The 111,563-nt window shown below is 72.4% G+C and carries 109 protein-coding genes, 1 tRNA gene, 2 pseudogenes and 1 CRISPR repeat array (2 of these 113 only partly in view); of the genes and pseudogenes, 45 read left to right on the top strand and 67 right to left on the bottom strand.

Going from position 1 to position 111,563, the window contains the following annotated elements; translation table 11 throughout:
* Positions 1-1,925, bottom strand: partial view of a helix-turn-helix transcriptional regulator gene (locus HT134_RS14160; protein ID WP_175600794.1) — the 5' portion only. It extends 805 nt beyond the left edge of the window; only the first 1,925 of its 2,730 coding nucleotides appear in the window; the start codon lies at positions 1,923-1,925; its stop codon lies off the left edge, out of view.
* A 162-nt stretch (positions 1,926-2,087) separates the two neighbouring features.
* On the opposite strand from HT134_RS14160, the gene HT134_RS14155 reads away from it, so the two are divergent.
* Complete coding sequence (locus tag HT134_RS14155; protein WP_175600793.1) at positions 2,088-3,098, top strand: LacI family DNA-binding transcriptional regulator; 1,011 nt, start codon at positions 2,088-2,090, stop codon at positions 3,096-3,098.
* On the opposite strand, the gene HT134_RS47620 is transcribed toward HT134_RS14155, so the two are convergent.
* A complete protein-coding gene (locus HT134_RS47620; protein WP_175600792.1) occupies positions 3,095-4,735 on the bottom strand; it encodes a glycoside hydrolase family 43 protein in 1,641 nt (546 codons plus the stop codon). The two genes, HT134_RS14155 and HT134_RS47620, sit on opposite strands and share 4 nt — an antisense overlap.
* A gap of 135 nt (positions 4,736-4,870) precedes the next feature.
* Here HT134_RS47620 and HT134_RS14145 point away from each other — a divergent pair, with 135 nt between their 5' ends.
* The 5 genes from HT134_RS14145 to HT134_RS14125 all read left to right on the top strand — a co-directional run bounded on the left by HT134_RS14145 (position 4,871) and on the right by HT134_RS14125 (position 10,787).
* Positions 4,871-6,226: an ABC transporter substrate-binding protein gene (locus tag HT134_RS14145; RefSeq protein WP_175600791.1), complete on the top strand. Its 1,356-nt coding sequence runs from the start codon at positions 4,871-4,873 to the stop codon at positions 6,224-6,226.
* Positions 6,227-6,292: 66 nt separating this feature from the next.
* Positions 6,293-7,216 (top strand): carbohydrate ABC transporter permease, encoded by a 924-nt coding sequence (locus HT134_RS14140; protein ID WP_175600790.1) that lies wholly within the window; start codon positions 6,293-6,295, stop codon positions 7,214-7,216.
* Positions 7,213-8,088, top strand: coding sequence for a carbohydrate ABC transporter permease (locus HT134_RS14135; RefSeq protein WP_175600789.1), 876 nt, complete (start codon positions 7,213-7,215; stop codon positions 8,086-8,088). Before HT134_RS14140 ends, HT134_RS14135 begins: the two co-directional genes overlap by 4 nt.
* 64 nt (positions 8,089-8,152) lie before the next feature.
* A complete protein-coding gene (gene yicI / locus HT134_RS14130) occupies positions 8,153-10,423 on the top strand; it encodes an alpha-xylosidase (RefSeq protein WP_175600788.1) in 2,271 nt (756 codons plus the stop codon).
* A 133-nt stretch (positions 10,424-10,556) separates the two neighbouring features.
* Complete coding sequence (locus HT134_RS14125) at positions 10,557-10,787, top strand: hypothetical protein (protein WP_175600787.1); 231 nt, start codon at positions 10,557-10,559, stop codon at positions 10,785-10,787.
* Positions 10,788-10,841: 54 nt separating this feature from the next.
* Here the strand turns inward: HT134_RS14125 and HT134_RS14120 are convergent, their stop codons facing one another.
* The 3 genes from HT134_RS14120 to HT134_RS14110 all read right to left on the bottom strand — a co-directional run bounded on the left by HT134_RS14120 (position 10,842) and on the right by HT134_RS14110 (position 13,577).
* Entirely contained in the window at positions 10,842-11,756 is a 915-nt protein-coding gene (locus HT134_RS14120) for an LLM class flavin-dependent oxidoreductase (RefSeq protein ID WP_175600786.1), read from the bottom strand.
* Positions 11,757-11,913: 157 nt separating this feature from the next.
* Positions 11,914-13,008 carry an NAD(P)/FAD-dependent oxidoreductase gene (locus tag HT134_RS14115; RefSeq protein ID WP_175600785.1) on the bottom strand — a complete coding sequence of 365 codons (1,095 nt, stop codon included), beginning with the start codon at positions 13,006-13,008 and terminating at the stop codon, positions 11,914-11,916.
* Between the two features lie 86 nt (positions 13,009-13,094).
* The gene (locus HT134_RS14110; RefSeq protein ID WP_175600784.1) at positions 13,095-13,577 is read right to left on the bottom strand and encodes a MarR family winged helix-turn-helix transcriptional regulator; all 483 of its coding nucleotides are present in this window, start codon (positions 13,575-13,577) and stop codon (positions 13,095-13,097) included.
* A gap of 165 nt (positions 13,578-13,742) precedes the next feature.
* On the opposite strand from HT134_RS14110, the gene HT134_RS14105 reads away from it, so the two are divergent.
* On the top strand, positions 13,743-14,522 hold the full coding sequence (locus HT134_RS14105; RefSeq protein ID WP_175600783.1) for an SdpI family protein: 780 nt from the start codon (positions 13,743-13,745) through the stop codon (positions 14,520-14,522).
* 5 nt (positions 14,523-14,527) lie between these two features.
* On the opposite strand, the gene HT134_RS14100 is transcribed toward HT134_RS14105, so the two are convergent.
* From HT134_RS14100 to HT134_RS14075, 6 genes are all read right to left on the bottom strand, one after another.
* Positions 14,528-15,580: a Gfo/Idh/MocA family protein gene (locus tag HT134_RS14100; RefSeq protein ID WP_175600782.1), complete on the bottom strand. Its 1,053-nt coding sequence runs from the start codon at positions 15,578-15,580 to the stop codon at positions 14,528-14,530.
* A 257-nt stretch (positions 15,581-15,837) separates the two neighbouring features.
* Positions 15,838-16,293 carry a nuclear transport factor 2 family protein gene (locus HT134_RS14095; RefSeq protein WP_175600781.1) on the bottom strand — a complete coding sequence of 152 codons (456 nt, stop codon included), beginning with the start codon at positions 16,291-16,293 and terminating at the stop codon, positions 15,838-15,840.
* The gene (locus HT134_RS14090) at positions 16,290-17,435 is read right to left on the bottom strand and encodes an NAD(P)/FAD-dependent oxidoreductase (protein ID WP_217707811.1); all 1,146 of its coding nucleotides are present in this window, start codon (positions 17,433-17,435) and stop codon (positions 16,290-16,292) included. Before HT134_RS14090 ends, HT134_RS14095 begins: the two co-directional genes overlap by 4 nt.
* A gap of 2 nt (positions 17,436-17,437) precedes the next feature.
* Positions 17,438-17,629: a ferredoxin gene (locus HT134_RS14085; protein ID WP_175600780.1), complete on the bottom strand. Its 192-nt coding sequence runs from the start codon at positions 17,627-17,629 to the stop codon at positions 17,438-17,440.
* A 29-nt stretch (positions 17,630-17,658) separates the two neighbouring features.
* Positions 17,659-18,543 (bottom strand): pyridoxamine 5'-phosphate oxidase family protein, encoded by an 885-nt coding sequence (locus HT134_RS14080; protein WP_175600779.1) that lies wholly within the window; start codon positions 18,541-18,543, stop codon positions 17,659-17,661.
* A 62-nt stretch (positions 18,544-18,605) separates the two neighbouring features.
* The gene (locus HT134_RS14075) at positions 18,606-19,058 is read right to left on the bottom strand and encodes a VOC family protein (RefSeq protein WP_175600778.1); all 453 of its coding nucleotides are present in this window, start codon (positions 19,056-19,058) and stop codon (positions 18,606-18,608) included.
* A gap of 159 nt (positions 19,059-19,217) precedes the next feature.
* On the opposite strand from HT134_RS14075, the gene HT134_RS47615 reads away from it, so the two are divergent.
* Positions 19,218-19,814 carry a CGNR zinc finger domain-containing protein gene (locus tag HT134_RS47615; protein ID WP_175600777.1) on the top strand — a complete coding sequence of 199 codons (597 nt, stop codon included), beginning with the start codon at positions 19,218-19,220 and terminating at the stop codon, positions 19,812-19,814.
* 98 nt (positions 19,815-19,912) lie between these two features.
* Here the strand turns inward: HT134_RS47615 and HT134_RS14065 are convergent, their stop codons facing one another.
* The 3 genes from HT134_RS14065 to HT134_RS14055 all read right to left on the bottom strand — a co-directional run bounded on the left by HT134_RS14065 (position 19,913) and on the right by HT134_RS14055 (position 22,283).
* Entirely contained in the window at positions 19,913-21,616 is a 1,704-nt protein-coding gene (locus tag HT134_RS14065) for a SulP family inorganic anion transporter (protein WP_175601124.1), read from the bottom strand.
* Between the two features lie 68 nt (positions 21,617-21,684).
* Complete coding sequence (locus HT134_RS14060) at positions 21,685-22,044, bottom strand: ArsR/SmtB family transcription factor (protein WP_175600776.1); 360 nt, start codon at positions 22,042-22,044, stop codon at positions 21,685-21,687.
* Positions 22,041-22,283 carry a hypothetical protein gene (locus tag HT134_RS14055; protein WP_175600775.1) on the bottom strand — a complete coding sequence of 81 codons (243 nt, stop codon included), beginning with the start codon at positions 22,281-22,283 and terminating at the stop codon, positions 22,041-22,043. The genes HT134_RS14060 and HT134_RS14055 overlap by 4 nt, the downstream gene beginning before the upstream one ends.
* Before the next feature lie 222 nt (positions 22,284-22,505).
* On the opposite strand from HT134_RS14055, the gene HT134_RS14050 reads away from it, so the two are divergent.
* The 6 genes from HT134_RS14050 to HT134_RS14025 all read left to right on the top strand — a co-directional run bounded on the left by HT134_RS14050 (position 22,506) and on the right by HT134_RS14025 (position 30,686).
* Complete coding sequence (locus HT134_RS14050) at positions 22,506-23,858, top strand: leucine-rich repeat domain-containing protein (RefSeq protein ID WP_175600774.1); 1,353 nt, start codon at positions 22,506-22,508, stop codon at positions 23,856-23,858.
* A gap of 171 nt (positions 23,859-24,029) precedes the next feature.
* Entirely contained in the window at positions 24,030-24,587 is a 558-nt protein-coding gene (locus HT134_RS14045) for a dihydrofolate reductase family protein (RefSeq protein WP_175600773.1), read from the top strand.
* Between the two features lie 430 nt (positions 24,588-25,017).
* Positions 25,018-25,884: an FG-GAP-like repeat-containing protein gene (locus tag HT134_RS14040; RefSeq protein ID WP_217707810.1), complete on the top strand. Its 867-nt coding sequence runs from the start codon at positions 25,018-25,020 to the stop codon at positions 25,882-25,884.
* Positions 25,885-26,028: 144 nt separating this feature from the next.
* Positions 26,029-29,898, top strand: coding sequence for a hypothetical protein (locus HT134_RS14035; RefSeq protein ID WP_175600772.1), 3,870 nt, complete (start codon positions 26,029-26,031; stop codon positions 29,896-29,898).
* Between the two features lie 12 nt (positions 29,899-29,910).
* Positions 29,911-30,267 (top strand): hypothetical protein, encoded by a 357-nt coding sequence (locus HT134_RS14030; protein ID WP_175600771.1) that lies wholly within the window; start codon positions 29,911-29,913, stop codon positions 30,265-30,267.
* Positions 30,264-30,686 carry a hypothetical protein gene (locus HT134_RS14025; RefSeq protein ID WP_175600770.1) on the top strand — a complete coding sequence of 141 codons (423 nt, stop codon included), beginning with the start codon at positions 30,264-30,266 and terminating at the stop codon, positions 30,684-30,686. Before HT134_RS14030 ends, HT134_RS14025 begins: the two co-directional genes overlap by 4 nt.
* Here the strand turns inward: HT134_RS14025 and HT134_RS14020 are convergent.
* From HT134_RS14020 to HT134_RS14010, 3 genes are all read right to left on the bottom strand, one after another.
* Positions 30,679-30,861: a hypothetical protein gene (locus HT134_RS14020; RefSeq protein WP_246364386.1), complete on the bottom strand. Its 183-nt coding sequence runs from the start codon at positions 30,859-30,861 to the stop codon at positions 30,679-30,681. The genes HT134_RS14025 and HT134_RS14020 overlap by 8 nt on opposite strands.
* 312 nt (positions 30,862-31,173) lie before the next feature.
* Positions 31,174-31,491, bottom strand: coding sequence for a hypothetical protein (locus HT134_RS14015; protein WP_175600769.1), 318 nt, complete (start codon positions 31,489-31,491; stop codon positions 31,174-31,176).
* A gap of 212 nt (positions 31,492-31,703) precedes the next feature.
* Complete coding sequence (locus HT134_RS14010; protein ID WP_312888120.1) at positions 31,704-32,792, bottom strand: flavin-containing monooxygenase; 1,089 nt, start codon at positions 32,790-32,792, stop codon at positions 31,704-31,706.
* A 57-nt stretch (positions 32,793-32,849) separates the two neighbouring features.
* Here HT134_RS14010 and HT134_RS14005 point away from each other — a divergent pair, with 57 nt between their 5' ends.
* Positions 32,850-33,188, top strand: coding sequence for an ArsR/SmtB family transcription factor (locus HT134_RS14005; RefSeq protein ID WP_217707809.1), 339 nt, complete (start codon positions 32,850-32,852; stop codon positions 33,186-33,188).
* Between the two features lie 23 nt (positions 33,189-33,211).
* On the opposite strand, the gene HT134_RS14000 is transcribed toward HT134_RS14005, so the two are convergent.
* Complete coding sequence (locus HT134_RS14000) at positions 33,212-33,790, bottom strand: sigma-70 family RNA polymerase sigma factor (RefSeq protein ID WP_175600768.1); 579 nt, start codon at positions 33,788-33,790, stop codon at positions 33,212-33,214.
* A 55-nt stretch (positions 33,791-33,845) separates the two neighbouring features.
* A complete protein-coding gene (locus tag HT134_RS13995) occupies positions 33,846-33,995 on the bottom strand; it encodes a hypothetical protein (RefSeq protein WP_175600767.1) in 150 nt (49 codons plus the stop codon).
* A gap of 302 nt (positions 33,996-34,297) precedes the next feature.
* On the opposite strand from HT134_RS13995, the gene HT134_RS13990 reads away from it, so the two are divergent.
* From HT134_RS13990 to HT134_RS13975, 4 genes are read left to right on the top strand one after another with little or no spacing between them, the layout of a single operon-like run.
* A complete protein-coding gene (locus HT134_RS13990) occupies positions 34,298-35,611 on the top strand; it encodes an FAD-dependent oxidoreductase (RefSeq protein WP_312888119.1) in 1,314 nt (437 codons plus the stop codon).
* A gap of 5 nt (positions 35,612-35,616) precedes the next feature.
* Positions 35,617-36,861, top strand: coding sequence for an MFS transporter (locus tag HT134_RS13985; protein WP_312888118.1), 1,245 nt, complete (start codon positions 35,617-35,619; stop codon positions 36,859-36,861).
* Positions 36,862-36,892: 31 nt separating this feature from the next.
* The gene (locus HT134_RS13980; protein WP_175592014.1) at positions 36,893-37,240 is read left to right on the top strand and encodes an ArsR/SmtB family transcription factor; all 348 of its coding nucleotides are present in this window, start codon (positions 36,893-36,895) and stop codon (positions 37,238-37,240) included.
* Positions 37,237-38,271 carry an ArsO family NAD(P)H-dependent flavin-containing monooxygenase gene (locus HT134_RS13975; protein WP_175600765.1) on the top strand — a complete coding sequence of 345 codons (1,035 nt, stop codon included), beginning with the start codon at positions 37,237-37,239 and terminating at the stop codon, positions 38,269-38,271. Before HT134_RS13980 ends, HT134_RS13975 begins: the two co-directional genes overlap by 4 nt.
* 37 nt (positions 38,272-38,308) lie before the next feature.
* Here the strand turns inward: HT134_RS13975 and HT134_RS13970 are convergent, their stop codons facing one another.
* The 5 genes from HT134_RS13970 to HT134_RS13950 all read right to left on the bottom strand — a co-directional run bounded on the left by HT134_RS13970 (position 38,309) and on the right by HT134_RS13950 (position 41,606).
* A complete protein-coding gene (locus tag HT134_RS13970; protein WP_175600764.1) occupies positions 38,309-38,713 on the bottom strand; it encodes an arsenate reductase ArsC in 405 nt (134 codons plus the stop codon).
* 118 nt (positions 38,714-38,831) lie between these two features.
* Positions 38,832-39,545, bottom strand: a complete 714-nt coding sequence (locus HT134_RS13965) for an MIP/aquaporin family protein (protein WP_175600763.1) — start codon at positions 39,543-39,545, stop codon at positions 38,832-38,834.
* A complete protein-coding gene (locus HT134_RS13960) occupies positions 39,542-39,901 on the bottom strand; it encodes an ArsR/SmtB family transcription factor (RefSeq protein WP_175600762.1) in 360 nt (119 codons plus the stop codon). Before HT134_RS13960 ends, HT134_RS13965 begins: the two co-directional genes overlap by 4 nt.
* A 122-nt stretch (positions 39,902-40,023) precedes the next feature.
* The gene (locus HT134_RS44685) at positions 40,024-41,259 is read right to left on the bottom strand and encodes a GNAT family N-acetyltransferase (RefSeq protein WP_217707808.1); all 1,236 of its coding nucleotides are present in this window, start codon (positions 41,257-41,259) and stop codon (positions 40,024-40,026) included.
* Between the two features lie 11 nt (positions 41,260-41,270).
* Complete coding sequence (locus HT134_RS13950; RefSeq protein ID WP_175600761.1) at positions 41,271-41,606, bottom strand: ArsR/SmtB family transcription factor; 336 nt, start codon at positions 41,604-41,606, stop codon at positions 41,271-41,273.
* Between the two features lie 215 nt (positions 41,607-41,821).
* Between HT134_RS13950 and HT134_RS13945 the strand changes: the two are divergent.
* Together HT134_RS13945 and HT134_RS13940 are read left to right on the top strand one after the other, a co-directional pair.
* Positions 41,822-42,150, top strand: a pseudogene (locus HT134_RS13945) (transposase); the annotation flags it as partial.
* Between the two features lie 838 nt (positions 42,151-42,988).
* A complete protein-coding gene (locus HT134_RS13940) occupies positions 42,989-43,411 on the top strand; it encodes a DUF1003 domain-containing protein (protein ID WP_175600760.1) in 423 nt (140 codons plus the stop codon).
* 396 nt (positions 43,412-43,807) lie between these two features.
* On the opposite strand, the gene HT134_RS48070 is transcribed toward HT134_RS13940, so the two are convergent.
* The 7 genes from HT134_RS48070 to HT134_RS13905 form a co-directional block, all read right to left on the bottom strand.
* Complete coding sequence (locus HT134_RS48070; RefSeq protein WP_217707807.1) at positions 43,808-44,191, bottom strand: alcohol dehydrogenase catalytic domain-containing protein; 384 nt, start codon at positions 44,189-44,191, stop codon at positions 43,808-43,810.
* 24 nt (positions 44,192-44,215) lie between these two features.
* Positions 44,216-45,478: a cytochrome P450 gene (locus tag HT134_RS13930; RefSeq protein WP_175600759.1), complete on the bottom strand. Its 1,263-nt coding sequence runs from the start codon at positions 45,476-45,478 to the stop codon at positions 44,216-44,218.
* A 25-nt stretch (positions 45,479-45,503) separates the two neighbouring features.
* The gene (locus HT134_RS13925) at positions 45,504-46,907 is read right to left on the bottom strand and encodes an NAD(P)/FAD-dependent oxidoreductase (protein WP_175600758.1); all 1,404 of its coding nucleotides are present in this window, start codon (positions 46,905-46,907) and stop codon (positions 45,504-45,506) included.
* Positions 46,904-47,122: a ferredoxin gene (locus HT134_RS13920; RefSeq protein ID WP_175600757.1), complete on the bottom strand. Its 219-nt coding sequence runs from the start codon at positions 47,120-47,122 to the stop codon at positions 46,904-46,906. The genes HT134_RS13925 and HT134_RS13920 overlap by 4 nt, the downstream gene beginning before the upstream one ends.
* Positions 47,123-47,254: 132 nt before the next feature.
* The gene (locus HT134_RS13915) at positions 47,255-48,175 is read right to left on the bottom strand and encodes a diacylglycerol/lipid kinase family protein (RefSeq protein WP_217707806.1); all 921 of its coding nucleotides are present in this window, start codon (positions 48,173-48,175) and stop codon (positions 47,255-47,257) included.
* Positions 48,172-48,867, bottom strand: coding sequence for a phosphatase PAP2 family protein (locus HT134_RS13910; RefSeq protein ID WP_175600756.1), 696 nt, complete (start codon positions 48,865-48,867; stop codon positions 48,172-48,174). The genes HT134_RS13915 and HT134_RS13910 overlap by 4 nt, the downstream gene beginning before the upstream one ends.
* Positions 48,868-49,032: 165 nt before the next feature.
* Entirely contained in the window at positions 49,033-49,683 is a 651-nt protein-coding gene (locus HT134_RS13905; protein ID WP_175600755.1) for a TetR/AcrR family transcriptional regulator, read from the bottom strand.
* A gap of 147 nt (positions 49,684-49,830) precedes the next feature.
* Between HT134_RS13905 and HT134_RS13900 the strand changes: the two genes are divergently transcribed.
* Complete coding sequence (locus HT134_RS13900) at positions 49,831-53,052, top strand: bifunctional cytochrome P450/NADPH--P450 reductase (RefSeq protein ID WP_175600754.1); 3,222 nt, start codon at positions 49,831-49,833, stop codon at positions 53,050-53,052.
* 87 nt (positions 53,053-53,139) lie between these two features.
* Positions 53,140-53,538 (top strand): annotated as a pseudogene (locus HT134_RS45550) (alcohol dehydrogenase catalytic domain-containing protein); the annotation flags it as partial.
* Positions 53,539-53,931: 393 nt separating this feature from the next.
* Here the strand turns inward: HT134_RS45550 and HT134_RS13890 are convergent.
* Together HT134_RS13890 and HT134_RS13885 are read right to left on the bottom strand one after the other, a co-directional pair.
* A complete protein-coding gene (locus HT134_RS13890) occupies positions 53,932-54,873 on the bottom strand; it encodes a DUF5996 family protein (protein ID WP_175600753.1) in 942 nt (313 codons plus the stop codon).
* A gap of 1,154 nt (positions 54,874-56,027) precedes the next feature.
* Positions 56,028-56,342: a DUF2637 domain-containing protein gene (locus tag HT134_RS13885; RefSeq protein WP_246364385.1), complete on the bottom strand. Its 315-nt coding sequence runs from the start codon at positions 56,340-56,342 to the stop codon at positions 56,028-56,030.
* Positions 56,343-56,504: 162 nt separating this feature from the next.
* Between HT134_RS13885 and HT134_RS13880 the strand changes: the two genes are divergently transcribed.
* A complete protein-coding gene (locus tag HT134_RS13880) occupies positions 56,505-57,218 on the top strand; it encodes a transposase family protein (protein ID WP_175601118.1) in 714 nt (237 codons plus the stop codon).
* A 123-nt stretch (positions 57,219-57,341) separates the two neighbouring features.
* Here the strand turns inward: HT134_RS13880 and HT134_RS13875 are convergent, their stop codons facing one another.
* On the bottom strand, positions 57,342-58,508 hold the full coding sequence (locus HT134_RS13875; protein WP_175600751.1) for an FAD-dependent monooxygenase: 1,167 nt from the start codon (positions 58,506-58,508) through the stop codon (positions 57,342-57,344).
* Positions 58,509-58,597: 89 nt separating this feature from the next.
* Here HT134_RS13875 and HT134_RS13870 point away from each other — a divergent pair, with 89 nt between their 5' ends.
* Positions 58,598-59,188, top strand: a complete 591-nt coding sequence (locus HT134_RS13870; protein ID WP_175600750.1) for a PadR family transcriptional regulator — start codon at positions 58,598-58,600, stop codon at positions 59,186-59,188.
* Here HT134_RS13870 and HT134_RS13865 read toward each other — a convergent pair.
* The 3 genes from HT134_RS13865 to HT134_RS13855 all read right to left on the bottom strand — a co-directional run bounded on the left by HT134_RS13865 (position 59,178) and on the right by HT134_RS13855 (position 62,511).
* Complete coding sequence (locus HT134_RS13865) at positions 59,178-59,318, bottom strand: hypothetical protein (RefSeq protein ID WP_175600749.1); 141 nt, start codon at positions 59,316-59,318, stop codon at positions 59,178-59,180. The genes HT134_RS13870 and HT134_RS13865 overlap by 11 nt on opposite strands.
* A gap of 216 nt (positions 59,319-59,534) precedes the next feature.
* Positions 59,535-61,304, bottom strand: a complete 1,770-nt coding sequence (locus HT134_RS13860) for a CRISPR-associated endonuclease Cas3'' (RefSeq protein ID WP_312888117.1) — start codon at positions 61,302-61,304, stop codon at positions 59,535-59,537.
* 373 nt (positions 61,305-61,677) lie between these two features.
* Positions 61,678-62,150: direct repeats of the CRISPR family, unit length 37 nt; unit sequence GTGGCGGTCGCCCTCCGGGGCGACCGAGGATCGCAAC.
* Positions 62,151-62,439: 289 nt separating this feature from the next.
* Positions 62,440-62,511, bottom strand: a tRNA-Arg gene (locus HT134_RS13855).
* Positions 62,512-62,627: 116 nt separating this feature from the next.
* Between HT134_RS13855 and HT134_RS13850 the strand changes: the two genes are divergently transcribed.
* Positions 62,628-63,014, top strand: coding sequence for a response regulator transcription factor (locus HT134_RS13850; protein WP_312888116.1), 387 nt, complete (start codon positions 62,628-62,630; stop codon positions 63,012-63,014).
* A 67-nt stretch (positions 63,015-63,081) separates the two neighbouring features.
* Here HT134_RS13850 and HT134_RS46910 read toward each other — a convergent pair whose 3' ends face one another.
* A complete protein-coding gene (locus tag HT134_RS46910) occupies positions 63,082-65,847 on the bottom strand; it encodes a helix-turn-helix transcriptional regulator (RefSeq protein ID WP_175600748.1) in 2,766 nt (921 codons plus the stop codon).
* A 103-nt stretch (positions 65,848-65,950) separates the two neighbouring features.
* Between HT134_RS46910 and HT134_RS13840 the strand changes: the two genes are divergently transcribed.
* Together HT134_RS13840 and HT134_RS13835 are read left to right on the top strand one after the other, a co-directional pair.
* A complete protein-coding gene (locus HT134_RS13840; RefSeq protein WP_175600747.1) occupies positions 65,951-66,568 on the top strand; it encodes a LysE family translocator in 618 nt (205 codons plus the stop codon).
* 4 nt (positions 66,569-66,572) lie between these two features.
* Positions 66,573-67,133, top strand: a complete 561-nt coding sequence (locus HT134_RS13835; RefSeq protein ID WP_175600746.1) for a TetR/AcrR family transcriptional regulator — start codon at positions 66,573-66,575, stop codon at positions 67,131-67,133.
* A gap of 72 nt (positions 67,134-67,205) precedes the next feature.
* On the opposite strand, the gene HT134_RS13830 is transcribed toward HT134_RS13835, so the two are convergent.
* From HT134_RS13830 to HT134_RS13800, 7 genes are all read right to left on the bottom strand, one after another.
* Complete coding sequence (locus tag HT134_RS13830) at positions 67,206-68,402, bottom strand: hypothetical protein (protein WP_175600745.1); 1,197 nt, start codon at positions 68,400-68,402, stop codon at positions 67,206-67,208.
* Positions 68,403-68,433: 31 nt separating this feature from the next.
* On the bottom strand, positions 68,434-68,814 hold the full coding sequence (locus HT134_RS13825; RefSeq protein WP_175600744.1) for a RidA family protein: 381 nt from the start codon (positions 68,812-68,814) through the stop codon (positions 68,434-68,436).
* A 9-nt stretch (positions 68,815-68,823) separates the two neighbouring features.
* Complete coding sequence (locus tag HT134_RS13820) at positions 68,824-69,900, bottom strand: alanine racemase (RefSeq protein WP_312888115.1); 1,077 nt, start codon at positions 69,898-69,900, stop codon at positions 68,824-68,826.
* A gap of 53 nt (positions 69,901-69,953) precedes the next feature.
* Complete coding sequence (locus HT134_RS13815; RefSeq protein WP_175600742.1) at positions 69,954-71,495, bottom strand: N-acyl-D-amino-acid deacylase family protein; 1,542 nt, start codon at positions 71,493-71,495, stop codon at positions 69,954-69,956.
* Between the two features lie 469 nt (positions 71,496-71,964).
* Positions 71,965-72,540, bottom strand: a complete 576-nt coding sequence (locus HT134_RS13810) for a DoxX family protein (protein WP_175600741.1) — start codon at positions 72,538-72,540, stop codon at positions 71,965-71,967.
* A gap of 164 nt (positions 72,541-72,704) precedes the next feature.
* On the bottom strand, positions 72,705-75,959 hold the full coding sequence (locus tag HT134_RS46905) for a DUF4153 domain-containing protein (RefSeq protein WP_175600740.1): 3,255 nt from the start codon (positions 75,957-75,959) through the stop codon (positions 72,705-72,707).
* Complete coding sequence (locus HT134_RS13800) at positions 75,956-76,639, bottom strand: response regulator transcription factor (RefSeq protein WP_175600739.1); 684 nt, start codon at positions 76,637-76,639, stop codon at positions 75,956-75,958. Before HT134_RS13800 ends, HT134_RS46905 begins: the two co-directional genes overlap by 4 nt.
* A gap of 164 nt (positions 76,640-76,803) precedes the next feature.
* On the opposite strand from HT134_RS13800, the gene HT134_RS13795 reads away from it, so the two are divergent.
* Both HT134_RS13795 and HT134_RS13790 read left to right on the top strand, forming a co-directional pair.
* A complete protein-coding gene (locus HT134_RS13795) occupies positions 76,804-77,481 on the top strand; it encodes a protein kinase domain-containing protein (RefSeq protein ID WP_175600738.1) in 678 nt (225 codons plus the stop codon).
* Between the two features lie 104 nt (positions 77,482-77,585).
* Positions 77,586-77,780 carry a tail-anchor membrane protein gene (locus HT134_RS13790; RefSeq protein WP_175600737.1) on the top strand — a complete coding sequence of 65 codons (195 nt, stop codon included), beginning with the start codon at positions 77,586-77,588 and terminating at the stop codon, positions 77,778-77,780.
* Positions 77,781-77,810: 30 nt separating this feature from the next.
* Here HT134_RS13790 and HT134_RS13785 read toward each other — a convergent pair whose 3' ends face one another.
* Positions 77,811-78,122: a DUF3817 domain-containing protein gene (locus tag HT134_RS13785; RefSeq protein WP_175600736.1), complete on the bottom strand. Its 312-nt coding sequence runs from the start codon at positions 78,120-78,122 to the stop codon at positions 77,811-77,813.
* Between the two features lie 4 nt (positions 78,123-78,126).
* Entirely contained in the window at positions 78,127-78,909 is a 783-nt protein-coding gene (locus HT134_RS13780; RefSeq protein WP_175600735.1) for an SURF1 family protein, read from the bottom strand.
* Between the two features lie 116 nt (positions 78,910-79,025).
* On the opposite strand from HT134_RS13780, the gene HT134_RS13775 reads away from it, so the two are divergent.
* Entirely contained in the window at positions 79,026-79,208 is a 183-nt protein-coding gene (locus HT134_RS13775) for a hypothetical protein (RefSeq protein ID WP_175600734.1), read from the top strand.
* 186 nt (positions 79,209-79,394) lie between these two features.
* Positions 79,395-80,849 carry a flavin-containing monooxygenase gene (locus tag HT134_RS13770; RefSeq protein WP_175600733.1) on the top strand — a complete coding sequence of 485 codons (1,455 nt, stop codon included), beginning with the start codon at positions 79,395-79,397 and terminating at the stop codon, positions 80,847-80,849.
* On the opposite strand, the gene HT134_RS13765 is transcribed toward HT134_RS13770, so the two are convergent.
* A complete protein-coding gene (locus HT134_RS13765) occupies positions 80,850-82,616 on the bottom strand; it encodes a gamma-glutamyltransferase family protein (protein WP_175600732.1) in 1,767 nt (588 codons plus the stop codon).
* 96 nt (positions 82,617-82,712) lie between these two features.
* Here HT134_RS13765 and HT134_RS47610 point away from each other — a divergent pair, with 96 nt between their 5' ends.
* From HT134_RS47610 to HT134_RS13750, 3 genes are read left to right on the top strand one after another with little or no spacing between them, the layout of a single operon-like run.
* Positions 82,713-83,852, top strand: coding sequence for a sensor histidine kinase (locus HT134_RS47610; RefSeq protein ID WP_175600731.1), 1,140 nt, complete (start codon positions 82,713-82,715; stop codon positions 83,850-83,852).
* Positions 83,852-84,499, top strand: coding sequence for a response regulator (locus HT134_RS13755; RefSeq protein ID WP_175600730.1), 648 nt, complete (start codon positions 83,852-83,854; stop codon positions 84,497-84,499). Before HT134_RS47610 ends, HT134_RS13755 begins: the two co-directional genes overlap by 1 nt.
* A gap of 55 nt (positions 84,500-84,554) precedes the next feature.
* Complete coding sequence (locus HT134_RS13750; protein WP_175600729.1) at positions 84,555-85,307, top strand: class I SAM-dependent methyltransferase; 753 nt, start codon at positions 84,555-84,557, stop codon at positions 85,305-85,307.
* Here the strand turns inward: HT134_RS13750 and HT134_RS13745 are convergent.
* Positions 85,282-86,520, bottom strand: a complete 1,239-nt coding sequence (locus tag HT134_RS13745) for a methyltransferase family protein (protein ID WP_175600728.1) — start codon at positions 86,518-86,520, stop codon at positions 85,282-85,284. The genes HT134_RS13750 and HT134_RS13745 overlap by 26 nt on opposite strands.
* Positions 86,517-87,470 (bottom strand): hypothetical protein, encoded by a 954-nt coding sequence (locus HT134_RS13740; protein ID WP_175600727.1) that lies wholly within the window; start codon positions 87,468-87,470, stop codon positions 86,517-86,519. The genes HT134_RS13745 and HT134_RS13740 overlap by 4 nt, the downstream gene beginning before the upstream one ends.
* A gap of 81 nt (positions 87,471-87,551) precedes the next feature.
* Between HT134_RS13740 and HT134_RS13735 the strand changes: the two genes are divergently transcribed.
* From HT134_RS13735 to HT134_RS13725, 3 genes are all read left to right on the top strand, one after another.
* On the top strand, positions 87,552-88,193 hold the full coding sequence (locus HT134_RS13735; RefSeq protein ID WP_175600726.1) for a TetR/AcrR family transcriptional regulator: 642 nt from the start codon (positions 87,552-87,554) through the stop codon (positions 88,191-88,193).
* Between the two features lie 81 nt (positions 88,194-88,274).
* Positions 88,275-89,327, top strand: coding sequence for a sulfite exporter TauE/SafE family protein (locus tag HT134_RS13730; RefSeq protein ID WP_175600725.1), 1,053 nt, complete (start codon positions 88,275-88,277; stop codon positions 89,325-89,327).
* 52 nt (positions 89,328-89,379) lie between these two features.
* Positions 89,380-90,768, top strand: a complete 1,389-nt coding sequence (locus HT134_RS13725; RefSeq protein ID WP_175600724.1) for an SEL1-like repeat protein — start codon at positions 89,380-89,382, stop codon at positions 90,766-90,768.
* 16 nt (positions 90,769-90,784) lie between these two features.
* Here the strand turns inward: HT134_RS13725 and ald are convergent, their stop codons facing one another.
* Together ald and HT134_RS13715 are read right to left on the bottom strand one after the other, a co-directional pair.
* Positions 90,785-91,900: an alanine dehydrogenase gene (gene ald / locus HT134_RS13720; protein WP_175600723.1), complete on the bottom strand. Its 1,116-nt coding sequence runs from the start codon at positions 91,898-91,900 to the stop codon at positions 90,785-90,787.
* A 58-nt stretch (positions 91,901-91,958) separates the two neighbouring features.
* Positions 91,959-93,341 (bottom strand): aspartate aminotransferase family protein, encoded by a 1,383-nt coding sequence (locus tag HT134_RS13715; RefSeq protein ID WP_175600722.1) that lies wholly within the window; start codon positions 93,339-93,341, stop codon positions 91,959-91,961.
* 231 nt (positions 93,342-93,572) lie between these two features.
* Here HT134_RS13715 and HT134_RS13710 point away from each other — a divergent pair, with 231 nt between their 5' ends.
* Complete coding sequence (locus HT134_RS13710; RefSeq protein ID WP_175600721.1) at positions 93,573-94,928, top strand: dipeptidase; 1,356 nt, start codon at positions 93,573-93,575, stop codon at positions 94,926-94,928.
* 513 nt (positions 94,929-95,441) lie between these two features.
* Here the strand turns inward: HT134_RS13710 and HT134_RS45515 are convergent.
* The 4 genes from HT134_RS45515 to HT134_RS13690 all read right to left on the bottom strand — a co-directional run bounded on the left by HT134_RS45515 (position 95,442) and on the right by HT134_RS13690 (position 98,117).
* Complete coding sequence (locus HT134_RS45515; protein WP_246364384.1) at positions 95,442-95,714, bottom strand: hypothetical protein; 273 nt, start codon at positions 95,712-95,714, stop codon at positions 95,442-95,444.
* Entirely contained in the window at positions 95,711-95,926 is a 216-nt protein-coding gene (locus HT134_RS13700; RefSeq protein ID WP_217707803.1) for a CopG family transcriptional regulator, read from the bottom strand. The genes HT134_RS45515 and HT134_RS13700 overlap by 4 nt, the downstream gene beginning before the upstream one ends.
* 75 nt (positions 95,927-96,001) lie before the next feature.
* Positions 96,002-97,717 carry a multicopper oxidase family protein gene (locus tag HT134_RS46900; protein WP_175600720.1) on the bottom strand — a complete coding sequence of 572 codons (1,716 nt, stop codon included), beginning with the start codon at positions 97,715-97,717 and terminating at the stop codon, positions 96,002-96,004.
* The gene (locus tag HT134_RS13690) at positions 97,710-98,117 is read right to left on the bottom strand and encodes a hypothetical protein (RefSeq protein WP_217707802.1); all 408 of its coding nucleotides are present in this window, start codon (positions 98,115-98,117) and stop codon (positions 97,710-97,712) included. Before HT134_RS13690 ends, HT134_RS46900 begins: the two co-directional genes overlap by 8 nt.
* A gap of 526 nt (positions 98,118-98,643) precedes the next feature.
* On the opposite strand from HT134_RS13690, the gene HT134_RS13685 reads away from it, so the two are divergent.
* Positions 98,644-98,793 (top strand): hypothetical protein, encoded by a 150-nt coding sequence (locus HT134_RS13685; RefSeq protein ID WP_175600719.1) that lies wholly within the window; start codon positions 98,644-98,646, stop codon positions 98,791-98,793.
* 128 nt (positions 98,794-98,921) lie between these two features.
* On the opposite strand, the gene HT134_RS13680 is transcribed toward HT134_RS13685, so the two are convergent.
* The 4 genes from HT134_RS13680 to HT134_RS13665 all read right to left on the bottom strand — a co-directional run bounded on the left by HT134_RS13680 (position 98,922) and on the right by HT134_RS13665 (position 101,373).
* On the bottom strand, positions 98,922-99,395 hold the full coding sequence (locus tag HT134_RS13680; protein ID WP_217707801.1) for a hypothetical protein: 474 nt from the start codon (positions 99,393-99,395) through the stop codon (positions 98,922-98,924).
* Between the two features lie 53 nt (positions 99,396-99,448).
* Positions 99,449-99,805, bottom strand: a complete 357-nt coding sequence (locus tag HT134_RS13675) for a hypothetical protein (RefSeq protein ID WP_175600718.1) — start codon at positions 99,803-99,805, stop codon at positions 99,449-99,451.
* A 12-nt stretch (positions 99,806-99,817) separates the two neighbouring features.
* Positions 99,818-100,411: a TetR/AcrR family transcriptional regulator gene (locus tag HT134_RS13670; protein WP_175600717.1), complete on the bottom strand. Its 594-nt coding sequence runs from the start codon at positions 100,409-100,411 to the stop codon at positions 99,818-99,820.
* Positions 100,412-100,476: 65 nt separating this feature from the next.
* The gene (locus HT134_RS13665; protein ID WP_175600716.1) at positions 100,477-101,373 is read right to left on the bottom strand and encodes a hypothetical protein; all 897 of its coding nucleotides are present in this window, start codon (positions 101,371-101,373) and stop codon (positions 100,477-100,479) included.
* Positions 101,374-101,489: 116 nt separating this feature from the next.
* Here HT134_RS13665 and HT134_RS13660 point away from each other — a divergent pair, with 116 nt between their 5' ends.
* From HT134_RS13660 to HT134_RS13650, 3 genes are all read left to right on the top strand, one after another.
* A complete protein-coding gene (locus HT134_RS13660) occupies positions 101,490-101,738 on the top strand; it encodes a hypothetical protein (RefSeq protein WP_217707800.1) in 249 nt (82 codons plus the stop codon).
* 47 nt (positions 101,739-101,785) lie between these two features.
* Positions 101,786-102,292 carry a DinB family protein gene (locus tag HT134_RS13655; RefSeq protein WP_175600715.1) on the top strand — a complete coding sequence of 169 codons (507 nt, stop codon included), beginning with the start codon at positions 101,786-101,788 and terminating at the stop codon, positions 102,290-102,292.
* 76 nt (positions 102,293-102,368) lie between these two features.
* The gene (locus HT134_RS13650) at positions 102,369-103,010 is read left to right on the top strand and encodes an alpha/beta fold hydrolase (protein WP_175600714.1); all 642 of its coding nucleotides are present in this window, start codon (positions 102,369-102,371) and stop codon (positions 103,008-103,010) included.
* 115 nt (positions 103,011-103,125) lie between these two features.
* Here the strand turns inward: HT134_RS13650 and HT134_RS13645 are convergent, their stop codons facing one another.
* Positions 103,126-103,653, bottom strand: a complete 528-nt coding sequence (locus HT134_RS13645; protein WP_175600713.1) for a cysteine dioxygenase family protein — start codon at positions 103,651-103,653, stop codon at positions 103,126-103,128.
* Between the two features lie 109 nt (positions 103,654-103,762).
* Between HT134_RS13645 and HT134_RS13640 the strand changes: the two genes are divergently transcribed.
* Positions 103,763-104,623: a LysR family transcriptional regulator gene (locus HT134_RS13640; protein WP_175600712.1), complete on the top strand. Its 861-nt coding sequence runs from the start codon at positions 103,763-103,765 to the stop codon at positions 104,621-104,623.
* A gap of 2 nt (positions 104,624-104,625) precedes the next feature.
* On the opposite strand, the gene HT134_RS13635 is transcribed toward HT134_RS13640, so the two are convergent.
* The gene (locus tag HT134_RS13635) at positions 104,626-104,904 is read right to left on the bottom strand and encodes a hypothetical protein (RefSeq protein WP_175600711.1); all 279 of its coding nucleotides are present in this window, start codon (positions 104,902-104,904) and stop codon (positions 104,626-104,628) included.
* A 108-nt stretch (positions 104,905-105,012) separates the two neighbouring features.
* Between HT134_RS13635 and HT134_RS13630 the strand changes: the two genes are divergently transcribed.
* The gene (locus tag HT134_RS13630) at positions 105,013-105,648 is read left to right on the top strand and encodes a LysE family translocator (protein WP_175600710.1); all 636 of its coding nucleotides are present in this window, start codon (positions 105,013-105,015) and stop codon (positions 105,646-105,648) included.
* 57 nt (positions 105,649-105,705) lie between these two features.
* Here the strand turns inward: HT134_RS13630 and HT134_RS13625 are convergent, their stop codons facing one another.
* The 5 genes in view from HT134_RS13625 to HT134_RS13605 are tightly spaced (at most 29 nt apart) and all read right to left on the bottom strand, a layout consistent with a single transcriptional unit that may run on beyond the window.
* Complete coding sequence (locus tag HT134_RS13625) at positions 105,706-107,304, bottom strand: acyl-CoA synthetase (protein WP_175600709.1); 1,599 nt, start codon at positions 107,302-107,304, stop codon at positions 105,706-105,708.
* The gene (locus HT134_RS13620; protein ID WP_175600708.1) at positions 107,304-108,452 is read right to left on the bottom strand and encodes a thiolase family protein; all 1,149 of its coding nucleotides are present in this window, start codon (positions 108,450-108,452) and stop codon (positions 107,304-107,306) included. Before HT134_RS13620 ends, HT134_RS13625 begins: the two co-directional genes overlap by 1 nt.
* Before the next feature lies 1 nt (position 108,453).
* A complete protein-coding gene (locus tag HT134_RS13615; protein WP_175600707.1) occupies positions 108,454-109,521 on the bottom strand; it encodes a thiolase family protein in 1,068 nt (355 codons plus the stop codon).
* Positions 109,518-110,420 carry a Zn-ribbon domain-containing OB-fold protein gene (locus HT134_RS13610; protein WP_312888114.1) on the bottom strand — a complete coding sequence of 301 codons (903 nt, stop codon included), beginning with the start codon at positions 110,418-110,420 and terminating at the stop codon, positions 109,518-109,520. Before HT134_RS13610 ends, HT134_RS13615 begins: the two co-directional genes overlap by 4 nt.
* 29 nt (positions 110,421-110,449) lie before the next feature.
* Positions 110,450-111,563 carry the 3' portion of an acyl-CoA synthetase gene (locus HT134_RS13605; protein ID WP_175600706.1) on the bottom strand. It continues 440 nt past the right edge of the window, so 1,114 of the gene's 1,554 nt are visible here — the last part of the coding sequence; its start codon lies beyond the right edge, outside the window — the gene reads right to left on this strand; the stop codon is at positions 110,450-110,452.

Raw genomic sequence — 111,563 nt, 5'->3', positions numbered from 1 at the left:
CCCGCGATCGCGTGCAGCCAGCTCAGCACGCCCGCCAGATGGCCACGCCGGTGCTCCTGCCCCGAGTCCGCGGCCACGCTCAGCCCTTCGCGGATCGACGCGAACGCCTCTCCCGGCCGCCCGAGCAGCATGTGGGCGGTGCCGAGCAGGCCGAGCGGCTGCGGGAGCAGCGTCGTGCGCCCCTCCCGATAGCACTCGGCGACCAGCCCCTCCGCGAGCTCGCCGACGAGCCCGTGGTCGCCGGTGAGCGACGCCGCGTAGGCGGCGGCCAGCCGCTGGGGGAACGGCATGGTCTCGTCCACGGTGCCGAGGTAGCGCGCCAGCTCCGGGACCGCGGCGGCCGGCTCCCCCAGGGACACCAGGCGCAGCCCGCGGACGAGCCCGGCCACGCCGCTCCCCTCCGCGTGCCGTTCCAGGCGGCGGAACAGGTCGCCGTGCCCCGCTCCGGCGTGCCAGGTGTAGACGGCCGCCCTGACCAGGACGGAGTCCCGGTTGTCCGGGTCGGCGGCGGTGGCCGGCACGGCCTCCTCGACGAGGATCGCGGCCGCCCTCCCCGGCATGCCGCGCTCGTACTCGATCAGCGCGCGGACACCCGCCAGCCGCCGGTCGGCCGCCGGCATCGCGCCCGGACGGCCGGGGCCGCCGCTCTCGGCACGGCGGGTCAGGCGGGCGGCGCGGTCGAGCTGCCCGGCCTCCAGCGCGGCGGTCGCGGCGTAGGACAGCCGGCGGAAGCGGTCGCCCGGCTCCGTGGTGAGCTCCGCCGCGCGTTCCGCGGCGGAGGCGGCGACGGACGGCGCTCCCCGGTCCATGGCCTGGCCGGCCACCTGGTCGAGGTCGCCGGCCAGGGCGTCGTCGGCGCCGGTCGCCGCCGCGGACAGGTGCCACACGCGGCGGGCGCCTTCCGTGGCCTCGGCGAGCGCCCGGTGCACCGCCGTGTGCTCGCCGATGTCCGAGGCGGCCTGGACGGCGACGCGGACGAGGGGGTGGCGCAGCGTGATGCCGCTCGCGTCGGCGCGCAGCAGCCCCGCCCGCTCGGCGACCGCGAGGGCCGCCAGGCCCGCCCCGCAGGCCGTCGCGGCGCCGATGATGACGTCGCGGTCGGCCGTCCCCGCCAGCGCGGCGGCCAGCAGGCAGAGCCGGGCCGCGGACGGCAAGGCCTCGACCTCGGAGCGGAAGCCGCGCAGCACCCGGCTCGGCGGCGTGCCGGACTCCGCGAAGGCCAGCACCGGCGGGGTGAACGCGCCCGCCCGCTGCTCCGGGCTCAGCGCGCGCGGCAGCTCCACCAGGGCCAGCGGGTTGCCCCGGGCCTCGCCGATGATCTGGTCCTGGACGTTGACGGCGAGCGACTGCTCGGCCAGCAGCCGCTCGGCCGCGTCCCTGGACAGTCCGGCCAGGTGGATCTCGTCCAGGTCGGGCATGGTGCGGAACCCGTCGCCGTCGCGCGCGGCGACGACCACGCCGACGGGCTCGGCGTGCAGCCGCCGCACGGCGAACACCAGCGCGTCGGCCGACTCCCGGTCCAGCCACTGGGCGTCGTCCACCAGGCAGAGCACCGGCCGCTCCGCAGACAGCTCGGCCAGCAGGCCCAGCACGGCGAGGCCCACCTGGAAGCGGTTGGCGCCGGTGGCCGCCTCCACGCCGAGCGCGGCGCGCAGGGCGGCGCGCTGGGCCTCCGGCAGCGCGTCCAGGCGGTCGAGCACCGGGTAGAGCAACAGGTGCAGAGCCGCGTACGGCAGTTCGGCCTCGGTCTCCACACCGGTGACGCGCAGGATCCGCAGGTCCGCGGCGGCGCCGGCGAGATGGTCGAGCAGCGTGGTCTTGCCGATGCCGGGCTCGCCGCGCACCACGAGGGAGGCCGCGCCGCCGTCACGGACGCGGTCCAGCAGCCGGTCGAGCAGTCGCCGCTCCGCCTCGCGTCCGTACATGTCCCGCCTGCCTCCGCCGGCCCTGGTCTCGTCGAGGACCGATGGTACGGCGGCGGGTGCGACGGTGACGCGCGAGGGCCGGAGCGCACGGCGGGTGTGACACCATCGACGTGACGCCCGGGCGGGCGGGAGCGTCGGGGCGGAAGCTGGGAAGTGAAGGGCATGAACCGGGCACCGGGCATGGTGGACGTGGCGCGCGAGGCCGGGGTGTCGCACGTCACGGTCTCCCGCGTCCTCAACGATCACCCCTCCGTACGGCCGGAGACCCGGGCCCGCGTCGAGGCCGCCATCGAGAAGCTCGGCTACCGCCGCAACAGCGTGGCCCGCGCGCTCAAGAGCCGCCGGTCCTCGACCATCGGCGTCGTGCTGGCCGGGGCCGAGCTGTACGAGCTGCCCCGCATCCTGCGCGGCGTACAGACCGCGGCGCAGCGGGCCGGATACTGGGTCAACCTGGCCGCCTGGCAGGGCGGCACCACCAGGGACCTCGCCGAGACGCTGCAGCGGCTCACCGACCAGGCGGTGGAGGCCATCGCGGTCATCGCCGACCGGCCCATGGTGGCCGACGCCCTGGCCGACGTCGTCACCGGCGTGCCCGTGACGGTGGTCATGTCCGGCGACGTGCCCAACCCGGATCTCGGCTTCGTCGAGCTCGACCAGGAGCTCGGCGCGCGGCTCGCCGTGCGGCACCTGCTGGAGCTGGGGCATCGCGACATCGCCCACCTGACCGGCGCGCTGCGCACCTTCGACGCCCGGGCGCGCGTCGAGGGCTGGCGCTCCGCGCTGGCGGAGGCGCCGGACGCCCGCGGGGAGCTGCTGGAGGGCGACTTCACCGGCAACAGCGGCTACCGGCTGGCCCACTACCTCGTCACCCGCCGGACCGGCGAGCGGCCGACGGCGATCTTCGCCGGCAACGACCAGATGGCCATGGGGGTGCTGGCCGCCTTCGCCGAACTCGGCGTCAAGGTGCCCGGCGACGTCTCGCTCGTCGGGTTCGACGACATCGCGGGCGCGGCGTACCTGGTGCCCGCGCTCACCACGGTCCGCCAGGACTTCTTCGGCCTGGGCGAGCGCTCCATCCAGCAGGTGCTGCGCATGATGCGCGGCGAGCCGGCCTCCTCCGAGCGGATCGCCCCCGAGCTGGTGGTGCGGCGCAGCACGGCGCCGCCCCGCTAGCTCGTCGCGGGCTGGTACTCGAACCAGTGCACGTGCGCCTGTCCGTCGCCGGCACGGCCGTTGCCGGTCGCGTACAGACCGAGATAGACCCCCACGAACCCGCCCGCCCGCTCGGTGCTGAAGAACGACCGCTCGACGCCGGCCAGGCTGGTCCACCGGTCGGTGCCCGGGTCCTGGAAGCGGAAGGTGTAGCGGTCCTCGTCCCCCTCGACCGCGAGCACCGCCTCGCCGGCCGCCACCGGCGCGGAGGCCAGGCGGGTGCTCGTGCCCGCCTGGCGGACGGTCAGCACCACCCGGGGCCGCCCGCCGCCGTCCACGGTGAGGGCGAGCGTGGCGTGGTGGTCCTGGTTCTGGAAGACGGCGATCCCGGCCTCCTGCGCCGGGTGCGCCGCGGAGAAGCCGATGCGCGCCCGGGCGTGGAAGCGGACATGGCGCTGGCGGCGGCCGAGGAACGTCGGCACGCCGGTGGAGGACAGCGGCTCCGGGGACAGGGCGAGGTCCAGCCCGCCGCCGTCGGCCGAGGGTCTGACGCGGTCGTGGACGGGGCCTCGGAGGCTGTTCCACTCCAGCCCGGGCACGGGCCCGTCGAAGCGCTCCCGTACCGGCGCCGCGTCGTCGCGCCGCTCCCGCTCCGGGTCGTCGGAGTGCTCCGCGTCGTCGTCCGGTCCACCGGTGGCGATCGACGGCAACCGCTTCGAGTCCGGTCCGCCGGTGGCGATCGACGGCAGACGCTCCGACAGGCGCACGCCGCCCGTCTCCGGGGCGAAGACCGGCCCGCGGGCGTCCCACGAGACGGGCACCAGGAACACCTCCCGGCCCAGCGTGTGCGTGCCCTCGATCGGCCGGACCCCGAGCGCCACCGCCCACGTCTCGCCGTCGGGGGTGTCCACCAGGTCGACGTGGCCGACGTTCTGGACGGGCTCGTCCTGGCCGCGGTGGCGGTGGGTCAGCAGCGGGCTGCGCGGATCGGTGACGTAGGGGCCGGTGACGGCGTCGGAGCGGGCCGCGGTGACGCTGTGGTTGCCCTCGGTGCCGCCCTCGGCGGCGATCAGGTGGTACACGCCGTCCCGCTTGTACAGGTGGGGCGCCTCCACCCACGCCCCGCGTACGGCGCCGTGCCACAGCACGTGGGTGGGGCCGACCAGCTTGAGGCGGTCGAGGTCCAGCTCGCGCATCCACAGCTCGCCGGGCCCGCCGCCGGGCTCGACGGCGTCGCGGCAGGCCGTCAGCCAGCACCGGCCGTCGTCGTCGAAGAACAGCGAGGGGTCGATGCCCTCGGCCTCCAGCGGGACCGGATCCGACCACGGCCCGGCGGGGTCGTCGGCCGTGACGACGAAGGTGACGCTGCCCTGCCGGTTCCTGGCCAGGGTGGAGACCACGTAGAACGTGCCGTCGTGGTGGCGGATGGTCGGCGCCCAGATCCCGTCGGAGACGTCCAGGCCCTCCAGCGACAGCGGCCCCGGCCGGTCGAGCACGTGCGTGAGCTGCCGCCAGCTCACCAGGTCCCGGCTGTGGAAGAGGGGGATGCCGGGGAAGTAGGCGAACGACGAGGTGACCAGGTAGAAGTCATCGCCGGCTCGGCAGATCGACGGGTCCGGATAGCAGCCGGGCAGGACCGGGTTGCGGAAGGTGGGCACGGGGATGCGGCTCCGTAGCGTGTCGGCTCTGTCACGAGCAGGGGGCTTGACAGGATGACAACGTTAACATCAGGTTAGATCCCAACGCACGACCCGGCACTCCGCCGTGACGCACCACCCGCCGAGGAGCTCGTCATGACCCCACCGACCCTCCCCCCGCCTCGACGCCGCCGGCCCGGGACGTCCCTGGCCGCCGCCGCGCTGGCGGTCGCCCTGACGGCGTCGCTCGCCGCCTGCTCGTCCGCCGAGGCGCCCTCCTCGGGCACGGCGAGCGACGGCGGGCCGGTCACGCTGCAGGTGTGGACCTGGAACCTCAAGGGCACCGACCCGCGGGCCAAGGCGGTCATCGACAAGTACCACCAGTTGCACCCGGACGTCACCGTCAAGCTGGCGGAGGTCGGCGGGACCGCCGAGACGGCCTCCAAGCTGCTGGCCGCCGACAAGGCGGGCGACACCCCCGACGTCGTGCAACTGGAGTACCGGGGCGTGCCCGCCGTGGTGACGGCCGGAGCCGTGAAGGACATCACCGCCGACGTGGCGGGCGTGAAGGCGGGCATCGAGCCCAACATCTGGGCCCTGACCACCTTCGACGGCCAGGTCTACGGCGTGCCCCAGGACATCGGCCCCATGGTGCTCACCTACCGCAAGGACCTGTTCGACAAGTACGGCGCCAAGGTCCCCACCACCTGGGCCGAGTACGCCAAGGCGGCGGAGCAGATCCACAAGAAGGATCCCAGCGTCTACATCGCCAGCTTCTCCGCCGCCCAGCTCGAGTTCTTCGCCGCCCAGGCCGCCCAGGCCGGCGCCCAGTGGTGGAGCAACGACGGCAAGACGTGGAAGGTCGGCATCGACAGCGAGGCGTCGCTGAAGACCGCCGACTTCTGGCAGGATCTCGTGGAGCGCGATCTGGTCAAGGTCGAGCCGCTGCTCACGCCGGAATGGAACGCGCAGGTCAACAGCGGCAAGCTCCTCAGCTGGGCCGCCGCGGCCTGGGCGCCCAACGTGATCTACTCGGTGGCGCCGGACACCGCGGGCACGTGGGAGTCGGCGCCGCTGCCGCAATGGACGCCCGGCGATCCGGCCGTGCCGTTCCTGGGCGGCTCCGCCTTCCTGGTGCCGGCCAAGTCCAAGCACGCCAAGGAGGCCGCGGCCTTCGCCGCCTGGCTGGGCGCCTCCGACGAGGGCTCCAAGGCGCAGCTCAGCCTCGACATCTATCCCGGCGGGAACGCCGGCCGTCAGGCGACGCTCACCCATGAGCCGCCCCGGCTGATGCCGCAGCAGAAGGACTTCTACCAGGTCACCGACCAGGTGATCAAGAACACCACCATCCCCGTCACCTGGGGGCCCAACGTGAACGTGGCGCAGACCGCCTTCGGGGACGCGCTCAACGCCGCCGCGCTCAACAAGACCTCCTTCCGGGCGGTGTACCAGGCCACGCAGCAAGCCGTCGTCGCCGACCTGCAGAAGTCCGGCTATACCGTCAGCAAGTAGGGGCCGGGCCCGGCCACCCGCCGGGCCCCACCTCACCGGCCTCTCGACCCTCACCCTGGACGCCCCATGCCCGCCACCCCCGCCCGACGCTCGCGCCTGCGCGCCGCGGCCACCCCGTGGCTGTTCGCCACGCCCGCGATCGTGCTGTTCACCCTGTTCCTCATCATCCCGATCGGTTACGCGATCTACCTGAGCTTCCGCGGCTTCCGCATCGAGGGCGGCGGCGCGTTCGGGCGGCGCGTGCAGTCCTTCGTCGGCCTCGACAACTACCTCACCGCGCTCACCGATCCCGAGTACGTCGCCGGGCTCGGGCGGGTGCTGCTCTACGGCCTCGTCGCCATCCCCAGCGTGCTGGGCCTGGCCCTGCTGTTCGCGCTGCTGCTCGACACCCCGAGGGTGCGGGCGCGCGGCTTCGCCCGCACCGCGATCTTCCTGCCGTACGCGGTGCCCGGCGTCATCGCCAGCCTGCTGTGGGGCTTCCTCTACCTGCCCAGCACCAGCCCGATCAGCTACCTCGCCAGGCAGCTGCACGCCGGGCCGCTGGACTTCTTCGGCTTCCCCACCCTGTACTTCTCGCTGGCCAACATCGCGCTGTGGTCGGGCGTGGGCTTCAACATGATCATCATCTTCACGTCGTTGCGCGCCATCCCGACCTCGGTCTACGAGGCGGCCCGCATCGACGGGGCCAGTGAGCTGCAGATCGCCTGGCGCATCAAGATCCCGCTGGTCGCGCCCGCCCTCGTGCTCACCGGCCTGTTCTCCGTGATCGGCACCCTGCAGCTCTACAGCGAGCCGGCGACGCTGCGGCCGATGTCGACGACCATCAGCTTCACCTGGGTGCCGCTGATGAAGATCTACCAGGAGGCGTTCATGAACGACAACCTCGGCGGGGCCGCCGCCGCCTCCGTCGTCCTGGCCCTGGGCATCCTCGTGCTGTCGCTGCTGCTGCTGCGCTTCTTCCAGCGCCGCACCTTCGGGGACGACGCGTGAGCGCCGGCGACCGCACGGTCCTGACGCGGCGCCGGCCGGGAACGGCGCGACGGCCGCGGCTGGCGACGGTCGTGCTGCTGCTCGGCGCGCTGTACTGCCTGGCCCCCGTCGCGTGGGTGGTCATCGCCTCCTCCAAGAGCCCGCGCGAGCTGTTCACCACCTTCTCCTTCGCCCCGGGCAGCGGGTTCGCCGACAACCTGGCCGCGCTCGGCGGCTACGGCGACGGCCAGTTCTGGCGGTGGGGGCTGAACTCCCTGCTGTACGCCGGGCTCGGCGCGATCCTGTCCACGCTGGTGTCGGCCATGGCCGGCTACGCCCTGGCCAAGTTCCGCTTCCGGGGACGTCAGGCGCTGTTCTCGGTGATCCTCGCCGGCGTGCTGGTGCCCGGCATCGTGCTGGCCGTCCCGCAGTACCTGCTGCTGGCCGCCGTCGGCCTGGCCGGGACCTACTGGTCGGTCCTCCTGCCGGTGATCATCAACCCGTTCGGCATCTTCCTGTGCCGGGTCTTCGCGGCGGCCTCGCTGCCGGAGAGCACGCTGGAGGCGGCCCGCCTGGACGGCGCCGGAGAGGTCCACATCTTCGTGCGCATCGTCCTGCCGATGATGGTGCAGGGCCTCGTGACCGTGTTCCTGCTGCAGTTCGTCGGCATCTGGAACAACTTCCTGCTGCCCTTCATCATGCTCTCCGACCAGGACAAGTACCCGATCACGCTCGGCCTGTACACGTTCCTGGGCAAGGGCGCGGGGGACGGCGACCTGTACTCGCTGGTCATCATGGGCTCGGCCGTGTCCGTCGTCCCGCTGGTCGTCCTCGTCCTGGTGCTGCAGCGCTTCTGGCGCGCCGACCTGCTGGCCGGCGGTCTGAAGGGATGACGGCCGGGACGCGCCCGCGGCGCGTCCCCCGTCCGGCACCGTTGTCTGAAAAGGATCCCCACCGATGAAGTTCACCGACGGGCTCTGGCAGCTGCGTCCCGGCGTCACCGCGCTGTACGCCGCCGAGGCCCACGACATCTGGCCGGAGGACGGGGCATTCACCGTCACCGCGCCCACCACCGTCATCCACCGCCGGGGCGACACCCTCAACCGCCCGGTGCTCACGCTCCGGCTGTCGGCGCCGCTGCCGGACGTGATCCGCGTCCGGATCGACCACCACGTCGGGGGCGGCGTGGAGCGGGGCTTCGACCTGGTCGGCGCCGAGGACGGCCACGGCGTCGTCGAAACGGACGGCACCGGCGCGGTGACGCTCACCAGCGGCGGGCTGAGCGCCACCATGAGGCCCGGCGCCCCCTGGGACCTGTCCTTCCACGGTGACGGGCGCCCGCTGACCTCCAGCGGCGCCAAGTCCATCGGCTACTTCCGGCTCGCCGCCGACGCGCAGGTGGACCCGGGCCCCGTCGGCAACGCCCGGGGCGGCACCGGCGGGCCCCGCTCGTCGGTCCATCTCGCCCAGCAGCTCGCGCTCGGCGTGGGCGAGGTCGTCTACGGGCTCGGGGAGCGCTTCGGGCCGCTGGTCAAGAACGGCCAGACCGTGGAGATCTGGAACGCCGACGGCGGCACCTCCTCCGAGCAGGCCTACAAGAACGTGCCGTTCTACCTGACCAACCGCGGGTACGGCGTCTTCGTCAACCATCCCGGTCACGTCTCGTACGAGATCGGGTCGGAGGCGGTGCAGCGCGCGCAGTTCTCGGTCGCGGGCGAGAGCCTGGAGTACTTCGTGATCCACGGGCCGTCCCCGGAGCGGATCCTCGAACGGTACACCGCGCTCACCGGCCGCCCCGCGCGCCTGCCCGCGTGGTCCTACGGCCTGTGGCTGTCGACGTCGTTCACCACCGACTACGACGAGCGGACGGTGACCTCGTTCATCGACGGCATGGCCGAGCGTGACCTGCCGCTGTCGGTCTTCCACTTCGACTGCTTCTGGATGCGCGAGTTCAACTGGTGCGACTTCGCGTGGGACCCGCGCGTCTTCCCCGACCCCGAGGGCATGCTGGCCCGCCTGCGCGCGAAGGACCTGCGGGTCTGCGTGTGGATCAACCCCTACATCGGCCAGCGCTCACCGCTGTTCGCCGAGGCCGCCGAGCGCGGCTTCCTGCTCAGGCGTCCGGACGGGTCGGTGTGGCAGTGGGACCTGTGGCAGGCCGGCATGGGGCTCGTCGACTTCACCAACCCGGACGCGACCCGGTGGTTCCAGTCGAAGCTGCGCGCGCTTCAGGATCAGGGAGTCGACGCTTTCAAGACCGACTTCGGGGAGCGCATCCCGCTGGACGTCGCCTACTTCGACGGCTCCGCGCCCGAGCGGATGCACAACCTCTACACGCAGCTCTACAACGCGGCGGTGTTCGAGGTGCTGGAGGACAAGCGCGGCGCCGGCGAGGCGGTGCTGTTCGCGCGGTCGGCTACCGCGGGCGGCCAGCGGATGCCGGTGCACTGGGGCGGCGACACGGGGTCGAGCTACGCGTCCATGGCGGAGACCCTGCGCGGTGGCCTGTCGCTCGCGTTCTCCGGCTTCTCCTTCTGGAGCCACGACATCGGCGGCTTCGAGGGCACCCCCGACCCCGGCGTCTTCAAGCGCTGGGTCGCCTTCGGGCTCATGTCGTCGCACTCGCGGCTGCACGGCTCGTCGTCCTACCGCGTGCCGTGGGCCTTCGACGAGGAGGCGGTCGAGGTGACCCGGGTGTTCACCAAGCTCAAGCTCCGGCTGATGCCGTACCTGTTCCAGGCGGGCGTCCGGGCGCACGAGCGTGGGACGCCCGTCATGCGCCCCATGGCGATGGCCTTCCCCGGCGACCGCAACGCCGCCCACCTCGACACCCAGTACATGCTCGGCCCCGACCTGCTCGTCGCGCCGGTGTTCACCCCCGACGGCACGGTGGAGCTCTACCTGCCGGACGGCACGTGGACGAACTACCTGACGGGCGAGCGGGTGGAGGGCGGACGCTGGCGCACCGAGACCCACGGCTTCACCTCGATGCCGATCTACGTGCGGGAAGGCGCCGTCCTGCCGGTCGGGGCCAGGGACGACCGGCCGGACTACGACTACCTCGACGGCCTGACGCTGCGCGTGTACCCGGGCCCGGACGGCGAGACGACGCTCACCGTCACCGACCACGCCTCGGGAGCGGCGACGCCGTTCACCGTCACCCGCTCCGGCGGCGAGGTCTCGGTCTCCTCCCCTCTCGCCTCCGGCTGGACCCACCAACCGGCCTGACGGACGGTTGATGCCGGGTAAGCGCCGCCTGTTGCTGACAGCCTTGATCAACGCGGTTATCGTGAGGGCGATTCACGTGCACGGCTTCGGCGTTCGCTCTGGTCCACAACCGCATTGACCTGGAGGAACCTTCGTGAGAATCAAGCGTGGGATCGTCACGGCGGCGCTGGCCGCCGGTCTGCTGGCCCTCGGATCGACCCCGGCTCATGCCATTCCTCCTCCCCCGCCCGGCGGTGACCTCCTCACCGTCATCAGCTACTGGGCCGGCGACACGCTCGTCGGACAGCGCTGGTTCGGCTGCAACCAGACGGGCCAGTGGGGCACTCAGGACGGCCAGGCGAAGGTCTCCTGGGTGGCCTGCTGATCGGAGCCTGCGCGATCTCCCCGGAGCCGTCCATGGCGGCTCCGGGCGACGGCCTCAGTCGTTCTTCGCCGCGACCGCCTCGCGCACGGCCGGGACGATCTCCGCGGCCCAGCGGCCGAGCGTGACGAGGTCCGAGGCGCCGTGATCGGGGGCGAAGAGGATGAAGCCCGACGCGTCGTGCTCCAGCACGGCCTCGGTCAGCTCCTCGACCCATTGGCCGACGGAGCCGCCGACCCAGCGGCCGTCCTGGTCGCGGGTGGCCGGCAGCGGACGGTCGGTGATGCGCCCGGGGAAGTTGTAGATCGTCCGGATCTCGCGCGGGTCCCGGCCCACGGCCGCCGCCGCCTCGTCGATGATCGGGCGCGAGGTCCGGTAGCGCTCGCTGCGCCAGTCCGCCGCGTGGCCGGGGAGCCAGCCGTCGGCCACCCGGCCGGTGGCGGCCAGCGACCTCGGTCCGTTCGATCCCGTCCACACCGGGGGCGCGGCCACGGGGGCGGGCTCGATCCGGTTCACCTGGTAGTGGCGGCCCTGGAAGGTGACCGGCGGTCCGCCGCCCGACAGCTTCTTGACCAGCACGATCGCTTCCTCGAAGGCGTCCACGGCGTCGCCCGGCGACAGCCGCGGGACGCCCATGTCGGAGATCCGGTCCCACAGCCCGCCCGCGCCCATGCCGAGCACGACGCGGCCCTCCGACAGCGCCGACAGCGACGTCACCGTCCGGGCCAGCATGGGAGCGGGCCGGGTCGGCAGGTTGGTGACGTTGGCGAAGCCGGCGATGTGCTCGGTCCGGCCGAGGATGAAGCCGAGCGCGGCGTAGGCGTCGAGGCGCCCGCCGATGTAGGGATGGTCCGACAGCGAGAAGATGTCGAGCCGGTCGCGGTCGGCCTGCTGGGCCATGCGCAGCAGTTGCGGCGCCTCGTGGATGCCGCTGTGCGCCCCGAAGCCGAAGACGACGTCGTGTGCAGACACGGTTCTGCCTTTCCTTGTGGATTTCCCGATTATCAGAGGGAGCCCGCCGCGGGCAGGTGGCTCGGCGCGGGGCGGCGTCCCCCGGGCGAGGCGGAGCCGGACGGTCCCGTCCCGTCCTCCCGGCTGCGGGGAAGCCGGACGGTCCCGTCCTCCGGGCTCAGGCGGAGCCGAACTGTTCGGTGAAGCGGCCGGTGAACAGGTCGGCGCCCTTGTACGCCGACACGGTCTCCGCCGGGACGACGGCCGGGCCGTCAGGGGTGGGCAACTGGCCGACGCCGCCGCGCGGCCCGAGCGGAAGCAGGATCATGGGGTACGGCAGAGGCCGGTAGGTCGCCGTGGGCTGCTCGCCGTTCAGCCGGGCGAGGATGTTGCGCGCCACCACGTCGGCGTGCTGCATGGCGTACCCCGCCATCTTGGCCTCGGGGACGTCGGTGATGTCGCCGATCGCGTAGACGTGGTCGTACCCCCTGACGTTGAGCGTCTCGGTGACCGGGACCTGCCCCTGCGCGTTGCGGACGGTGAGCCGGCCGTCGGCGAGGTAGTCGCTGTTGGTGCGCACGCCGTACGCGCGGAACCAGATGTCGGCGGTGATCTCCTCACCTCCGGTGGTGGTGACGGTGAAGGTCTCGGCCTGGCCGGGCTCGGTCGCCGGCGGCGCGACCAGCCCGGCGCCCAGCCGCAGGCGTACGCCGAGCTCGTCGAGCTGGCGGTGCAGGTCCTGGCGCAGCTCGTCCGGGAAGGCGGGCAGCAGCCGCCCGGCCGGATCGACGACGGTCACCTGCTTGTGCGGCCAGACCTCCTTGATCTCCCCGGCCAGCTCCAGGCCGACCGGCCCGGCGCCGAGGATCAGCACCCGTTCGGCGCCGGCCAGCTCCTTGTGGGTCCGGCGGAGGTCGTCCAGCACCTCGTCGGCGGAGTCGGAGACGGGCTTGGCCGGGTAGGCGTAGCTGGAGCCCGTCGCCAGGACCAGATGGCCGGCCTCGATGCGTTCGCCCGAGGCCAGGGTGACGCCGCCGGCGTCCACGGAGACCGCGCGGTCGCGGACCACCCGGCCCCGCGTCAGCCACTGCTCGTAGGGGAAGAACATGTTGCCTGCCCACTCGGGCCGGGTCAGCGCCCGCAGCGAGCCCGCCGTGTTGACGAACGCGTCGCGGGGGTCCACGAGGACGACCTCGGCCTCGGCGTCCAGCGCCCTGGCGAGCGCCGAACCGCCGTAACCGCCGCCGACGACCACCACCGTACGACTGCTCATGATGTCACGCCCCCATCCGGGAAAGAGGTTCAGTTCGTGCTACGAACCATAATAGTTCGTGACACGAACTGCAACCCGGGAGCGCTCTAACGTTCGTGCTCCAGGCCGGCCCCTCCCCCGGGCTCCAGGAAGACCACGGGGACCTTGTTGGCCTCCACGACGCCGCCGAGCAGGCCGGCGAGCGTCTCGCGGTCCGCGTCGGACAGGCCCGTCGTCAGGTTCTCGATCCGCCGGCAGGTCTCGACGTAGAACTCCTCCGCGACCTTGGAGCCCTTCCTGGTGAGCGCGATCCGCACCGCGCGTGAGTCCTGCGGGTCGGGTTTGCGCTGGACCAGGCCGTTGCGCTCGGTGCGGTCCACCAGCCCGGTGAGGCTCGACTTGGCCAGCCCCAGCACCGCGCCCAGCTCCCCCATGCCGTACGACTGCGCCATCAGCACGCACAGCAGCTGACCCTGCTGCGAGGTGAGGCCGTACTCCCGGGCGGACTCGGCGTACACCGCGTTCACCAGGAACGTGGACCGCACCAGCGCGGCCACCACTCCGATCTGTCCTTCATATTGCTTAGCCACGTGTTCAGACTAACATTTCCGAGGCCTTACAATTCGCGAGACGAACTACCGCCGGCGGACGCGCCGGCGCGTCCGCCGGCGCGCGTTCTCCGCTCAGGCCTCTGGCCGGGGAGCCCGCCCGCTGTTATCGTCGATCGTGGAGCGCCGGGAAGTCTGGTCGGCAACGTGACATCGGACCGGACCCTGGAGGTGCCCATGACGGACGACCGCATGCCGTCCGCCCACGGCGGAGACCGCACGCCCCACAGCGCTCCCGCCCTGATGAACACCCGCCCCACCGCGATCGGCGCCGCCCTCCTGCTCGCGGGTACGGCCGCCCTGTCGCTGTGGGCGTGGACCCGCATCCCCGACGACGCCCGCTTGCCCGTGCACTGGGGCGCCTCGGGCAAGCCCGACCGGCTGGGCGGCAAGAGCGAGGCGCTGATCACGCTGCCCGTCGTCATCCTGGTGCTCGCGGCCGTCCTGGTCGTGCTGCCCCTCGTCGTGCCCGACCGCCGGCGACTGGCCGCCTCCGCGCGCGGCTACAACACCATCGCGATCGGCGTGCTCGGCCTGCTGGCCGGCATCCACGCGGCCTCGGTGCTCGGCGCGGTCACCGGAGGCGTCCCCCTGATGAGAGTGGTGGGCGTCGCGCTCGGGGTGTTCACCGTGGTCATCGGAAGGGCTCTGCCCTTCCTGCGGCCCAACGGGATCGCCGGCTTCCGCACCTGGTGGACGCTGACCGACGAGCGGTGCTGGGTGCTGACCCACCGGTTCGGCGGCCGCCTCTTCACCGCCGTCGGCGCGGTCCTGACCGTCGCGGCGTTCACCGTTCCGGAGGCGATCCTCATCCCTCTCGATCTGACAGGCATCGTCGGCGCGAGCGTCATCGCCTCGATCTACTCCTGGCGCGTCCGGGACACGACCTCACCGGCCGCGGGAGGCGGCGGCACGGGCGGCAGGTGAACGCGTCACGCCCCGCCACCGATCCCCTCGATCTCGGACATGGTCACGGGCCGCCGTTCCGCCCGCGACAGCTCGCACGCCTCGGCGACGCGGAACGCCTCCAGCGCGTCGCGGACCGTGCACGGGGAGGGCCGCTCGCCGCGGGCGACGGCGGCGAAGGCCGCCAGCTCGGCCTGGTACGCCGGGAGGAAACGCTCCATGAACGACGACTTGCGCGGGCCGCGCGGGAAGTCGACGCCCTCCTCGGCCGAGCGCATCGCCAGCGAGTGGTCCAGGCCGACGGCGATCGCGCCCTTCTCGCCATGGACCTCCATGCGCACGTCGTGGCCGCCGCCGTGGTAGCGGGTCGAGGAGATCAGCGCGATCGTGCCGTCGTCCAGGGTCAGCAGGGCGCCGCCGGTGTCGACGTCGCCGGCCTCGGCGAAGAAGGCCGCGCCCTTGTTGGCGCCCGTGGCGTAGACGGTGGCCACCTCACGCCCGGTGACGAACCGCAGGATGTCGAAGTCGTGCACGTTGCAGTCGCGGAAGATGCCGCCGGAGGTCGGGACGTAGGAGGCGTGCGGGGGCGCCTGGTCGTGGGTGGCGGCCCGGACGGTGTGCACGAACCCGAGCTCGCCGGAGGCCACCGCGGCCCGCGCGCGCCGGTACCCGGCGTCGAACCGGCGCTGGAAGCCGACGTGGACCGGCACCCCGGAGCTTTCGGCGAGGTTCGCCAGTTCGATGGTCTCCTTCAGGGTGGCCGCCACGGGCTTCTCGCAGAAGACCGGCACCCCGGCGGCGACGGCCTGACGCAGCAGCGGCGCGTGCCCCGGGGTGGCGGTGGCGATCACGAAGCCGTCGACGCCCGACGCGATCAGGGCATCGGCGTCCGGCGCCACCCGGATCCGAAGCGCGCCGGCGACGCGCCCGGCCGGCCGGGACCCCAGCTCGGCGGCGACCCGTTCCGCCGCCCGCAGGTCGGCGTCGGTCACGACCAGCTCGTGGACGTCGACGAGAGCAGCCAGAGTCCCGGCGTGGAAGGCGCCTATCCTGCCCACGCCCGCGAGCCCGATCCGCATGCGGCACCCCGCCCGTTCGCGTCGTTGGATCGTCACTCACCGGGCCGGCCCTGGGCGGGCGGCCTCGGCGATGCCCCGAGACTGCCTCGCGACGGCGATGGAGTCAAGTATTTGTCCTGACATCATGACGATAATCGCGTCTGCTCGCCGCCGGTCCTCCGCGTCCACTCCAACGGACTCGTGTGACGGACTGGTCGCTCTGTCGGTAGAGGCGCGGCGTCGGCAGAACCTGCGCGGCCGTGGTGCGGAACGCTGCGCTAGGCGAGCGGCAAGGACGCGCCGTGTTCGCCGGCCGGGCGCGGGCCGAAGATGCGTCGTTGTCCGGCAGTGATCCGGAGGTCGTTGATGCTGGCCTCGCGCCGTCGCATCAGCCCGTCGGCGTCGAACTCCCACAGCTCGTTGCCGTAGCTGCGCCACCATTGTCCGTCGGCGTCATGCCATTCGTACTGGAACCGAACGGCGATCCGGTCGTCGGTGAACGTCCAGAGCTCCTTGCGCAGCGCGTAGTCGAGCTCCTTCCTCCACTTGCGGGTCAGGAAGTCGACGATCTCGTCGCGGCCGGTGACGAACTCGTCGCGATTGCGCCAGACGGAGTCCGGCGTGTAGGCGAGTGCCACGCGCTGCGGGTCGCGGGTGTTCCACGCGTCCTCAGCGGCCTGGACCTTGGCCAGAGCCGTCTCGGCGGTGAAGGGCGGGACAGGTGGGCGGGTCATGCGTGCTCCTTGGTCAACAGGTGGCGGTAGGTGGTCAGCCGGCGCAGGAAGCCGGCGGTCACCGCACCGACCACCCGTCCGTTGTGGTGGTATTCGGCCAGGAAACGGCCGTCGGGTTCGTGAGCGAGCAGCCGTAGCTCGTATCCGGCACCGGTGAGCCCGACGGATCTGAGCCGGTGGCCGTACAGGTCGCACCAGAACGAGGGCACCGGGTCGTAGCGGTCGGCGATGCCCAGCAGCGCCCGTACGGCGTGGGCGCCCTGTTCGACGGCGTTGCTGTAGTGCTCCACTCGGATCAGCTCCCCTCCCAGCATGGCGGACGGCCATCGGGCGACGTCTCCGGCGGCGGCCACGCGCGGCGCGGCGAGCCCGTGCCGGTCGACGACGACGCCGCCGTCGAGGCGCACGCCGCTGCCGTGGAGCCACTCGACCTGCGGCTCGGCGCCGAGAGCCGCGACGAGCAGGTCGGCGGCCAGCACCGTGCCGTCGTCCAGATGTACCCGTTCCACCCGGCCGGCGCCGGTGACGGCGCTGACACGGCGGCCGAGCCGCAGGTCGACGTCGTGGGCGCGGTGCAGGTCGGCGATGATCGCGCCGACCTGCTCGCCCAGCGGGCGGCGCAGCGGCACGCGGTCGGGCTCCACCAGGGTGACCGGCACGTCCAGGGCGCGCAGGGTGGCCGCGACCTCGGAGCCGAGGAATCCCGCTCCGGCCACGACCACGCGGGGACGGCCGGCGAGCGCGTCGCGCAGGGTCCGGGCGTCGTCGAGGGTGCGCAACGTGACCACGCCGCGAAGGCCGTCGGCACCCGGCAGGGTACGGGGACGTACTCCGGTGGCGATCACCAGGGCGTCGAACGGGACGGACGGCAGCGCTCCGCGCAGCAGCCGGCGGCCGGCGAGGTCGAGGCCGGTGGCGGCCTGGCCGAGCAGCCAGGTCACGCCGAGTTCGCCGGTGCCGGGGAGGGCGACGTCGGCGTCGTGGTCGAGGAGGTAGTCCTTGGACAGGGGCGGCCGCCGGTAGGGCCGGTGCGACTCGGCGCCGACCATGCTGATCTCACCGTCATGGCCGAGGCGGCGGAGTTCTTGTGCGGCGGACAGCCCGGCGAGGCCGGCGCCGGCGATCGCGATGCGGCCCGGCACGATCAGTCCCCGTCCAGGAAGATGGCCTGTACGGGGCAGGCACGGGCCGCCTCCTCGATGGCGGGCCGCAGCGCGTCGGCGGGCGTGGCGTCGTACACCAGCTCGTCGTCGTCGTTGAGGGCGAACACCTCGGGAGCGGCGAACACGCACTGGGCGTGGGTCTGGCACAGGTTCATGTCGACACGGACGCGCATGGTTCTCTCTCAGGTCTGCTGGATGGCGGTCAAGCGGGGTTGAAGCGGGAGTATCTGCCGAAGGACCACCGTTGCGGGACCGCGCCGACGACCTGGATCGCCTTGTCGACCTCGAAGTCGATCAGCCGCTGCGCCCCGGGTACGGTGGCCGCCCGGTCCGGGTCCCAGTCGACGCGGGCGCGGCCGGTCAGGTGGAGGGTGTGGCCGTTGTCCCAGTCCAGGAACAGCAGTCCGCAGCGCGGCTCCAGCTCCAGGTTGCCCAACGTCATGTACATCGAGTTGCCGACATAGTCGGGCCAGGTCAGCCGGCGGCTGCCGGTGACCGTGACGAAACCGGGGTTGCCGCCGCGGTGTGAGGCGTCGGCTCCCAGCCCCTCCGCGTACGTGCCGATGAAGAACGTGTCGGCCGCGGCGATCCACCCCTGCTGCTCGGCGGTGAGCTCGCCGGTGACCTGCGCCGGCCCGCGGGCCGGGGGCGAGTCCTCGGTGTGGGCGCGGGTCTGGATGTACTTCGGGCAGTTGGAGTACACCTGATCCGTGCGTACCAGGAGCTGACTCCCCTGGCGACGGGCGCGGCCGTTGACCCGCATCCGTCTCCGCGCGGCCGGCTCGATCATGAGCATGCCGACCTGCCGCTCGACGTCGAAGAGGTCCGCGAGGGGATCGCCGGCGCCGGGCAGCCGGTCCACGACGACGGTGCGCTCGTCGGGGGCGGTGGCGAAGCCCGGCGGGCCGGTGAGCACACTCGCCCATGCCGCTCCGGTCTCGTCGGCGGCCGCCAGCACCACCAGGCGCTGCTGGCCGAGGAACTCCGCGGCCACGGGCGGGATGGTCACCCCCACCCCGGCCGATCCCCAGCCGTCGACGGTCAGGCCGGCGCGGCGCTGTATGGCGTGTTCGCCTCGGTGAAGCATGGACGGTCCTTTCCGTCGCCGGCCCGGGCCGGGCGGTGCGGCCCGGGCACGAGGGGCGTTGGTTAGAAGAAGCCGCAGGTCGGTGCGCCCTGCGTGGGCGCCGGTGCGGTGTCGGCGCCGCTGGGCGCGTAGATCTCCAGGCGGATGCCGTCCGGGTCGGTGAAGAACACGCCGCCGGAGGACGCCCCCTCGCCGTGCGGGACGATCCCGTCGTAGAGCGGCTGCACGCCGAGTTCGCGCAAGGTGGCCTCGGCCTGGCGGACCGCCTCGATGTCGGGCACCTGGAACGACAGGTGGTGCAGGCCGGGCCGGTCGACGGGGAAGGCGCCGCCGCTCTGCTGCCACAACGTGACCAGCAGCTTGCCGTCGCGGCCGAGGAAGGCGAACTGGCGCTCGCCCTCGGTCTTCTCGCTCAGGACCTCGAAGTCGAAGATCCGGCGGTAGAAGGCGGTGGAACGTGCCAAGTCGGTCACGTTCAGGCCGATGTGCCCGGTCTGCAGGGCCGGTGTGCTCATGCGAAGTCTCCAGATGTCAGAGCGGAGGGGATGTTGACGGGCATGGCCGCCCGCCTGCCACGAGCGCTGTTTCTTATGGCTCGGCGCCACGTGGACCATTAGAATATGCCCGACGGTATATAACGGTGTCAACCTGGAGGTAGCGTTAGAACTGTGAACGTGGCACAGCTAGCGGGTGGCGGAGCCCCGCTCCTCGGCGAACCGCCGTCCATCGAGCTCGGCAACACCGCGTACGCGGTGAGGGGCCGCCGCAAGGAGGGCCTGCAGAGCGTCGAACACCTGGCCGCGTGGCTGCGCGACATGCGCCCACGCCTGGCGGTCGCGCTGTCCGACGCCGACATCGAGGGGGTGACCGAGCACGACCTGCACCTTGCCAGGGAGCTCCGGGAGGTCGTCCGGGCCTGCGCCGCCGCGACCGTGAACGGGCGTGAACTCGACGCCGACATGGTGGCGATCCTCAACCGTCACGCCGGCCAGACCCCGCGCTGGCGCGAGTTGCGCACCAGCCCTCAGCCGCACACCACGGTGTGCGCCGCGGGCCGCCCCGTCGCCGCCGCGCTCGCCGCGCTGGCCGAGGACGCCATCGACCTCTTCGCCGGACCGCTGCGTCACCAGCTGCGCGCCTGCCACGGCCCCGGTTGCATCCTGCACTTCGTCGCGGGCACGCCACGGCGCGAGTGGTGCTCATCCGGTTGCGGCAACCGGGCGCGAGCCGCCCGCCACTACGCGAAGGTGCGGCAGGAGAACGGCGGCTGAGCCGGCGCCTTCTCGACGACGGCGACTTCGGGGCTCGGAATCTGGCGGGCGCCTGATCGCGGGCGGTGTGGTCGGGGCCGGCCCGTCTGCTGGTGTGGTCAGGGCCCGCCGGGCGGGGCCGCGGGCGACGCGCTGGGAGCCGCGGGGATCGACGCGCTGGGGGCCGCGGGGATCGGCGTGCCGGGAGCGGCGGGCAGGATCCCGGTGTGGTGAAGGTGGTCGCGGGCGGCGGCGATGGCCTGCGGGGTGGTGGCGAAGACGTGCCCCGCCTCGTCGAGGCGGGCGATGGCGCCCACGGCGTACAGGGGCTGGTGGTGACCGTCCCTGATGCCGGAGATGTAGACGGTGATGCCGCGCCGCTGCAGCCGGGTGATCGCGTCGGCCAGCACCAGGGCGCCGCTGGCGTCGACGGTGGTGACGCGGGACATGCGCAGGACGACCACCGACACCTCGGCCACCTCCGACAGCTGCAGCAGGAAGCGGTGCGCGGCGGCGAAGAACAGCGGCCCGTCCAGCCGGTAGGCGACGATGTGCTCGGTCAGCAGGGCGTGTTCGGCGTCGGTGTGATCGCCGGGCAGGTCCGGGCGCAGCGGAACGGCCTCCAGGCGCACGTCACGGGCGATCGCACGCAACGCCAGGGCGCCGGCCACCAGCAGGCCGAGGATGACGGCCTGGACCAGGTCGAGGGCGAGGGTGGCCAGCGCGGTCAGCACGAGCACGAGGGCGTCGCCCCGGGTGGAGCGCAGCATGGCCGCCACCGAGCCGACCTCGACCATCCGGATCGCGGTGGCCAGCAGCACCCCGGCGAGGGCGGCCAGCGGAATCTTGGCGACCAGGCCGGCCGCGGTGAACACGATGAGGCCCAGGACGGCCGCATGAACCAGGGCGGCCAGCCGCGAGTGGGCGCCGGAGCGCACGTTGACCGCGGTACGGGCGATCGCGCCGGTCGCCGGGACGCCGCCGAACAACGGCGCGACCAGGTTGGCCAGGCCCTGGCCGAACAGTTCGCGGTCAGGGTCGTGCCGGTGATTGACGCTCATGCCGTCGGCGACCGCGGCCGACAGCAGCGACTCCAGGGCGGCCAGCGCGGCCACCGCCACGGCGGGGGCGATCAGCGTGCCCAGCGCGGCGGGGTCGAGGAAGGACAGCGAGGGGGCGGGCAGCCCCGCGGGGAGCTGCCCGATCCGGGCCACCGGCAGCCCGGCCAGCTCGGCGGCGAGGGTGGCGGCGGCCACCGCGATCAGGGAGAACGGCACGGTGGGCCGCCAGCGGGCCCCGGCCAGCATCAGCGCGGCCACCGCGGCGGCCATCGCCGGCGCCGCCCAGCCGCCGGGGTGGGCGGCGAAGCCGAGCACGGCCTTCCAGGCCACCACGACGACCTTCTCGCCGCCGGGGGCGGGCACGCCGAGTGCGGCCGGGATCTGCTGCAGGCCGATCACGCAGGCGATGCCGAGGGTGAAGCCCTCCACCACCGGGGCCGGGACCAGTGTCATGTAGCGGCCCGCCCGGGCCAGCGCCAGTGCGAGGAGCATCAGCCCGGCCAGTACGCCGACGGTCAGCACGCCGGAGGCGCCGTGCTCGTGCATGATCGGCACCAGCACCACGGTCATCGCCCCGGTCGGGCCGGACACCTGCAGCCCGGATCCGCCGAAGACGGCCGCGATCGCCCCCGCCACCACGGCGGTGGCCAGCCCGGCGGCGGCGCCCAGGCCGGACGAGATGCCGAACCCGAGCGCCAGCGGCAGCGCCACGATGGCCACCGTCAGCCCGGCCAGCAGGTCTCGGCGCGGGCGCCGGGCCATCGAGGCCAGCTCGGCGCGGCCGGGCAGCAACGCGCGCAGGCGGTCCCAGCCCGCTCCCCTGGCGGCGGTCACGAGGCGTGGTCCCCTGACCGTTCACCCTGATCGGCCAGCAGCTCGCCGAGCAGCTCGTGCTGGCCGGTCAGCTTCTCGGCCAGCAGCTCGCGGGCGGCGCGCAACAGCCCGGCCACCTTCCGCCCGGACAGCGCGTACACCACGGTGGCGCCGTCGCGCTGCGCGGTGACCATGCCCGACCGGCGCAGCACGGCCAGATGCTGCGACAGCCCGGTCGGCTCCACCTCGATGGCGGCCAGCAGGTCCCGCACCGGCATCGGCCCGTCCTGCAGCAGCTCCAGCACCCGGATCCGCACCGGATGGCCCAGCAGCCGGAACAGCTCGGCCTTGGCCTCGTACAGCGGCACCGAGTTCATCCGGCCGCCTCCCCCGCGCGCTCAGCCTGGGAGCCCTGCGCAGCGCCCGCCTGGGCGCTGCCCTCGATGGAGGGCAGCTCGACGGCCACCGCGTGCGCGCGGGCCAGCCGCTGAACGTCCTCCCACTCGGCCTCGGCCACCAGGCGCGCGTGCGCGTCGTCCCCGCGACGCGCCGCCTGCACCTCCTGCCACGCCAGACGGGCCCGTTCCCGGACCGCAGCAGCCAAGGCCGTGCCCATGCCACACACCTCCACCAGCCCGTGACCAGCGCCGCCAGGGCGCCTACCACAGTGAGCAATTACGCATCTTCGCAATTACGATACCGCACGACGCACACCTGCTCGCCGCAGCGGGCGGCCGGCCGACCGGCCTCGCCCCGCGCGAGTGCCGCCTCGCGTTCGACGGAGAAGTACGGTCACTTCCCCGGAAATCGTCGCCTCCGCTCTCTAGGGTCTCGTGGCATGATCCAACCCACTGATCTGACCGACCTGCGCGCCAAGCTGGCGACCGTGTCTTCGGAGAACGCGTGGAAGGCGGTCCGGCGGCTCGCGCTGGGCAGCCGGGACGGTGACGCGCTGGCCCTGGCCGCCGACTACGCCGAAGTGGCCAAGCCGTCCACGGACAAACTGCTCAAGCTCTGGTCCGAGGCGCTCGATCCCGACGGCTTCGCCGAGCACGTGCTCGCCCCGGCCTTCGAGGCCGAGGGACGTACCGAGCTGGTGCTGCGCAGGCGGGGCTCGCTCACGGGGCTGCGCCACCTGACGATGCTGGAGAGCCTGACCCTCGACCACTGCACGACACTGACGGACCTGTCCGAGCTGGCCGCGCTGACCGGGCTGCGCGCGCTGGAGCTGGACGGCTGCGCGACCGTCAGCGACCTCCAGCCGCTGTCCGGGCTCACCGGGCTGAGCAGCCTCCTGCTCCGCAACTGCCGCCAGGTGGCCGACCTCTCCCCGCTGCTCGGCCTGCGCCGCCTGCGCCGGCTCGACCTGCGGGGCACCGCGATCGCGAGCGTCGCGGGGGTCGGTGACGCGTTCCCCGACCTCGAAGAGCTCGACCTGAGCGGCTGCCGCTTCATCGACGACGTACGCGGCCTGTCGGGGTTGAGCCGCCTGAGAGAACTGGACCTGAGCCGCACCAGGATCACCACCCTGGAGGGACTGCGTGACCTCGGCTCGGTCACCGAGCTGAGCCTGCACAGCACCCGCCTGACCGGCCTCGACGGCATCGGCGTCATGACAGGGCTGGAGAGGCTCTGGCTCGGCGGCAGCACGAAGGTGAAGAGCCTCGACGGCCTCGGACACCACCCCCGGCTCACGGCTCTCGGCCTGCCGCCCTCGGCGCTCCCCGACCTGCGCCCGCTGTCGCGGCTGCCCGCGCTGGAGCAGTTGACCATCGACGGGGACCAGCGGCTCACCTCGCTCGACGGGCTCGAAGGGCACCCGTCGCTCGAGACGCTGCACCTGGCCTACGCGGAGGACCTGCGCGACTTCTCGGCGCTCACAGGCATGCCCGCCCTGCGTACGCTGACGTTGCAGGGCCTGGAACAGCTCGCCGACCTCACCCCGTTCTCGGGGCTGCTCCACCTGGAGGAGCTCCACGTGGCCTACACCGACGAACTACGCACATTCGGCGACGTCGAGCGCCTGCCTTCCCTGGGCAGGCTCGACCTCGACTCCTGCTCCGGGCTGAGCGACCTGGGCACGATCACCGGCCTCCCGTCGCTCAAGGAGGTGCGCGTGTCGCGCTGCCCGGCACTACCGTCCGACCTCGTCGACGACCTGAGAGTCCGCGGCCTGCTCGTCGCGGACTGAGTGACAGCACTCGCGGACCGGAGGGCCCGGGTGACGATCAGCTGCTCGCGAGCGGCACCCGGATGTGGCCGACAAGCGATGAGTTCACCGACGGCCGGCGGTCCAACCATCCGGAAGGCATGCACCGCTTGGGACCGTCCCAGCGCGAGAAGCACCACATGGAGGCACCACATGCGCAAGTTGATTCTGGGTTTCTACGTCTCGCTGGACGGCAAGAGCGCTGACGCGGACAACGGGATCCGGGACGTCATGATGAACATCGACGACCCGAAGCAGGAGGAGTACTTCGTCAGCCGGCTGTGGGAGGCGGGGGCCTTCCTCATGGGCCGCAACACCTACGAGATCATGGCCGGATACTGGCCCACCTCCGACCACCCCTCCGCCAAGGCCATGAACGACATCCCCAAGGTCGTCTTCTCCCGCACCCTGACATCGGCCGACGAATGGCCCGAGACCCGGATCGCTGGCGGTGACACGGCGGAGGAGATCGCCAAGCTCAAGGCCGAGCCCGGCAAGGACCTCGTCGCCGCCGGCGGCACCAGGTTCATGCACTCCCTGATCCGGCTCGGTGTGGTCGACGAGTACCGGCTGTGGGTGCTGCCCGCCGTCACCGGCAGGGGCGCGCCGCTGTTCCCGGAGCTGGATCAGGCCGTGAAGCTGCGCTTGGTGAAGAGCACGGCCTTCCCGTCCGGGACCCTCGAGCTGGTCTACAGGCCGGCCGACACGTAAGACCCGGCAGGCGCCTGCCTAGCTCCACAAGACTCAAACAGCAAAGAGGGCGAAGCGGCGATTTAGTCGGCTTTGCCGGATTGTTTCGTCCAGAACCGTCCCCGCGCATTCGAGGCCGGCCGGTGGTTTCCGAAAATGTTCGGAAGCGTTCGAGGGCGCCCGGTCCTCCCGGTCACGCATGGATCGGAACAGCACAATGAGCTGCAGCAACGAACACTGCTGGTTCTGCTGTGTCGTCCATGGCGTCTCCGCTTCGCGGAGCCCTTTGATGTCGCCGGCTTTGAGCAGGCAGGGGTAGCGACTCGCTCGGCACGGAACCGGCCGCCAGGCCCGCCACCTGGCCGAACTCCCCGCCACGTCGCCGTCCCGCCCGGGCCCGGCCGAGCAAAATAACAGAGCGCGTGCTCTAAAATTGTGTATCTTTGTCAACGTGTCTCGACTGTTCAGATCCTTACGCTGGGCGCCCGTCCGTACCAGAACGCCGGCGGCGCTGGCTCTGCTCACCGTCCTGGGCTCGCTGCTCACCGCGCCCGCCGCGTCCGCCACGGCGGGCGCGCCGATGCTGCCCCTGTTCGTACGCAGGGCGAGCGACGGCCACCTGCTCGCCTACGAACCCAAGGGCAGCGGCGGGTGGCAGAACCCCGTTGACCTCGGCGGCGGCTTCTCCGCGGCGACCGCGATCCTGCGCGCCACCACCTCGGAGAACGGCACCGGCAACGACCTGTTCCTCCGCCTGGGCGGCGAGCTCTACTACACCGCCGAGCGCGGCACCTCCACCATGCCGGTCGCCTCGAACATGGACGCCTACAACCTGATCATGACCCCGGGCAACATGGGCAGCAGCCCCTCGCCCGACATCGTCGCGCGCGACACCGCCGGCGCCCTGTGGCTGTACCCGGGCCGGTCCGACGGCGGCCTCGCGAGCCGCGTACAGGCCGGGACCGCCGGTTGGAACGGCATGAACGCCCTGGCCGGCTACGGCGACTACACCGGCGACGGCAAGAACGACCTGCTGGCCAGGACCACTGCCGGCACCCTCTACATCTACCCGGGCACGGGCGGCGTCACCGCCGGCCAGGTCCTGGGCGACCGCGTCAGCGCGGGAACCGGCTGGGACACCTACACCGCCCTGGTCTCCACCGGCGACAACAACGGCGACGGCAAAGCCGACCTGATCGCCCGCGACTCGGCCGGCGCGCTATGGCTGTTCAAGGGCACCGGCGTCGCCTCGGCGCCGTTCGCCACCAGGGAGAAGATCGGCAACGCCGGCTGGAACGCCTTCAACGCCTTCTTCTGATCGCTCCCCTCTCCCCGCGCCCACGGCTGAAAGCTGACCATGCTCACCAACGCCTCTTCCTCGCGCCGTGCCCGGCGCCCTCTCTCAGGACGGCTGCGCGCCACCGCCGCGGCCTTCACCTCCAGCGCCGTCATGATCGCCGGCGTGCAGCTCGTCCCTCTGGCCGGTGTGGGTCCGGCGGCCGCCCAGGCCGCCGAGTACGACCTCGCGCACGCCGCGTCGGTGCGCGCGGCCCAGTGCCTGCTCACCACCGTGCAACGCAAGGGCGGCCAGGCCATGAAGGCCGTCGCCCGCGCCGGGCTGGGCGGCAGCGACGACGTCCTGCTGCGCAACGCCGACGACGAGCACTGGTCCGACCCGCCCACCCCGCTGCACACCGCCTTCGACCAGGACGACGAGCGGATCGAGGCCAAGCTGGACGAGCTCAACGACCGGCCCGACGTCTGGGAGCAGTCGCTGCTCCTCCCGCCCCCGAAGGGGTACACGGACGCCGCGTTCCAGACGATCAAGGAAGCGGACAACCCCTTCCACAAGGTGGGCCTGTCCTCCTGGCTCTTCGACCAGTCCTGGCAGTCGGAGGACGACTTCTACGCCGACCAGACGCCGCAGGCGGCCAAGGAGTCCGTGGACGCGGCCAAGAGGATCGCCGCCGAGCGCTATCCCGAGGACGGCGACGACGACGAGGCGTGGGACGCATGGGAGGACATGACCTTCATGCACCCCATGTACGCCGACGACGCGCGGGCGTTCCTGGAGCGCGGCGGGTTCGCGGACAGCGCGCCCGATCCGGACAGCATGGAGTTCCGGGTCGACGTCGAGAACCTCAAGGCCCGCTACGCCTCCTGCACCACCGCCAACCCGCCGGACCCGCACCACGTGCTCGGCGCCGAGTTCGCCGCCGCCTCGCAGGAGTGGCAGCAGGAGGTCGACGGCCAGCGCGCCCAGCGGGACACCATCCTCAAGGAGGAGGCCGAGGCCGCCGCCGACCTCCAGGTCGCCTCCCAGGCTCTGGGCGAGGCACTGGGCCAGTCGATCATCGCGAGCCGGTTGACCGAGTGGCAGGCGTACTGGCTCAAGCAGTCGCCGGACGACCTGTCGTACCCGAGCGCGGCGCAGTTCGCCAAGGTCAAGACCGACATCGTCAACACGCAGGCGATGGCGCTCGGCCGGGTGTACACGGCCGGGCGGGCCGCGCAGTCGGCGCAGCGGCACGCCGCCGCCGCCGTCACGGCCCAGCAGGCCGCGCACGCGATCGCCGACGCCGCCGGACTGCCCCGAGGCCGGGGTCTGCTGTACGGCCAGCAGGCGGTGCAGGTCACCCGGGCCTCGGCCGCGGCCGCGCTGGCCGTTGCGAAGGCGACCGAGACGGCGGCCAACGCCACCAGGGCCTCCGCCGCGGACAGCAAGACGCTGATGGCGCTGGCCGAGACGCAGGCGCACGCGTCGCGGGCGGAGTTCCGGCGGATGGCCGCCGAGGAGGCGGCCGCGCAGGCCAAGGCCGCCGCCGAGGGCGCGGCGGCGCAGGCGGCCTTGGCGGCGGAGAACGCGGCCAAGGCCAAGAGCGCGCAGGCCAGGGCCGAGGCCGCCGAGCAGACGGCGAAGGCGGCCGCGGCCGACGCCCGCGCCAAGCGGCAGATCGCCGAGGCCGAGCGCGACAACGCCAGGGCACAGAAGGAGATCGCCGCCAGGGAGCAGGCCAACGCCGCCGCGGCGGAGAGCACGGCCCAGAGCCAGCGGCAGGTCGCAGCCTCAAGGCTCGGCGACGCGCGGGCCGCCGGTGCCACCGCCGCGAGCAAGATGGACGACGCGGTCGAGGCGGAACGCAGGGCCACCACCGCGCGCAGCGACGCGCTCGCCGCGGAACGCCGGCGCGACATCCTGGCCGCGCAGGCGGCGGCGGCCGAGGCACAGGCCGCGGCGGACGAGGGAACGGACGACGCCGCCGCTTCCCGCGCCGCCGCGACCCAGGCGCGGTCGGCCGCGACCGCCGCGACGACCGCCGCGACCAATGCCCGCGCCGCCGCCGACCAGGCCACCGCGTCCGCGGTCGCCGCGCGCGAGGCGGCCACGCGCGCCGAGGCGTCGGCGGCCCGTGCCCGCTCCGCCTCCGACGCGGCCCAGCGCGACGTGGCGATCACCAGCGCGGCGGTCATGAAGGCCCACGCGGCGGCGGCCGACGCCATCAAGGCCTCGTGGGACGCCTCCATCAACGTCCGCGACGCCAAGGCCTACGCCGACACCGCCAAGGCCAACGCGGTCAAGGCCAGGGCCGACGCCGTCGTCGCGCGCAAGGAGGCCGACGCCGCGCACGTCAGCGCGGTCAAGACCGCCGGGTTCGCCTACGCCACCGCCCAGGCGGCGCTCGCCGCCCGGGACTCGGCCGCCCAGGTGATCAAGCCGGCCAACGACGCCATCGAGCTGGGCTCCCCGTACAAGGAGACCGACGCCTCGGCAGGCCTGGCCGTGCTGACCGCGCAGGCGTCCAAGACGCTCGCCCAGCAGCAGGCCGCCGTCGCCCAGGCCAAGGCCACCCAGGCGCAGAAGGCCGCGACGGAGGCCGCGACGCTGGCGGAACAGGCCTCGGCCGACGCCAAGGCGGCCGCCACCGCGGCCTCCCAGGCGGCGGGCTCCGCGGCCAGGGCGGCGGCCTCGCTCGCCCAGGCCCAGGCTTCGGCGGCCGAGGCGAAGACGGCGGCCAAGGCGGCGGTGGAGGCCGAATCCAACACCGTCGAGTACGACCGCCAGGCCACCGCGGACGCGGCGGCGGCCGCGTCGGCCGCCGACGCCGCCGACGAGTACGCCGGCGAGGCCCGTGATTCGGCCGACGAGGCCGAGCGGGACGCCGCCTCGGCCCGCGCGGCAGCCGGCGCGGCCGAGAACGACGCGGCCACGGCCCGCGACGTGGCCACCCAGGCCGAGGCGGACGCGACCGCTGCCGAGACCGCCGCCGCCAACGCCCGGCAGGCGGCCAAGGACGCCCAGGACGCCGCCACCCGCACCGAGGAGGCCAAGGAAGCCGGCGACCTGGCCGACCAGGTGGCGGCCAACGCGAACGTCCTGACGTGGTTCGAGTTCAACGACAAGGGCTACATCGAGCCACTCAGCGACTGCGTGGGCACCGGTGGCTGCGACATCAGGCTGCACGTGCATCTCGAAGGCACGGTCTACTACATGCTGCTGTCGGGCTGCCAGGTCTCCTCGGACGGCTCCTGCACGGGCTCGTACTTCCCGCTGGGGGACGAGCCGTTCACCCGCGACTACGAGACGACCCGGCACTTCACCCAGCAGGAGCTGATGGCCGGCGCGCTGCGGAACCTGGTGAAGATCATCACGCACGACTTCACCGAGTGCGCCAAGGCCAAGGTCGGCAACTGCGCGATGGCGGCGACGTTCTTCATCCCGCCGGAGAAGATCGCCGAGGTCGCCCGGAAGATCATCGCCCTCCAGACGGCGATACGTTCCCGAATAGGGTTCGACGCCGCGCTCGAAGCGCTGAGGGCATCGGTCGCCGGCGGCGAGGTCGCGCCGAAGGCACTGACGACGGCGGTGGCCACCTTGGAAGGCTTCACCGGAATGACGGCCACCGGCACGAAAAGCGAGCAGTTCGCCAAGCTGGCGCACATCGCGGACCTGGGCTTCGACTCCGTGCGCGGCTTCCGGGCCGACGAGGCGGCGTCCGCCATGCTGTTCGAGGCGCAGTCGAGTGTCAGGCTCAGCCGTTACAAGCCGCCCGCGCCCGAGCCCGGCCAGCCGACACCGCCCAGTCCTGACTGGGTCGGCTCCGACGGATTGCGGTATGACGCCATGGGGCGCAACCTCACCCCGGCGATTTTCGCCGAGCACTGGGCGGGCAACGGAGGAAACCTGAAGGCGACCATCGCCAAGCATGTCGCCAAGGCCGACGTGACGATCTTCGACGTGTCGAAACTGGGGGCCTCCGAGCTCGCTACGCTCAGGGCCTACTACCAGGAGATGGGCTGGTCCAGCAAGGTCTCCTTCGTCGGTGTCCACTGAGGGGTGGTGCGCATGAGCAGGGACATCAGTGTGTCGGCGGAGTACGTCTGGCCCGCGTCCACGGGCCTGTCCTCGTGGGTGGTGGACCACCTCAAGGAACGGGTCCACGACGAGTCCGTCTGGTCGTACGCCGACCGGGCCGGTTTCGAGGAGTTGCACAACTTCCGCGTGTACGAACTGCCGGAGCCAGGCCGCCACGAGGTGCTGCGGGTCCTGGCCGAGGAGGTCCCGGCGGCCTACGGCGCGTGGGCGCGGGAGCGCGGCCCGCGGTCCGAGGCGCACGTCGCCGGCGAGGTCCATCATCTGGAGATCCTGGCCATGATGGCCGTCGAGGTGCTGCGGGAGCTGGACCAGAGGAGCGCGGAGTGAAGCTCTACAGCATCTCCCTCTCCCCCGAATACAGCTGGCTGATGTACTCCGGCTCGGAGCCCATGTTCGGCCTGCTGCTGGCGGTCCTCCGCGAAGAGGTGCCGGGGCTCGGAGAGCTCACCGTCGTGCCCCGGCACGACGGTCCCGGCGCGGCGGGCCTCCACCTCAACCTGCTGACGTTGCCGCCCGGCCAGTACCGGGCGGCGCTCAGGGTGCTCGCCGACCAGGCGGTCCTGAGGGCGCGGAAAGAGCTCTACGGCGGCGAGTTGTCGTCCGCCTACGAGAGACGCGGCGGGTCGGCCGACGGCCGGATCGAGGCGCTGGGCGACATGAAGACCGTGGCGCTGATCGCCAGGAACGTGCTGGCCCGGATGGCCGAGGACGTGGCGGAATCCGGCGACGGGAAGGGAGTCACCTGAGCTGAGACCCGCGGCCGTCCTTGCCCGGACGAGGACGGCCGCCGGGTCGGCTCTCCAGGGCGAGGACCAGGCGGCGGGCCGGGCCGGTGTTGCGCCGGTGGCCGATCCGGTGGACGGCCAGCTCCAGCGCCTCCCGCCGGCCCACCAGCACCACCCACGCCTTCGCCCTGGTCACCAGCGTGGCGAGGAGCTTGCGGAAAGCTTCCGCTGCGCATCGGTCAGGTCCGAGGGGTAGCGATCCGGGGCATCGGGGGGGACGTCGTCGCGGTCCTGACAGCGGAGTCGGAGTACCTCATATGCCTACGGTCCTCCGAACACCCGCCCTTGGGCGCGACAAGCTTGTAGATCCGAGGGTCGACGGGGTTGTCCGTGGCGAAGTCGGCCTTGAATCGAAGCTCGTCACGCGCGTGGAGATCGCAGACGGTGAGGTGCTGCCGGTCGGTAACCTTACGCAGCACACGAGCCCTGCCAGCGGTTTTCTCCGCAGTCAGCGCTCTCCGGGGAGATCAACGATGGCGAAGAGATCAGCGTCCTGCTGCTCGGCCCCTGCCCGTGGAACGTGGATGACCTGGACCCGATGTCCGGCCTGCAGCTCATTGGGCGCCTGCCCTGGCTTGAGCGCCAGGCCGACCCGGCCCTTCCCCCGAGCGAGCCCGTCCCCATCGCCGGCGCTCATGACGCTGGTGAGCAGACTGCCGGGTAACACCGTCACCCTGGCCTCCTCCATCGCCTCCAGCGGGAAGGTCCGTCCCGCTCCCACCCGCTTCGTGACCCTGATCACCGAGACACGGTCGTCGGCACGCATGACGAGCAACGTCGCCCCCAGCGCTCCACCCAGGATCAGCAGAACGGCCAGCGAGGCAAGCCCTGGTCGCCGCTGGCGCGTGAGTGTCGGGAGACTCCGCTCCCCAGCCGACGTCAGAGGCTCACGCGCACGTCCATCGACCCGAAGAGTGACCGAGAGACAGGGGCGCCAGGAACTTCATCCACAGGCATGAAAACTTCCGCCGGGCGCTGCTACACGCCCGCTCGGACGCGGCGCGAGAGCAGGCGGCTCGTGAGCTTGCCGATCAGGTAACGGGCGTCCCGGCCCACTCCGCGCAGGCTGTTGGAGGCCGGATTGCGCTGCCACTCCAGGCCGAGGAAACCGAGTCCGGGGTGCGTGGCGGAAAGGCCGCGGTCATGGTGCGGGTAACCGTGCTCGTTCAGCACCTCGACCCCGTTCAGGTAGTTCAGGTGAGGCCTGTAGCCGGTCGCCAGCAGCACGACATCGACGTGCTCGCGATCGCCGTCGGCCCACACGACGTCCTCGCCGTCAAAGCGCGTGAACATCGGGCGCCGGTCGACGCGCCCCTCACGCAGCGCCTGGCGATAGCTGCCTTCGTCCAGGACGGGTCCGGTGGGCGGGGTGGTGACCAGGCGGGCGGGCAGGCGGTCGAAGCCGGTGACCTTGAACCAGAAGTGCACGTCCTTGCCCAGAGGACGCTGTTCGAGGAAGCGGACCGGTTCGCGGGTGGCCAGCGTCACCGTGGCTGTCCCGGCGAGTTCGCAGGCGATCTGGACGGCGGAGTTGCCGGCGCCGACCACGACGATCCGCTTGCCTGCGTACGGCTCCGGGTTCTTGTAGTCGGCAGCGTGCAGGATCTTCCCGGCGAAGCTCTCCCGACCTTCCAAGTGGGGCATGTGGGGGTTGGCGAACGAGCCGGTGGCGGCGATCACGCCGGGCGCGTGCAACGCGGTGTCGTCGGCGAGCCGTATCGCGAAACCCGCGTGGTCGGCCTGTACGGCGGTCACGCGGGCGCCGGTGCGGATCTGCACGCCCAGGCGGGCGAGGTCGCGGGCATAGCGTGTCAGGTACGCCACGACCTCGTCGCGGTGTGGATGGCGGTCGGGGTCGCCCGGGAAGGCCATGCCGGGCAGCGAGCTGTAGCGGGCCGGGGAGAACAAGGTGAGGCTGTCGTAGTAGCGCGGCCATGAGCCAGTGGCCTGCTCGCCCGCTTCCAGGATGACGGGGCTGAGCCCGGCATTCAGCGCGGCGCGGGCGGCGGCCAGGCCGGACTGGCCGCCGCCGATGACAGCGACATCGAACACGTCTGTGGTCGTCACGGCGAGATCATATCCTCAATTCCAGAAGTGACAATATGATGCGACCGAGGTGATGCTATGACCATGAGTACGGACGGGGTCGAGCTGACCGAGGCGGCGCGCGGGTTGCTCAAGGCGCTGGCCAGCGACACCCGCCAGCAGATCCTGATGCTGTTCGCCGGTGGGATCGAGCTGACGGTCAACGAGGTCGCCGAGCGCATGAGCCTCGCCCAGTCGGCCACCTCCACCCATCTGGCGACCTTGCGCGACGGCGGGCTGCTGACCTCACGGCGGGAATGGAAGACCGTCCACTACCGGGCCGACCCGGCTCGCATCGGAAAGGCGTTGAGCGACCTGCAGGTCTCCTTGCAGGCATGCTGCCCGCCCACCGACTGCTCCTCGGATGCCTGCGGCTGATCCCAGGCCAGGCCTCCGGCCGGTCAGCCGCCGCACGGGCATGGGCCCGCCGGGCGGACGGCGGACACCGTTCCGCCGGCGTTCATGGAGACCTCGCAGCACTCCAGCAGAAGCGAACGCAGCCGCGCCCGAGCCCGCTGGATTCGCGACTTCATCCCGGGCAGCGACACGTCGAGCCGGTGGGCGGCTTCAGCCTGGGTGAGCCCGCCGTAGTCGACCAACTCGATCGCCCGGCGATCGCGCTCGGACAGTCGTGCCAGCATCGGCGCCAGACATCCGGCCAGTGCCGCCAGCTCTCCGGGTTCCGAATCGCCCGCGCCCAGGCTGCGGTCGAACGCGGCCCGAGTGAGCGCCCGACCGCTGCGCACGGTCGCCCGCTGATGGTCGATGATCGCGTTCCGGGCGATCCGGTAGGCCCACGCGTCGAGGCGTTCGCTGTCACGCAGCGTCCCCGCGCTGCGGCTGATGCGCAGCAGGACCTCCTGCACGACGTCCTCGGCGTCGTCGTGCCGGTCGATTCGCCGGGCGACGAAGGCGACCAACCGGGCGCGCATCTGGGCGACGGCTGCCGCGGTGTCGCCGGCCGACGATGTGGTGCCCATGAACGACTCCTGTCATGCGGCCCGGGCCGGCGCTGGCCGGCCCGGGGCGTTGGTGTCACCGGCAGGCGCAGGTGTCGGGCGCGGCCTCCGCGGAGCTCTGGGCGCCGCAGCAGTCGCCCTTCTCCTCCGGTGCGCAGCAGGTTGTGAGGGCGGTGGCCGAGCAGCAGGCCGCGGCGGCCTCGGGGGCGTTCTCTGTGGCAGACATGGCTGATCCTCCGTTGCGAAACGACGTACTCACCTAGGCAGACGTCGCGTCGGCGAGATGGATGCACCCTCTGATTCGATCCATACCTAATTTGACATCCCTCTAATCAGGGTGCCACACTCCGAGCTACTTAGACCTACTTCAAATCAAGCGCCACCCACTGGCCGGTCCGATCCAGGAGGAAGATCATGAGTGGTGGATGTTGTGGCCCCGCGGCCGTTTCCGTGGAGCAGCCCGCACCGCAGGTCGGGGCTGCCCCCCAGCCGCGTGACCTTGCCCCTCGGCTCGGCGACCTCCCCGTCGTGGTGATCGGGGCAGGTCCCGTCGGACTGGCCGCCGCCGCACACCTGGCCGAGCGCGACCTGGACTTCGTCGTTCTGGAGGCGGGCGAGCAGGTGGGCGCCTCGGTCGCGCAGTGGGGCCACGTGCGTGTGTTCAGCCCCTGGAAGTTCAACATCGACGCCGCCGCCCGCCGGCTGCTGGAAGCCGACGGCTGGACGGCGCCCGATCCCGACTGGCTGCCCACCGGCGCCGAGCTGATCGACGACTACCTCGCTCCGCTGGCCAAGCTCCTGGGCGATCGCGTACGTACCGGCGCCAAGGTGAGCGCCATCAGCCGGCTCGGATACGACAGGGTGCGAACGCACGGCCGCGAAGACACCCCCTTCCTGGTCCGCCTGGACAGCGGCGAGGAAATGCGGGCCCGCGCGATCATCGACGCCTCCGGCACCTACAACACACCCAACGTGCTCGGCGCCGGCGGCATACCCGCCCACGGCGAGGACACCGTCTTCGTCGACCACGCCCTCCCCGACGTGCTGGGCTCCGACCGCGAGCGTTATGCGGGCAAGCATGTCCTGGTCGTCGGCGCGGGTCACTCGGCGGCCACCACGCTGCTGGCCCTGGCTCAGCTGGAGGACACGCGGATCATCTGGGCCATCCGAGCCGGCGGCGCCGCCCGGACCTACGGCGGCGGCGCGGCCGACGCGCTCCCGGCGCGCGGCGCGCTCGGCACCCGCCTGCGCGCGCACGTCGAGTCCGGCCGCATCACCCTGCTGACCGGCTTCTTCACTCACTCCATCACGACCGACGGCCAGCAGGTAACGGTGATCAGCCGCGACCCGTCCGGAGCCGAGCAGGCCGTGGCCGTCGACGCCATCGTCAGCGCGACCGGCTACCGCCCCGACCACTCCATCGCCTCCGAACTGCGCCTGGACCTGGACCCCGTCCTCGGCTCCACCCGGGCCCTCGCCCCGTTGATCGACCCGAACGCCCACTCGTGCGGCACCGTGCCCGCCCACGGCGTCGACGAGCTCGCCCACCCCGAGGCCGGCTACTACGCCGTCGGCGTCAAGAGCTACGGCCGCGCGCCGACCTTCCTCATGGCCACCGGCTACGAGCAGGTCCGCTCGGTCGTGGCCGCGCTCGCCGGCGACTGGGAGGCGGCCCGCGACGTGCAACTGGAGCTGCCCGAGACCGGCGTGTGCTCCTCGAACCTCGCCGAGGCGCAGGAACAGCGGGTCGGCCTGGCCACCGGCATCAGCGGCGGCCTGCTGTCCACGCCGTTGCCGCTGGTGGAGGTGTCCGCCTCCGATGGCGGCGGCTGCTGCGGCTGAAGCGCGTGAGCGTGATCTCCTCCCGCAGCCAGGCCGCCACCCCCCAGGGTGGCGGCCTGCGGCGCGCCAATCGATTCCGCCGCGGCCGGCGGATCGTGGCCGCGCTGGCCATCACCCAGACCATCGGCTACGGCGTGCTCTACTACGCCTTCTCCGTCTTCCTCACCCCCATGACGCGCGATCTGCGCGCGAGCGGTACCCAGGTGGCCGCCGCGCTCACCCTGGCCGTGCTGACCACCGCGTTGTGCGCGCCGCTGGTCGGTCGCCGGCTCGACCACCACGGCGGGCGGGCGCTGATGAGCGCCGGTTCGGTGCTGGCCACGCTCGCCGTCCTCGGCTGGTCCCAGGTCACCAGCCTGCCTCAGCTGTACGGGGTGTTCGTGGCCATCGGCGCGGCCTCGGCCATGGTGCTGTACGAGCCGGCCTTCGCCGTCGTCATCTCCTGGTTCGACGGGGACGAGCGGGGGCGGGCCAACGCGCTGCTGGCGCTGACGGTCGTGGCCGGATTCGCCTCATCGGTCTTCCTGCCGCTGGCCGGGCTGCTGACCGAGGAGTACGGCTGGCGCCGGGCACTGCTCGTGCTGGCCGGCCTGTACGGCGTGACGGCCATCCCCCTGCACGCCCTCGTGCTGCGCGGACGACCCCGCACCGCCACCGCTCCGGCCGAGTCCACCCGGCGGGCGGCCCTGGTCAGGGCAGCGGTGCGGGCTCGGCCGTTCTGGCTGCTGGCCGCCGCGTTCACCGCGCACGGCGGCGCGGTGGCCACGATCGCCGTGCTGCTGGTGACCTACCTCGTCCGTCTCGGTCACCCGCCGGTGTTCGCCGCGACCGTCGCCGGACTGCTGGGCGTGCTGTCGGTCACCGGCCGGCTGGTCTCCACCGGCCTGCGACATCGCTGGCCGGCCGCCCCCGTCGCCGCCACGATCTTCACTCTCCAGGGGCTGGGCGCGCTGCTGCTCCCCCTGGCCGGCACCACCGCGCCCGGCGCGATCGCCTGCGTGCTGCTGTTCGGGATCGGCTTCGGCGTCGGCACCATCACGCTGCCCCATCTGCTGGCCGAACGCTACGGCACCACCGCCTACGCCAGCCTGTCCGGCCGCATCGCCATGTTCTCCGTCGCCGACAAGGCGCTGGCGCCGCTCGGCGCGACCGCTCTGGCCCAGGCCGCCGGGTACGGCTGGGTGATGGGCGCCGTCGCGCTGGTGTGCGCGATCGCCGCGTTCGCCCTGCTGGCCTACCATCGCCTATAATTTCGATGAATTTCGAATCAGGGAGGGTTGGATGACCGCGGTCACGATCCAGTGCTGCGCCCCGATCGCGCGTGAACCGCTGTCGGAGAGCGACGCGGCCGACCTGGCGGTCATGCTCAAGGCGGTCGCCGACCCGGTACGGCTGCGCCTGCTGTCGATGATCGGCTCCCACGCGGGTGGGGAGGCGTGTGTGTGCGACCTGACCGACGCCTTCGACCTGACCGCACCCACCATCTCCCACCACCTCAAGGTGCTGCGCACAGCCGGGCTGATCAGCGGGGAGCGGCGCGGTACCTGGGTGTACTACCGGATCATCCCTGAGGCGGTGAACAGGCTCGGCGCCCTGTTCACCCCGCTGGCCGAGCCCGTCTCCGCGTGACGCGCCTGGTCGACGTCCTGGTCATCGGTGGCGGCCAGGCCGGCCTGGCCGCCGGCTACTACCTGCGCCGGGCCGGAGCCGACTTCGCCATCCTCGACGCCCAGGACCACCCCGGCGGCGCCTGGCGGCACGCCTGGCCGTCGCTGCGGCTGTTCTCCCCCGCCCAGTACAGCTCCCTGCCCGGCCGCATGATGCCCACCCCGCCCGGCGGCGGCTACCCGAGCGCCGCCGACACCGTCGCCTACCTGACCGACTACGAGCGCCGCTACGACCTGCCCGTGATCCGGCCCGTGAAGGCCCACGCGGTACGGCGCGGCGACGAGCGGCTGACGGTCGAGACCGACGCCGGCACCTGGCGGGCCCGGATCGTCATCAGCGCCACCGGCACCTGGTGGCGCCCGTACGTCCCGCACTACCCAGGCATCCGAGACTTCCAGGGCGAGCAGCTCCACACGGCCGGCTATCGCGGCCCCGAGCCGTTCCGCGGCCGACGCGTGCTGATCGTCGGTGGCGCCAACTCCGCCGCACAGATCCTGGCCGAGGTCTCCACCGTCGCCGACACCACCTGGGCCACCCTGCGCCCGCCCCGCCTGCTGCCCGACGACATCGACGGCCGAGCACTGTTCGCCCTGGCCACCCGCCGCATGCGGGGCGGAGGCGGCATCGGCGACCTGGGCGACATCGTCGCCGTCCCACCGGTCCGCGAGGCCCGCGACCGCGGCGTCCTGAAGGCCGAGCCCATGTTCAGCCGGATCACTCCCGAAGGCGTCTCCTGGCCCGACGGCACCGGCCTGGCCTGCGACGTGATCATCTGGTGCACCGGCTTCCGCCCGGCCCTCGGTCACCTGGCCCCGCTGCGGCTGCGCGAGCCCGGTGGCCTCATCGCCACGGAGGGCACCCGCGCCGTCGGCGAGCCCCGCCTGCACCTGCTCGGCTACGGCGACTGGACCGGCCCGGCCTCCGCCACACTCATCGGCGCCGCTCGCACTGCCCGGGAGACGGTCAAAGACGTCGTGTCGCAGCTGGCATGATCACGCTGGATCACGGTCGGACACCGGCGAAGTCGTGTCATCGTGCGTCCAGCTCGGAGATGAGTTTCTCCACACGGTCACGGATCTCGTCGCGGATCGGGCGGACGGCTTCGATGCCCTGCCCGGCCGGGTCGTCGAGTTTCCAGTCCTCGTAGCGCTTGCCGGGGAAGATCGGGCAGGCGTCGCCGCAGCCCATGGTGATGACGACGTCGCTGGCCTGGACGGCCTCGGAGGTGAGGATCTTGGGCTGGGCGGCGGTGATGTCGATGCCGACCTCACGCATGGCCTCGACGGCGACGGGATTGATCTGGTCGGCGGGCGCGGAGCCGGCGGAGCGGACCTCGATCCGGTCGCCGGCCAGATGGGCGAGCCAGCCGGCGGCCATCTGGGAGCGTCCGGCGTTGTGCACGCAGACGAACAGGACGCTGGGCTTGTCACTCATGAGCAGGTTCCTTCCGGCTGGTTTCATCTTCAGGCGGGGGATGGCGGAGTTGTCGGGCAGGCAACTGACGCGGCGCTCGATCTCGTCGTGGATGGCCCGCGTCTACAAGCCGCGCGGGTCACCGTGAGTCTGGATGCGGGATGACCGGCTCAGGTGTGCCCGCCGCAGGCCGACCGAACAGGCCATGCACCAGCACCAGGCCCACCACCCCACCGATCAGCTGCGCGAGGATGAACCCGGGCAGCGAGGCCGGGGCGATGCCGGCGAAGGTGTCGGAGAATGCCCGGCCGACGCTGACCGCCGGGTTGGCGAAGCTGGTCGACGAGGTGAACCAGTACGCAGCACCGATGTACCCACCCACCGCCAGCGGGGCTGCCGCCGTGCGACCCGAGCGGGCGAGAGCGAAGATCACCAGCACCAGGCCCGCGGTCGCGACGAGCTCGCCGAGCCACAGGTGCGCGCTCGCCCGGTCAGTGGTGGACCAGGTGATCGCGGGCTTGTCGAACATCGCGTTGGCCAGCACCGCCCCGGCGATGCCGCCCAGCACCTGGGCCACGACGTAGCTCGCCAGTTCGCCCGCCGTCAGCCCGACGCCGCTCTGCCGGCCTTGCCACCAGTCGGCCAGTGACACCACCGGGTTGAAGTGGGCGCCGGAGACCGGGCCCAGCACGACGATGAGGACCCCCAGCCCGAACACGGTGGCGGTGGAGTTCTCCAGCAACTGCAGGCCCACGTCGTGCGGGGACAACGTCTGGGCCATGATGCCCGACCCCACGACCACGGTCACCAGCAGCGCGGTGCCGAGGAACTCCGCCAGCAGACGGCGCCTCATCCGGCCACCTCGGCGGAGTTCTCAGCGGGTACGGCCAGCAGGGCCGACAGCTCGGCGAGCCGCTCAGGCACGACCCGGTAATACACCCACGAGGCGCGACGTTCACTGGTCAGCAGGCCGACGTCCTTGAGCACCTTGAGATGGTGGCTGATCGTCGGCTGCGCCAGCTCGAAGGCATCGGTGATGTCGCACACGCACGCCTCGCCGCCCTGGTGACCGGCCACGATGGAGACGATCCGCAGCCGCACCGGATCACCGAGCGCCTTGAACGCCCGCGCCAGGCCCACCGCCTGCCCTTCGCCCAACGGGCGGCGCGCCAGCGGCGGACCGCACTCCGATACCTTCAACGCATCCATGAGCATCAATATTGACAGGCATGGATATCAGCAGAGTGACTGAACGATGAACGGCAGATGGCCTGCGTCGGCGTCTCCGGGCAGGCCGTCATCCACATCGGCCGACGAGAGCAGGCGAGGCTTCAGGAAGCGATGGCCGTACTGCGCCGTTCCACCAACAGCACATCGCGCCAGATGCCGCGGTGGCAGCCGACACGCTCGCGGGTGCCGACGACACGGAAGCCGAGCGCCTGGTGCAGAACGAGACTGGCGGTGTTCTCCGGGAAGATCCCGGACTGGATGGTCCAGACTCCGGCGTCCTCGCTGGCGGCGATGAAGGCGGCCAGCAGGGCACGGCCGATGCCATGCGCCTGGCAGCCGGGATGAACGTAGACGCTGTGCTCGACGACTCCGGCATAGACGGGACGCGCGGACACTCTGGAGGCGGCCACCCAGCCGACCACCTCGCCGGTCTCGGTGTCGGCGGCGACGTACCGCAGGTGCGGCAGCTTGCCCGCGGTGAAGCCCTCCCAGCTCGGCGCGACGGTCTCGAAGCTGGCCTGACCACTGTCCAGCCCCGCCTGGTAGATCGCCAGCACCTGCTCGGCATCGCTGTCACGCATCGGCCGGATCTCCAGACCCGGCCCGATGGCCGGCTTGACGGCCTGGACGATCACCGAGTGCACGCCCTCCCCGTGGTCAGCGGTCATCGTGATCCGGACGCCGACGAAGCCGGCTTGACGGAGCAGCTCGCGATAACCGGCAACGGACAGCGCGCCGGCCATGCAGCCGATGCGCCGCCCGACCGCCTCCCGCCGTCCGGGATCGACCGCCACGCCATCGTCGGTGACGACGTCACTCACCCCGAACCGGCCACCCGGCCGCAACACCCGGAACGCCTCTGCGATCACCGCCGCCTTGTCATCGGACAGATTGATCACGCAGTTGGAGATCACTACGTCGACCGACCGATCGGGCAGCGGTAGCGCCTCGATGGTGCCATGCAGCAACTCGACGTTGGTCACGCCCGCCTGATCCGCATGGCGCCGGGCGAGCTCCAGCATGTCGAGGCTGGCATCCAGCCCGTACACCTTGCCGAGCGGGCCGACGCGGCGGGCCGACAGCAGCACGTCGATGCCGCCGCCCGAGCCGAGATCGAGCACCGTCTCACCGGCGCGCAGTTCAGCCACGGCCAGCGGGTTACCGCATCCCAGGCTGGCCCGGACGGCGCCCTCCGGCAACCCTTCGGTGTCGTCATAACCGGCGGCGCCGAAACAGCCCTCCCCGAGAGCTTCGGAGCCGCAGCCGACGATGCGCTCACCACTCAGGGCAGCCCGAGCCAGGCTGGAGTAGCGGCCGACGGTCTCATCGTTCGCCATGAGGATCTCTCTCACTCACAGGCCGGCGCAGCCGGCGCCGGGTTTCCCATCACCACGTCGGCAGCCGTGGGGAAGCAGCTCACGCACGCCTCGTTGATCCGGTACAGGCTGGACGTGCCTTGCCGCTCCACCAGGACGAACCGCACCTCGGCGAGGATCTTCAGGTGATGCGACACCGTGGACTGGCCCACTCCGGAGACCGCCACGATCTCGCCCACGCTCATCGGCTCGCGCCGCCGGGCCAGCAGGGACACGATCTGAATGCGGGTGGCGTCGGCCAGCGCCTTGAACCAACTCGCGTATTCCTCGGCCTCGGCGCGCGGCAGAGGTCCCCTGTCTCCATTCATCGAACATCGACGATAGTCGATAAATTGGTGGAACGGAAGACCACCCTTTCGCAGGCAGTGGGATGCCTGATGTCAGTCCTTCCGAGTCTGGGAGGGAACGCGCGGCGATGTCATCGGCGGGACGTCCATGCCGAGCCGCCAATGCGGTGACACCGACCGCGGCGGAAGGGAACGAGGTTGTGGTGGAGCAGCCGTGATCAGGCGCAGTGGCGACGTTGGAGCCGCTGATACGGAGCATCCCGCCGATCCGTTTCGCCGCGGCCCGCGACGCCGCCGACCCACCGAACTTCATGGCGACAAGGGCTACGACCACCCACACGCGCGCGCCTTCCTGCGCAGCCGCGGCATCGTCCCGCGTATCGCTCGCCGAGGGGTCGAGTCCAGCCAACGGTTAGGCCGCCATCGCTGGGTCGTGGAGCGGACCGTCTCCTGGCTGGCCGGCTGCCGACGCTTACACCGCCGCCACGAACGCCGGGCAGACCACTTGGCTTCCTTCGTCGCCATCGCCGCGGCCCTGATGTGCTACCGCCGACTGGCCAGATGAGTCGTCTTCTTAATGATCGTAAGGAAGTAAGGACCTTGGTCCTTGTAGGCGAGATGCGATCGCGGCTTCGCCATGCTCCCCGATCCGGGCGGATGTCGTATTCCCCAAGGAAGCGTTCTACAGCTTCGGATCGCGCCTCTCGTGCCCGATGGCGTCGGTGTGCTTTCGACATCAGCTGACCGGCCGCATCCATGCGGCGGTCCCCCGATATCGCCAAGCGCCAGGAGGACCGCCGTACGGGTGCAGGTGGTGGCCGCGGCTACCTGGTCGTTCGCGGCAGCCTGCCGAAAAGCGGCGCATCCGTACTCGTGCGCCGGCTCTACCGGGTCATGGGGTTTGGCTTTGGCGCTGTTCGTAGAGCAAGCCGTCCGGCAGGATGGGAGGACGCCAGAGGGGGGGAGATCAAGCAAGCCCTACAGCGCCGGACTGCAGGTCAAGTGCCGCCAGCAATCTCCCTAGTCAGCCTGGGCCGCCATACCGCCTAGACCATTGGGCCTTCGCGCTCATCACCGCCGAAGCGGACTCGGCCCAACGTCGCCTACCTGCTGACCCTGGACCACGCCACCTTACAGAGAGTGGCCGCACCTACTGCCGCACCCGCTGAGCTGCGTCTACAGCAGCTCGCGACCCCTTTTAGACGTATTCCGGCCACCTCGATCCGGGACTTTCGGCCCTGGGGCGAGCGGCACAGGATGGCGATAGTGACTGGGAGGGCACCAGTACGCGTCACGGGGTGCGCGCAGGCGTGAGTCGCCCCCTCCGGGTGCCGCACCATGCGCGGCACCCCTCGCTGCGGGCGACCCGGTGCGACGTACCGCAGCCGAGCTTGGAGGTTCTCATGAAACCCCCTTTCGCCCACAAGCTGAAGCACCACCCCGCCGTGCTGGAAAACCAGGCACAGCGGGCCGCCAGCGCGCAGTTGCGGCTCGCAGACAAGATCACTGACTTCGCCGGCTCGATGCCGTTCGTCTATATCCACGCTGTGGTGTTCGCCACTTGGATGATCTTTTTCGAGGCGGCGCCCTGGCCGAAGCTCACCCTCATCGTGTCCCTAGAAGCGATCTTCCTGTCTGCCTTCGTCCTGATCGGACAGAACCGCCAGGCTGCTTTCCAGCAAGCCAAAGCCGATCATGACTTCAACGAGCAGGAACTGGAACTCAAGACCAACACCGAGCTCACCCGGACGATTCACAAGCTCACCACCGAACTTCACCGGCGTTTTATTGAGGAGCCTCACAACCAGCCCCGAGGCGATGGATGACAACCGTCAGGCTTCTGGTCGGCTCGGGGGCGCGGCCGCGTCGGGTGCCGCCACATTGGGCCGCCTGCCGGCTGTGGGCACGTGAGTATCTCGGCTTGTCATCTGGGCAGCGATATCCATAAGGCCCCGGCAAGGTCTCACACCTGCGTCCGGAGCCTTACAAGGACCGGGCCGACCGCTAACCCTACATCTGTCCACGGAAACCACACCGAGCATCAGCGACGCTTCCGCCCTGCTCAAGGTTGCTGTACGGATGCCGCAAGAGGTTGGCCGAGCCGGTCGCCGGCCTGGCGATCTCCAGCTTGGCGGCGGCGGTGTCCACGGCGACGACGGTGGTCGCCGCGCTGAGCGCTCGCAGAATCTGGATGGCCCTCTGCCCCAGGGCGCCCGCCCCGATCATGACCGCGGTCGAGCCCGGGCCCCAGCAGGTGCAGCGACCGCTTGACGGCGTGGTGGCTGGTCAGCCCAGCGTCGCTGAGCGGCGCGGCCTCGCGGGGATCGAGGCCTTTTAGCGGGATCAGGAATCGTGCCGCCGGGACCGGGCGCGGACCCGGTGACGCCCGGTCCCGGCGCCTCCACCCAGCCGGCATTCTCATGGCCGAGCGTGCAGGGCAGCCTGGCGGCGACCGGTGGCGCGGGCGCCTGCATGATATGCAGGTCGGAGTGGCACGCCCCGGCGCCCCCGATCTTCACCAGGACCTGTCCCGGGCCGGGCTCGGGCACCGGCACCTCGCGCAGCTCGGGCGGTTCTTGCCACTCGACGAGTTGAAAAGCCCGCATAGCGATCCTTGTGCGCATGCTTGGTCAGTCGCGGATCCCGTCGATGTCGACCAGGACGTGGCGCGGGCCGCGGAAGATCTGGTTGTGGCGGTACGGCGGCGGGTCCACGACCAGCCGCGGGTTCTCCACGCGGCGGACGAACTCGCCGACCGCCGCCTGCACCTCCAGCCGGGCGAGCGGGGCGCCGAAGCAGAAGTGGATGCCCTGGCTGAAGCCCAGGTGCTCGTTGTCGGGGCGTTCGAGGTCGAGACGGTCGGGGTCGGTGAACCGTTCCGGGTCGCGGTTGCCCGAGCCGTACACCAGGAAGATCGGCGCGCCCGCCGGGATGGTGGTGCCGGCGATGTCGATGTCCTCGACGGCGGAGCGGGTGTGCCAGAACTGAACGGACGACTCGAACCGCAGCAGCTCCTCCACCGCCGGCACGATCAGGTCGGGGCGGCGGCGCAGCTCCTCCAGCGCCTCGGGGTGCCGCAGCAGGGTGAGCACGCTGTGGGCGATGAGATTGACCGTGGTCTCGTGTCCGGCGAACAGCAGGAGCACGGCGTTGCTGACGAGCACGCCCTCGGACATTCGCCCGTCCGGGCCGCCGTCGTGCACCATCGCCGAGAGCATGCCCGGGCCGGGCCGCTCGGCGTACTGGCCGAGCAGCCCGGACATGAACTGCGCGAGCTCCTTCACGCTCCGGCGCGCGCCCGCCAGCCGGCTGCGCATCTCCTCGGAGGCCGCCTCCGGGCCGAAGTCCAGGGCGTCCAGGGCGGTCTCGATCCAGGCGTGGAAGCGCGGTTCGTCCTCCAGCGGCACGCCCAGGACCTTGCAGATGAGGGTCACCGGCAGCGGGTAGGCGAACTCGTCGACGACGTCGATCCGGGTCTTGCCCCGCATCCCGTCCAGCAGGCCGGCGACGATGCGGCGGATGTCGGGCTCCAGGTCGGAGATCTGGTGCGGGGCGTGGGGCGGGCCGAAGAAGTGCCGCGTCATCGTGCGGCGGTCGTGGTCGTGCTCGGGCGGGTCGCAGGTGATGATGTTCGGCTCCAGTTCGATGACGGCCTCGGTGATCGGCTCGGCCCCCGGCTCGGCCGGGGCCGGGGCGCGGGCCGGCAGCTTCCGGACGTCGGAGCTGACCCGGGGGTCGTGGAGCAGCGTGACGATCTCCCGGTAGGTGCTGACCACGTAGGTGCCGTCCGGCTGCCGCGCCACCGGGGTCTTGCGGAGCTCGGCGTAGAAGGGGTACGGATCGGCGCGGTTGGCGTAGCGCAGCGCCTGCTGCCAGGGTGTCTCCTCGGCCATGCTGTTGCGCTCCTTCCCGCTGCTCTCAGTGGCCTCGCGGCCGGAACTCGGCCCTGCGCTCGTTCGGGTCGTGGCCGGTCAGGACGACGTCGGGGATCGCCGTCGGGACACCCGGCGCCGGGAACTCGGCGGGCACCGGTTTCATGACGTCCGGCCGGTCCCAGCCCGGCGGCGGGGGCGGGAACGCAGCCGACTCCTCGATCAGGTGCGCGTAGTACTCCAGCCACTTACCGTGATCGAAGGTGACAGCGGCGACGATGCGGCCCCGGCGGCCGTAGGCGGCCGCGAAGCAGCGGTCCTTGACCGACCCCTGCGTGAAGACGATCTCGTCAGCGAACGGCGGCACGCCGACGGACTTGATGTTGACGCCGAACTGGCCGGACCAGAAGCCGGGCAGCAGCAGATGCGGGCGGTAGTGCGGTTCGAGGTTGACCATGTTGTGGGCCGCCACCTCGGCGCCGAAGACGGCGTTGTCCCAGTGCTCCATCGCGAGGAACTGGTACTCGTACAGCACGTGCGGCGCGCGCGCCACGTCTCCCGCCACGTAGACGCTGTCGGTCACCACGCCGTTGATGTCGAAGGCCCGGCCGCCGGCGTCGCAGCCGACCCCCCAGAAGCCGGCCGCCAGCCCGGAGCCCTGCAGCCATTCCACGTTACGGATCGACCCCAGCGCGGCGAGCACCACGTCGGCCTCGACGGTCGTCCCGTCCGAGAGCCGAGCCCGCCGGACATGTCCGGCGGCGTCGCCCTCCAGCGACGCCACGCTCACTCCGCAGCGCAGGTCCACGCCGTGGTCGCGCTGCATCTGCGCGGCGATCTCGCCGATCACCCCGCCCAGCGCCCCGACCAGGGGAGCCGAGCCCCGCTCGGTGAGGGTCACCGGGATGTCGAGTTCCCGGCAAACGGAGGCCACCTCCGAGCCGATGAACCCGCCGCCGATGACCAGCACCCGCGACGGCCGTGCGGCCAGCGCCTGTTGCAGCCGTGCGGCGTCATCGCGCGAGCGCAGCGAGAACACACCCTCCAGGGCGGCCTCGGCCGGGTCGGGCCACTGCCGCGCGCGGGTTCCCGTGGCGATCAGCAACCGGTCGTACGGAACCTGCTCGCCGTCGGCCAGGCGTACCTGTTTGGTGGCCCGGTCCAACCCGATGGCGGCGACGCCGAGCCGCCACTGCGCCTCCACTTCACGGAAGCGGGGCAGCGCGGTGTGGTCGGCCGGCACCCAGCCCTTGAGCACCTGCTTGGACAGCGGGGGACGGTCGTAGGGCTCGTACGGCTCGTCCCCGATGATGGTCAAGGACCCGGTGAAGCCCTCCTCGCGCAGGGCCTCGGCGCCCCGCAGCCCCGCCAGGGAGGCGCCGACGATGACGATCCGGCCGTTGGCCCTGAAGTCACGCACCAGCTCGGCGAGCGTCGCCGACAGGGTCATGACCGCGCACCCCGCCCCGCGCCGTCCAGGCGGTCGATCATGATCGCCTGCACCGGGCAGGCCGCGGCGGCCCGCTCGACCTGCAGCCGTCGCGCGTCGTCGGGGTTCGGGTCGTAGGTGAGCGCCTCGGTGCCGTTGAGCTTGAAGACCTCGTGGGCCAGATACACGCACTGCGCGTATCCCTGGCACCGGTTCAGGTCCACGACGATCCGCATGGACAGACCCCCTCCGTCCTCGCTTGCCCTTCCGCCGGAGCGGTCAGGCGCCTGGCCGGCCCGCCACAAGCCGATTTTCCGTCGCCGGTTTTCCTGGCAACAACCACCGCCGGGGAAAGGATGCTGGGAAGATCACCGGATCTGGGGCACCCCGGGGCGTCGGCGCGGCAGCAGGAGCCGCAGGGCGCCCGGCCGGATGTCGCACGTCGCCGGCAGGTGGAGTTCCACCGCTTCCCCGTCGATCCCGGCCGGGAGGCGCCCCGCGGGCCCGTCCAGCCGGACCTGCGCCGCCGCCCAGGCGACGACTCCGGTCTCGGCCGAGGCCCCGATGGCGTGCTGTCGCAGGTCGCGGCGAAGGCGCGCGAACAGGTCCGGCGGTGGCGGCCCCGGTGGGCGTTTGAAGACGATCGCGCCGAGCAGCCCGGAGGCGAGCGTGAAGCGGCGCCCGAGGTAGCGCGGCGTGCTGAGGTGGTAGGCGTTGTTCGACACCAGCACCACCTGCGGGTGCTCGACGCTTTCCTCGGGAGTGTCCACGCTCGCGTCGACCCACTGCCGGCCCCCGAGGTATCGGGGGGCGATCGCGGCCAGGGTGCGCGCCCTCGCCTCCCGGTATTCGGGCTCCAGCAGGGCCTCGGCGTAGATGCCGAACGAGACGTTGTTGACGAAGACGTGCGAGTTGACCACGCCCAGGTCGACCCGGACCGGCTCACCGTCGCGCAGGGCCTCCAACGCCCGGGCCGGATCGCCGAGGTCGAGGCCGAGATCGCGGGCGAAATGGTTGCGGGTGCCCGCGGGGATCACCACCAGGGGAAGGCCGGCGTCCGCGGCCACGGCCGCGACGGCCGACACCGTCCCGTCCCCACCGGCCACCCCGAGCACCGCGGCCCCGTCCTCGACGGCCTGCCGGGCGAGCCCTGCCGCCCCCTGACCGGCGCCGGTCGTCCGGACCGCCGCGCCGTAGCGAGCGGTGCGCTCGACGAGCCGGAAGCGGTCCACCTTGCCGCCACCCGAGCCGGGGTTCATCACCACGACGACCCTTGCGCCGGTGGTCACGGCGCCCGCCTCCTCGGGCAGGAACCGGCCGGCACGCGCGCGGCCACCCGCCGCACGGTCCAGCCGCACAGCGCGCCGATCAAGGCGCCGGCCGCGACGTCGGACGGATAGTGCACCCCGGTGTGCACCCGCGCGTAGCCGACCGCTCCCGCTGCGGCGTGCAGCGGAAGCCAGGTCCACGGCGCTGTCTCGCCCATCGCCGACGCGAACGCGAACGCCGACGCCGTATGCCCCGACGGGAACGACGCCGACACCGGCCGGCGGACCCGGCGCGCCCCCAGCACCGCACGGCGGCCCGACCGGATGGGCCGCCGCCTGCCGGCCAGCGGCTTGAGACCCGCGTTGGTGACCGCCGAGGCCAACCCGACGGCCAGCACGCCGAGGCCCGCCGCCCGCCGTCCGCGAGGGCCGCCCCCCAGCGCGACCACAGCCGCGGTCAGCAGCCACAACCGTGAGTGGTCGACCGATCGGGACACGCCGACGAACAACCGGTCGAGGCTCGGCGTCCGGGTGTCGGCCACGGCGTCGAACACCGCCTGATCCAGCGCGTGCACCTGTGCCCGCACCTCGGCCGTCCACCACATGCGTCCGCCGCCGCACCCCCTGCCCCGGGCGGTGCGCGCCGTGTCCGGGCGGCGCGCCCGCTCGGCAGGTGGGCGGTGCGGATACGGGAGCGCGATGAGATCGGGCATGGAGTCTCGCCTCAGGTCGCTGCTGTCGTTCGGCGGCTGTGCCTCCGCGACCGGCGCCGGTCGCCGAGCACGTCCAGTACACCGTGGCCGCCCACAGGCGCGACAGGGGCGAAAGTCACGTAAGCGATGACCTACGTCATCTCCTGCGCTGACGGACGGACTGCGCTACGCGATGGCGTCGGGGAGAAGCCGGTCGAGGTCGGGCAGGGGACGCCGGGAGATCCGATGGGCCTCGTCGGTGGGGATGCCGAAGGTGCGCAGGAGGTCTTCGGTGATCTGGTCGGTGGCCTGGGCGTCGTCGCGGTCGGGTTGGGTGTGCAGGAGCTGGCCGAGGCACAGGGCGGTGCCTGCGGCGATGGTGAAGGCGAGCTCGGGGTCGGCGACGGTGAAGCGGCCGGTCCGGATGCCGGCCTGGATGTCGCGCCGGACGCGTGGGGCGATGCCGTGCTCGGAGGTGGCGATGGACAGGCCGGTGTTGATCAGGACCTTGCTGAGCTGGGGTCTGCGGCGGTGCAGGCGTCCGGTGAGCCGGAAGCTGCAGGCGAAGACCTCGGCGGGGTCCGTCATGTCGCGGGTCAGCTCGTCCAGGGCCGCGCCGTGCCGGTCGAGGGCGTCTTCCACGGCGGCCCGGAAGAGTTCGTCCTTGCTGGAGAAGTGGTTGTAGAAGGAGCCCATGCCGACGTCGGCGGCCTGGGTGAGGTCCAGGATCGCCGTGTTGGTCCTGCCCTCGGCGATGAAGGTCTGGGCGGCCCGGACGAGTGCGGCGCGGGTGCGCGCCTTACGCCGGTCCAGGCGGGTTGGTGCCGCGTCGGTCATCTGTCCGTCTCCCGTGAACTGTGGTGCGCGCTCCACTGTAGGGGGACTCGTCAACAGTGACGAAATCCTCACCAATGCTTTGGAGGGTCATTGCACAGGTGACGGTAGCGTCCATAACTGACGAAATCGTCAGAAAAGGAGCAGTCCTTGACCACCACTCAGCCCGCACCCGGGCTCCGTCCCATCCGGTCCCCGCGCGGGATTCCGGTCCTCGGCCACACGCCCCATATCCCCAGCACCAACCCGGTCGCGTACTTCGGCGAGCTGTCCCGGCAGTTCCCCGAGGGCATCTTCAGCATGGACATCGCCGGCCAGGAGAACGTCTTCGTCTACGACCCCGATCTGGTGACGGAAATCTGCGACGAGACCCGTTTCGGCAAGCCGATCCTCCCGCCGCTCAGCCACGTCCGGGACTACGCCGGCGCGGGCCTGTTCACCGCCCACGACGACGAGGAGGCCTGGGGCATGGCGCACCGGGTCCTCCTGCCCGCCTTCAGCCAGCGGGCCATGAAGCGCTACTTCGGGCAGATGCTGGAGATCGCCCAGAACCTCGTGGGCAAGTGGGAACGCGAGCAGGGACAGCTGGTCAACGTGACCGACGACTACACCCGGCTGACGCTGGACACCATCGCCCTGTCGGGGTTCGGCCACCGGTTCGACTCCTTCCGCGACGAGGAACTGCACCCCTTCCTCACGGCGCTGCTGCAGGCGCTGGTGGAGTCGATGCGGCGCTCGCAGGAGCTGCCGATGATGACGAAGCTCCGCAAGAGCGACGACAGGACGTACCGCGAGAACATCCGGTTGATGCGCGAGCTGGTCGAGGCCGTGATCAAGGAGCGCCGTCAGGGAACGAGCGGCGGCGAGGACGACCTGCTCGGCCTGATGCTGGCGGCCGTCGACCCGGACACCGGCAGGCCGCTGGCCGACGACAACGTCCGCGACCAGGTGCTGACCTTCCTGATCGCCGGTCACGAGACCACCAGCGGCCTGCTGTCGTTCGCCACGTACTCGCTGCTGCGCAACCCGCAGGTGCTGGCCCAGGCCTACGCCGAGGTGGACCGGATGCTGCCGGGCGACACGGTCCCCGACTACGACACGATCACGAAGCTGGACGTCATCCCCCGCGTCCTTGAGGAGACCCTGCGCCTGTGGGCTCCCATCCCGCAGATCATGAAGGCGCCGCTGCAGGACACGCTCATCGGCGGCCACTACCACCTGAAGCAGGGCACGAAGACGAACCTGCTGATGTTCCCGCTGCACACCCACCCCAAAGCGTGGGAGCGGCCGCTGGAGTTCGACATCGACCGGTGGCTGCCGGACAACCGCGCCCAGCACCACCCGCACGCCTACAAGCCGTTCGGCAACGGCCGGCGCGCCTGCATCGGCCGGCAGTTCGCGCTCACCGAGGCCCGCCTGGCCCTCGCGCTGGTGCTGCAGAAGTTCAAGTTCTCCGACGTCACCGACTACAGGATGGATGTGCGCGAGGCGCTGACGCGCAAGCCCGGCGACTTCGAGGTCGTCGTGCGGCCCCGGCACGAGCGCGAGCGGACCGTCTTCGGCGTCTCGGACCCGCAGAGCGGGCAGGCGCGGCAGGCTGCCGCGGTCAGCGGCGTCGGGGTGAACCTCACCGTCGCCTACGGCTCCAGCCTGGGCAGTTGCGAGGACCTGGCGCGTACCGTCGCCGACCGCGGCGAGCGCTCCGGATTCGGCACCACGTTGGTGAGCCTGGACGACCTGGGCGACGACCTGCCCACAGAGGGCCTGCTCGTGGTGGTAGCCGCGAGCTACAACGGCAAGGCACCCGACAACGCCCAGCGTTTCGACGACCTGATCGCCGCCGGGCTTCCCGAGGGCTCCTTGTCGGGCGTGCGCTTCGCGTTGCTGGGCGCCGGCAACACCCAGTGGGTGGCCACCTACCAGGCCTTCCCCAAGCGGATCGAGGCCGCCCTGCTGGCCGCCGGCGCGACCCCGGTGGTCGCGCGCGGCGCGGCGGACGCCGCCGGTGACTTCGACGGCATGGCCGCCGGCTGGATGGACACCTTGTGGGCCACCCTGGCCGAGGAGTACGCCGCCAGCACCTCCGATGACGGCGCGCCCCGCTATGAGGTGCGCCTGCTGACCGAGGCGGACGTGCGTCCCGCGATCGTCTCCGACCACGCCTATCCGTTGACCGTGGTCGCCAACGAGGAGCTCGTCAGCGACGCCACCGGGCTGTGGGACTTCAGTGTCGAGCCACCGCGCCCCTCGGCGAGGTCCATCGTCATCGAACTGCCCGAGGGCGTCACCTACGCCACCGGCAACCACCTGGCCGTCTTCGCCAAGAACGACCCGGCGCTGGTCGAGCGCGCGCTGGCGCGGCTCGGCGTCGACCGCGACCAGGTGTTCCAGCTCGACCAGCCCGCCGGCGGCAGGACGCACCTGCCCGTGGGCACTCCCGTCACCGCCGGGCTGCTGCTCACCGAGTTCCTGGAACTGCAGGACGTGGCCACCCGCGCCCAGATGCGCCTTCTGGCCGGGCACACCCGCTGCCCCTGGACCAAGCCGCAGCTGGAGGCCTGCACGGCCGACACCGAGGAGTCCGACGAGCGCTACCGGCAGGAGATCCTCGCCAGGCGCGTCTCCCTGCTCGACCTCCTGGAGCGCTTCCCCGCCGTCGAACTGCCGCTGGCGGTGTTCCTGGAGATGACGGGGCCCATCCGCCCCCGCTTCTACTCCATCTCCTCCTCGCCGCTGGCCGACCCACGCCACGTCCGGCTGACCGTCGGCCTCGTCGAGGGCCCCGCGCTGTCGGGCAACGGCGCCTACCGCGGCCTGTGCTCGCAGTACCTGGGCCGGCTCAAGCCGGGAGACGTCTTCTACGGCTACGTCCGCGTGCCCTCTCCCGCCTTCGCGCCGCCCGCCGATCCCGCCGCACCGCTCGTCCTCATCGGGCCCGGCACCGGCATCGCGCCACTGCGCGGCTTCCTGGAGGAACGCGCCCGTCAGCAGGAGAACGGCACGAAGGTGGGCCTTTCGCAGGTCTTCGTCGGCTGCCGCCACCCGGAGCACGACTGGCTCTACCGGGACGAGATGGAGTCCTGGGAACAGGCAGGGATCGCGCAGGTGCACACCGCCTTCTCCGCGGTGGCCGGCCACCCGGCCCGCTACGTGCAGGACGCCATCGCCGCGGCCTCCGACACGGTGTGGCAGGCCCTGCAGGACGGGGCGTACGTCTACGTCTGCGGCGACGGCCGGCGCATGGCGCCCGCCGTACGAGAAGCACTCGCCGCCATCCACCGCGTCCGTACCGGCGGCGACGACGAAACCGCCCAGCAGTGGCTCCACCAGCTCGAGGCGGACGGCCGCTACCAGCAGGACGTATTCGCCTGATCCCCGTCCACCGCGGCCCGAACCGAATCGAAACAGTCTCGGGCGCACAGCTCGAACGCTCAAGAAAGCAACATCGCCTTGGACACCATGCTCGCCGGACGCTTCCACCTGGACAGCAGCAAGTTCCTCGTCGAGGAGGTCCCCGTCCCCGTGCCCGGCCCGGGCGAGGTCCTCATCGAGGTGAAGGCCGCAGGCGTGTGCCTGTCGGACCTCCACCTGATCGACGGAACCCTCATCCCCCTGTATCCCGAAGCCTTCGACGCCGTCACCATCGGCCACGAGGTCTCCGGTGTGATCCACGCCCTCGGCCCCGGCCTCAAGCGAGGCCTGACCATGGGAACCCGCGTCACCCTGGAGGCCGGACAGAGCTGCGGGCAGTGCGCGGACTGCGCGCGCCGCCGCCCCTGCACCCAGGTCCGCACCCGGGGCATCGACTACGACGGCGGCTGGGCCCGGTACGCCATCGCCCGCGAGGACACCCTCGTCCCCATCCCCGACGAGCTGCCGTTCGATCAGGCCGCGATCATCCCGGACGCGGTCTCCACCTCCTACGCCGCCGTCGTCGCCACCGCCGAGGTGCGCCCCGCGCAGGCCGTGGGCGTGTGGGGCGTGGGCGGAGTGGGAACGCACAGCCTTCGCATCGCCCGCCTGGTCGGGGCCGCCCCGATCATCGCCGTCGACCCGCTGCCCGTCGCCCGGGAACGCGCCCGGGCCTTCGGAGCCGACATCGCCCTCGACCCGGCCGCCGACGACTTCGCCGAGCCGTCGCGATCCCGTCGAACCCGCCGGCTGGCAGGTGGTCACGCCGCGCCCCGCCGGGCTCGAACGGCATGGCAACTGAGGCCGGAGCATGCCGAGGCCGTCGGAGTGGACGGGCCATCACCTCTCGGCGCTCGACAGCGGATCAGTGACACCGCCCGGGCAGGAGAGCCGTGCGATGTCCCAGCCGGCGCGCCGGGCTCCGGCCCGGTAGGCGCTGTCGTAGAAGGCGAGGACGGCGGCGCGCGGGTCGGGCTCGGCTCGGGCGTCAGCGTGGCGCAGCACGGCCAGATGGCTGCCTCGTTGCGTGATCCACCGCGCGGCCTCGGGTTTCAGGGGTTCGCTGTCGAGCCCGTCGGGCTCGGGAGCGGTGTAGGAGTAGAAGGCCGGCTCGGGAAAGGTGTCGTCGCCGAACCAGAAGCCCGAGCTGATCACCTCGTGGGAGTAGGCTTCCCGCGTCACGGGGTCGGCCTCGGGCGGCTGCTCGATCAGGCGGTCGGAGAAGCGGGTGCAGGCGATGTCGAAGGTGTGCCAGAAGTGGTGCACCGGGCTGACCTTGCCCGAGTAGTCCGCCGCGAACTCCTCCAGCAGCAGGTTCACCTGGCTGAGGACCTGCCAGTAGCGGGTGACCGCGACGGGGTCGTAGGCGGCGTGCTCGGTGTCGTCAGCGAACGGCCGGTCGGAGTCGGGCAGGTCGAACGGCCGCGGTACGGTCATGTCCACCCGCACGTCAAGGGCCGCCAGGGCTCCCATGGTGCTGTGGTAGAAGGACGCCACCGACTGGCCGTAGAGCGCGAACGACACCGCCCGGCCGTCCACCGTGGTGACGACCAGCCGGTGGCTGACGAAGTCGAAGTCGATCGTGAAGATCGGGTTGCCGTCGGACTGTCCCATCGGACGGGTGGTGATCCCCCGCCCGGTGACATGGAACGGTACGTTCCACCAGTGGTTGCGCCGAACCGCCGAAGCAAGCCGAATCTTGCCCACTACCTGGCAGAACCGGTGCAACGTTGCTTTGGTGTCCCGCCACTCGGCAAGTGGCGGAACGGCGAGCAGCTCCATGACACCACCGTTCCCTCACATATCCGGCGCTACCCACACGATGGCGGGAACTCGACCCTGGAGGCCGGCTGCCACGATGAGCCCGTTGGTCCTCGATCGCGTTCGCGGCCGCCGAGCACACCATCTACGTCCGCCGCGACGACGGCGGGCGGGGCGTCACCTCCGCCGGCCGCTGCTCCACATGCCCGGAGGTGCACGGCGTTCCCTGCGTCACATGAGACGAAGCCCAGCACCCGCCCGTACCAGGCCAGCGTGCCCGCCGCGACCGGTGCGGGTGCTGAGTCCAGGCTGACCGGGCAGATCCACCACGTGGTCGCCCAGCGCGCCGACAGCGCCCGCAACCACGGCATATCCACCGCCGCGTTGAAGGCGGTGCCCGGCACCACGACGATCTGTGGCTTCCGGCTTCCGGCTTCCGGCCGACACGAGCGCCACGCGCCTGCGCTGGTGTCCACCGTGACCTGTGTGAGCGGAAAGTCGGCCTGTGCCAGGGCATCCGAACACCACTGCCGATCAGCCAGCTAGCCGCGCGAGCTCTTGTACACGAGGGGCATCACGCCAGTGTGCTCGTCGAGACCGTGCCCGTCCAACTCTCTCGGCCCCGCTGCGATGCCGGCGGCACGACACCGACCAACGCGGAAGGAAAAGAGGTTGTGGTCTTCGTAGAGCAGCGTGATCCGGCTCAGTGGTGGCCCGCCGTCAACAGTCACGCCACGCTTCGCCCGCGCGCTGCAAGCTGGCGAGGCTGCCGTCCGCAACGCGGCGGGAGACCTCTTCCCACGATGCCGTGGAGACGGCGAGGCCTTGCCACCTTTAGCGAGAGACATTGCCGACGCACGGTCCCAATGCCCCACCTGCGCCATCAGGAGACCTGCCGTGGCCAGCAAGAGCCAACTGAGCCGGCGGCATGTGTCTTCTCCGCCGCTTCGAACTCACCAGCCCTCCCGGCCCTTTTGACCAGACGCCCCCAACGCGGCGACCGCTGGAATTGCGCGCCGATCGTGCCACCGCTCGGCAACCGCCCCTCACCCTCCTGCTTCGCCAGCGCCCATCGCCAAGCGGCTCGTTGTAGGGCTCGATTCCCATCCAGATCAGTCTCCGCAGACTGATCTTCTTCGCTATGGGCGCCATCCTCGTCCACCTCGGCTTCACCCTCAGGAGGTGAGCAACGCTGGGCAGAGGACCTGATCTGGCTCATCAGCATCTTCGTACGCGCCGATCAAGGCCAAGCTGGGCCAGCCGGCGATCACCCGGCCGATCAACGTGGGCTCGGCGACGGCGATGTTGGCGCCCAAGCTGGCCAGACTGCTGAGAATGAGCAGCGCCCACGGCAGGAATCCGCCGCGTGAGCCATATCGGCTCGCAAGGAGCAACGACATCGACGCGGCCACGATCGTGCCGTCCACCGCCAAGGGGATCGGTGTCGCAGCCAGCAGATCCTCGCCATGCTGGAGCGCCAGATGGCGCATGTGGCGGAAGGAGACGACCGCCGCGATTCCTGCCACGAGCAGTACGGACACTGTGGTGGTACGGCGTATCCAGGCGATACGAGCGGCTGTGACGGCGAGAAGGCGCGCTCACGAGATCACGTCCGCGGCCGGAAACGGCGCGTGACCTTCACCGGCCTGGGGATGGGCCGGTTCGAACGGCTGGTGAAGGTGGTGCGTGAGCGGGGCGGCAACGGTCCCGGTGGTGGCCGGCCATGGTGCCTGCCCTTGGCCGATCGGGTGCTACTGGTGGCCGTCTATTACCGCACCAACCTCACCATGCGGCAGCTCGCGCCACTATTCGGAATCTCCCCGGCCACCGTCTGCCGCATCATTCAACGTCTTGGCCCTCTGCTCGCTCTGCAGCCCGCGCCCAGGCCGGCCGATGCCACTGACCCGCTGTGGATCGTGGATGGCACCCTCATCCCCGTACGCGACCGCGCTGTCGGCGCATCCAGCCGCAACTACCGCTTCTCCGCTAACGTGCAGGTCATCATCGATCCTGACACGCGCCTGGTCGTGGCGACCGGCCAACCGGTAGCGGGAAACAAGGCCGACGCTCACGCCTGGCGGGCTTCAGGGCTGGCAGCCCACTGCGACGGCGTCAGCGTGATGGCCGACGGCGCTTACTTCAATACCGGCCTGATCGTGCCGCACCGCCGACGAGCAGGCAGGCCCTTGCTGCGGGTACAGGAAGAAGACAACGCAGAACACCGACGCATCCGCGCCCGCGTCGAGCATGTCTTCGCCCGCATGAAGAACTACAAGATCCTGCGCGACTGCCGGCAGAGAGGCACCGGTCTCCATCACGCCGTCCAGGCCGTCGCCCACATGCACAACCTCGCCCTGTCGGCATGACCACGACAGCCGCAGACCTGTCCTGACCTGCCCACTCACGACCTTCTGCAACGGCTTTTACGGACAGCCGCCCGTGCCAAGCGTGGAGGGGCGTGGCAGGTGTTCGCCACGCCCACATGAGGGTCACTCGCCCGAGACGGTCTCCTGCCAGTCGATGTGGTGGCGGTGGACGGGGCCGAACATCTGCTCGGGCGTGGGCATGGCGGGCTTGTCCCCGGCCTGGCCGGACTTGGCCTTGTTCGTGGCGGCTGCACCGCCGCTGATCATTTCCACCCGGGCCCGGCGCAGGTTCTCGTATGCGGTGAACGCGGCGGCGGGAGTGGGCAGGTCACGCAGGCAGCGGGCCAGTTCAACGGCGCTCTCGATGGCCTGGGAGGCGCCCTGCCCGGAACTGGAAGACGGGGCGTGGGCCGAATCGCCCACCAGCACCATGCGGCCGCGGTGCCAGTGCGGCACCGACGGCATGCGCTCCATCGGGCCGACGATCATCATGTCCTGCGGGTCGGTGTGGGCCAGCAGGGTCTCGCCGGGCACGTGACCGGCGTACAGGTCGCGCAGTCGCGCCAGCCAGTCGGCGGCCGGGACGCCGTGGACCTCGGCGGAGGTGAGGGGCTCGGCCTGGGGGAGGCCGGCGAACCAGCAGATGCGGCCGTCGGTGTACTGCCAGTAGCCGATGAAGGTGCGGCCGAAGGCGAAGTACATGGTGCCCTGCTCGGCTCGCAGGCCGCTGCCGGAGCTGAAACCACCGAAGCTGAGGACGCCTCCGTATTCGGGGCCGGGAGCGTCGGAGTCGATCAGGGTGCGGACGGTGGAACGGATGCCGTCAGCGCCGATCAGCACGTCGGCGGTGGCGGTGGTGCCGTCGGAGAAGGTGGCGGTCACTCCGTCGGGGGTCTCTTCGGCGCCGACGAGGCGCTTGCCGTACTCGATCGGCACGCCCCCGGCCAGCGCGTGGTCGGCCAGCGCTCGGAACAGCTCCGCGCGCGGCATCGCCACACTGGCGGGCAGACCGGGGAAACCGCCGAACTGGGCGAGCTGCTTGCCGCCACCGTCGGCCATCACCACAGCGGGGACGGGCTGACCGACGGCCTGGACCGCCTTGTCCGCCTCAATGATCTTCAGCGCGTCCAGCCCGTTGGGCGCCAGGCTCAGGATGGCGCCGACCCCGTCGGCGGCCTGCGGGTGCGCCTCGTAGACGGTCGCCTGGATGCCCGCCTTGGCCAGCGCCAATGCCGTCACCGGTCCGGCGATGCCGCCGCCGATCACCAGTGCTGTCTTGACCTTGCTCATGCCTGCTCCTCAGTTTCGTGCGACATTGAGATAGTTTCACTGAAACTAGTTCTATGTCAACTAGTTCATTCAAAGCTACTATGTGCGGCATGACCACCTCGCCGACCCCGCTCGCCCTGACCGTGCTGGCATTGCTCCACTACGAGCCGCTGCATCCGTACGGCATGCAGCGCCTGATCAAGCAGTGGGGCAAGGACCAGGTCGTCAACGTGAGCCAGCGCGCGAGCCTCTACCGGACCATCGACCGCCTGTGCGCAGGGGGCCTGATCGCCGTCCGGGAGACAGGCCGCGACCAGTCCTATCCCGAGCGGACCGTCTACGAGCTCACCGATCGCGGCCGTCAAGTCGCCCGCCAGTGGCTGGACGAGATGCTGGCCGAGCCCAAGCAGGAATACCCGCAGTTCCCCGCGGCCCTGTCGCACCTGCCGGTGGCCACCCCGCAGGAGGCGCTCCAGGCGCTCGAACGACGTGCCGGCCGGGTGGCTCAGACCCGGGCAGAGCTAGAGGCCGACCTGGCCGCCCACGATGTGCCCCGGGCGGTCATGCTCGAGACCGAATACCTGCACGCTGTCGCCGCGGCCGAGGAGCGGTGGCTGCGCACGGTCATCGAGGACCTGCGCACCGGCGTGCTCACCTGGTCGCGGGAGGAACTGCTCGGCTCCAAGACGTTCAGCGCCTGACCAGAGCGGCCTCGACGCCGTCCAGGAACGCGGTGAGCGCGATCGTGAAGGTCTGCCTCGCCTGCCGCTCCAGGTAGGGGACGGAGTCGTCGGGCTCGGCCTGAATCCCACCGTGGATCCAGGTCGCCATCGGGAACCGTGTACCGCTTCAGAAGTCATCGCAGGGCGCTTGACCTGTGGATCGACCTGAGACGGCGGCTCAGGAAAGATAGCTCCTTGCGTCTCTCCGTCCCCCCTACCTGCTCATGGTCCGGGCGTTCGGCTGGCTGGTGCTCCTGGGGCGTGGCCAAGCGTCCAAGAATACTGAGATCATGGTGCTGCGACATGAGGTGGCGGTGCTGCGGCGTCAGGTCGCTCGGCCGAAGCCGGACTGGGCCGACCGATTCGACGCCGGGATGCCGCGAAAGCCGGACCCACGTGGCGCACACTCAGCATCCGCAGCCACCCCGCCGGTACGGCAGCCGCAACTCCCGGCCGTCGCGTCCGCGCGTGCTGTACGGCGGCGGTGCAGCCACCACATGCCCGCGGCGGCCGCCAGCAGCAGCCCCGCCACTGCCAGCAGCGCCTGCTCGGCCACGGCAGCACCGGCCTCGGTGAGCAGCCCGGAGCCGATCAGCACCGGCAAGGCGCAGCAGGCGGCGCGCCGGTGCGCGGCTGCCATCCGTGTGGACAGGTGCAGCGCCGGCCGATGCTCCTCCACGAGCTCATGCATCCGGGCGGCGTCCCTGGTGGTGTTGACCACCACGAGGACCTGAGGCTCCGCCGCGGCCTGCTCGGCGATCTGCGCCATGGTCGGCTTCGGATCCAGGAGCCACCGGTACCGCACTCGGCTCAGAGCCTTGTACAGCGGTTTCGGGTCGACGATGACATCCCTGATGCGCGTGCCATGCAAGGGACTGAGCAGTTCGAAGGGGGGTTGAGTGGCTGAGGCCAGTACCACCGTCGCACCGAACCACTGGGTGAGGCTGCGCAGGGCGGACATGATGGGGCTCAACAAGCGGTCCGGCAGCGCCTGCACCTCGTCCAGGACGATCACCGAACCGGCCAGTCGGTGCATGCGGCGCATCGCCGCGGGCTTGTGCGAGAACAGCGACTCGAACAGCCGGATGGTGGTCGTCACCACGAAGGGGGCGTCCCAGTTCTCCGCGGCCAGCCGCTGCCACCTCCTGCCTGCCCTTCCGTCGTCCAGATCGATGCCGCTGTGGTGCTCCAGCACCACCGGATGCTCGCCCTCGGCGTCCAAGAGATCGCGATAGACCGAGGCGTTCTGCTCCGTGATCGACATGAACGGCACGGCAACGACGACGCGTTTCATGCCGTGCACCCGAGCGTGCTCCAGAGAGAAGCCGCCCGCCGCGAACGTCTTCCCCGAGCCAGTGGGCGCCGGAATGCGATAAATACCCCGCGGTCCCTGGGCAGCCTCCACGCACTGGCGGTAGACCTCTTGACGCAACCCGTCAATTGGCGATTTCGGTTTGTTTTCGAGCAGATTTTGGCGTCCCTGCTCGAAACGCTCAGCCAGATCAGCGGCAGAAACCGGATGAAAGGGGCGCGCGACGCCAGCGAAATGCTGCTCGGTGTCCAAAAAGTCCGCATCAACCACGGTGCTGTAGACCATGCGAACCAGGAGATCCAAGGCATAAGGGTCAGCATCCGCTGCCTCGGTCAGCCAGGTGGGTGGTGCGATCGGTTCCGATGGATGAATCTCCGGAACGGCTTCTCCGACCCGCCGAATTGCCTCGGCGACCAGCGGATCGGTGTCCGCGAAGCGCAGCTCCTTCTTGAGTCGCGTCGCGTCCGGCAGCCCTCCGTGATGACCGAACACCACGGCGGACATGATGCCCAGGCCGTGCTGGTCCAGCAGCCAAGTACCCGCATGCTTGTGCGGGATGCCCACCCGGCCACCCAGGCGCTCCGCATTGATCGGGCCGCGCTGCCACTGGCAGGAGCCTTTCCCTACATCGTGCAACAGACCGCAATGAGCAGCGAGCGGGCCCGCGCCGAAGACCTCGCCGAAGGCGCTTGCGCGCCACGATGTTCCGCGCAAATGGTCGGCGAGACCATGGCGAAGCCTGTCGCCGTCCCGGGCACTATGCGCCCACAAGCGGTCGACCACGCACACCCCTTGATCGGAGGATCCCTGCGAGAGCTGAACTTTAGGAGATGCCACCGACAGTTTTCGCGGGGTTCCACCAAATCGGCGCTCAACAACATCGATCGCTTTATCTCGGACAGGGTGGCCGTCTCAGCCAGACGACCTACGTCCGCATACAAATCATGATCAAGATCCCTAGGGAGCTGCTCGATCCGGGCGCACTCCCGGCATAGCCTTACGCTTGTTGTGCTTGCCGTGCCCGTGCTTCGGAACCTGGAGTGCTCACGCGACACGCGGTAGGTTCCCAAGGAGTTATCGCCCGCGATGTTCCTTAATGCGTGAATTCGCAAGTCGTCCTGTCGGTGTCGAGGGAGCATATTGCCTACTCAGATGCGTGGCGGTCGCCCTCCGGGGCGACCGAGGATCGCAACTCCGTTCAGGGGGTCGTCTGGCCCGGCATACCTGGTGGCGGTCGCCCTCCGGGGCGACCGAGGATCGCAACAGCGTGTAGCGCTTGACTTCCGGACGCTTAGGACGCAGGTGGCGGTCGCCCTCCGGGGCGACCGAGGATCGCAACACCGAGTCGTCGGGGTTCGCGGCCGGGTTCCGCAAGGTGGCGGTCGCCCTCCGGGGCGACCGAGGATCGCAACCTCATGGCCGCGGCCGTGCTCGTACTGACCGCAGTGAGTGGCGGTCGCCCTCCGGGGCGACCGAGGATCGCAACGGCCAGGTGTCCCACGACAGGTCGGTGTCGCCGTGTGGCGGTCGCCCTCCGGGGCGACCGAGGATCGCAACCACGGCAGCATCCCCGCACCACTCCGCTCGATCATGTGGCGGTCGCCCTCCGAGGCGACCGAGGATCGCAACGAGGGGCTGTTCGCTCTGCCTTACCTCGCTTGGGCGATCGGCCTCGCCGACTGTTCAATGCATCTGGTTGATACGGCTGACCTGCTGACTCACGCCGATCTCGATCGGACGCCGGGGAGATGAAGTGGCGCCTCGTCGTTCAATGCTTGGACGGAGCTCTCGTGGTCCACAACTGGTCCACGAGCAGTGAGCGCCAACGAGAACGGGCGGGTCTCCATGAGACTGAAGGCCCGCCCGTTCTTGTGTCGTTCGCCCTGGTCAGCGGCCGGAACCGCTGATCAAGATCGTGTGCCCCCTGCAGGATTCGAACCTGCGCACCCGGCTCCGGAGGCCGGTGCTCTATCCCCTGAGCTAAGGGGGCCGAACGTGTGACAAGGCTACCAGTATTCGGGGACCACTCCGCACCACGATAAACCTCCGATCACACATCGCTGGAAAACCGCACGTGACGGCGCCACTACGAGTAGCTTTGCCGCCGTGGGTGAGGTTCTTGGGAGAGTGCTGGTCGTCGACGACGACGAGGTCATCCGTCAGCTCATCGCGGTCAACCTGAGCCTGGAGGGGTTCGAGGTGTCGACCGCCACCGATGGGCAGGACTGCCTGGAGCGGGTGCACGACGTCATGCCCGACGTGATCACGCTGGACGTGATGATGCCGTACCTCGACGGGTGGGTGACGGCTGAGCGGTTGCGGGCGGACGAGGCGACCAGCCACATCAAGGTGGTGCTCATCACCGCGCGGGCGCAGGACGACGACAAGCGGCGCGGCATGAACATCGGGGTGGACGCCTACCTCACCAAGCCGTTCGACCCCGCCGAGCTGATCCAGGTGGTGCGCGACCTCGCGGCCCTGGCCAGGAGCTGAACCGGCCCACACAGCGAGCCGTACGGGCTGCCGGCCTGTGGTCGGTCGGCCGGCCGCGGGCCGGAGGCTAGCTCAGCAGGCCGTGGGTGCGGGCCGTGGCGGCCGCCTGGGTGCGGGTGGAGACGTCGAGCTTGCCCAGGATGTTGGAGACGTGGACGCTCACCGTCTTCTGGGCGATGAACAGCCGCTCGGCGATCTCCCTGTTCGTGAGGCCCTCGGCGACGAGTGCGAGCACTTCCAGCTCCCGGGCCGTCAGCCCGCCGTTGAACGACTCCGGGGCCGCCGGCCGGGCCCCGTTGGCCGCGGTGAGGCGGGCCCTCTTGCCGAAGTCGGCCAGCGCACGTGACAGGGGGGCGGCGCCGAGCGTGGTGGCGGCCTCGTGGGCCAGCGCCCACTCCGTCTGGGCGGCGTCCCGGTCACCGGCGGCGAGCAGCGCCTCGGCCAGGCGCCAGCGGGCGCGGGCCGTCTCGTAGACGAAGCCGTAGTCGAACGCCTCCACCACCCGCCGCCACAGCTCCGGGTCGAGCCGGCCGTGCACGCGGTGCCACTCGGCCTCGGCGCGCAACGCCCACGCGCGCCCCTCCAGGCCCATGGGGCCGCGCTGGCCGACCGGGCCGGAGGTGACGGCGAAGCGGGCCTGCTCGACCATCTCGTCGGCGTCCTCGACGACGCCGAGGTCGCCGAGCGCCCACAGGCCGATGGCGGCGATGCGCAGGACGGCGGGGTCGCCGGGCTGGAGCATGTCGAGCAGGGCGCGTACGTGGGTGAGGGCGAGCCCGGGGTCGCCCTGCCAGAGCGCGTGCTCGGCGGCGAGCCCGCGCGCGATGTACGCGACGAGCCCGTCGGACCAGAACGGCCGCAGCCACCCGAGCCTGCTCTCCACGGCCGGCAGCCCGCGCGCCACCTCCAGGAACAGCGCGAACGACGACAGGGTCGCCTCCGGCGCCGTGCCGACCCGGGAGCCGAAGGAGGCGGCCATGGTCTCGGCCTGGTCCCACTCCCCCGCGACGTAGTGGATGAGGAAGCGCAGGAACCGCATGTCGGTGCCGTAGGTGCTCCAGGTGAGGCCCGTCTCGGACGCCACCCGGATGCCCTCGTCGGCGGCCGTGGCCGCGTAGGCGAGGTAGCCGGTCTCGTAGTGGATGCGGGCGTGGTGGAAGCGGGCGCGCAGGTCCATGGCGAGGTCGCCGGTGCCCTCGGAGGAGGCGACGGTGACGAGGTCGTGGGCCTTGTCGATGTCGCCCTGGAGCTCGGCGTGCAGGGCGAGCGTGAGCAGCGCGCTGACCTCCGCGTCGCGCGCCCCGGCGGCGCGGGCGACCTCCATGGCGCGCAGCGCGAGCCCCTGGCTCTCGGCGTGGCGGGAGCCCCAGGTGAGCGTGCGGGCGAGGGTGGCCAGGGCGCGGGCCCGGCAGGCGTCGTCGGGGGCCATGGCGACGGCCTGCTCGGCCGCGGCGATGGCGCCGTCCTGGTCGTCCATCTCGAACAGGTAGTAGGCCAGCCGCTCGCAGACCTCGGAGGTGGGCGGCAGGGCGCGGAGCTGGGCGACGGCCCGGTGGTTGTCGCCGCTGTCGGCGGCCATGACGGCGCTGCGGAAGGCCAGCGACACCCGGCTCTCGCCGGCCAGCGCCTCGGCGTCGGGCACCCGTTCCCAGAGGGACAGGGCCTGGTCGTAGTGCTGGTGCGCCTCGGCCGGCGCGCCGACCCGCTCGGCCAGCCGGCCGGCCTCGGCGGAGGCGGCCAGGGCTCCGGCCAGGTCGTGGCCGGCCAGGTGGTGGTGGGCCAGCTCGGCGGGCGAGGTGAGCAGCCGCGCGAACGCGGTGTGCAGCCGGGTGCGCTCGCCCGGCAGCAGGTCGGTGTAGACGGCCTCCTGGAGGAGGGCGTGGCGGAAGGCGTAGCCGTAGCCGTCGACGCGGAGCAGCCCGCGCGAGACGATCTCGCGCACGGCCTCCTCGAAGTCGGCGAGCGGCAGCCCGGAGACCTCGCGCAGCAGCTCGTCCTCGACCCGCCGCCCGGCCACGGCGGCGGCACGCAGCACTCTCTGGCCCGGCTCGGACAGCACCTCGACCCGCGACATGAGCAGACTGGCCAGGCCATCGGGCAGGCTGTCGCCCTCGGACATGGCGGCGAAGAGCTCCTCGGCGTAGAACGGGTTGCCGTCGGCGCGGGTGACGATCATGCCGAGCTCCTGCGCGTCGACCCGGCCCATGGTGGTGACGTAGTCGGACATGGCGCCCGTGTCGAGCGGCCCGAGCTCGACCGCCGTCACCGTGGGCAGCCGCTTGAGCTCGGCCAGCACGGACCGCAGCGGGTGGCGCCGGTGGAGGTCGTCGGTGCGGTAGGTGCCGACCACGCAGACCCGCTCGGTCTGCACCATGCGGCTGAGGAACACCAGCAGGTCGCGGGTGGAGCGGTCGGCCCAGTGCAGGTCCTCGATGACGAACAGCACGGGCTGGATGCCGGCCAGCAGCCCCAGCAGCGACCCGAACAGCCGCTGCTGCGTCAGGCCGGCCGACGGGGCGCTCTCGACGCCGGGCAGCAACTGGCCGAGCAGGGGGTGGGCGGCGGCGGCCTCGCGCACCGCGGGCTCGGCGCCGCGCAGGGCGTCGGCGAGCGGGAGGTACGGCAGGGCGTCGCCGAGCTCGGCGCACTGCCCGGACAGCACGTGGAAGCCGCGCTCGCGCGCCTCGGCCACCAGCTCGGTCACCAGGCGCGTCTTGCCGATGCCCGCGTCGCCGCCGACCAGCGCGACGCCGGCGGTGCCGGTCGCGGCGGACTGCAGCACGCCGACGAGCCGCGTCAGCTCGGCGCGGCGACCCACCAGGAGACCCTTCACGTGGAGCAACTATGCCACGACCCGCCGACAACCCATTGGCCCGTTCCTGCCGCCCGTCATTGGTCTTCATAACGGAAAAGGGCCATCTCTACGCTGATATTTCGTGATCAGTTGGTCGACATACGTGTTCTTCGCCGGTGCCTGCCTGGCCCTCGTGGTCATCCCCGGCCCCAACCACCTCTACATCGCCGCCCGCGGCCTCGCCCAGGGCAGGGGCGCGGCCCTGGCCAGCGCGTTCGGCGTGGAGACCGGCACGCTCGTGCACATCGCCGCCGCGGCGGCCGGTCTGTCGTACTTGATCACGAAGTCGGCGACGCTGTTCGGCATCGTGAAGTGGGCCGGCGTCGCGTACCTGGTCTACCTCGGCGTCCGCGCGCTCACCTCGAAGGAGGAGGCGGCCGGCCGGGCGCTGCGCCCGCAGCCGCTGCCCAAGGTGTTCCTCGAAGGGGTAGTGGTCAACGTGCTCAACCCCAAGGTCACGCTGTTCTTCCTGGCGCTGCTGCCGCAGTTCGTGGACCAGCGCGCGGGCTCGCCGGCGCTGCAGATCGTGGTGCTCGGGGTGACGCTGCTGGCGTTCGGCCTGCTGTCGGACATCGTGTACGCGCTGACGGCCGGCGCGCTCGGCGCCCGGCTGGCCCGCCGGGCCCGCACCCTGCGGTACGTCAGCGGCGTGGTCTACCTGGGGATGGGCGTGGTCACGGCGTTCACCGGGAGAAAATGACGGCATGGCGCCCAGGAAGCAGCAGGAGATCTTCGACGCGACGCTGCGGCTGGTCGCCGAGCGGGGCTACGACGGGCTGACGGTCGAGGGCGTGGCCGAGCGGTCCGGCGTGAACAAGACGACGATCTACCGCTGGTGGCCGTCGAAGGCGGCGCTGCTCGGGGCGGCGCTGGTGGAGGCGGACGTGCTGGGGTTCGAGCCGCCCGACACGGGCAGCCTGCGCGGCGACCTGGTGGCGCTGGTCGAGGCCATGGCGGGCCTGCTGACGCGGCCTCCGGCGCGCGACATCGCGCTCGCCGCGCTGGGCGCCGCCGTACGGCATCCGGAGCTGGACGGGCGGCGCTTCTTCGCCGACCGGTTCGCGCGGGAGCGGGCGGTGTTCGAGCGGGCGGTACGGCGGGGCGAGCTCGGCGGGGCGGCCGACCCGATGCTGATCGTGGACCTGCTGGCCGGGGCGGTGTGGGTGCGGGCGGTGTTCCGGGGGCAGCCGGTGACCGGCGGGTTCGCGGAGGAGGCGGTCTCGGCGGTCCTGGACGGGGTCACCGCCTCACACGCGGGCCGGTAGGGCTCCGGACGGGGTCGCCGCCTCACGCGCGACCCGACAGGTTCGCTCGCAAACGCCCGGGGCGGCGGATGGCTACTGCGCCTCCGCCAGGGCGGCCGGGATGCGGTCCAGGACCGGGTGGGGCGCCAGCCCGTACGCGTAGAAGTCGACCGCCGCCGCCCCCGCCGCCTTGGCCCCGCGGGCCTTGGCCACGAGCCGGTCGGCGGAGTCGCTGTCGGGGTGACCGGGCCGCAGCACCGCCCGCACCTCGCGGTCCTTGCCGACCGAGCGCAGGTAGGCGCCCACGTCGTCGGCCACCCGGGCCGCGTCGCGGGCGTAGGCGAGCACCCCGAACGCCGGCACGAGGTCGCCGAGCGCCACCAGGTCGACGCCGAGCTGCCAGGCGTCGTGCGCGGCGAGGCCGGGGGTGGGCAGCCCGTCGGTGTACCCCTTGACCGCGCCGGTGGAGTCGACGAAGACCAGCCGCGCCCCCTCGGCGGCGACGGCCGAGGCGACCTCGGACACCAGCGTCGTCACGGTCTCCGACCGGGCCCGGGCGTAGGCCACGACCTCGGGGCCGGCGTAGGCGGTCAGCGCGGCCCGGGTGACCTCGCCCTGCGCGGGCGGCTCGCCGTCGAGGACGCGCCCGACGATGCCGGCGCACTCCTCGCGCGCCGCCTCGGCGTTGACGCCGAGGTCGGTGGCGCGGCGCATGCAGTAGTCGCAGAAGCAGAGCCCGAACAGGTACGTGTCCATCGGCCCGAGCGGCACGAACGAGCGCTCCGCCTGCTGGGGGTTGAAGTGCAGCGCCTCGGCCACCACGCTGTCCACGCCGAGCCGGGCGACGGAGCGGGCCAGCGCCACGGCGTAGTCGCGCACGTCGGGATGGGCCGGGCACAGGTCGGTGGGCGAGCCGCGGTCGCCGAAGCAGTCGCGCACGGTCACGTCGGGGTGGCGGACGCCGAGCGTCGCGTTGCGCAGGAACACCGTCCAGCCGTGCAGCTTCAGCCCGCGCCGCGCGCACGCCTCGGCCAGCCCGTCCAGGGCGCCGGCGTGGCCGGTGGGCGGCTTGAGCCGCAGCCCGGCGAACAGCTCGGGCGGCGGCGTGAAGTGGGCGGCGTCGTGGCGGACGGTCAGCCTGGACAGCCCGTGCGGGGTGACGTCGCGGCAGGCGTGGTGCACCGCGCCGACGGTGACGCCGGTGACGCCGTAGCCGCCGATCCTGTCGAGCACCCGCTCGACGCCTTCACCGCGCAGATCCTCGACGAAGACGTACACCGAACTGTCCACGAGCCGACCTTACAGTTTCCGGAAGTTCCGCCTAGGCGCCCTTGTGGGCGACGAAGTCGATCTCCACGAGGATGTTCATCAGGTCGGAGCCGACGGTGGTCCGCACGGGGTACGGCTGGGTGAAGTAGGACTTGTAGACCTCGTTGAAGGCGGCGAAGTCGCGCTTGAGGTGCTGCAGGTGGACCGTGGCCTTGACCACGTCGTCGAAGCCGAGCCCGTGGGCGGCCAGGATCGCGCCGAGGTTGCGCATCGTCTGGTGGGTCTGGGCCGCCACGTCGTCGCCGACGATCTCGCCGGTCTCGGGGTGCAACGGGCCCGCGCCGGAGGTGTAGACGAAGTCGCCGACGACCAGACCCTGGGAGTAGGCGCCGACGGGCGCGGCGCCCTCGGTGCTGCGCAGCTCCTTCTTCATGGGTGCTCCTCAGAACAGAGTGGTGATCTCGCCGACGATACGGTAGTCGCGGTCGACGACCGGCAGCGCCCGCCACTTGTCGAACGCGGTGCACGGGTGCGAGATGCCGAACGCGAGCAGGTCACCGGGGCGCAGCCCGTCGGCCTGGACCATGGTGTGCTGGTCCTGCATCCGCATCACCGTGACGCCGCCGCGCTTCGGGACGGGCAGCCCCTCGTCGTACGGGGCGTCGCGCTTGCCCATGCCCACGACGGCCAGCCCCGGCTCGGGGGTGGACAGCACGTGCGCCCAGACCTCCAGGGCGGGCCGCAGCTCGCCCTCCACGCGGTTGAACGGCGTGCGCTCGCGGTAGTAGCCGTCGTCGTGGGTGACGTAGGCGCCGCTGCGCAGCACCACGGTGGCCTTGGTGGCGGCGAGCTCGCGGCCGATCACGTCGAACCACTGGCTGCCGCCGACGCTCAGGATCGGCTGCCGCAGGCGCAGGTGCTCGACGGCGTCCTGGAGGAGCCGCAGGTAGGCGCGGACCTCGCCGGCGCCGGGCAGCCCGCCCTCATAGCCGGCGACGCCGGCCAGCTCCACCCCCGGGCTCTCCTGGACGTACCGGACGATCTCCAGCAGCTCCTCCAGCGACCGGCAGCCGGCCCGCCCGCCGTGGTGGCCCAGCTCCACCAGCACCCGGAACGGCCGGGGCCCGGCGTGCTTGGCCAGGATGTCCACGCCGGCAGCGGAGTCGGCGAAGCTCAGCAGCTCGAAGCCGGGGTCGCGGGCCAGCTCGGCGGCGGCCCAGGTCAGGCCCGCCGGGTCCACGAACTCGTTGGCCACGACGATCCGCGCCGCGCCGAACGAACGCGCCGCCATGGCCTGCCGGGTCGTCGCCACGGTCAGCCCCCAGGCGCCCGCCTCCAGCTGCAGGGCGGCGATCTCGGGCGACATGTGGGTCTTGGCGTGCGGGGCCAGCTCCAGGCCGTGGTCGCGGGCGAACGCGGCCATGGTGGCGATGTTGTGCTCCAGCGCCTGGCGGTGCACGACCATCACGGGGAACGGCAGGCCGCCGTCGAAGAGCGAACGGCCGATGGCTTCCTGCACGACGTCTCCTCTTTCCCGGTTCCTCATGCTCGTCGGGCTCGTCGGGGCGGGGGTCAGCGCGAACGCAGCGCCCGGCCGGGCGTGGCCCCGGTCGGCTCGCCGCCCGCCAGCACCGGCACGCCGGACACCAGCACGTCGTCCACCCCTGTCGCGAGCGTACGGGGCGAGTCGTAGGTGGCGCGGTCGGCCACCGTGGCGGGGTCGAACACCACCACGTCCGCCGCGAACCCGGCCCGCAGCAGCCCCCGGCCGGCCAGCCCGAAGCGGCGCGCCGGGTGCGCGGCCAGGTGGACGGCGGCCTGCTCCCACGTCCAGTCGCCGAGCTCGCGCACGTGCGTGCCGAGGAACCGGGCGAAGGCCCCGAACCCTCGCGGATGCGGATGGCCGCCCACGTAGATGCCGTCGGAGCCGCCGGTCTGCGCGGGGTGGCGCAGCATCCGCCGGACCGACTCCTCGCCCTCGGGCCCCTCGTCCGGCCGGGCCGACACGCAGCCGGCCTCCAGCCGGGTCTCGACGAGCAGCCTGCGGCAGAACTCGGCCGGCTCCACGCCCTCCCGCTCGGCCGCCTCGACCATGCTGAGCCCCTCGGCCCATTCCAGGCCGGGCGCGTGCGAGACGGTCAGCCGCGGCCAGGTCTGCGCGAGCCCCGGCCACCAGGCGTCGAGCTCGCCGGAGGCGAGCATCTCCAGGGCCCGGCCGGGCTCGGCGGCGGGCACGTCGGGCGGCAGCACCACCATGGCGAGGATCGTGCTGCCGCGCAGGTACGGGTAGGTGTCGAAGGTCAGGTCGACGTCCGCGGCCAGCGCCTCCTCCACGAGCGGCAGCAGCACGTCGGCGGGCCCGTGCAGGTGGGAGACGTGGACGGCCGCGCCGGAGCGCTCGGCGATCTCGTTCACCTCGGCCATGCCGACCCCGGCCCGGGCGCCGTAGGCGCGCATGTGGGTGACGTACGGCAGGCCGCCGAGCGGCGCGCACAGCGCGGCCAGCTCCTCGGCGGCGGCGTAGCGGCCGGGCAGGTATTCGAGCCCGCTGGACAGGCCGACGGCGCCCTCCGACAGGCCGCGCTCGACGCGGTCGAGCATCGCGGCCAGCTCCTCCCGCGACGGGGCCTGCGGCGAGGGGCCCATGACGTCGTAGCGGATGGTGCCGTGGGGCAGCAGGTACGCGGTGTTGAGCGCGGTGGCGCGGTCGTAGGCGCCGAGCAGCCTGTCCACGCTCAGCGGCCCGTCCCCCAGGACGCCGGGCAGGGGGCCGTTGACGGCGGCGAAGTAGCGGGCGGCGTAGGCGACCGTGCCGGCGGAGCCGGGGGCGTAGGAGAGGCCGTCCTGGCCGAGCACGAACGTGGTCACGCCCTGCCGCAGCGCGGCGAGCTGCACGTCCTGGTCGAGGACGGTGGCGTCGCCGTGGGCGTGGCAGTCGACGAACCCGGGCGAGACGAGCCGGCCGGTCGCGTCGATCACGGTGGCGGCGTCCGCGCCGTCCAGCCGCCCCACGGCCGCCACCTCGTCGCCGGTGACGGCCACGTCGGCCCGGTACGGCGGGGCGCCGGTGCCGTCGAGCACCCGGCCGCCGGTGATGATCACATCGAATGCCACCCAAGGATTAAACCCGATCTCTCCTCCCTCTTGCTCGGCCGACTTCCCGCCGACCTGGCGCGGGCCTTCCGGAAGGGGACAACGGTTCCCGGAGAAGGGCGGGCTCGGCCTGACTTCCCGCCGACCTGGCGCGGGCCTTCCGGGAAGGGACAGCGGTTCCCGGAGAAGGGCGGGCTCGGCCGACTTCCCGCCGACCTGGCGCGGGGCCTTCCGGGAAGGGACAGCGGTTCCCGGAGAAGGGCGGGCTCGGCCGACTTCCCGCCGACCTGGCGCGGGGCCTTCCGGAAAGGGACAGCCGTTCCTGGAGGAGGACGGGCTCGGCCGACTTCCCGCCGACCTGGCGCGGGCCTTCCGGGAAGGGGCGGCGGCTTCTGGGAAGGGCCGCCTCGGCCAACATCCGGGCGACCTCGCCGCGGGGCTTTCGGAGGGGCAGGGGGCTCGGCCGGCCTCTGGTGAGGCGGCGGGGTGGTCAGAAGTGGACGTTGGTCATCGTGTACCACGTCGGGGCGAAGACCAGCAGCGCCAGTGCGCCGAGGACCGCGGCCGACCTGAGCACGCCCGAGGTGGTGACGGCCGCCGGTGCGACGGGCCGCAGCCTCCACCGTCCCACCGCGACGACCCCCGCGACGGCGCCCAGCAGGACAGTCGCGGGCACCAGGTCGTACTCGCCGCGCACGATGTGGAACCCGGCCGCGAGGATCATCGTCAGCGTCAGGCCGGCGCCGGCGAGCGGCGTCAGCTTCGGCCGGACGCCCGTCATCGCCGGCAGGACCAGGCCGATGCCGCCGAGCACCTCGGCGACCCCGATGAAGACGATGAGGGGCTGCGGCACCGCGGCGTACCAGGCCACGGCCCGGGGCGCCGCCGCGTACAGGGCGCCGTCGTACAGCAGCACCTTGCCGAAGCCGCTGCCGGCGAAGAAGAAGCCGAACAGCACCTGAAGCGTCCAGAGGACGCCGTTGAGCGTGACCCTCGCCCGGCGTCCCCCGGGTCGCCGCTCGATGCCCTCGACGCCGATCGGGTTCGCGCTGACGTGCTGGTTCATGTCCCGTCACTGCCTTTCTCATCGGGTTGGCCGTGCGGGACTCATACGACCACCGCGGCGAGGTCGCACGCATCGCCCGTGGGACACGGTGGGACAGGCGACAAGCGGTCAACCTGCGCGAACACGAAGGTGTACCGCGGCCCGGGGCTGGGACAGCTCCCCGGTCAGTCCTGCGTGCGGGAGGAGGCGCGGGGGCAGGAGGCGTCCGGGCGGATCGGGTGCTCGGCGAGGACGGCGCGGGCCTGGGCGCGGGCGAGGTTCCAGCCGTTCCACGGGTCCGGGGCGCCGAGATCGTTGGCCGCCACCACGTCCGCCAGCACGCAACTGCGCTGCGGCTCGGGCAGCCGGTCGAGCGCCGGCACCGCCTCGGCCCCCAGGTCGCCCAGGTAGTCGGAGTCCATGTTGGCGACGCCGCGCACCGCCACCTGCGTCTGCGCCACGCGCAGGTCCGGGTTGACGACGGCGAAGCCGACCAGGGCCACCCCGGTGACCAGCACGACCGTACGCGGCAGCCAGGCGGCGCCGCGCCCCGCCAGCCGTACCGCCCCGGCCAGCAGCACCAGCGCGAACACCGCGGCCAGCCACCACAGCGTCGCCTGCACCGACAGCCGCAGCCGCGACAGCCCGTACGCGTCCGTGTAGAGGGCGAGCCGGTGCAGCGCGGAGGCGAGCACCACGAGGGTCAGCGCGCACAGCACCCCGAGCTGGCCGGCCAGCAGCCAGCGCTCGCGCCGTCCCACGCGCAGCACCCCGGCGGCCACCGCGACGATGCCGAGCACGAACACGCTGACCACGACGAGCTGGAAGAACCCCTCCCTGGCGTACTCGGCGTACGTGAGCCCGGCCGTCCTCAGCACCCACGCGTTCCCGCCGAACAACGCGGTGATCTGCACGGCGACGAACGCGGCGAACAGCAGGTTCACGGCCGTCAGCGGCAGCAGCCACACGCTGCGGCTCACGGTCAGCTTGACCTCGGGCCCGGCCGGGTCGTTGACGGGGCGCAGCGCCACCAGCACCACGGCGGCCAGCAGCACGGCCACGACCGCGAACACGAAGAGGCGCAGCGGCAGCGTCTCGGCCCAGTCCGGGGTGGTGGTCAGCCGTCGCGCGTACGAGGCGAACACGCGGTCGGCCGAGGCGAACAGCACCCCGAACACCGCCACCAGCACGGCCGTGATGCCGAGCCCGGCCAGCACCGGCAGGATGCGCCGCCGGGCGGTGAGCCGCTTCAGCGGCTCGGCCAGGAACCACGGCACGGGGGGCAGCGCCAGCAGCACCGACAGCACGCCCCTGATCGCGCCGATCCAGCCGAGCCCCGCCCCGGACACGGCGAGCGCCGCGAGCGCGGCGCCCGCCACGAGCAGCACGCCGACCAGCCAGTCGGCGTCGCGCACGGCCGCCATGGAGATCAGGACGTACGCGACGAGAGCGTACGCGCCCGTCCACGGCGTCAGGCGCCGCAGCGTCGCGGGCAGGGCCGCCGCGCCGAGCACCAGCGCCACCAGCACCACGCCGAGGCCGGCCTGGGCGCCGGGCAGGGCGACCGCGCCGAACACGCCCGCCCCCACGGCGGCGGGCAGCAGCCAGCGCGGCGTCGCGGGCAGCTCCGGGCGGGGGAAGAGGGGCGGGGGCACGTAGACGGGGGGCGGCGCCTGGCCGCCCGCCTGGCCGCCCGCTTGACCGCCCGCCTGGCCGGGTCCGGAGGGCCGGACGGGCGGGCGGCGGGGGGACGCGCCCTTGATCGCGCCCAGCGCCCCGGCCAGCAGCGTGCACAACACGAGCGCGCTCAGGCCGAAGGCGTCGCCGATGGCGAAGCTGACGAACACCGCCGCGACCACGCCGACCGCGAACCCGGCGACCAGGCCGAGGCCGGTGCCCACGATCAGCCGCAGCAGCACGTCCGCCGGCCCGGGGAAGGGCGCGTTGGGGTACGGGACGGCGGTGGCGCCCCCGGACGCGCCACCAAGCCCCGACCCGGACCCGACACCAAGCCCGGACCCGGACCCGGCACCAAGCCCGGATCCGGACCCGGACCCGGCACCAAGCCCGGATCCGGACACGGCGCCGGGCGCGGGTGCGGGCGCGGACGCCTCCGCCGGAGGCCGCCCGGCGTGGACGGCCCGCGGCGCGCCGGTCCCGGCCCCCGTGACCGGCACCGGCAGCGACCCCTCGGCCGCCGCCCGCGGCCCCTGGAACGCCGGCTCGACGGCCGCCTCCTCCACCGGGCCCGAGCCCGCGGATGCCGGACGCGCGCCGTCCCCCGAGGCCGGACGCGCGCCCTCCCCCAAGGCCAGGCCCGCGCTCCTCCCTGAGGCCGGGCCCGCGCTCTTCGCCGAGGCCGGGCCCGCGCCCTCCGTCGCGGTCGCGTCCCCCGGGACCGGGCGCTCCTCCCGGTCCGGCGGCGGCGCGGCGCCCCGTCTGTCCCCCATCGCTGTCCTCCCTGGCAAGTCGATGATCATGCGGCATCCGGCACCGTCCCCGATGCGGATGCCGCCCCCGTGCAGTTCGACGATCTCCTTGACGATGGCCAGCCCCAGCCCCGCGCCGCCGGCGTCGGCGGCGCGGGCCGCGTCCAGGCGCGAGAACCGCTCGAACACCCGCGACCGGGCCGACGCCGGGATGCCCGGCCCCTGGTCCGCGACCGTGAGCCGCGCCCCGTTCCCCTCGGCGGTGCCCGTGACGGTCACCACGCCGCCGGGCGGGCTGTGCCGTACGGCGTTGTCGAGCAGGTTGGCCAGCACCTGGGCCAGCAGGTCGGGGTCGGCGCGCACCACGAGCCCGCCGGGGGCCCGCGCGACGATCCGGACGTCCTCGCGGGCCAGCTCCGCCTCCCGCACGGCCTGTTCCAGCAGCGGCGCGAGCTCGACCGGCTCGGCCTCGATGTGGCGGGCGCCGGAGTCCAGCCGCGACAGGTCGAGGAGCTGGGCCACCAGCCGCCCGAGCCGCTCGGTCTGCGCCAGCGCGGTGCTCATGGTGCCCGGGTCGGCCGCCGAGACGCCGTCCACGACGTTCTCCAGGACGGCGCGCAGGGCGGTGATGGGCGTGCGCAGCTCGTGGCTGACGTTGGCGACCAGCTCGCGGCGCTGCCGGTCCACCTCGCCGAGGTCGGCCGCCATGGCGTTGAAGGCCCTGGCCAGCTCGCCCACCTCGTCGCGGGAGGTGGCGCGCACGCGCAGGTCGTAGCGGCCCTTGGCGACGGTCTGGGCGGCGCGGGCCATCTCGCGCAGCGGCCTGGTCATGCCCATGGCCAGCACCTGCACCATGATGAGCGCGAGCGCCACGGCCACGGCGATGCGCAGCTCGCGCGACAGGCCGGAGTTGATGCCGACCTCGTTCACCACGAACGCGGTGCCGACGGCCAGCACGATCACGATGCCGAGCTTGACCTTGATCCGGCCGAGGAAGTCCAGCGGCCTCATCGGCGCACCAGCGCGTAGCCGACGCCGTGGACGGTGCGCACCACGTCGGAGCCGAGCTTGCGGCGCAGCGCCCGCACGTGGCTGTCCACGGTCCGGGTCGCGGCGGCCTCGGAGAAGCCCCACACGTCCGACAGCAGCCGGTCGCGCTCGAAGACCTGCCCCGGCCGCTCGGCCAGCCGCCGCAACAGGTCGAACTCGGTCCTGGTGAGCTGCGCCTCGGCGCCGCGCACGAACACCCGGCGCGCCGCCGTGTCGATCTCGACCTCGCCGACGCGGATGACCGTGTCCTCGGCCGCGAGCTGGCCGGCTCTCTCGACCCGGCGCAGCAGCGCGTGGATCCGGGCCACCAGCTCGCGCATGCTGAACGGCTTGGTGAGGTAGTCGTCGGCCCCCACGCCCAGCCCGACCAGCACGTCGGTCTCCTCGCCGAGCGCGGTCAGCATGAGCACCGGCACGGGGCGGGCCGCCTGCATCCGGCGGCACACCTCCAGCCCGTCGAGCCCCGGCAGCAGCCGGTCGAGGATCACCAGGTCGGGCTCGGCCCGGCCGTACTCGGCCAGCGCCGCCTCCCCGTCCCCCGCCACGCGCACCTCGAAGCCCTCGGCCGCCAGGCGGTCGCGGACCGCCCGCGCGATCGTCTCGTCGTCCTCGACCAGGAGGACCCGTCGCCGCTCTGCCACGGACGAAAGCCTAGGAGTGCCCGGTGCAGACGGCACTCACTGAAACGTGCACATCCGGTGCAGATCGAACAGCCGTCGGGAGGTGTTCATGCCCGGCTCACCGGGATGATGGCCGGGGCCGCCGCCGGGGAGCTATCGTCCACCTGGATGGGGGAGATCAGGGCATGGGACACACCACGAAGCTCGCGGGGCGCTACCGGCTGCTGAACCCCCTCGGAGGGGGCGCCGTCCGGCTGGCCTTCGACGAGCCGGGGCACCGCGACGTCGTCGTCCGGGAGCTGCGCCCGCCGGCGGGCCTGGTGGAGCGGGCCGCCGATGACGCGCGCCGCCTCGCCGCCCTGCGGCACGGCTGCCTCGTGCCGGTCGCCGACGTGGTGGCCGGGGACGGCGCCGTCTGGGTGGTCATGGAGTTCGTCTCGGGGACGTCGCTGGAGCGCGCGGTGGGCTCACGCGGTCCCCTGCCCGCGGCCCAGGCCGCCAGGGCCGGGGTGTGCGTGCTGGAGGGGCTTTCGGCGGCGCACGCGCTGGGGATCGTGCACGGCCGGGTCGATCCGGGCAACGTGCTGCTCACGCCGACGGGCCGGGCGCTGCTGACGGGGTTCGGGCTGCCGCAGCCGGAGCTGCGTCCCTCGGCCGATCTGTGGTCGCTGGCGGCCACGCTGCACTTCGCGGTCGAGGGCCGGCCGCCGGGCACGTCCCCGGCGGCGGGCGCCGACCCGCTGCGGTCGCTGATCCGGGCGATGCTCGACCCGGCCGGGCCGCCGCCGGTCGAGCTGGTGTCCGGGACGCTCCGGCGCCTGGCGCTGGAGCGCTCCGCCGGGACCGGCGGGCCGGCCTTTTGAGATACATCGCGATTCGGAACCCCGGGGCGCCCCCACTCGTTGGACCGGGGACGCAGAATGTGGAAGAGGCGGGGCGCGCGCTCCGCGTTCGGAGGATGTTGAGGATGTCGCCAGTCCAGAAGTACGCCATCGGCGCCGGCGCCGCCGTCCTGCTCTCCCTGATCATTTTCGGGACCGGCTGGATCACCCTGCTGGTCGTCCTCGGCGTCGTGGGCGCACCGGTGGTCGGCTACCTGATGCTCGACCCGTCGCAGCGGGAGCGGCTCAAGCGCGCCCGCCGGCGCGGCATCGGCCGCTGATCCCGAGCGAGGCGCGCCCGGTGGCGGGGGTCAGGCCCCCGCCACCGCCGTCTGCGCGTGCACCCGCTGGGTGACGCGCCGCTCGACGAAGAACGACAGGAACGGCACCGTGCCGCCCAGCATGATCCCCAGCATGTACGGCCAGCTCCACCGGGCCTTCATGCCCAGGTTCATGACCGCCACCAGGTAGACCATGTAGAGGAAGCCGTGGACGGGCGCCACGAACTTCGAGATGCCCTCGATGCCGAAGCCGTACCTCAGCACCATGGCCGTGCACAGCACGAGCAGCATCACGCCGACGCAGTAGGCGAGCACCCGGAAGGGCTTCAGAGCCGATTCCACCGTTTCAACCTTCCAGAACCATCTCAGGGGACTGCTTGTGGTGTTCCCGGTCCGTGCGCACGGCGTCGCGGACGAAGTGGAACCACATGAACACGGCGAACCCGGCGAAGATCCACCAGTTGGCGGCGTAGGCGAGGTTGCGCCAGGTGAAGGTGCCGCCGACGACCGGCGGCGCGACCTTGACCTGGGTCAGCTCGCCCGACGGCGGCTGGGCGACGACGTAGCCGTCACGGATCCGGCCGCCGTCCCACAGGTTGACGAGCTGGCCGGTGGACACGGTCTGCACCTGGCCCCGGGGCAGTTCCTCGGGCCGGCGCTGCACGCTGTCGGTGCCCTGCGGGGGCCGCAGCCGGCCGGAGACGGTGACCTCGCCGGACGGCACGGCCAGCCGGGAGGCGTCGGGCGTGGCCGTCCAGCCGCGGACGACCGGCAGCAGCGTGCCGTCGCCGAGGCGGAGCGGGGTGAGCACCCAGAAGCCCCGGTCGCGGTCGGCCTTGCCGCCGGGCGCGTCCACGTCGGGCTGCCGGTCGACGACGAGGAGCTGGCGTGAGGCGTCGTAGACGCCGCTCGCGGTGACGCGCCGCCCGACCGACCTGCCGTCCATCTGCGCCCCCACCGGGGCGAGCGCGGTGACCGCGACGGGCGCGGGGTCGGCCGCCGCGCGCGGCTTGCCGGAATCCTGGAACACCCCGAGCTGCCAGCGTCCGAGCAGGATGAACGCCACGAGGACCACCACCGTCAACAGGTGGAGCCCCAGCATGCGGGGCGAGAGCACGGTCCTCAGCATGCTTCAACGCTATCCGGCGACGGGACCGGTCCCGCACCCAGCCCGCCGCCGATCGCATGAAGCCGATCGCGAAAAAGGCGCAAAATGCCACAGGTGATCCCGCTAGGCTGCTGCGCATGTCTGAGCAGCACCAGCAGCCGATCGACCCGGCTGGCACCACGCAGCAGTTCCGCGCCTTCGCGCAGCGCTCCGACCAGGAGGCCGCCGCGGAGCCCAAGAAGTCTCCCCTCGTCCCGATCATCGCGGTGGTCGCGGCCATCCTCGTCATCGGCGTCGCCGCCTTCCTCGTCCTGCGCTAGGCCCGGTCCGCGCCAGGACTCCTCCTGCGCCGACCCGCGCGGTCTCCCGCACGGCGCCGACGGCCGGTCGACGACGACGGCCATCGGCGCTTTTCGCGCGCCCGCGAAAAGTTTGTCCGGCCCCTCCCATACCGACCAGTCGGTGTCGTGTGTTTCACTGCGAAGGAGGAGACAGGAGGACGAGCCGTGGCCGAGCCCGGGATCGTGGTCGTCGGCGCCGGTTTCTCCGGCATCGGCATGGGGATCGGGCTCAAGCGGGCCGGCTGCCACGACTTCGTCGTCCTGGAGCAGGCCGGCGACCTCGGCGGCACCTGGCGCGACAACACCTACCCCGGCTGCGCCTGCGACGTGCCGTCGCACCTGTACTCCTATTCCTTCGCGCTCGAACCCGGCTGGCCCCGGCTGTTCTCCAGCCAGCCCGACATCTGGGCGTACCTGCGCCGCTGCGCCGACCGCCACGGCGTCACCCCGCACATCCGCTACGGCGCCCGCGTGGTGTCCCTGGAGTACGACGAGCGCCGGAGGGGCTGGGAGGTGACCACCGCGGACGGCGAGGTGCTGCGCCCGCGCGCCGTCGTCTCGGCCGTCGGCGCCCTGCATGTCCCGTCGGTCCCCGACCTCCCCGGCGCGCCGACCTTCGCGGGCCCGGCGTTCCACTCCTCGCGCTGGGACCACGGGGTGGACCTGACCGGCAGGCGCGTCGCGGTGATCGGCACCGGCGCGTCGGCCGTCCAGTTCGTCCCGCGCATCGCCCCGCACGTGGCGCGGCTGACCGTCTTCCAGCGCACTCCCCCGTGGATCCACCCCAAGCCGGACCTCGCGCTGCCGCCCCTGGCCAGGAGGGCGCTGCGGCTGCCCGGCGCGGCCAGGGCGCTGCGCGACGTCCTGTACTGGCTGCTGGAGGCCCGCGCCCTCGGCTTCACCGTCCACCCGCGCCTGATGGCCGCGCACGAGCGGGCCGCCCGCGCGCACCTCACGGCGCAGATCCCCGACCCGGAGCTGCGCCGCCACCTCACCCCCGACTACACGATCGGCTGCAAGCGGGTGCTCATCTCCAGCGACTACTACCCGGCGCTGACCCGCCCGAATGTCGAGCTGGTCGCCTCCCCCGCCGCCGGGCTCCGGCCGCGCGCCGTCGTGGACGCCTCGGGCCGCGAGCACGAGGCCGACGTCGTCGTCTACGCCACCGGCTTCCGGGTCGCCGACGCCCTGCGCGAGCAGCGGATCGTCGGCCGGAACGGCGTCGAGCTCCAGGACGCCTGGCGCGGGGGCGTCGAGGCGTACTACGGCATCACCACGGCCGGCTTCCCGAACCTGTTCTTCCTGCTCGGCCCCAACACCGGGCTCGGGCACAACTCCGTCGTGTTCATGATCGAGTCGCAGATCCGGTACGTGCTCGACTGCCTGCGGCTGCTGTCGAGGACCGGCGCGCGGGCCCTCGACGTGCGGCCGGAGCGGCAGCGCGCCTTCAACCGGCGGCTGCGCGCCCGGCTCGACCCGCTCGTGTGGAACGCGGGCGGCTGCCGCTCCTGGTACCTCGACGAGCACGGCGTCAACCGGACGATGTGGCCGGGGTTCAGCTTCGAGTACTGGGCGCGCACCCTGAAGGCGAACCCCCGCGCGTACGAGCTGATCCGCTAGTCACCCGGCGGGCTTGACCACCAGGGCGCTGCCGCCACCCCGCCTGACCGGCTCGGCCACCGCCCGGACCCGGCCCGGACCGGTGAACTCCAGCGCCGTGGCCGCGCCGATCTCCGCCACACTGGCGAAGCTGTGCCGGCGCGCCTCCAGCTCTGCCCGGTGCACCTCCAGGAAGGCCGGCTCGGCCTGCGTCTGCGTGGCGTTGCGCTGCGAGGCGCGCGGAGCGGCCACGGCCTCCGGCAGGCCCATGCCCCACACGTACCGGTTGAGCAGGATCTGCAGCACCGTCGTGATGATCGTCGCGCCGCCGGGCGAGCCGACCGCCAGCACCGGCCTGCCGTCCTGGAAGACGATCGTGGGCGCCATGGACGAGCGCGGGCGCTTGCCCGGGCCCGGCAGGTTGGGGTCGCCGGGGGCGGGGCCGAAGGTGAAGTCGGTCAGCTCGTTGTTGAGCAGCACGCCCCGGCCCGGCACGACGATGCCGTTGCCGCCGGTGGACTCGATCGTCAGGTTGTAGGCCACCACGTTGCCCCAGCGGTCGGCCACCACCAGGTGCGTGGTCTCCGGCCCCTCGGCGGCGGTCGGCGTGGACGAGCCGCCCGGGTCGGCGCAGCCGCGGTAGTCGCCGTCCGGTTCACCGGGCTTGGCCGGCTCGGTCATCGCGAGCGGGCCGACGAGGCAGGCGCGTTCCTTGGCGAAGCCGTCGGACAGCAGCTCCTTCAGCGGCACGCCGGGGATGTCGCCGACGTACGCGTTGCGGTCGGCGAAGGCCAGCCGGGACGCCTCCAGGTACTCGTGCAGGCCGGCCTGCGGCAGCGCCTCGATGATGTTGAGCGCCTCGCCCACGGTCGAACCGCCGGAGGACGGGGGCGCCATGCCGTACACGCGCAGGCCCTTGAAGTCGACGCGCGTCGGCTCGCGCGTCAGCGCCCGGTAGGCGCGCAGGTCGGACAGCTCCATCAGGCCGGGGCGGACCTTGCGGGTGGCGCCCGGGGCGACGAGCGGCTGCTTGACGGTGGCGACGATCTCCTTGCCGAGCTGCCCGCCGTACAGCCAGCCGGGGCCTCGTCTGCCCAGCTCGCGGTAGGTGTCGGCGAGCTGCGGGTTCCTGAAGACGGAGCCGACGGGCGGCGGCGCGCCGCCCGGCAGGTAGAGGGCGGCGGTGGAGGTGATGTCCTTGAACCTGGCCAGGTTCGCCTGGGTCTGGTCGAAGAACGTCTGGTCGACCGTGAAGCCCTGCGACGCGACCTCGATCGCCGGCTGGAGCGCCTGCTTGAGCGAGATCGTGCCGAACCGGCGCAGCGCCAGGTCCCACTGGGCGACCGCGCCGGGCACGCCCGCCGACAGGCCGCTGGTGACGCCCTCCTCGAACGGGATGCCCTCGAACGACGTGGAGGTCATGGCCCTGGGCGCGGTCTCGCGGCCGTCGATGGTGTGCACCTTGCGGTGCCTGGCGTCGTAGAGCACCATGAAGCCGCCTCCGGCCAGGCCGGCGGAGTACGGCTCGGTGACGCCCAGCACGGCGCCGGCCGCCACGGCGGCGTCGACGGCGTTGCCGCCCTGCCGGAGCACGGCGATGGCGGCGCGGCTCGCGTCGTGGTCGACGGTGGCGACGGCGCCGCCGTACCCCTCGGCGACGGGCACCTTGCCGGCGGCGGTGGACGAGGAAGCGGTGGGCAGGGCTGAGGGAGCGGCTGCGGCCGTCGCCGGCGAGGCGGTGGCCAGCGTGACGAGGATTGCCGCTGCGGGAGCGATCACACGGCGCATGGCCTCCACGATGGCCCAGGTACGCCCGTCGTGGTAGGGCCCCCTCCCACATTGGACGGACGCGGCCGGCCGTCCGGCTGCCTTAGCGTGGGGGACGTGCGAGAGAAGTCCCGATACGCCCCTGTCCTTGGGCTCATCGTCGCCGTGGCCCAAGTTGTGGCGTCGCAGGGCGCGGCGTACGGGCAGCTGCACGTCAGGAAGCCGCTGGACGCGCTGTCCTACACGCTGCTGCTGCTGGGGCCGGCGGCCCTGGTGGTGCACCGCAGGTTCCCGGTCGGCTCGGCGGCCGTCGCGCTGCTCGTCACCTACCTGTACACGTGGCTCGACTACCCGCTCGGCCCCGTCTACATCGCGCCGACGATCACGCTCATCGCCCTGGTCCTGGTCGGACGGCGGGCGGTGGCCTGGAGCTTCGCCGGGGTCACGCTCGTGGTGTTCCTGGCCTACGGGCACTTCGGGACCACCGGGCAGCCCGGGCTGTTCCACGACCTGGCGATCACCGCGTTCATCATGCTCGTCATGGTGGGCTCGGAGCTGTGGGCGATCGTGCGCGAGCGGCGCGCCCAGCAGCAGCGCACGGCCGAGGAGGAGGCGCGGCGGCAGGCCAGCGAGGAGCGCCTGACCATGGCGCAGGAGCTGCACGACGTGCTCGCGCACAACATCTCGCTCATCCACGTGCAGGCCGCGACCGCGCTGCACCTCATCGACGACAACCCCGACCAGGCCCGCACCGCGCTGGCCACCATCAAGACCGCCTCCAAGGAGGTGCTCGGCGAGATGCGCTCCGTGCTCAACGTGCTGCGCGAAGGCGCGCCGCGCTTCCCCACCGCCGGGCTCGACCGGCTCGACGACCTGGTCGAGCGCTCCGGCCTGGACGTCACCCTGCGCCGCGACGGGACGCGTCCGCTGCCGCCGCAGGTGGAGCGGGCCGCGTACCGGATCGTGCAGGAGTCGCTCACCAACGCCGCCCGGCACGCTCCCGGCGCGCGGGTGACGGTCCAGCTGGAGTACGGCGAGCGGGAGCTGGCCGTCACGGTCACCGACACCGGCGCGACCTCTTCCCCGGAGCTGTCGGCGCACGGCACCGGCAACGGCATCCCCGGCATGCGCGAGCGCGCCTCCGCCCTGGGCGGCACACTGGTGGCCGGCCCGTGGGGCACCGGCTTCCGGGTCGCCGCCCGACTCCCCCTGCCCTCCGACCCGCTCTCCCCTCCGCTCTCCCCCGAGGACACGTGATGATCAGGCTGTTGCTGGCCGACGACCAGGCGCTGGTGCGCGCCGGCTTCCGCGCGCTGCTGGACGCCCAGCCCGACATGACCGTGGTGGCCGAGGCCGCCGACGGCGCGGAGGCCGTCCGGCTGTCGGCCGAGCACCAGCCCGACGTGGTGCTCATGGACATCCGCATGCCCGGCACCGACGGTCTGACGGCGACCCGCCGCATGCCGGAGGGGCCGCGCGTCATCATCCTGACGACGTTCGAGCTCGACGAGTACGTCTTCGAGGCGCTGCGCGGCGGCGCCAGCGGCTTCCTCGTCAAGGACACGGAACCGGCGGAGCTGATCCAGGCGGTCCGCGTGGTGGCGGCCGGCGAGGCCCTGCTCTCGCCGAGCGTGACGCGCCGCCTCATCGCGGAGTACGCCTCGCGCGCCAAGGAGCCGATGGCCACCGAGGCGCTGCGGCAGCTCACGGAGCGCGAGCGCGAGGTGCTGACGCTGGTGGGCGCGGGCATGACGAACGACGAGATCGCGGCCAAGCTGTTCATGTCGCCGGCCACGGCCAAGACCCACGTGAGCCGCGCCATGATGAAGCTCGGCGCCCGCGACCGCGCCCAGCTCGTCGTCATCGCGTACGAGTCGGGCCTGGTCAGACCGGGCTGGGTGTGACCGGACCGGACAAAAGCGGTTGAGGCGGGCGGCCGAGGGCGGGCAGGCTGGCCGCATGCGACGGACGTTCGAGGACCTGGTGGCGGAGGCCGAGGCGGAGCCGGTCGAGGGCTGGGACTTCTCCTGGCTCGACGGCCGCGCCAGCGAGGAGCGGCCCTCCTGGGGGTACGCGCGGCTGCTCGCCGGGCGCATGGCCGGGGCCTCGGCGGCCCTCGACATCCAGACGGGCGGCGGTGAGGTGCTGGCCGGGCTGCCGGTGCTCGCGCCCGTGACCGTCGCCACCGAGTCGTGGCCGCCGAACATCCCGGTGGCCGCCGCGCGGCTGCGCGAGCGGGGCGCGGCGCTGGTCGCCGACGACGAGGAGCCGCGCCTGCCGTTCCGCTCGGGCGTCTTCGACCTGGTGAGCAGCCGGCATCCGGTGCGGACGTGGTGGGCGGAGATCGCCCGGGTGCTGCGGCCCGGCGGCACGTACCTGTCGCAGAAGGTGGGCCCGCGCAGCGTGTTCGAGCTGGCCGAGTTCTTCCTCGGCCCGCTGGACGGCTCCGCCCGCGCCCCGGAGGCGGCCCGGTCCGAGGCCGAGGCGGCCGGGCTCACCGTGGTGGACCTGCGGGCCGAGCGGCTGCGGATGGAGTTCCACGACGTCGGCGCGGTGGTCTACTTCCTGCGCAAGGTGATCTGGATCGTGCCCGGCTTCACCGTCGAGCGTCACCGCGCGCGGCTGCGCGACCTGCACGACCGCATCGAGTCCGAGGGGCCGTTCGTGGCGCACTCCAGCCGGGTGCTCATCGAGGCGCGCCGTCCGGTGTGAGGGTGCGGGGGCCGCCGCCCAGGGCGTCCACGCAGAGCTGGGCGAACCAGGCGACGCCCGGCAGCGTGACCAGCCAGCCGAGCAGCGCCCAGCCGAGGTGGACGTGGGTGAGCGCCGCGGCCAGCGCCCGCACCCCCTCCGCCGTGACGCCGTCGGCCCGTTCGTAGGTGATCCGGCGCAGCCCGCGCGGGTGGTCCTCGGCGGCGGCCACCTCCAGCGCGACCGGGTCCCGGCGGGCCAGCCAGCGCCCGACCGGCGCGCACTGCCCGCACGTCCGCGCCACATGGATCACCGCCGGGGGCGGTGCGACCGGCCGGAGGCGGGGCAGCCAGGGCCGCACCGCCTTGCGGTACGCCTCCCACTCCGCGCCGTGGCGGGCCGCGAGCTGCTCGCCCTCGTGCCAGGCGGCCAGGCCCGCGCCGTACGCGAACGCGACCGCCGCCGCGCCGAGGAAGACGGGGTCGAGGGTGGCCAGCAGGAGGTAGCCGCCGGTCATGGCGGCCTGCATGGGGTTGCGCACGTACGCGTACGGCCCGCCGGTCACCAGCCGCCGCGGCGGGTCGTACGGCAGCGGCGTCCCCCCGCCGGACACCGCGAACTCCCGCACCGCGGCCAGCCCGAGCAGCCCCGGCACCGCCATGGCCTGGGCCAGCAGGCCGAGCGCCCAGGCGGGCTGCCGCCACGCCCCCGTCAGCAGCAGCGGCAGCCCCACCCCGAGCCCGGCCGCGAGCACGACCTGGGCCGCGGCGCGGGCCCGCAGCCGGCGGCCCGTCCACGTCCAGCGGGCGACCAGCAGGCCCGGCACCAGCGCGCAGGCGACGGCGACCGTCTCGCCCAGCAGCCAGTCGGGCCCGAGCACCAGCACCGGCCGCCCGAGCGGCATCACCGCCAGGTCCAGCCAGGCCAGCGCGGCGGCCGTGAGCGGCACGGGAGCGCCGGGGGCGGCGAGGGCCGGCACCGCGCCCCACAGCACCGCCCACCCGAGCAGCAGGTCGACCGGCACGCCCAGCGCCACGGCGCCCTGCGCGTGGAAGCTCCACCAGCCCAGGTGGAGGGCGAGGGCGTTGACGCCGCTGAGGGCGAGCGCGTTCCAGCCGGTGGCGAGCAGGGCGGCGGCGATCCGCGGCTCCTCCGGCCGCCGCACGGCGACGATCGCCGCCACGGCGAGGACCGGGCCCATCAGCGCCACCGCCCTGACCAGCGCCGCGCTCATGACGTGGACGCCGTCTCGGCACGCGCGGCGGCCGTCCCGGCGCGTCCAGCGGTCGTGTCGGCTCGCGTGAACGTCTCGGCCAGGTAGCCGGCCGCCTCGCCCAGCCCGTGGCGCTGGAGCGGGCCGAAGTACCAGGCCGGGTCGAACGTGCGCCGGTAGCGCAGCGACACGGTCAGGTCCGAGCGGGTCCACGCGAACCGGGCCTCCTCCAGGTCCAGCCACCGCGCCAGCGTCGTGTCCGCCACCACGTCGAACACCACCACGCCCGGCCCGCGCTCCTTGACCCGCAGCGTCATCGAGCGCGGCTCCAGGGGAGCGCCGATGCCGAGCGAGCGGCGCGGCGTGAAGGTGATCCGCCGGGTCGCCCCCACCTGGAGGCCCGCGCCCTCGGCCGCGAGCGGGCGCGGGAAGCCGAGGCGCAGGAACGCCGACTCCACCCGCGGGAACCTCGGCGCGACCGCCAGCGCCGCCTCGACGTCCGCGCCGCCGGTGGGACGGGTGGCGGTGACCACGTTGTCCCTGGGCAGCGAGGTGGCCTCCGTGGCGCCCTCGCTGACCAGGGCGAGCAGCAGCGGCGCCACCACCAGGTTGGCTCGTGGCCCCTTCCTGCGGGCGAAGTCGATGCCCAGCCCCACGAAGAGCCCCACCAGGTAGAACAGCGGCGCGGCGAACACCAGGCAGACGATGCCCTCGCCCAGCAGCGGCCCGGAGAGCGCCAGCCCGATGGTGATCACGGCCATGGTCGTGCCGAGCGCGCTCCTCGGCCGCGCGGCGAGCACCACCGTGATCGCGATGACGGCGGGGATGCCCACGTAGAACACCGCCGTCTGCTCCAGATGGCCCGCGTGCAGCACCCGGTAGGCGAACAACGCGGCGAACAGCGCCACCAGCACCCCGGCCAGCACCCGTCGTGACCTGCGCTGATGAACGGGATCCGGCTCCACGGACATGACGAACTCCTTGAGCGATCGGTTTAATCGAGTGATTAAACCGTATGATGAGGAGCCCGGAACCGGCAAGAGGGAAGATCGATGACGAAGCAGGCAGGGGCGGAGACGCGGGAGCGGCTCATCGAGGCCGCCGCGGAGACGCTGCGCACGGAGGGCTACGCCGGCACCAGCGCCCGCACCATCGCCAAGGCCGCCGGCGTGAACTCGGCGCTGGTCTTCTACCACTTCGGCGGGGTCGATCCGCTGCTGCTCGCGGCGCTCGACCGCTCCTCCGAGCAGCGGATGGCCGCCTACGAGACCGCCGTGTCCGGGGCCCGCACGCTGGAGGAGCTGGTCGCGGTCGCCACCGAGATCTACCGGGCCGACCTGGAGGGCGGCCACATCACGATGTTCTCCGAACTGGTCGGCGCCAGCATCGCCCGGCCCGAGCTGCGCGAGGAGATCGTGACGCGGTCGGAGCCGTGGATCGCGTTCGTGGAGCGCAACCTCGACCGCGTCATCGGCGGGTCGCCGCTGGCCAAGCTGCTGCCGCCGCGCGACCTCGCGTACGCGGCGATCACGTTCTACCTGGGCGTCAACCTCTTCACCCACCTCGACGCCGACCGGTCGCGCACGGAGGCGCTGTTCGCGCTGGCCGAGCGGGTCGCGCCGCGCGCCAAGCTGCTCACCGTGCGCCTCCCCCGCCGCCGCGGGGCCAGGGCCGGTGACAACGGGGCGACATAACTCTCACTGGCCGCATCCGGGACAACACGTTAGGTTGCCGGTAGAGCGCCGTCAGGGCGCCGGCGGGAGTGGAGGGCGTGGATGCAGGCGGCGGCTCTGCTCGTCTCCGGGCTCGTCGCGGGCCTTCTCGCCGGCACCGCGTCCTGCACGGCCGTCCAGGGCGGCCTCCTCGTGGGCCTGTCGGACCGCTCCTCACCGGGGCCCTCACCCGGGCCCTTACCCGGACCTTCATCACAGTCCTTACCCGGGCCTTCATCACGATCCTCGTCCAGATCCTCATCCGGGCCGGGCAGGGCAGGCGATGGCGGACCGGTCGTGGCGGCGCGGGTCGTCATCGGCTGGTTCCTGCTGGGCCGGTTCGCCGCCCACACCGTGCTCGGCGCGCTGCTCGGGTGGCTCGGCGCGACCGTGCAGCCGCCGCCGCCCGTCCGCGCGGCCCTGCTCGTGGCCGCGGGGTGCGCCGTCGTCGTGTTCGCCGTACGGCTGCTGCGCGGCCCGCGCCACGCCTGCGCCCCGCACGGGGGGACACCGGCACGCGACCGGCCCTCCGGGCGGCACCCGCTCGTCCTGGCCGGGTCGCTCGGCGCGGCCACCGTGCTCGTCCCGTGCGGCGTGACGCTCGGCGTGGAGATGGTCGCGGTCACCAGCGCCTCGGCGCTCGGCGGGGCGGCGGTCATGGCGGGGTTCGTGGCGGGCAGCGCGCCCGCGTTCGCCCTGCTGGGGTACGTGCTGCGGCGCGTCTCGCGCACCCGCGTGGCCCGGCTGGCCGGGGTCGTGGCCCTGGCCGCCGGCCTGTGGACGGCGGGCTCGGGACTCAACCTCGGCGGCTGGCTCCCCGGCGGCGGCGCTTCCCCGGCCGAGGCGGTCACCGGCGGCGACAGGCCCGCCGAGGGACCGATCACGGTGTGGGCGACCCGCGACGGCTACCGCCCCGGCCTGGTCACCGCCCCGGCGGGCGTCCCGGTCGAGATCGTCTTCAGGCTCGCCGACCCCGGCGCCTGCACCCGCACCGTCACCATCGACGGCCGCGACGTCCCCCTGCCCGCGACCGTGCGCCTGCCGCCCCAGCCACGCGGAACCCTCCGCTACGTCTGCGCGATGGGCATGTACACCGGCTTCATCAACTTCTCCTAGCCTCTCGGTGATTACGTTCCGCGTCGGCTCGGTCACATGTCACCCTGTGCGCATGGCGTGGTGGCAAGGTGAGGTGGCGGCACCGGCCGTTCCGGCGCCCCGGGTCGGCGACGAGCCGGAGCTGGTGCTCGCCGCGCAGGCGGGCGACCCGCGGGCCGCCCACCGGCTGGGCAAGCTCTGCGCCCAGCGCGGCGACCGCACGGCGGCCCGGCACTGGTGGGAGCGCGCCGCCGCGGCCGGCAACGTCGACAGCGCCTACAACCTGGGCGTCTGGCACGAGAAGCACGGCACTCTGGAGGAGGCCGTCGCCTGGTACGAGCGGGCGGCCGGGCTCGGCGACGTCGAGGCCGCGGTCAACCTCGCCACCCTGCTGCTGGAGCAGCGCGGCGACCTCGCCTCCGCGCGCGCCTGGTTCGAGCGGGCGGCCCGCTCCGGCTCCCGGGCCGCGGCCCGCCGGCTGGCGCTGATCTGCGAGGACGCGGGCGAGCTGCCCGCCGCGCGGCAGTGGCACCGCAGGGCGGCCGCGGAGGGCGACCACGCCTCCGCCCACGACCTGGGCTTCCTCGCGTACGCGGCGGGCGACGAGGCCGAGGCCGCGCGCTGCTGGGAGCACGCCACCCGGGGCGGCCACGCCGACTCCGCCTACCACCTGGGGCTGCTCCTCCAGGCGCGCCGCGACCCCGAGGGCGCCGAGGCGTACTACCGGCTGGCCGCCACCAGCGAGCACCCGGGGGCGGCCTCCAAGCTCGGCGGCATCGCGCTGTCGCGCGGCGACGTGCGCACCGCGCGGGCCTGGTACGAGCGGGCCGCGAACGCGGGACGGCCGGCCGACCAGCGGATGGCCGGGTACGTGTGCGTGGAGCTGGGCGACCCGGCGGGGGCCGGGCACTGGTTCGGCCGGGCGGCCGCGGCGGGCGACCCGGGCTCGGCCTACGGTTTCGCGCTGCTGCTCATCGCCGAGTACGGCGACCTGGCCTCCGGCCGGCACTGGCTGCGGGTGGCGGCGCAGGCCGGGCACCACCACGCGGCCGTGGAGCTGGGCGGGCTGCTGTCGGCGGCCGGGGAGTACGCCGAGGCGCAGCGGTGGCTGTCCGACCCGCCGCCGCCCGGCTGGGACCGGGTCACCGAGCCGGAGCTGGCCGCGCGGGCCGAGCTGGCCGCCGCCGCGACCGGCCGCCGGGGCGGCGTGCCGCTGGCCGTACCGGAGCTGTCGGAGCTGCTCGGCACCTGGGACCTGGTGACCCGGCCGCTGCGCGACCACAGCGGCGTCGTGCGGTGGCTGGTGGAGCACAGCGGCCTGCACGCGAGCGCGATCGAGCACTTCGCCTCGGTGCGCGGCACGCTGCTGCGGCCCGGCAGCTCGCCCTGGCCGAGCCAGGGCGAGGTCGAGCACGTCCTGGAGACCGCCCGCGACCTGCGGCGCCGCCTCGGGGTCCGCTGAGCGTCCGTCGGACGGGTCAGGCGGCCAGGACGTCGGCCACCGGCGTGCACAGCAGCCCGAGCGCCTCGGCGACCGGCGCGTTGGTGAGCTTCCCGTCGTGCGTGTTGAGGCCGGCCGCCAGCGCGGGGTCCTTGGCCAGGGCGTCGCGCCAGCCGAGGTTGGCCAGCTTCACCGCGTACGGGAGCGTGGCGTTCGTCAGCGCGTAGGTGGAGGTGTTGGGCACCGAGCCCGGCATGTTGGCCACGCAGTAGAACACCGACTCGTGGACCCGGTAGGTCGGCTCGGCGTGCGTGGTCGGGCGGGAGTCCTCGAAGCAGCCGCCCTGGTCGATGGCGATGTCCACGAGCACCGAGCCCGGCTTCATGCGCGAGACCAGGTCGTTCGAGACGAGCGTCGGCGCCTTGGCGCCGGGGATGAGGACGGCGCCGATGACCAGGTCGGCCTGCAGCACCTCCTGCTCGATCGCGTACGAGGTGGACACCAGGGTCTTCAGGCGGCCCTGGTAGATGGCGTCGATGAAGCGCAGGCGATCGACGTTCGTGTCGAGCACGGTGACGTCGGCTCCCATGCCGACGGCGATCTGCGCGGCGTTCAGGCCGGAGACGCCGCCGCCGATGACGACGACCTTGGCGGGGGCCACGCCGGGCACGCCGCCCGGCAGGACGCCGCGCCCGCCGTTGAAGCGCATCAGGTTGTACGCGCCGACCTGCGGGGCCAGCCGCCCGGCCACCTCCGACATCGGCGCGAGCAGCGGCAGCGCGTTGCCGACCTGGACGGTCTCGTACGCGATGCCGGTCGTCCCCGCCGACAGCAGCGCGTCGGTGCACGGCCGCGACGCCGCCAGGTGCAGGTACGTGAACAGCACCAGCCCCTCGCGCAGCCGGTGGTACTCCTCGGCGATGGGCTCCTTGACCTTGAGCACCATGTCGGCCTGGGCCCACACCTCGTCGGCGCTGTCGATCATCTTCGCGCCCGCCGCGAGGTACTCCTCGTCCGGGATGTGCGAGCCGAGGCCCGCGCCGCGCTGGACCGTCACCTCGTGGCCGTTGCGCACCAGCTCGTGGACGCCGGCGGGCGTGGCGGCGACCCGGTATTCATGGTTCTTGACCTCGGCAGGCACGCCGATCTTCATCGCGGAATCCTTTCGGGACGTGCTCCGGCACGGCGAGCGCCGTGCCGGAGGGGAGGTGTTAGAGGCGAGACCACGCTTCGGTGAGGACGGACCGGAGGATCGACCCGATCTCGTCGAACTCCCGCGGCCCCGCGATGAGCGGGGGCGCGAGCTGGATGACCGGGTCGCCCCGGTCGTCGGCACGGCAGTAGAGGCCCGCGTCGAACAGCGCCTTGGACAGGAAGCCGCGCAGCAGCCGCTCCGACTCGTCGGCCGTGAACGTCTCCTTCGTCGTCTTGTCCTTGACCAGCTCGATGCCCCAGAAGTAGCCGGAGCCGCGCACGTCGCCGACGATCGGCAGGTCGCGCAGGCCGTCGAGCGTCGCCTGGAACAGCGGTTCGTTGCGGGTGACGTGGCCGAGCAGGTCCTCGCGCTCGAAGAGGTCGAGGTTGGCCAGCGCCACGGCCGCCGAGACGGGGTGACCGCCGAAGGTGTAGCCGTGGGCGAACATGCTGTCGCCGTCCTTGAACGGCTCGAACAGCCGGTCGTGGGCGATCATGGCGCCGATCGGCGAGTAGCCGGAGGTCATGCCCTTGGCGCAGGTGATGATGTCAGGCACGTAGTCGAACTTCTCGCCGCCGAACATCGTGCCGAGGCGGCCGAAGGCGCAGATGACCTCGTCGGAGACGAGCAGCACGTCGTACTCGTCGCAGATCTCGCGCAGGCGCTGCCAGTAGCCGGGCGGGGGCGGGAAGCAGCCGCCCGCGTTCTGCACCGGCTCGGCGAAGACGGCCGCGACCGTGTCGGGGCCCTCCATCTCGATGGCGCGGGCCACGCGGTCGGCCGCCCAGATGCCGTACTCCTCGGGCGTCATGCCCTTGACGCCGGTGATCTCGTCGGCGCGGTAGTGGTTGGTGTTCGGCACGCGGACGGAGCCGGGGACGAGCGGCTCGAACATCTGCTTGAACGCCGGGATGCCGGTGATCGACAGGGCGCCCTGCGGGGTGCCGTGGTAGGCGATCTGGCGGCTGATGACCTTGTGCTTGAGGGGCTTGCCGGTGAGCTTGTAGTACTGCTTGGCGAGCTTCCAGGCGGTCTCGACGGCCTCGCCGCCGCCGGTGGTGAAGAACACCCGGTTGAGGTCGCCGGGCGTCATGGCCGCCAGCCGCTCGGCCAGCTCGGCGGCCTTCGGGTGGGCGTAGGACCACAGCGGGAAGAAGGCCAGCTCCTGGGCCTGCTTGGCGGCGGCCTCGGCCAGCTCGCTGCGGCCGTGCCCGGCCTGGACGACGAAGAGTCCAGCCAGCCCGTCGAGGTAGCGCTTGCCGTGGATGTCGTAGATGTACGAGCCTTCGCCCCGGACGATCGTCGGGATCTCTGCCTGCTGATAGGCGCTATGCCTGGTGAAGTGCAGCCACAGGTTGTCGTGCGCGGCCTTGAGGATGTCGTTTTCCGGCTGCGTCATGGTTATCTTCCCTTGCGTCTGATCTCACCACAGTGTGCATGTTCACCTGCGGATTGCCAAGTGAAAGCGTCGCGACACTCTGCAAGAAAACCGAGATCCGCAGAACCGCTATGTAACCGCTACGAAATCCGCAGTAGATTTGCGCGCGGGTCCTGCTCGTTTCCTGCGTTGTGGGAGCGTCTGTGATCCAATGAGACGTTGACTATCGAAACAACCCCGGGGGATCTTCCCGTGACTCCTGACCAGATAGAGAAAGCCGTCGCCGCCGCGATGCCACAGGGCGTCGACGAGCTCAGGCGGCTCGCCGCCATCCCGTCCGTCGCCTTCCCCGGGCACCCCGAGGAGCCCGTCTACGCGGCCGCCGCCATGACCGAGGAGCTGCTGCGCTCGGTCGGGCTGCCGCACGTCCAGCAGATCCCCGTCGAGGGCAGCTTCCCCGCCGTGTACGGCGAGGCGCCCGCGCCTCCCGGCGCGCCCACGGTGCTGCTGTACGCGCACTACGACGTGCAGCCCGCCGGCGACCCCGCCGCCTGGCGCACCCCGCCGTTCGAGCCCACGCTGATCGACGGGCAGCTCTACGGCCGCGGCACCGCCGACGACAAGTCCGGCGTCATCTCGCACATCCTCGCCCTGCGCGCCTTCCAGGGCCGCTTCCCCGTCGGCGTGAAGGTCATCATCGAGGGCCAGGAGGAGTACGCGGGCGAGCGCCTCGAAGCGTTCGTCGACCGCAACCCCGACCTGCTGCGGGCCGACGCCATCGTGGTCGCCGACACCGGCAACCCGCGCGTCGGCGACCCCTCCGTCACCACCTCGCTGCGCGGCATGGCGGCGTTCACCATGGAGGTCCGCACGCTGCGCGAGCCCGTGCACAGCGGCCAGTTCGGCGGCGCCGCCCCGGACGCGCTCGCCGCGCTCATGCGCATGGTCACCTCGCTGCACGACGACAACGGCGACGTCCGCGTCCCCGGCCTGCCGCGCGGCACCTTCCTCGGGCAGGGGCCGTCGGAGGAGGAGTTCCGCCGGACCGCCGGGGTGGTCGACGGCGTCTCGCTCGTCGGCTCCGGCTCGCTCGCCGACCGGCTGTGGGCGTCGTACGCCATCACCGTGACCGGCCTCGACGTGCCCACGGTCTCCGGGGCCATCAACGCCGTCCAGCCGGTCGCGCGGGCCCGCGTCACCGTCCGCATCCCGCCGGCCGGCGACCCGAAGACCACGGTCAACGCCGTCGTCGAGTTCCTGCGCCAGGTGGCGCCGTGGGGCGTGCAGGTGTCGTTCGGCGACTTCACCGTGGGGTCCGGCTTCCAGGCCGACTCCGGCGGCAAGGCCCGCGCGGCCCTCAACCGGGCCATGGAGCGCGCCTTCGGCCGCCCGCCGCGCGACGTCGGCGCCGGCGGCTCCATCCCGCTGGTCAACACGCTGCTGCGGCAGTACCCGGCGGCGGAGATCCTGCTGTTCGGCGCGGAGGACGAGGAGGCCGCGGTGCACGCGCCCAACGAGCGGGTGGACCTGGAGGAGCTGCGCCGGGTCGCCACGGCGGAGGCCCTCTTCCTGGCGGAACTCGGCGCCCCGTCGGCACTCGGGGTCTGACTTTTCGGGGCCCTTCACCCCGAGGTCATCACCTTCGGAGGTCGCTTCGCGACGTGGGAGCTCAGGCAGCGCCCGGTGGGGGGCTCGGCCGGCGCCCCCCACACCCCCACAAGGGCGCGGCCCTCGCTCACGCTCGGACGCCCTGATCGGGGCTGCGCCCCGAACCCCGGGCGAGGGGACTCCCGTCCCCTCGCGCTCCCCTGGGCCTGACCCGTGGCTTGACGGAAGCATGCGCGGGGCCGAGGTACAGGGCATGTACGTCTCCCTGCGGAACCCCCCAATCGGTAAGACGCCCCCTGCCAGAGGCTGTGCCCCTGGCTCCCATAATCGGCACCTGGACGCCGGCCATGAGGCGATGAAGTCACACCTTCTGGACGACGATCGAGTCCGGGAGCAGCCTCTCCAGGTCGTCCTCGTCCGAGGTGAAGACGGTGACCTGCCCCTTCTGCTGTCGTGCGACGACGGCGAGCACGGCGTCGATCGCGTACTTGTGGCCGTGCGGTCCGGCCTCGGTCAGGAGCCGGCGGCCCGGCGGGCCTGGTGCTTGCCGATGTCGGCGACGTCGAGCCGGGAGAGCACCCAGTCCCAGCGTTGCTCGGTGATCCTGCCGTCGCACGCCTCGACCACCGTCATGGGGGACGTCACCACTTCGGCCTGGCCTCGGGCAGCGAGGTCGAGCCAGGCGATCATCTTCCTGTCACCGCGCACGGCCAGGGACAGGGCCTCGCGGTCGAGAACGAAGATCCGCAGCGGCGGCTGCCCGCGCTCACCGCTTCGCCGGCTCACGCCGCCTCTTCTTCCTCGCGCTTCCCTCCGGCGCGGCGGCGCTCGTGCTCGGCGTCGAGCTCGTCCAGTTCCTTGCTCGCCGCCGCGCGCTCGTCCTCGGTGACCGGCCCGTACTCCTCCTCCAGCCAGTTCCCCAGCTCCAGCAACCGGTCCCGGTCACGCTTGAAGCGCGACGCCTCGGCGACATAGGCCCACAGGCCACGCTCTGCCACCTCCCCGCGGATCTCGTCGAGGAGTAGGACGCGCGCGCCTCCCCTTCGCCGATGCCGGTACTCGAGGTCGCGCTCCTAGACGATCTCCAGGTTGGCCATCATGCCCATGTCCTCGTGTTCGGCGTTGTGGCAGTGGAACAGGTAGCGGCCGCGGTAGCCGTCGAACCGGGTGATGATCTCCACCCCTTCGCCGGGCCGCAGTGAGACGGTGTCCTTGAGTCCCGCGTCGTGCGGCAGCGGCGGCCTGCCGCTGCGCGAGAGCACCCGGAAGCCGACCAGGTGCAGGTGGACGGGGTGGTGCACGTCGGCGACGAGCCGCCAGACCTCGACGTCGCCGAGCCGGGCGGTGACGTCGGTACGGGCCGGGTCGAACGGCAGGCCGCCGATGAGCCAGCCGTGGCCCGCGTGCATCTGCCCGGCGCGGAAGGCGAACTCCCGCACCCTGACGGCCTCCGAGCGCCGCCAGTCCGGCAGGTCGGTGGACAGCGCGCCGGGGATGCGGCTGTCGTCGGCGGCCTTGCGGGCGACGCGGAAGGCCATCACGTCCCGGGTACGGCCGGAGCCGAGCCGGTTGACCACCTTGACGAGGCTGCCGATCGGGACGCCGGAGAAGTCGACGACCACGTCGTAGCGTTCGGCGGGCGCGATCGGCAGCAGCCGGTGCGTGACCGGGGCGGCGAGCAGTCCCTGGTCGGCGCCGATCTGGACGAGGTCGAGGCGGCGGCCGTCGTCGGTGACCGCTTCGAGTTCGTAGTGGCGGGCGTTGGAGGCGTTGAGGACGCGCAGCCGGTAGCGGGCCGCGTCCACCTCGTGCACGGGCCACGGCGCGCCGTTGACGAGGATGACGTCGCCGAGGACCCCGGCGAGGTACGGCTCCCGGACGCCGGGACGCTGCCGCAGGGTGGGGTCGAGGGAGGGGTAGGCGAGGCTGCCGTCGGCGGCGAACGCCCGGTCGGCGATCATGAGGGGCAGCTCGCGCGGCCCGGCGGGCAGGCCGAGGGCGTCCTCGGCGTCGTCGCGGACGATGTGCAGACCGGCCAGGCCCCGCCAGATCGCGGGCGCCGTGAAGTCCATCCGGTGGTCGTGGTACCACAGCAGCGTGGGGCGCTGGTCCAGCGGGAACGTGTAGTCGCGCGTCAGCCTGCTCACCACCGCGCGCGGGTCGTTCATGCCGTGCATGGGAGTAGGACCGGGTTCCGCCCCCGCGACGGGACCGCCGTGTCCGCCGTGTCCGCCGTGCGGCATGGCGCGGGAATCGCCCATGCCGCCGTGCCCCATGGCGTGGGGCTGTGAGGCGCCCGTTCCGGTGTGCGCCGGCTGCGGGGGCTCCGGCCAGCCCGCGGGCAGGACGAGGTCGGTGGGGTACCCGTCGGAGGCCGCCGGGGTCCGTCCGCCGTGCAGGTGCACGACCGTCGGGACGGGCAGCTCGTTGCGGTGGGACACGGTGGTCGGCCGGCCGCGGCGCGACTCGATGGTCGGCCCCGGGAACGTCCCGTTGTACGTCCACAGCGGTGTCCTGACGCCGGGCAGGATCTCCGCGCTCACCTCACGCTGGATGATCTCGTAGCGGTCGGCGCCGCCGGAGGCGCCGACCGGCTTCAGCACGGCGGGAATCGGCAGCGGCACCTGGAACGGGGGCGGCAGCGGTACGGCGCTGCGCAGTTCGGCGCCGGTGGCCGCCGGGCGGCGGGCCAGCGCGGCCGCGCTCGTCAGCCCGGTGGCGGCCATCAGGCCGAGCGCCCCGCCGATGCCCAGCACCCGCCTCCTGGTCATGCCCTGACCGTCACGCATTCCGGGCCTCCTCGCGCAGGAGGGGCCGCCGCCACACGTCGATGAACTGCACCACGACCGCGACGATGGTCATCACTCCCAGCGGGAGGTGCAGCCACAGCGTCCCGTCCAGCCCGGCGAAGTACTGCACGGTCTCGGCCGCCACCACGGCCGCCGTGGCGAGGAACGGCCAGGCCTGACGCAGCCGGGCCCAGACCGCGATCGCGACGATCAGCTGCAGGTATCCGATGGAGGTGACGACGTTCGCGCCGGCCGCGTGCAGACTCAGGCCGTCGAAGTCGCCGCTCAGATACACCCCGGCGAACACCGGCTGACCGGCGATCGCCGCCGCGTGCGCGCTGACGACGGCTCGCAGCGTCCATCCCGTGGGTGTCGTCCGGGACTCGGCCACGGTGAGCATGGGATCCCTCCTCGCTCTTGTCCGGATGCCGCGAACGGCTTGTCCGATTCGCGAACGACCCCGACGCTATGGCCGCAGAGTTATATTGTCTAAGATCTATATTGCTATGGTGTTATGACTTGCGAGGTATGACAGGGCCGCGGTCAGCCTCCGTCGCCCACGGGCGGAGCTTGTTCGGGTCGCGTACGGCCCAGACGCGCGTGATCCGGTCGTCCGCGACCTCGAACGCGCACACCGACATGGTGACGCCGTCCTGCTCGGCCGCCGGGGCCGGCGTCCGGTTGCGCTACCTGCCGTCGAACCTGAGCAGCGAGCGCACGATCCGCCCGGCGCCCTCGATCGGGTGGAGCGCGGCGCCGACGAGATGCCGACCTGCCGGGACGCCGGCCCCGCTCGTTCACGATCACGCTCAGCGCGGGACCGAGAGGGCCGTCTCCGGGCTCGGACTGGGCGGGCTCGGCTCGTCGCCGGACCCGGCCGGGGCGTCCTGACCGTTCAGTCCAGACACCTGAAATGGACACGACGGATGGCCGGAGCCGACCCGCTGGCCCGCCACCCCGGCGGCGTCACCAGGGCGCTGGCCGCATGGGAGCGGCGGCTGCGGCCCTCCATCGGCCACCTCCAGGGCAACGGATTGCCGATCACCTCCCCGCTGCTGCTCCGCCGGCGTACCTAGGGCAAGGCGGCCCGGATGAAGGACATGGACTTCTCCCACCCCGGCCTCGCGCTCGCCCGGTCCCGTTGAGCCGGCCCGCGTGCCGCGTGGAGCCCCGCCGGCGGCGGCCAGCCGCCGGTGGGAGGGCGTCAGAGCTCCGTGTGCGCCCTGAAGCGTTCGTGGGCCGCCTGCTTGGAGATCCCCATCGCGTCTCCGATCTCCGACCAGGACGCGCCGCCCTCGCGGGCCGCGGCGACGGCCCGGTCGAGCAGGGCCCGCTGCCAGCTCTCCACCTGCGACAGCAGGGTGAGGGCGGCGAGGGGGCGCTCGCCGGTGAGGTTGGCGACCTGCTCGCACAGCAGGTTCGACTTGACGACCAGCCAGTTGGGCGGGGCGGCGAGGAGCAGCGGGCCGGCGTGCCGGGTCCAGCGGTCCTCCGCCTGCTTGGCGCCCTCCGGCGTGGGCGGGTGGCGGCGCCCGTCGGCCCAGCCGCAGGAGCACGCGGCCTGGTAGCCGATGAAGGCCCGGGTGAAGGCTCCGGCGGATCGGGCGAGCTCGCCGTCGGGCAGGACCGGCGCCGCGTAGCCCTCGTGGCCGGGGATGTCGGCCATCTTCAGTGGCATGGCCGTCAAGATACCCTGACGATCGGGGAAATCGTCAAGGATTCCTGACGCTTTCACCGGGTCGTGGTGGCCCGTTCGACGAGCGCCACGGTGGCCCGCGGGTCGGCGACCTCGACCACGAGCCGGGCGTAGCGCTCGTCGGCCAGCTCGATGACCACGGCCTTGGCCGGGTCGTGGACGTCCCAGAAGACCTTCTCCCCGTCGCGGTGGAAGGTGCCGGCGGCTATGACGCCGGGGATGTGCGCGCCGGGAGCGCGCAGGCCCTTGGGGTCGCCGACGATGCCGGGGTCGGCGGTGGCGCCGCGGACGTTGACCAGCGGGATGACCAGCCGGCTCTTGAGCGCCCAGAGCTTGTCGAGCCCCTCGATCTCCACGACCAGACTGTCGCCGTCGATGCTGATCCGTGCCATGTCGGTACTCCTTTACACGTGGTGGGTGAGCCGGTGGGCCAGCGCGGCGCCGGCCTGGTCGATGTTCGCGCCGGAGGCGCCGGCCCTGGCGCGCAGCCGGAGGCCGAGGATCGTCGCGGTGAGCGCGAGGGCCACGCCGTCCTCACCGCCGTCCTCGCCCCCGCCCCCGCGCCCGCCCCCGCCCCCGTCATGCTCGGCGTGCCGTCCGGCCGCCGCCCTCGCGGCCTGGTCGAAGGCGGCCAGCACGGGGGCCAGCTGGTCGGCGACCTCGGGGTCCACCGGCGCGCGTTCGACCGCGGCCATCAGCAGCAGGTTCAGGCCCGCCTCGGCGGCGGGCTCGCCGACGGCCACGCGCAGCGCCTCGGCGAGGTCGCCGGCGCCCGCGACGCGGTCGACGAGGGGGGCGACGTGGTGCTCCAGGGACCAGCGCAGGGCCGCCTGGTACAGCCCCCGCTTGCTGCCGAAGGTCTTGTACAGGCTGTTGCGGTGGACGCCGAGGTGGGTCACCAGGTCGTCCATGGAGATGCCGTCGTAGGACCGGGTGGAGAACAGCTCTGCCGCCGACCGGACCACGGTGGCCTCGTCGAAACCTCTTGGTCGTCCCATGGCTAGAGCAAAGCAGTTTAGGAACGAATAGTCAAGAACGTTCATTCCTAAACTCGCAAGCGGCTCTACTCGATCATGGTTCCGCAGCGGTAGCCCTCCACGCGCTCCGGGTCGAGCTGGAGGTGGGCGAGGTTCGTGGTCTCGATGGGGCGGCGGAAGGTCTCCTGCCGATCGCAGTCGTACAGGACGTACGTGCCGTCGCTCTCGCCGAGGAGCATCATCCAGCGCCCGCCGTACAGCGGCTTGTCGTTCTCGGCGTTCTTCAGGACGGCCCACTGGTCCTGGAAGCCGACGTAGCCGAGCAGGTCGTCGGCCTGCCCGGTGTCGCGCACCTCGACGGCGGCCTCGATCATGCTCAGGATCAGCACGAAGCCGAGCCCGAGGCCGGTGAGGGCGCCGACGAGGACCTTCATGCCGGCGCGGCCGACCGGCCTGCGGCGCATGAGCCGGAACGGCACCACGAACGCCAGCACGCCCAGCCCGACCGCGACGACCACCATGAGCCCCACCGTCAGATCGGTGACCAGGTTGACCAGGCCCCAGTACGTCGCCCCGCACCACAGCGCGGCCAGGGCGGCCACGATCCAGGGACGGGCGCGCACCGCGGCGAGCAGCCGGCCGGCCGCGCCACGGGTGACCTTGTCGAGCAGCCAGCCGAGCCCGACGGCGGCGCCCACGGCCGGGACGAGCGCGAGCACGAGCAGGATGAGCGTGCCCATGAGGCGCCCCAGCAGGACGGACTGGTCGATGCCGGCCTGCTGGGGGTTGATGCCGAACACCCGGTAGATCTGCTCGATGCCGAGGTACAGCACCGCGTACAGCCCGACGCCCACGGGCACGACGACGGACCCGATGCGTTCGAGGATGGCGACCACCCCGCCGCCGTCGTCACCCTGCCCGCCCGAGGGGGTGGAGAAAGGGGGCTGCTCGACCGGCTCCGGGCGCGGTGCGGGGGTGCTCATGTGGGGGGCGCTCCTTGGTGCTGAGGGGAACGATGGTGACACACGGCCCACGAACCGGACGAAATCACCCCTGAACCCCTCAACCCCTGAACGCTTCGACAGATACTCTCGGGTGGGTGACCGAGAGAGAGCTGACGATCAGGTTGTCGCCGGATCAGGCGTTGGTTCTCTCCGACTGGCTCGACCGGATGATCGGCACTGCGGAGTTCGACAGCCTGGTCGATCAGGACCGCGCGGTCTGGTCGCCGCTGTACCTGATCGCCGGGTCCCTGGAGACCTCGCTGGCGGAGGTTTTCCTGCCGGACTACACCGAACGCCTGAACGCCGCACGAGAGCGGCTGACAGGCGCTCTCGACCAGGGGTAGCCGCCGGGCGCCGCCCGCGCGCGGTGGTGGGGGGTACGGTGCGACACATGAGCGACGACCGTATCGATCCCCCGCTGGCCGGCGACGAGCGTGACACCCTGGCCGGCTTCCTCGACTGGCAACGTGACACCCTCGCGTGGAAGTGCGCCGGGCTGACCGACGAGCAGCTCCGGCTGCGCGCCGTGCCGCCGTCCGGCATGTCGCTGCTCGGGCTGGTGCGGCACCTGGCGCACGTGGAGCGGGCCTGGTTCCGGCACGTGCTGGCCGACGAGGACGTGCCGCTCCTGTGGGGCAAGGAGACGAACCGCGACGCCGACTTCGACGACGTGGACGAGGCCTCTGCCGAGGAGGCGTTCGCGGCCTGGCGGGCCGAGGTGGAGCACGCGCGCGAGGTGTCGGCGGACCTGCCCCTCGACGCCCTCGGCAAGCGGCTGCGCCACGGCGAGGCGTACTCCCACCGCTTCATCCTCGTCCACATGATCGAGGAGTACGCCCGCCACAACGGCCACGCGGACCTGCTGCGCGAGCACATCGACGGCGCCACCGGAGAGTGACCGCCGGCGGCGCGATGAGTTTCCCTGTCCTCGCCGGTCCATATGACCGGGTACGTCCATAAGGGTGAGGAGAGACATGGCGACGTTCGCGTTGATCCACGGTGGGGGCGGCAGCGCCCGCGACTGGCGGCTGGTCGTGCCGGAGCTGCGCCGCAGGGGCCACGACGCGGTGGCGGTGGACCTGCCGGTCGAGGACGAGTCCGCCGGGCTCGGCGACTACGCCGACACGGTCGTGAAGGCGGTCGGCGACCGGCCCGGCCTGGTCGTCGTCGGCCACTCCTGGGGCGGTTTCGTGGCTCCCCTGGTCTGCGATCGCGTACGGGCCGAGCTGCTGGTGCTGGTGACGGCCATGATCCCGGCCCCGGGCGAGCGGCCGGCCGACTGGTGGGACAACACCGGCTGGCGTCCGTCGGACGACGGCGACGACGTGGACCTCTTCCTGCAGGACGTGCCGCCCGACCTGGCGGCCGACGCGAGGGCCGGCACCCGGCGCCACTCGGGCACGGCCGACGGCGAGCCGTGGCCGCTGCGGGAGTGGCCGGACGTGCCGACGCGGTTCCTGCTCTGCCGGGACGACCGGTTCTTCACGCCCGCGTTCATGCGGGAGGTCGTCCGCCGGCGGCTCGGCGTCACGCCGGACGAGATCCCCGGCGGCCACTGCCCCATGCTGGCCCGTCCGGCCGAGCTGGCGGAGCGGCTGATCGGCTACCTCGGCTGACCGCCTCGCCGCCCGGCGACGCTCACGACCTCGGCCGTGCCGCCCGACCGCCCGGCGCCTCGTACGCCCTCGGCCGGCCGCCCAGCCGCCCGGCGACGCTCGCATCCCCGGGCGGCTAGCGGATCGGCAGGTCGTACGTGCGCCGGATGCTGCTGCCGAGCTTGGCGAGGTCGGCCCCATACACGTGCAGCGAAACCCCCACCTCGCCGCTGGTGTTGCGGACGCGGTGGATGTCGCCGGGCGGCGCGAAGCCGCTGACGTCGCCGGGGCGGTTGTCGGCGCGGCCGATCTCGACGAGGTGGTCGCCCATGTCGCGGTAGAGGGTCTCGTGCTCGATGCCGCTGATGACCCCGAACGCGCACCAGGAGACGTGGTCGTGGACGACAGTCTCGGAGCCGGGCTGCCAGACCACGGCGGAGATGGAGAAGTCGGCCTGGGCGTGCAGCACGTGGGACACGTAGCCGCCGGGCACCCCGGCGCGCTCCTCGGGCGTCAGGATGTCGGCGCCGGGCAGGTCGTCGCGCAGCAGCGCCGCGACCTCGTGAGCGGTGGCGCGCAGGCCGAGGCCGCGCGCGGCGATGCGTCCGATGCCGGTGACCAGGCCGCTCAGGCCGGGCCGTGCGGTGATGGTCGTCATTTCCATGGTATCCCCCTAGGGAATGCAGATAACCGCCTTCCCCTTCTACGGTGCTACACCGACACCGATAGGTCCAACAGAAGTCTTCTGCGTGACCCATAGATATGATTGATGGATGCTGGATGTCGTACGGCTACGCGTCCTCGACGCCGTGGCCCGCAAGGGATCCGTGACGGCCGCCGCCCGGGAGCTGCACTACTCCCAGCCCTCGGTCAGCCACCACCTTGCCCGGCTGGAGGCGGAGACGGGGGCCCGGCTCGTGCAGCGCGTGGGCCGGGGCATCCGGCTGACCGAGACGGGCCGGCTGCTCGCCGCCCGGGCGGCCGAGATCCTCGCCCGGCTCGACGCCACGGCCGACGAGCTGGCCGCGCACGTCGGCCTGCGCTCGGGGCGGGTGCGGCTGGCGGCGTTCCCGTCCGCGCTTGGCACGTTCGTCCCGGCGGCCGTGACCCGGCTGGCCCGCGACCATCCGGGCCTCGAACTGCGCCTGACGGAGACCGAGCCGCCCGAGGCGCTCAGGCTGCTGCGCGCCGGCCGCGCCGACGTGGCGGTCGTCTTCCGCTACGACGACACCGCGCCCGAGGACGACGGCATCACCATGATCCACCTCCTCGACGACCCGAGCATGCTGGTCGCCACCGGCGAGCCAGGCGAGCTGAGCGCGTACGCCGACGCCGACTGGATCGCCGGCTGCGACCGGTGCCGCAGCCACCTGCTCGACCTGTGCGCCAAGGCCGGGTTCGAGCCGCGCCTGTCGTTCACCAGCGACGACATCGTGGCCGTCCAGGCGCTCGTGGCGGCGGGGATGGGCGTGACCGTGCTGCCCGGCCTCGCGCTGCGCGCCCACCGCCACCCGGATGTCACGGTGACCGAGATCCCCGGCTCCACCCGGCACGTCTACGCCGCCGTGTACGGCGAGCCGCCCCACCCGCCCGCCACCGAGGCCCTGGTGAAGGCCCTGACATCGGGCCTGTGACCTCAGAACTCGAAACAGCGCGAGAACAGGGAGAAGAACGCCAGGACGGCACCCAGGACGGCCAGCGCGGCGACCACGAGAAGGATCAGCACCGACATCGCCACCCCGGGCCGGCCGCGCAGGACCAGGGCCCCTCCGACGAGGCAGGCACCCACGACGTACGCGACCACCTCGAACGGGAAGAGCCCGAAGCTGTCGCATCGGCCCGCGAAGAGCCCCAGCCCCAGGGCGGCCAGGCCGGCACCGAACAGCCCGAGGAGCAGCGGCGTCCTTCGTCCCACCGGAACCCCTCCCCTCCGCGCGCGAGGATCCGGCCCACATCGGTGATCGATTCTGCCCGACGGAGAAACCCGGCGAAAAGGCGTTGACCGGGTTCCTACGATGGTCTTATGCCCGATCTCGCGACCCTCGCCGTGTTCTGCGCCGCGACCCTGGCCCTGCTCGTGGTCCCGGGGCCGGCGGTCCTGTTCATCGTCACGCGCAGCGTGTCGCAAGGCAGGTCCGCCGGGCTGGTGTCGGTCCTCGGCGTGCACGCCGGGTCGCTGGTGCACGTGGCGGCGGCGGCGCTCGGCGTCAGCGCGCTGCTGGCGGCCTCCGCCACGGCGTTCACCGTGGTCAAGTACGCGGGCGTCGCCTACCTGGTCTGGCTCGGCCTGCGCAAGCTGCTGCACCGGGGCTCCGGCGAGGACGACGGGGCCGTGCTCGAGGTCTCCCGGCACAGCCGGCGGCGCATGTTCTGGGAGGGGTTCGTGGTCAACGTGCTCAACCCCAAGACCGCGATCTTCTTCCTGGCGTTCCTGCCGCAGTTCACCGACCGTCACGCGGGGCCGATCGGGCCGCAGATCCTCCTGCTGGGCGCGCTGTGGATCGCGCTGGGCCTGCTCAGCGACGGCGCGTACGCGGTGGCGTCGTCCGCGCTGGCCGGCCGGATCGGGCGCTCGGCGCGCGCCCGGCGCCGCCTCGACGTCGGCACCGGCGTCGTCTACCTCGGCCTGGCCGCCGTCCTCACGGGCGAGAAGGCGTAGCTGACGGACGAGAAGGCGTAGCTCGCGGGCGAGAAGGCGTAGCTCAGGAGGCGTGGCTCACGAGGCGGGGGCCTGCCCCGCGGAGGCCGCCTCGGCGGTCTCCCGCGCCCACCGGTAGTCGGCCTTGCCCGCCGGCGAGCGCACCATCTCCGCGACGAACGCGTACGTCCGCGGCACCTTGAACCCCGACAGCCGCTCCCGGCAGTGCGCGTCGAGCTCGGCGGCCGTCACCGTGACGCCGTCACGCGGCTCGACCACGGCCGCCACCCTGCTTCCCCACCGCTCGTCGGGCACCCCCGTGACCACCGCGTCGAAGACGGCCGGATGCCCCTTGAGCACGGCCTCCACCTCCTCGGGGAACACCTTCTCCCCGCCGGTGTTGACGCACTGCGAGCCCCGGCCGAGCACGTTGACCGTGCCGTCCGGGTCCACCGTGGCCAGGTCGCCCGTCAGCAGCCACCGTGTCCCGTCGGCGTCCGTGACGAACGTGCGGGCCGTCTTGTCCGGGTCGTTGTAGTAGCCGAAGGCGATCCGCCCGGTCTTGGCCACGGTGCCGAGCTGCCCCGAGCCGGGCTCGACCGGCCGCAGCCGCTCGTCGAGCACCGCGATGCCGGCGTTCGGCCGGTAGCGCAGACCCTTCTCCGGGGTCGAGCCGGGCACGCCCGAGGCGGTGAAACCCGACTCGGTCGAGCCGAAGTTGTCGAGGATCATCACGTTCGGCAGCAGCTCCTGGAGCCGGTCCCGGACCGAGCCGCTGAGGATGGCCGAGGTGGAGCTGATCACGCCGAGCGACGACAGGTCGCGGCCGCCGCGGGCCAGCTCCTCGGCGAGCGGGCGGGCCATCGCGTCGCCGGTGATGTTCATCGTGAACACCTTCTCCCGCTCGGCCGCCCGCCACACGCCCGCGGCGTCGAACCGGCGCACGTACACCAGCGTCGCGGCCATCCAGAAGCCGATGAACGTGGCCATCTGCGCGGCCCCGTGCATGAGCGGCGGCGTGGCCATCATGACCAGGGGTCCCGCCGTGGCCGCCGCCCGCACCACCTCCTCGGGCGTGGCGCGCGGCTCGCCGTACGGGTTGCCGCCGCCGAAGGCCATGAACATGTCCTCGACCCGCCACATGGCGCCCTTGGGCATGCCGGTCGTGCCGCCGGTGTAGATGATGTAGACGTCCTGGCCCGAGCGCGGCGCGAAGCCGCGCTCGGGCTTGCCGCTCTCCAGCGCCATCCAGTACGGCACGGCGTCCGCCACGGCCGGGGGGCCGCCCACGGCGACGAGGTGGCGCAGCGTCGGCACGTCCTTGGCCACGGCCGCGACCCGGGCCTCGAACTCGACGTCGTAGATCAGGGCCCGGATGTCGGAGTCGCGGTAGAGGTAGAGCAGCTCCGACTCGACGTACCGGTAGTTGACGTTGATCGGCACGGCCCGGATCTTCAGCGCGGCCAGCAGCCCGGCGACGTACTCCACGCCGTTGTACAGGTGCAGCCCCACGTGCTGGCCGGGCTCGACGCCGCGTTCCAGCAGGAAGTGCGCCAGCCGGTTGGCCTCGGCGTCCAGCTCGGCGTAGGTGCGCCGCTGCTCGCCGCAGACGACGGCCACCCGGTCACCGGCGACGTCGGCGACGCCCTCGAACAGGTCGGCGTGGTTGAACTCCATCAGGGTCGCTCCCGTCCGACGATCCACATCGCGAAGAACTGCGCGCCGCCGCCGTAGGCGTGGCCGAGCGCCAGCCGCGCGCCGTCGACCTGGTGCTCGCCGGCCATGCCGCGCACCTGGAGCGCGGCCTCGGCGAACCTGATCAGCCCGGAGGCGCCGATCGGGTTGCTGGACAGCACGCCGCCGGAGGCGTTCCACGGGATGTCGCCGTCGAGCGCGGTGGCGCCCGACTCGGTGAGCTTCCAGCCCTCGCCCTCGGCGGCGAAGCCCAGGTTCTCCAGCCACATCGGCTCGTACCAGGAGAACGGCACGTACACCTCGGCCACGTCGATCTGCCGCCGCGGGTCGGTGACGCCGGCCTGCCGGTAGACGTCGGCGGCGCAGTCCTTGCCGCCCTGCGGGTTCACGGTGTCGCGGCCGGCCCGGAAGATCGGCTCGGAGCGCATGGCGGTGCCGTGGAGCCAGGCGGGCGTGCCGGTGACGGCCGGCTCCGAGGCCAGCACCATCGCGCAGGCGCCGTCGCTGGACGGGCAGGTCTCCAGGTAGCGGATCGGCTCCCACAGCATGGGCGTCGACTCGACCATGGCCCGGTCGATGCCGGGGATCCTCAGGTGGGCGTAGGGGTTCTTCAGCGCGTTGAGCCGGTCCTTGACCGCCACCAGCGTGCCGATGTGGTCGGGCGCGCCGGTCCTGCGCATGTACTCCCTGATGTGCGGGGCGAAGTAGCCGCCCGCGCCGACCACCAGCGAGGCGTTGAACGGCAGGTGCGTGGACAGGGCCCAGGTGGCGTTCGACTCCGACTGCTTCTCGAAGGCCACGACCAGCACCCGGTCGTGGACGCCGCCCTGCACGAGGCTCGCGCCGACCAGCGCGGTGGAGCCGCCGACGCTGCCCGCGGTGTGGACGCGCATCATCGGCTTGCCGGCCGCGCCCAGCGCGTCGGCGAGGTACGCCTCGGGCATCATGACGCCCTCGAACAGGTCGGGCGCCTTGCCGACGACGACGGCGTCGATGTCCTTGAACGTCAGGCCGGCGTCCTCCAGCGCCCGGAGCGCGGCCTCGCGCACCAGCCCGGCGATCGACACGTCGCGGCGCTTGGTCGTGTAACGCGTCTGCCCGACGCCGATCACGGCACAGCGATTGCCCATCTCAAGCCTCCAGGACCGTGACGAGGTTGTGCTGCAGGCAGGGGCCGCCGGCGGCGTGGCCGACGGTGCGCGAGGCGGTGCCGTCGTGGATGCGCCGGGCCGCCTCGCCGATGCGGATGAGGCCGGCCGCCATGACGGGGTTGGCGGCCAGCGGGCCGCCGGACGGGTTGACCACCGTGTCGGCGGGCAGCTCCAGCGCCCGGCGCAGGATGATCTCCTCGTGGGCGAACTGGGTGTGCAGCTCGGCCACCTCGACCGGGCCCTTGCCGACCCCCGCGGCCCGTGCGGCGTCGGCCGCGGAGACCGACCGGGCGAGGTCGCGCATCCCCAGGTAGTGGGGCTCGATGCGATGGGCGATGCCGCGGATGTGGGCGGGACGGGCGCACAGCTCGGCGACGGCGTCGCCGGCCGCGAGCACCACCGCCGCCGCGCCGTCGGTGATCGGCGCGACGTCCGAGGCCCGCAGCGGCTCGATGTCCGATGCGCGCGACGGCGCGACGTCCGATGCGCGCGACGGCGCGACGCCGACGTCGTCCGTGAGCTCGTCCGGCAGGTCCAGCGCGTACGGGTTGTCCCGCCCGGCGGCCCGGCTGCGCCGCACGATCGCGTCCAGCTCGGCCCGGTCGGCCCGGACGGCGGCGGCCTGGAGCGCGGCGAAGGACACCTGGTCGAGGCCGAGGGGCGCCAGGTAGTACGGGTCGAGCTGGAGCGTCATGACGGAGCGCAGGTCGCCGAGCGACGACTTGCCGAAGCCGTAGACCAGGGCGGTGTCCACGTCGCCGTGCTGGAGCCGCACCCACGCCTCGTACAGCGCCCAGGCGCCGTCCATCTCGACGTGGCTCTCCGAGATCGGCGGCCAGGCGCCGAGGGCGTCGAGCGCGGAGACGAACGAGAACGGCGCGCCCGCGAGGTAGTCGCAGCTTCCCGAGCAGGTGAAGCCGAACCTGCGCAGGCCGGTCCGCTCCTTGACCTCCTCGATGACCGGCAGGATCAGCTCCGGCTCCGACAGGCCGCTGTCGTGGCCGGTGTGCCGGGTCTGGGCGAAGGCGACGATGGCCACGTCTCTCATGACAGCTCCGCGTCTTCCTCGCCGGTGGGGGTGAACCACCGGACGTTCGCCATGGACAGCGTCCGCTCGCTCTCCGGGACCCACTCGGCGCGCACGCGCATCCCCTGGCGCACCTCGTGCGCGGGCACGCCGCCGACGAGCGCGATCATGGGGATGTCCGCGCCGTCGAGCAGGATGTACGCCGAGACGAACGGCACCTCGGGGGCCCGCGGGTCGGGCAGGTTGTTGATGGCGAACGTGGTGATCGTGCCGGTGTCGGGCAGCTCGACCTGCTCGGCGATGCGGCTGCCGCACTCGGGGCAGGAGGCGCGGAAGGGCACGTACACCTTGGCGCAGCCGGGGCAGCGGCCGCCGAGGAAGACGCCGCGCCGGACGCCTTCGAGGAAGGTCCGCAGTGCGCCGCCGGCCTGGATGCGGTACTCCGGCCGCACCGGCGAGACGATCATCGTCACCTCGGGCCGGAAGCACGCGATGTCGGTGATCCCGCCCTCGCGCCGCTCCCGCCACACCGGCCGGACGCGGGTGCCGGGCCGCAGCTCCTTGGGGTCACCGGCGTCCACGGCGTGGACGAGGGCCGTGTCGGCGCCGTCCAGCCTGATCAGCGCCCAGGCGAACGGCCGGTCGAGCGGGTGCTCGGGGCGGGGCTCCTGGACCCAGGCCGACGCGGTCACCGTGCCGGCCGGGCCGACCTCGACGTAGTCGTCCGTGACGGGGTCGCCGGTCGCCGGATCGTACTCCAGGGGCGGCACCAGCACCCGCCCCTCGGCGGTCCTGACCCCGACGATCCGGCCGGCGCGCAGCTCCGTGAGGAAGCGCCCGATCACCGGCCCCGTGCTCCGCGTGTATCCGCCGGGGAACTCCAGCACATGCCGGGCGACCAGCGGTTCGCTCGTCTCCACACGCCCTCCGCTTCGTTGTCTGGTTGTCCTCAGATGGCGCGCTCGCGCCCCTCCCAGTACGGCGCCCGCAGCTTGCGCTTGAGCAGCTTGCCGTTGGGCTCGCGGGGCATCTCCTCGATGAAGTCGATGGTCCTCGGCCACTTCATCCGGGCCAGCCGCCCCTCCAGCGACGCGAGCAGCTCGGCGGCCAGCTCCGGCCCGGGCTCGGCGCCGGGCGCGGGCTCGACGACGGCCTTGATCTGCTCGCCCCACTCGTCGTCGGGGATGCCGAAGACGGCCACGTCGGCCACCTTGGGGTGGGTCATCAGCTCGTTCTCGATCTCGGCCGGGTAGATGTTGGCCCCGCCGGAGATGATCATGTCGGACTTGCGGTCGCACAGGTAGAGGTAGCCGTCCTCGTCCAGGTAGCCGACGTCGCCCACGGTGAAGTGGTCCTGCAGGCGGTTCTCCTCGGTCTTGGCCGGGTCGCCCTTGTACTCGAACGTCGCGCCCATCATCTTCATGTAGATCGTGCCGGGGGTGCCGGTCGGTACGGGCTTGCCGTCGTCGTCCACGATGAGCAGCTCGCTGATGGGCCACGCCTTGCCGACCGTGCCCGGGTGGGACTTCCAGCCCTCGGGCGTGGCCAGGGTGCCGCCGCCCTCGGTGGCCGCGTAGTACTCGTAGATGCAGTCGCCCCACCACTCGAACATGGCCCGCTTCACCGGCACCGGGCAGGGGGCGGCGGCGTGGATCATCCACTTCAGCGAGGACAGGTCGTACCTGCGCCGGGTCTCCTCGGGCAGCGCGAGCAGCCGCTTGAAGTGGGTCGGGACCATGTGGGAGTTGGTGATCCGGTGGCGCTCGCAGAGCCGCAGCGTCTCCTCGGCGTCCCACTTGTCCATGTAGACGAGCGTGTGGCCCATGTGCAGCGCCGTGCCGCCGAACTGCGTGACGGCGGTGTGGTAGTTGGGCGAGGTGACGAGGTGCGCGTTCGGCCGGCCGGCCGTGATGCCGAACAGGCCGAGCAGGAACGTCATCATCTCGGCGGCGTCGTCGGGGTCGAGGCCGCTCAGCGGGCGCCGGACGCCCTTCGGCTTGCCGGTGGTGCCGGAGGTGTAGTGCATGGTGAGCCCGGCCGTGCGGTCGGGCGGCGACGTGTCC

The sequence above is a fragment of the Nonomuraea rhodomycinica genome (assembly GCF_013363995.1).
Taxonomy (GTDB): domain Bacteria; phylum Actinomycetota; class Actinomycetes; order Streptosporangiales; family Streptosporangiaceae; genus Nonomuraea; species Nonomuraea rhodomycinica.
The sequence above is the reverse complement of the archived record's forward strand: the minus strand, read 5'-3'. Positions and strand labels throughout refer to the sequence as shown.

Bases quoted from the DNA above. Each gene is read 5' to 3' on its own strand.
- HT134_RS13925 (WP_175600758.1), bottom strand. From the start codon at position 46,907: ATGACCCTGTCGGCGACGCTCGCCGAGCTGGTGCGTGACTTCAGGGCC.
- HT134_RS13910 (WP_175600756.1), bottom strand. From the start codon at position 48,867: ATGCCCGATCTCATCGCGCTCCCGTATCCGCACCGCCCACCTGCCGAG.
- HT134_RS14045 (WP_175600773.1), top strand. From the start codon at position 24,030: ATGCGCAAGTTGATTCTGGGTTTCTACGTCTCGCTGGACGGCAAGAGC.
- HT134_RS13870 (WP_175600750.1), top strand. From the start codon at position 58,598: ATGACCACCTCGCCGACCCCGCTCGCCCTGACCGTGCTGGCATTGCTC.
- HT134_RS14000 (WP_175600768.1), bottom strand. From the start codon at position 33,790: ATGGGCACCACATCGTCGGCCGGCGACACCGCGGCAGCCGTCGCCCAG.
- HT134_RS14100 (WP_175600782.1), bottom strand. From the start codon at position 15,580: ATGCGGATCGGGCTCGCGGGCGTGGGCAGGATAGGCGCCTTCCACGCC.
- yicI (WP_175600788.1), top strand. From the start codon at position 8,153: ATGAAGTTCACCGACGGGCTCTGGCAGCTGCGTCCCGGCGTCACCGCG.
- HT134_RS13620 (WP_175600708.1), bottom strand. From the start codon at position 108,452: ATGGGCAATCGCTGTGCCGTGATCGGCGTCGGGCAGACGCGTTACACG.
- HT134_RS13630 (WP_175600710.1), top strand. From the start codon at position 105,013: ATGCCCGATCTCGCGACCCTCGCCGTGTTCTGCGCCGCGACCCTGGCC.
- HT134_RS13690 (WP_217707802.1), bottom strand. From the start codon at position 98,117: ATGCTCACCGTGGCCGAGTCCCGGACGACACCCACGGGATGGACGCTG.
- HT134_RS13715 (WP_175600722.1), bottom strand. From the start codon at position 93,341: ATGACGCAGCCGGAAAACGACATCCTCAAGGCCGCGCACGACAACCTG.
- HT134_RS46900 (WP_175600720.1), bottom strand. From the start codon at position 97,717: ATGCGTGACGGTCAGGGCATGACCAGGAGGCGGGTGCTGGGCATCGGC.
- HT134_RS13765 (WP_175600732.1), bottom strand. From the start codon at position 82,616: ATGCGCCGTGTGATCGCTCCCGCAGCGGCAATCCTCGTCACGCTGGCC.
- HT134_RS14080 (WP_175600779.1), bottom strand. From the start codon at position 18,543: ATGCTTCACCGAGGCGAACACGCCATACAGCGCCGCGCCGGCCTGACC.
- HT134_RS14085 (WP_175600780.1), bottom strand. From the start codon at position 17,629: ATGCGCGTCCGTGTCGACATGAACCTGTGCCAGACCCACGCCCAGTGC.
- HT134_RS14155 (WP_175600793.1), top strand. From the start codon at position 2,088: ATGAACCGGGCACCGGGCATGGTGGACGTGGCGCGCGAGGCCGGGGTG.
- HT134_RS44685 (WP_217707808.1), bottom strand. From the start codon at position 41,259: ATGGCGAACGATGAGACCGTCGGCCGCTACTCCAGCCTGGCTCGGGCT.
- HT134_RS13655 (WP_175600715.1), top strand. From the start codon at position 101,786: ATGAGCGACGACCGTATCGATCCCCCGCTGGCCGGCGACGAGCGTGAC.
- HT134_RS13615 (WP_175600707.1), bottom strand. From the start codon at position 109,521: ATGAGAGACGTGGCCATCGTCGCCTTCGCCCAGACCCGGCACACCGGC.
- HT134_RS13680 (WP_217707801.1), bottom strand. From the start codon at position 99,395: ATGCCACTGAAGATGGCCGACATCCCCGGCCACGAGGGCTACGCGGCG.
- HT134_RS14050 (WP_175600774.1), top strand. From the start codon at position 22,506: ATGATCCAACCCACTGATCTGACCGACCTGCGCGCCAAGCTGGCGACC.
- HT134_RS13825 (WP_175600744.1), bottom strand. From the start codon at position 68,814: ATGAAGAAGGAGCTGCGCAGCACCGAGGGCGCCGCGCCCGTCGGCGCC.
- HT134_RS14060 (WP_175600776.1), bottom strand. From the start codon at position 22,044: ATGAACTCGGTGCCGCTGTACGAGGCCAAGGCCGAGCTGTTCCGGCTG.
- HT134_RS13995 (WP_175600767.1), bottom strand. From the start codon at position 33,995: ATGTCTGCCACAGAGAACGCCCCCGAGGCCGCCGCGGCCTGCTGCTCG.
- HT134_RS14115 (WP_175600785.1), bottom strand. From the start codon at position 13,008: ATGAGCAGTCGTACGGTGGTGGTCGTCGGCGGCGGTTACGGCGGTTCG.
- HT134_RS13790 (WP_175600737.1), top strand. From the start codon at position 77,586: ATGTCGCCAGTCCAGAAGTACGCCATCGGCGCCGGCGCCGCCGTCCTG.
- HT134_RS13750 (WP_175600729.1), top strand. From the start codon at position 84,555: ATGCGACGGACGTTCGAGGACCTGGTGGCGGAGGCCGAGGCGGAGCCG.
- HT134_RS13730 (WP_175600725.1), top strand. From the start codon at position 88,275: ATGCAGGCGGCGGCTCTGCTCGTCTCCGGGCTCGTCGCGGGCCTTCTC.
- HT134_RS13905 (WP_175600755.1), bottom strand. From the start codon at position 49,683: ATGACCGACGCGGCACCAACCCGCCTGGACCGGCGTAAGGCGCGCACC.
- HT134_RS13670 (WP_175600717.1), bottom strand. From the start codon at position 100,411: ATGGGACGACCAAGAGGTTTCGACGAGGCCACCGTGGTCCGGTCGGCG.
- HT134_RS13865 (WP_175600749.1), bottom strand. From the start codon at position 59,318: ATGGCGACCTGGATCCACGGTGGGATTCAGGCCGAGCCCGACGACTCC.
- HT134_RS13940 (WP_175600760.1), top strand. From the start codon at position 42,989: ATGAAACCCCCTTTCGCCCACAAGCTGAAGCACCACCCCGCCGTGCTG.
- HT134_RS13885 (WP_246364385.1), bottom strand. From the start codon at position 56,342: ATGCGCCATCTGGCGCTCCAGCATGGCGAGGATCTGCTGGCTGCGACA.
- HT134_RS13625 (WP_175600709.1), bottom strand. From the start codon at position 107,304: ATGGAGTTCAACCACGCCGACCTGTTCGAGGGCGTCGCCGACGTCGCC.
- HT134_RS14015 (WP_175600769.1), bottom strand. From the start codon at position 31,491: ATGCGTGCCGACGACCGTGTCTCGGTGATCAGGGTCACGAAGCGGGTG.
- HT134_RS14055 (WP_175600775.1), bottom strand. From the start codon at position 22,283: ATGGGCACGGCCTTGGCTGCTGCGGTCCGGGAACGGGCCCGTCTGGCG.
- HT134_RS13890 (WP_175600753.1), bottom strand. From the start codon at position 54,873: ATGGAGCTGCTCGCCGTTCCGCCACTTGCCGAGTGGCGGGACACCAAA.
- HT134_RS14095 (WP_175600781.1), bottom strand. From the start codon at position 16,293: ATGACCCGCCCACCTGTCCCGCCCTTCACCGCCGAGACGGCTCTGGCC.
- HT134_RS14030 (WP_175600771.1), top strand. From the start codon at position 29,911: ATGAGCAGGGACATCAGTGTGTCGGCGGAGTACGTCTGGCCCGCGTCC.
- HT134_RS13970 (WP_175600764.1), bottom strand. From the start codon at position 38,713: ATGAGTGACAAGCCCAGCGTCCTGTTCGTCTGCGTGCACAACGCCGGA.
- HT134_RS14075 (WP_175600778.1), bottom strand. From the start codon at position 19,058: ATGAGCACACCGGCCCTGCAGACCGGGCACATCGGCCTGAACGTGACC.
- HT134_RS13645 (WP_175600713.1), bottom strand. From the start codon at position 103,653: ATGGAAATGACGACCATCACCGCACGGCCCGGCCTGAGCGGCCTGGTC.
- HT134_RS13650 (WP_175600714.1), top strand. From the start codon at position 102,369: ATGGCGACGTTCGCGTTGATCCACGGTGGGGGCGGCAGCGCCCGCGAC.
- HT134_RS13640 (WP_175600712.1), top strand. From the start codon at position 103,763: ATGCTGGATGTCGTACGGCTACGCGTCCTCGACGCCGTGGCCCGCAAG.
- HT134_RS14140 (WP_175600790.1), top strand. From the start codon at position 6,293: ATGCCCGCCACCCCCGCCCGACGCTCGCGCCTGCGCGCCGCGGCCACC.
- HT134_RS13735 (WP_175600726.1), top strand. From the start codon at position 87,552: ATGACGAAGCAGGCAGGGGCGGAGACGCGGGAGCGGCTCATCGAGGCC.
- HT134_RS14145 (WP_175600791.1), top strand. From the start codon at position 4,871: ATGACCCCACCGACCCTCCCCCCGCCTCGACGCCGCCGGCCCGGGACG.
- HT134_RS13810 (WP_175600741.1), bottom strand. From the start codon at position 72,540: ATGAACCAGCACGTCAGCGCGAACCCGATCGGCGTCGAGGGCATCGAG.
- HT134_RS13930 (WP_175600759.1), bottom strand. From the start codon at position 45,478: ATGGCCGAGGAGACACCCTGGCAGCAGGCGCTGCGCTACGCCAACCGC.
- HT134_RS13755 (WP_175600730.1), top strand. From the start codon at position 83,852: ATGATCAGGCTGTTGCTGGCCGACGACCAGGCGCTGGTGCGCGCCGGC.
- HT134_RS13775 (WP_175600734.1), top strand. From the start codon at position 79,026: ATGTCTGAGCAGCACCAGCAGCCGATCGACCCGGCTGGCACCACGCAG.
- HT134_RS13880 (WP_175601118.1), top strand. From the start codon at position 56,505: ATGGGCCGGTTCGAACGGCTGGTGAAGGTGGTGCGTGAGCGGGGCGGC.
- HT134_RS14065 (WP_175601124.1), bottom strand. From the start codon at position 21,616: ATGGCCCGGCGCCCGCGCCGAGACCTGCTGGCCGGGCTGACGGTGGCC.
- HT134_RS13665 (WP_175600716.1), bottom strand. From the start codon at position 101,373: ATGAGCACCCCCGCACCGCGCCCGGAGCCGGTCGAGCAGCCCCCTTTC.
- HT134_RS13980 (WP_175592014.1), top strand. From the start codon at position 36,893: ATGACCGCGGTCACGATCCAGTGCTGCGCCCCGATCGCGCGTGAACCG.
- HT134_RS13875 (WP_175600751.1), bottom strand. From the start codon at position 58,508: ATGAGCAAGGTCAAGACAGCACTGGTGATCGGCGGCGGCATCGCCGGA.
- HT134_RS13745 (WP_175600728.1), bottom strand. From the start codon at position 86,520: ATGAGCGCGGCGCTGGTCAGGGCGGTGGCGCTGATGGGCCCGGTCCTC.
- HT134_RS46905 (WP_175600740.1), bottom strand. From the start codon at position 75,959: ATGAGGCCGCTGGACTTCCTCGGCCGGATCAAGGTCAAGCTCGGCATC.
- HT134_RS14005 (WP_217707809.1), top strand. From the start codon at position 32,850: ATGACCATGAGTACGGACGGGGTCGAGCTGACCGAGGCGGCGCGCGGG.
- HT134_RS13920 (WP_175600757.1), bottom strand. From the start codon at position 47,122: ATGCGGATCGTCGTGGACCTGAACCGGTGCCAGGGATACGCGCAGTGC.
- HT134_RS13725 (WP_175600724.1), top strand. From the start codon at position 89,380: ATGGCGTGGTGGCAAGGTGAGGTGGCGGCACCGGCCGTTCCGGCGCCC.
- HT134_RS13780 (WP_175600735.1), bottom strand. From the start codon at position 78,909: ATGCTGAGGACCGTGCTCTCGCCCCGCATGCTGGGGCTCCACCTGTTG.
- HT134_RS13795 (WP_175600738.1), top strand. From the start codon at position 76,804: ATGGGACACACCACGAAGCTCGCGGGGCGCTACCGGCTGCTGAACCCC.
- HT134_RS13675 (WP_175600718.1), bottom strand. From the start codon at position 99,805: ATGGCACGGATCAGCATCGACGGCGACAGTCTGGTCGTGGAGATCGAG.
- HT134_RS13950 (WP_175600761.1), bottom strand. From the start codon at position 41,606: ATGAATGGAGACAGGGGACCTCTGCCGCGCGCCGAGGCCGAGGAATAC.
- HT134_RS13685 (WP_175600719.1), top strand. From the start codon at position 98,644: ATGGCCGGAGCCGACCCGCTGGCCCGCCACCCCGGCGGCGTCACCAGG.
- ald (WP_175600723.1), bottom strand. From the start codon at position 91,900: ATGAAGATCGGCGTGCCTGCCGAGGTCAAGAACCATGAATACCGGGTC.
- HT134_RS13835 (WP_175600746.1), top strand. From the start codon at position 66,573: ATGGCGCCCAGGAAGCAGCAGGAGATCTTCGACGCGACGCTGCGGCTG.
- HT134_RS13740 (WP_175600727.1), bottom strand. From the start codon at position 87,470: ATGTCCGTGGAGCCGGATCCCGTTCATCAGCGCAGGTCACGACGGGTG.
- HT134_RS13965 (WP_175600763.1), bottom strand. From the start codon at position 39,545: ATGAGGCGCCGTCTGCTGGCGGAGTTCCTCGGCACCGCGCTGCTGGTG.
- HT134_RS13960 (WP_175600762.1), bottom strand. From the start codon at position 39,901: ATGGATGCGTTGAAGGTATCGGAGTGCGGTCCGCCGCTGGCGCGCCGC.
- HT134_RS48070 (WP_217707807.1), bottom strand. From the start codon at position 44,191: ATGCGGGCTTTTCAACTCGTCGAGTGGCAAGAACCGCCCGAGCTGCGC.